Genomic DNA, 115,343 nt, shown 5'->3' with positions numbered 1-115,343 from the left:
TGATTTCACCCTCCCGCCTCTATAAGAATCTGTCCAGTCGTTATTTTCGAACTCTTGCATCTGAAGAATTGAGGAATCAGCTAGAGCGCAGCCGCGGTCCTGAGCTCCTCAGCTAGCAACGATTTAAGGAACTCTTGTTCACACTTGCCGAGGGGGTGTTCCTGGTGGTCCGCTAGCGGCGTGAATTAACTTCCATGTTCGGGAGGAAAAACTTCTTTTTGGCTTCGCTGAGCGGCAAGTAAGCGCCCGATGAGCGCGGTTCCGGGTCCGGCGGTGCCGCCCGGCCCCGCCGTCGCCGCGACGTTTTCTGCGCTAAGCGCCTCCGCGCAGCAGCTACAGGCAACCACAGCCTGGATGGGGCCACATTCTCCATGTTCAAAGATAATGGGTGGGCCTCCGGGGCTGGGCTCCCAACGATCACCCCACTGCGCCAAGACGGCGAGAAGCGGGACAAGTTCGGCGCCTTTCTCGGTGAGTAGGTAGTCAAAGCGGTCGGGGCCGGAAGCGTAAAGCTGTTTCTTCAGGATCTGCGCTTCGACAAGTTCGCTCAGCCGCCGGCTGAGCACTCTTCTAGTTATGCCGAGATCCGCGACGTAATCATCGAAACGATTCACACCGAGGTAGGTGTCCCGGACGATGAGCCAGGACCAAGCGTCCGAGAGCACGTTGACGGTCCTGGCAATTGAGCAGCTGACCTCGTCGAGAGGGGTTCGTGTCATGTCTACTAGTAAAACGAGTATCTTTAAGCAACTCAATACAGTAGCCTGACAATTATCGCCGAAGATCCTAGATTGCAACCTTGGAGTCCGATATGGCTAAACAGGAACTCAAGCTCAACACCCAGGCTCCGAATACCCTTGATGGGCGTCAGGTTCGGGCTTTGGCATTCATGCCCGCCCGGGAAGCCTTACTCGATCAGCTACTCGGGGATTTCTCGTCGAGTTCCCGGCGTGCGCTGGTGGTGGGTGGGGGATATTCGCCGCTTGCGCAGGCTCTTCTCGATCGAGGTTTTGAGACGACGGTGGTCGATCCCTCCGAAGAAGCGGTCGAGATTGCCCGATCGCTCACTCCGGGTGCGCGATTCATGGTCGCCCCTTCGGTCACAATAGACCCTTCTTTGGGGGACTTTGACCTCGTCTATTGCGCCGATACCTTGGAAACCCATGATCACCTTGATCAGATGATGGGTCAGCTGGCGAAAGCTCTTGCTCCGGGTGGGTGGTTAATCCTTGATACCGTCGCCGATACCGTGATTGCAAAATTCATCTATCTGCTTGCTTTCCAACGCTTGCCATTCAGCAAGATCATGCCCTCACCTCGATATGCCGCCTCGCGGTTGAGGAATCCGGAGGCTATTCGGCTGGCCTTACGAAATGCTGAGCTCTCACTTGAAAAGATCATTGGTTTTGAACCGGCATCCATTGGAGCCCTGGTGAGCACGGTGCTCAAACGTCGCTCGGGGCGAATTTCAGACCGGGAGATTCCCGCCGCCTCCGGGTTCAAGTTGAGCGACGAAGCTCACCCACCTGTGGTTACCTATTTCGCCGTCGCACATAAGGACGCTTAGCAGCTGCGGAAGCCCCGGCCTCACTTGTTGAAGGTGCGGCGGCGATCGAAATGTGATTGTTGGAGGCTTGGTGCAATCACTTTGAGCTTCAACAGCGGGATGAGGTCTGTCAGCTTACGCAGGGTTTTTGGCTGATCGGAGCCCTCCCTGTCAAGGTGCATGGCCTGAAGGCCAGCGTCTCGTGCCCCTTCAATATCCACACGGAAGTTGTCTCCGATATAAAGTACTTGGCCTGGGGAGAGGAACAGGCTCTCGCAGGGCAGGATGAATGCTGAACTTTCCGGTTTGGCGTGGCCCATTTGTTCAGAACTAGAGAACAGATCTAAGAGTGGTTCGATGCCGATCCTACTGATCTTCATCGCTTGTTGCTCGTGGTTGCCGTTGGTCACGACGCCAACGGTGATGCCTGAATCTCGCAGACATTGCAGAGTTGGTACCGCATCTGGAAATGCTGCCCACGCATCCTCATAACTTTGCAGATAGTTGGCGAACATTTCGTCAAGCTCGGTGTCCCCAACCGGACCAGGATGCTCTATCAAGGGAAGGAACTGGCGGAGTCGTTCGCGGCGCTGTTCCTGAAAATTGAGTTCACCTGATAGAAAACGGTCGTAGTTGGCCTGTTCAATCTCAAACCACAAATGCGTAAGTTTCGGTGTAAGTTCAAGCCCGAAACTCCGAACGAAAGTCTCCAAGCCACCACGGGCAGATGTCAGGTGGTCGAACAGAGTGTTGTCCAGATCGAATAGAACGGCTCGAATGTCCATACACCCAGGCTAGCCGTCGTCGCACTTCATCTTTTGAGAACTTTCAGCTTTCTCAATGCCAAGCCAATTGTCCCGCGGAGTGCCCCGTTGCGGGAGATGCCAGGGGTGATTCGGTGGGGTCGGTCGATTCAGATTAACCGTGGGGTGATGGCCTCTTCCAAGTAGCCACAGTCAGAAGTTGGCTGTACCGTCCAGGCCCTTGCGCCGGCACGGATCGAGACCGCCTCATTCATCTTGGTTCCGACGTAGTGCAGGCCTACGCCATCCTCAGTGGCATAGCCACCGCCTAGCGTCTTGCTAGCGACCATGCCACGATAGGCCTCCTTGCGGGGTTGGTCACGGAAGTCGTCATGTACTCCATTGCTGAACGGCAAGAGCCCCAGCCCTTGGTCAAACGGAGCCAATGTATCACCGAAAGAATCGGTCGGGCCGCCTGTGTGCCAGCAGATACTTCCCGCACTTGCCCCAGCCAGCACTACACCGTTTTGCCAACATTCGCGCATGACTTTATCGACGCCGTGAACCCGCCAGACCGCCATGAGATTCGCGACGCTCCCACCCTCAACCAGGATGACGTCCTGAGTCAGGAGATGGTCGCGTATGTCGGGCACATTCGGCTGATTGAACAGTGTCAGTACGCTGAATGCAACATCCGGACGGAGCTCCGCGAACTCTTTCGACTTGGCCTGGACCGCCACGGGCGAGTCGCCAACTGCCGTGGGGACGTAACACACCCTCTGGCCGGATTCCTTGCCCGAGAGCCCAAGCGCATAATCCGTCAAATCAGCGTTCGTACGGGTGTCACCACTGGATTGTAGAATTCCGGAGAAAGCAAAGATCTGACTGCCGCTAGTCGCCATCGTACGAACAATACACGCGATATATGTCTTCAAATCTTGATTGTCCCGCAGAGGTTCCATTGGGGGGAGGTGGCAGGCATCATGTGAGGGGTCCATCGATTCAGATCAACCGTGGAGTGATGTCCTTTTGGTCGATAGTTGCCTGCTCACATCGGGATGCCAGGGTTATCTACGAAAGAGCCGGCTATAAACCATGCGAAGAGCAGCAGGGCACCCGAAGCTACCTATAGCCAAGGCGCGGATCGAATGCTGGTCGTGCCAGCATCGACAGGTAGCCCTAAGAGCGAATTAGCCTGTTCCTTGTTTCCTTGGAGTGATCGAAGCTATAAGCCCACCAATCCTCGTTAGATCTATTAGTGCCTCGATAGCCTGGGAATCCGCCTAACGCTTTACAGGACAGGCAAGTAGGGGCGCGCCTGGACGTGCTGCCGAATATTCGTCATTGTTACGACCCATCTTGGGAAGCGTAATTCGAGTTTGGTGCGGTTGCGGTACATTGCTCGAGTGACTTTTTCATCTGAATCCGTAGATACTCCTATAAACACAATGCAACCTCCGTTGTGGGCACCCTACTATGGGGCGAACATGGGAACCGCGGTGAAGCGATTCTGGAAGAAGTACGCAACATTCTCGGGGAGAGCGAGTCTCAGCGAGTACTGGATGGCCGTGCTCTTCAACGCACTCGTTTACTTCGTGCTCTTTGCATTGCTCTACACATTCCTCTTTCTCGGTTCGAGCAACGAAGACTCCGGCCACTCCAGCCCGGGTCCGCTCTTTCCGATCTTCCCGTTCCTTGTTGTGGGATGGTACTTGGCGACGCTGATCCCCACACTTGCAATTACCTGGCGCCGTTTGCATGACACTGGGCGATCCGGCGGGTTCTACTTCCTGCTGGGCATTCCGTTCGTGGGCGGGCTCATCGTGCTCGTTCTGCTGGCCCTGTCACCGGAACCTTCCGGTGCACGTTTTGACCGAGCAAGGTAGGGCCGAGCCAACGGGAACAAGCGGCTCTTGGCGCTGTCACTCGGACGGCACCATGCCATGACTGGCAAAGCTCATTCCTCGAGGGTCCTGCAGATTTTTACGCAGCCACGGCGATCAACCAAGGGGGATGTTCGCTAGGCCTCCCATCAATGATTACTTATGTTCTTGGAGACCAAACCCAGGGGGTAGTGGTGGTGACCTTCTGAAATCCGAGGCGTTGCAGAATGGGGCTGCTGGCGTCCGATGCGTCCACGACCAGGTACTTCATTCTCAGGCTGACGGCAATCTGTGCGCGGCGGGCAACAAGCGCCCGGTAAATGCCTTTGCCGCGCCACTGTTTGAGGGTGGATCCACCCCACAATCCGCCAAATTCAGTTCCGGGCAAGCCCACTAGCCACGCTGCAGAAACAACCTGACCGTCTGCCTCTGCAATCAGGACGGCTACGTCATCTGGGGAGGTCTCGCAGCGGCTCGCTAAATCCTCAGCTAGCCAGGACCAATCCTTGCCCCAAACCTCAGATTCCATGTAGGCGATCCGGTCGAAATCCTTGCGGGCAGTGGTTTCTCGGATGATTACACCATGCGGGGGCTCAGCGTCCGTGGCTAGCTCTGCTGCATTACCAATGACAACAGTTTCTGTTTCTTCTGGGTTGAAGCCTGCCAGTCTCAATCGTGCGGGCAAGTCGGGGCGATCGTGTCCATATGTTTTCCATTCGACAGCTTCACCGCGCTTGCTGAAGTAGTCACGTAGCCTTTGGATGAGTAAATCCAGTTCTGTAACGCTCAACCCCTCTAAGTCTTTCGCAAAGGCGATTCCTTGCGCTGGAGTCGTTACCCGCAATAGCGGGCCGTCCCATTGAGCAGTCCAAGTTAATGGCATCCTGACTTCAATGCTTCCGCGCACCTGGTCATCGTGAACTGCGAGTAAATCTCGGTGAGTATGCACTAGCCAATCCTGCCATCAGTAACAGTTCCGTAAGCGGGGTGGCAGTTGGTTCTTGATATTGTTACGGACACGGTGATACCAAATTCATCTAGCTAGTTGCTTTCCAGCGCTTGCCCGTTACCAAGTTCATACCTTTACCTATGTATGCCGCCGCCCTGGCGAATTTCAGACCGAGATCTTCTCGCCGCAGCAGGATTCAATCGGCCTCAGTCGCCGACGGTGCGCAAACGATCGAAATGTGTTTGTTGGAGTTTGGTCGCAGCCTGAAGGAATTCGACGACGATCTTGAGTTGGGTGGTGCTGAAGTGGGGGAGTAGGTCCTCCGCTGCCGCATTGATCAGCGGGCCGTAAAGCTCGTTGCTCTTTTGTACAGCAAGTTGAGTGGCGTGCACGATGAGTCGCCTTCGGTCCGTGGGGTGTGGGGCCCTGGCGACATAACCGGCATTCGTGAGGCGATCCAGCATAGTGGTCACGCTCCCAGTGGTTAAACCGAGCCGATTGGCCAGTATGGTCGGCGTCACGTCGGCCGAATCTGGCTCTAGGAGTACTTCCAGGCACCTCAGATCCGTCTCGTTGACGCCGAGAATCCGGGCTACTTCACGGTCAAAGTCTTGCACAGAGGCTTGGTAAGTCTGCATGGCAAGCCCCAAGGATGTGGACGCCACTGCCTTCTCCGCAGATTCGCTTGACATTCAAGCTACCTTTCCATCAAGATATATATTGACAATCAAGTTACATGATAGTCAAGTATTCAACTGCTGTCGCTCCGTCAGCTTCACGAGAGGTTTCATTATGACCCACGCTTTGATCATCGGTGCCGGTGTCGCCGGCCCCGTCCTCTCCATGGCTTTGAGCCGTGTGGGTATCGAGAATACGGTGTATGAGCGGGACCTCGCTGGCGCCGAGCAGCGCGGGTCCTGGCTCAGTTTTCAGGCCAACGGCATGGATGCACTTCGGGCGATTGATGCAGCGGATCCGGTAACGGAGCTGGGCTTCGAAGTTGAGACAATCAGTTTCGTGAACGGCAAGGGGCGCAGCCTAGGTCGTATGCCGATGGCCGCTCAGCGCAGCGATGGTCAACTCTCACTCATGATGCCGCGCTCGGATCTCTACGTTGCGCTCGGCCAGCTCGCGCGGGAACGCGGTGCAGACGTTCATTATGGTAAACAGCTGGTCAGGGTTGAAGAGCTAGCCGATGGGGGAGTGCGAGCGCATTTCTCCGATGGCACGAATGCGACGGGGGACCTGTTGATTGGCTGCGATGGGCTGCGCTCGCAAGTGCGAACACTTATTGATCCGCAGGCGCAAGCTCCCCGTTATGTCCCGGTGCTTAATACGGGAGGTTACATTCCGAACTTTCAGGTCGATGTTCCGCAGGGGGAATTCAGGATGCAGTTCGGCACCAGATCCTTCTTTGCCTGGGCGCCAACACCGGACGGCGGAACGGTCTGGTTTGCCAACCCGCCTATGCTCAAAGAGCCCGAACGTGGTGTTCTCTCCGATATGTCCGACGCCGAATGGAGACGGTGGCTCCATGAGCTGATGGAGGGTGACAGCGGGCCTGCGCATGAGATCATCGACGCCGCCCCCGGACCTCTGGTGGGCTGGGCTACCTACGATTTGCCCGCCGTCGAACACTGGCATAATGGCCGGAATCTGGTCATCATTGGTGACGCCGCGCACGCCGTATCGCCCTCGGCAGGGCAGGGCGCCTCGATGGCCCTGGAGGACGCCGTGGAGCTGGCTAAATGCCTGCGGGACTGCCCGGATCTGCCCTCCGCCTTCGAAACTTTCCAGGCTCTCCGCAAGGCGAGAACGGCGAAGATCGTCAAATATGGCCATCGCTCGTCCAACAGTAAGGCTGCGGGACCGGTTGCTCGGGTTATCCGTGATGCTCTCTTGCCGCTAATCTTTGGGCGGGCTGAAAAGGACGGTGGGAAATCCATGATGTGGCTCCAGGGACATCATATCGACTTCGATGAGGTTGTTACTCCGGTGCGATAACCGGCGGCAAATCGAGTGGACTGATACTTTCACCGCTCGAAAACACCGAGAATCAGGACGCTAGTTGTCCGGAAATGGTCTTAGAGTTTTAGTTATGACTATCGCACGCTTTCCGGTTGTTGTTCTTGACTGTCCTGACCCAAAGTCGCTTTCCGAATTTTACGGCGCTCTACTTGATTGGAAAGTCGAGCAAAGCGAGGACTGGTGCTCCGTCCGGGCCGACTATGGCGCTTCGATAGATTTTCAACAGGTCGAAAATTTCACGCCACCGCAATGGCCTGGTCAGGAGGTGCCGCAGCAAATACACCTTGACTTTACGGTTGATGATCTCGATGCTGCTGAGGTGGCCACGCTAGCGCTCGGTGCGACTAAACACGAGTACCAGCCCGGTACCTCGTTCCGGGTATTCCTGGACCCGGCTGGGCATCCGTTCTGTTTGTGTGTGGGCTAAAGAACTGCGTCAGGTGTTGTGACGCGGTTGGCGGGGGAGCAGCCGGCCTGAAGATGCGTTGTTGCCGAGGTGGCCGGAAAGGAAAAGGGCGTGAAAAAATACATACTCTTTGATCATGACGGTGTTTTAGTGGACACTGAATTCTGGTATTACAAAGCCGGAGAACGCGCCCTGGCAGATATTGGTGTGGCCTTGGATAAGGATCAATACTTGGAGGGTATGAGCCAAGGAGCGGGAACTTGGGATCAAGCCAGGGCGGCAGGGATCGACGAGTGGACCATCAGCAGACAGCGTGAGGTTCGCAATGATTATTATCAGGAATATCTGAGAACAGAAGTCATTGAGATTGAAGGCGTCGTTGAAACTCTTGCTGAACTGTCAAAATACGTTCGTATGGCGATTGTAACGACTGCGAAACGTATGGATTTTGAAATTATTCATGAAAAGCGTCAAATTAGACAATTCATGGATTTTGTTCTTGTTCGCGAGGACTATGATTTCGCTAAGCCGCATCCCGAACCGTACCTGACCGGCCTAAAACGCCTCGGCGCCAGCAAAGAAGAAACCCTGATTGTTGAGGATTCATCCAGAGGGCTGAAATCTGCCGTGGCAGCCGGTATTGACTGCGCCATCGTCTACAACGAATTTACGAGCTCACATGACTTTTCGCAGGCGACTCATCGAATCGAAACTTTGACCGAGCTGAAAGATATCGTCCTGAAGACTGCCTGAAGAAACAGGCGATCTCGGCTGAATCGCAATCCCAGGAGCAATGACAGTTAAACGCCGATAATCCACATTATGTAAAGTAAATTCTGTTGGACCACATCTAGGTGCGCTGCTCAGCCGCCCTTAGTCAAACTGAGAATTTTCGCAGTACTACTGAGAATCTACAGATTTCCATTCACATTCTCAGTAATGGTGAGAACCGTGAGGGAAGCTGGAGGGCTAACGTCCACACCTTTGAACGTTTCGGGTGAGTCTCTTGTTTCGGCTCGTCTGGATGACAGGTTTGTTAGTTTGCGAGTCTCCATTGATGTGGCTCGATCATCAGCGGAGGTAGCTCTTTCAGGCCGATAGTCTAGGTCACTAGCAGGAAGGTCAGTGGTATGTCTATCTATGAGAAGAGGAAGTGTCGCCCAGCAAACGTTCACGACCCCTGAATTCAGTGGAGTGAAAAGAAAGAGTCTCTGGAGAAAATAGTCATCAGAGTGCGCTAAACCTGATTTGATCATGACTATTAGCACCTTTGAAGACTGTTTCCTCCGTTTCGTCGATGTCGTGAAGGCACAACGGGGTGCTTAAGTCCTAAAATGATGAGGTGCATCCCTCGATCGAAATCCAAGATGAATTCCACGCCACCGGGCCTCTGTCAAAGCTGGAGGGCGGCAGAGGAACGGTCTGGAGAGCCGGCGATGTAACGCTGAAACCTCTCGATGTGATTCCCGAAGAGTTGCTCTGGATGGATGTAGTTGCGCGTACACAGAGCACCAACAGCAGGATGCGCCTTAGTCTTCCAATCAGAAGCAGATCTGAGAAGTTAGTTGTCGACGGCTGGACGGCCTTTCCGTACCTGACTGGTGAACATCAGCCGGGCAGATGGTTTGAACTCGCAAAGATTGCCCGCGAGTTCGCCAAGCTGTTCTCTGAGGTAGAGCGTCCTGCCTTTGTCGATATTCGGACCCATGCCTGGGCCAGGGCTGACCGTTTCGCCTGGGGTGAAGATACTGACGTTCTGTTGAGCGATGTTCCACACGTCGCAGAACTAGTAGGAGCGCGGCAGCAGGTGTTCGATCCCTCTGGGGTCATTCATGGCGATCTGACTGGAAACGTCTTATTCACTTCCGCTCTCCCTCCAGCTGTTCTTGACCTGACGATATATTGGCGTCCAGTGAACTACTCGGTTGCCATAATCGCAGTAGACGCGGTTTGCTTCGAAGGTGCACCGCTTGCCCTCTTGGAAACGATCAGCCCGGCCAAGGACTTTCCGCAGTACCTCGTGCGTGCATTGCTGTTTCGGATAGTGACGGACTACCTCAATGGTCGGCGGGCGTCTGAATACGGAGTCTACGACAGTGTTGTCGGCTGCACACTTGAACTCGCTGCGAGTCAGTAGCAGAAGCAGCGAACTGCCGTCGATGAACCTCTCCAACACACTGAACACCGTCCGCTCCAACCCAGCAGGCACGGACGAAATGATAGTCAACATGGTCATCGACGGAGACGCCGACAAAGTCCACCGCTACAGTGGCCCAGACGGAAAAGCAATACCACGAGTGAAACAACTACTCGGCTAGGATTGGTACTTCCAAAAACTCAGCGCACGCAGCCGCGCCAAAGCCACTCCTCGATGGAACGCCCAACGGTCCCAAGCAACCGCCGAGTAGACAACTCCTCCCCGCTTTACAGGAACGACCAGATATCAAGCATCCAATCAATCCAGCCGGCCACAGCGAAGAATGCAAGATCGATTAATAACAGTTACCAGTAAATTCTGTTGGACCACATCTAGGTGCGCTGCTCAGCCGCCCTTAGTTGAGGATTTCGCCACGTTCCTCCGGTGCTTTGGAGATTAACCGCTCACGCCATTCTTGCAATGCCTCGGGAGTGAGCCTGGTCCAGTCGTTGATTTCTCGAACAATTCTGAGGGGCTCGGTGCTTCGATAAGACCGCGTTGGATTCCCCGGAAACTTCTTATCGGTAACGTTCGGATCGTCTTCGAATTGACCTGTTGGCTCCACCTCGTACACGTGTGGAGTTACCTCAGCTCCCAGCAGCTCTACTGCAAGCTCTGCAGCGAGACCTGCCCCATCACGAAGTGCCGTGAAATAAACGTGGTTCATCACTATCTCGGGCTGGTAGTTCGACTGAAAGCCAGGGGTAAGTAGCTCTCCTGGCCGTAAAACCACCGCTGTGCCGTGGAAGAAAGGGCCGCGCTCGATGGTTTCATTCATCACCCCAGAATATAGTGCCGGGTTCATAGCGGAGGTTTAGTTCTAGATAGCGACTGCGATGCTCAGGATGATCTGGATTCCGCCTTAGGCGAGTAACCGAGCTGAACGGCTAACTACTCCCCTAGTGATTCTCATGAACGGCTAGCCTCAGATCGATAAACGCCGCGATCGTCGCTCGGTGCAAGCGAGATTCTTCTTACCCAAGAGGGTAGTTACCCGCCTCAAGGTCGGCAAGCAGGCTCGGGTGGCTCGGCTCCCAGCCAAACCGGCGTTGTGTCGCGAAGCTTGAGGAGGGTTGGTCGACTTCGAAGACTGTTCCGAGGAAGCCATACTGCTCCGCTGCCACTTGTTCCACCGGCAGCCCCAGCGCTCCCCCGATGGCTTCGGCCAGCGATCGCATGGTGTCACCTTCGTCCCCTACCGCATGAGCAATGCTGCCCGGAGCTGCGTCTTCAAGCATGATGCGGAAGAGGTGAGCCGCGTCGAGCCGGTGCACCGCAGGCCAACGCTGACTGCCATCACCGACATATCCGGAGACGCCGGTGTGCCGTGCGGTTTCAATGAGAAAAGAAGCAAATCCGTACGCCACGCCACGTTGGTGTACCGAGCGAGGAAGACGTACAACGGAGCTACGCACTCCCTGCTCGGCGAGTTCGAGTAGGTATCGAGCATTGCGGGCGCGCCCGCCCATGGGCCCCTCTTCGGACATTGGCTCTTCTTCGGTTGTGACGCGACCTGGGGCTGCGGGTGTTCCGGAGGCGAAAACGATCGGCTTGTGGCTGCCGATCAGGGCGGCGCCGATGGCTTCGACGGCAGCCTTCTCCTCCGCTATGCCCTCCTCGATTCTGGTGAAGTCGTTGCTGAAGGCTAACTGAATCACACCATCGGTCTGTTCGACGCCGGTGCGCAGCGAGTTGGCGTCGGCCAGGTCACCTACTAGCGGGACAGCCCCAGCCGCGATCAAGCGTTCAGCTGAGGCCGCGGAACGTGCCAGGCCGAGGACCTGGTGGCCAGCAGAAATTAATTCGGACACTACCGCGGAACCAATTCCACCCGTTGCGCCGGTGACGAATACTCGCATGATGTACTCCTATAGTGATGGGACTCCTGTCCCATCACTATAGCTCATGATGAGACCCCAGTCCCATCGGATAGGATGATGTCATGCCTCGCTGGGAACCTGATGCTCGCTTACGACTAGTCGCTGCTGCTATCGAACTGTTTACCGAACGCGGCTACGAGGAGACCACCGTGGCCGAGGTAGCTGCGCGTGCGGGACTGACGAAGAGCACGTTCTTCCGTTATTTTCCCGATAAAAAGGACGTTCTCGCGGCCGGTCAGGAGGCCATCACCCGGCTCCTCGTTATGGGCATCGCTTCGGCCGCTCAGGATGCGAGCCCGCTTGAGGCTGTAGCTGCGGGTGTTGTCCGAACGGCCGAGGCTATGACCGAAGTGACCAAGGAGCTAGGTCCTCGAATCAATGCTCTTATCGCGTCGAATCCGGAACTGCAGGCTCGCGCTCAGCTCAAACATGCCGCCCTGGTCCGGTCGGTAGCCGAAGCCTTGGCTGCCCGTTCCGTGTCGGAGCCGGTCGCGAAACTCGCGGCAGAGCTTGGCATGCTGGCCTTCGCGGATGCCCATGCGGCCTGGATCACTGCCGGCAATCGGGAAGGCTTCGCCGAGCTCGCTCGGATCGCAATTGATCGACTGCGTGAAACGATGTCCCAAATCACCTGAGTGGATATGCCGCCGTCGCCCCCCCCCACAGCTCAGGGCTTATCAGCGGTTGTCGCCATATAAGTATTGAGGCGCACCGTTGCGGCTTGAAGCACTCGTCGCGTTGTCGCGAGTTCCTCTGGGTCCGCTCCCTCGAACGAAACTATCTGAATGATCGCGATGGGGTCGGGAAGTTTGGCCCATAGCTCCTTGCCTGGCTCGGTAACCTGGAGCATCCGCTGGCGCTGATCGGCGGCCCTTCATGAGCGTGGTTATGCCTTCTACGATGATCGCTGGGAACCAGGAGTGGTCCGGCTTGTCACCTCATTCGCGCACCAAGAATCCGACATTGACGAACTTCTCGCCTCGATGCGACTGGCCTCAAAGCTGGTCCGATAAGACGGTACGGGTCTTTCTCGCCTTCTGAATTCGCCGTAGGCTTTGTCTTGGCTCGGGTAGAGTCCTGAGCCAGCAGAGCAGAACGAACAATGGGAGGTTGCGCCTATGCCGCGAATTATTCGGTTTGACCATGTCGGCATCACCGTTAAAGACCTAGAGAAGGTGACGGCATTCTTTCTGGGACTCGGGCTTGAGATCGAGGGTAGGACCTTTGTGGAGGGTGACTTCATCGATACGGTGATAGCGATCCCGGATTCCCGTACAGAGATCGTTATGTTGCGAACGCCAAACGGAGACACCGCAGTGGAGCTTTCCAGCTTCGTTCGACCCGAGCCGGTAGAGGGGTCGCCCGCTGCGATGGCTAACGAGCTCGGGCTGCGCAGTCTGTCGTTCGAAGTCGATGACCTCCAAGCGCAGGTCGATCGGCTAGCCAATGAAGGTTACGGTCTGGTCGGTGGCATTGGTCAGTATGAGGGAGCCTGGCGGATGGCTTATGTGCGGGGCCCGGAGGGAATCATCGTGGCCCTGGCTGAACGGATCATTGAGCAAGCGACTTAGACCTCCTATTGCCCCACTCTTCCGTCCACGCACTCTCGCAGCAGGTCGGCATGTCCACAATGACGGGCATATTCCTCGATCCGATGCACCATCAGTTCACGCACCGCGATCTGCTGTTTTCCCAGCCGCTCCCCCAGATCTGGGTGCACCGCAAGATCCGCATCCAAAGCCGCCTGCTCCCGCGCTAAGTTTGCGTAGGCAGCGTCAACAACATCCTGGGCGGCTATTGCATCGTCAAAGTCAGCGTCACGTTTGCCGTACAGCTTCGGTAGGGGATCGCCGTCGTTAATCCAATTGCGCCAGTCCCGTTCGGCCTCGGCGAGATGCCGCAGCAAACCAAGCAGTGACATGGTCGACGGCGGCACCGAGCGGCGTGCCAATTGTTCCGGACTGAGGCCCTCACACTTCATTAACAGGGTAAGTCGATAGCTCGACAGGTAATCCTGCAGGGTTGGTAGCTCACCGTCCGGGCTGACTCCATCGCTGTTACGAGGGTCTTTGTCCGGATCGGTCCACATATCTGGGTAGACGGTCGCCTCGGTCCATCGGGTGGGTTGCTCACTCATGCTTTCAATATTGGCCCGATCGGGGCTCGCGCGCTAGTCCCCGGTGCTAGCGCGCGGTGAGTCAACGGCTTAGCTACGCCTGGTGCAGGATCTGGATCAGATTTCCGCAGGTATCATCCAACACTGCGGTGGTCACCGGGCCCATCTCCAGCGGTTCCTGAGTGAAGCGAACTCCGAGCTCACTCAGGCGTTTAAATTCCGCGTGCACATCATCCACGGCAAATGCCGTCATCGGAATGCCGTCCTTGATCAAGGCATCTCGATAGGGCTTCACTGCGGGATGGCCGGAGGGTTCCAGAAGCAATTCGGTGCCGTCAAGATCATCGGGTGAAACCACTGTTAGCCACCAGTCCTCCCCTATTGGAACCTCGGTCTTTTTCACGAAACCTAGCACTTCCGTGTAAAAGCTCAGGGCCCTCTTTTGGTCATCGACAAAGACGCTGGATAGATGGATTCTCATGTTTTACTCTCCGATGTGCTGGACCTGATCCACCGCTCGGCGATGCCTTTAAGTGGTGTCGTCTTCAGGTCGTGGAATTTATAGCGACCAACCCGGCGGCTCTCGACCAGACCGGCTGCCTCCAGTACCGCGAGGTGTTGAGAAACCGCTTGGCGTGAGGTGGTGAGCTGATGCTTCACACTTAGCCGCGAGCAGATCTCAAATAAGGTCTGCCCGGAACGCTCGGCAAGTTCGTCAAGAATCTTCCGCCGAGTGGGATCCGCCAGAGCCTTGAAGAGCTCGTCGTTGGTCACTCTTCAGACAATAGGCAAGCGTGTACTTGCCTGTCAAGGGTGGTGTTCACATCTGAACGACAACTTTCCCTTTAGCATGGCCCTGTTCAAGATAGCTGAAACCCTCGGCAATTTGCTCGAAGGGGAAGACCCGATCAGTCACCGTCTTGAGCTTGCCTTCTTCGACCAGACCGGCCAGCAATTCGAGATCTGTTCCGCTCGGATGCATGAACATGTATCGATAACCGACGCCCTTTTGTCGCGCCTGACGGCGGATCTTGGCACTCAAAATCCAGAGCGCGGCGGTGAGTAATGGGCCCGCCTCCAGATCCACACGCGCTGTGGTCGGTTCGGGGAATCCAGCAATGGAAACTGTTTTCGCACCCCTTTTGAGGATACTGAAGCTATCCTGCAGGTCCGCCCCGCCAGTGAGATCGAAAGCGCCGTCATACTCACTCAGCACATCCTTGAACCTTTGCTCCCGATAGTTAATAACGGTTGAGGCTCCCAAGGAGCGCACAAATTCTTCACTCTGTGGCGAAGCAGTGGTCGCTACCTCCGCTCCCATCCAGGTCGCGAGCTGAATCGCCAGGGTACCCACGCCGCCCGCTCCCCCGGAAATGAAAATCCGGTCCCCCGCAGTGACCGCTAGTTCGTCCCGTAGCGCTTGGAGTGCGGTCAATCCCGCAAGCGGTAGCCCCGCCGCAGCAACAAAATCAAGGGACTCCGGGATCTTCGCTAGAAGCGTCTGGCTAATAACTAGGTAGGGCGCGAAGGCTCCTAGTTTATTCTTGTCCACTCGGGCGAAAACGCGGTCCCCAACCGCAAAACGAGTAACGCCATCCCCAACTCCTGCCACTATGCCGGAGAACTCGTTGCCGGCAACCGTGGGCAAATCTAGATGGTTAAGCAAGCGCATCTTGCCCTCGCGTAGCTTGTAGTCAACCGGGTTCAAAGCTGCGGCTTGTACCTTGATCAACACCTCATTGTCAGCAGCGATAGGCTCAGGGACCTCGCGCATCTCCATGACGCTTGAGTCGCCGTACCGGGTCAATACATAGGCTTTCATTCCAGCTTCTTCCCCTTGAGTCTCGTGCCAAAACTTATCACCCGAAGAGCATCTACCTCGCTAGGGCCTCGGAGCCTGTCAGGATAACGAGTTGCTGGGTTGTCCGAGTCATCGCGACATAACGATCGACTGCCCCTTCGATTCCGCTGCCAAAAGCCTCCGGGGTGAGCAGCACCACCAGATCGAATTCGAGTCCCTTCGACAACTCGGGAGTTAAGCAGCTGACGCGAGGCATCTCCGGGAACGAGCCGGGTTCGCCGCTACTAATCACGCAGGCCGTGCCTTCGGCATGTGCAGCGAGCCAGTTGGCGAGGATTGAGCTCAATTCCGAAGTGGACCCGTAAACCACAGCGGTACCACTGCTGCGGATGGACGTTGGCACATTGGCGTCGGGGAGCGCTGCCCTGATCACCGGTTCTGCTTCGACCATCACTTCCTCCGGGGTTCGGTAGTTGATGTTCAGGCTTGCCAGCTTCAGCTGAGCCAATCCAATCCGCTCCAGCCGCTGCTGCCACGACTCCGTGAACCCGTGCCTAGCTTGAGCACGATCCCCGACTACCGTGAAACTCCGGGAGGGACAGCGCAGTAGCAGCATTTGCCATTCCGCATCCGTGAGTTCCTGCGCCTCATCCACCACAATATGAGCGAACGGACCGGCGAGTTCGTCCGATTCGGCCAGCGGTGCGGCGCTGTCATCGACCAATTTGTCCTGCATATCCTGTCCGCGGAGCGAGGTCATAACCATCAGCTCGGAGTCATCGGCTGCGATCAGATCATCTATCACTCGGTCCATTACTTCGCGCTCGGAAGCCAAGGCAATCGCTTGCTGCCGCTTGCGTCGCGAGGCCCCGGCGTCGCCCAATCTTTGTTTGGCCGCATCCAGCAACGGAAGGTCGGAAACCGTCCAAGCTCGACTGTCCTGGCGTTGCAACTTCTTGACTTCAGCAGCGCTGAGCCAAGGAGCGCATCTACGCAAGTAAGCGGGCACGGACCAGAGATCGCTGACCAGTTCGGTGTAATCGAGTAGCGGCCAGGCTTTGCTGAAGGCATCGACTAACTCGGCATTCTGAGCTAAGACTCTGCGGATCAAATCCGCCGGAACGTCATCGGTGCCAGGTTTGTCCGCCAGGATGTTGAGCAGTTCTTCCCAGACCTCCTGGCGAGCCTCGTTGTGTGCAAGGCCTGGGGCCGCCGATTCGAAGGCCTCGGTCCATTCCTCAACGCCGAGCCAGATATCGGCATAGGCTGTCTCGATAATCATGCCTTTGCGGGGAGGTTCCTCATAAAACCTGACGGCAGGCTCGATGGCCTTCACCAGCTCAGCCGAGGACTTCAGCCGGGCCACCTCGGGATCAGGCTCGATCATCGCCGAAGTACCCTCGGGGACCAGGTCCCGTAAGGTGCAAGTTTGGACCCCCTCTTCCCCAAGGCTAGGTAGGACGTCGGCAACATAAGCTAAATAGGGCTGATGCGGACCGATGAACAAGACGCCACCTCGGTGGTGGCCGAGGCGAGGATCGGAGTAGAGCAGGTAGGCGGCTCGGTGCAAGGCGACGACGGTTTTGCCGGTTCCGGGACCGCCGTCGACGACGAGAGCACCCCGGGATGAGGCGCGGATAATGGCATCCTGATCGGCCTGAATGGTACCGAGCACATCTTGCATCCGGGCAGATCGGCTGCTGCCCAAGCTGGCGATGAAAGCAGATAGATCATCCAGGGTGGCCAGCTGCTCAACTCCGGCGCTACCCTCCGCGGAGAATACTTCGTCCCAGTAGTCACTGATCCAGCCTCGGGTCCAGCGATACCTGCGCCGACTCACCAAGCCCATCGGATTGGCATGAGTGGCACCGAAGAAGGGCTCCGCGGCTGGGGAGCGCCAATCGATAAGCAATCGATGTCCGGCACCGTCGGTGAGACCAAGCCGGCCGATATACACGGGCTCGGGGCTGCCAGCGCTGACCATCTGTCCAAGGCAGAGATCTAGACCGAAACGCCGCAGGGCTCGCAGACGGGAGGCGAGCATGCGCACTTCCACGTCTCGCTCCACCACTTCCTGGCCCAGGCGGCCGGGAGCCTTTCGAGCGGTATCGAGACGATCTGACAATTCGGTGATGGTTCGTTCAAGACTTTCGGCAATGGCCGTGAAGTGCCGTTCATCATCGGCAATGAGGCTTGGCTCGGCTTTAGAAGTGAGGTGGTCGGGAAGGTTAAACGCGCTACTACTCACGTCAGCAGTTCCTCTCTGGCCGCAGTGGGCAACGTTGTGCCGCCCGCGGAGGGGTAGATCAGTGTGGACGCCATGCTCGGCTCTCAATTCTGCGGCATGCCCCGGGCCTTGCCGCAAGGCCCCCTGTGCGCTATAGATTGGAAGTAGAGGCAAGTTCAACATATTGAGCAGGATTCAAGAAGTATCCGGGGTTGGCTCCGACTAGCATGAATAACATGACTTCCATCGAATCAATCACCATCGAAGCGGCCGATCCCCTCGCAGCCGAAGATTTTTATGCCAATTCTTTTGGCTTAGGTTCGCTCGTGCGGGTTCAGCCCACCGAAGCTGAAACCGCCGGGTTTCGCGGCTTCACGCTGTCACTCGTGGTGTCACAACCCTCTACCGTGAGCGGGCTGGTTGATGCCGCGGTGGCGGCTGGGGCAACAACGCTGAAGCCGGTGGCGAAGTCATTATGGGGTTTCGGTGGTGTTGTCCAGGCGCCGGACGGAACGATTTGGAAGGTCGCGACGTCGGCCAAGAAGGATAGTGGTCCGGCCAGTCTGCAGGTGGACCAGGTCGTACTGCTGCTGGGGGCAGCAGATGTCGCTGCCAGTAAGCGGTTCTACGTTGAACAGGGCTTTACCGTGAGCAGGAGCTTCGGCAAGTACATCGAGTTCGAGCTTCCCTCCAGCCCTATCAAACTTGCACTCTATGCTCGCCGTGCCCTCGCTAAGGACGCCGGAGTCTCCCCGGAGGGCACCGGCTCGCATCGATTGCTCATTACTCGGGACGGCGGGGCCTTCACCGATCCCGATGGTTTCAACTGGAGTGCCTCGGCTCCGATCGGATAGCGATGGAACCTCATGACATCGCGGCGTCCCACCAATCGAGAACACGGCTGCCGTAGAAGGTGATCCATTTAGAGGGCTCCCCGGGCGGCGCATCTACTTCGAACCAGACTCGTCCGGGATGACGACGTTCTTGTAACCAACTGCCGTCCGGCCTGCGGGCGGCGCGAATCACCGAGATTGCTGGGGCTAGCCGCGGATCGGGAGCCAAATCGTCGTGCAGCGCCGCCGCACGGAAGTAATCGGCGGCATTCAGAGCGCTGTAGAGCCAACGGAACGGGTAGGCGAATCGTGTTGCCCAGGGTGCTACGAGCTCCCCTGTCGAAAGGGTGTAGAGCAAACGTCGTTGTAGCAGGTACTCCTCGCCGGCTCGACGGGTTGCACGATGGACCTCAGTGCCGGCCCCGTGCTTCTCGTAGTACAACAGACCCTTTAATGAGTTGAGTGTGGAATGAAAGGACGAGCGGGTGGCGCCTTCGACCCATTCACAGTTCCAGCCGCCGTCGGAAAGCTGATGGTCGAGAAACCACCGCGCGATCCCGGACACCTCGGCGCCGAGCCAGGCACCATTAGCGAGGGTGTAGGCGTTTATGCAGCAATCCACCTCGCCGCCCCAGTAAGGCAAATTATCGTATTCCCAGCGACTGTTTGCGGCGAGTAGCTCCGCAGTGCCGGCTAGGGCCTCTGACTCAAGGCCCCAGTCGCGCAATGTGTTGAGCGACCAGGTGGTGGCAGTCCAGGGCTGCCCTGCGCCCTCAGCGGCTTCCGGGCCCTGAAAATCGAAGTCTTTTGGGAAGAATGCACCGCCTGCCCACTGACCATCGGGATCTTGCAAGGCGAGTAACTGCGCGCCAAAACCCTCCTTGGCAATCCGTGCTCGGCTTGCGTTCCACACCGTGGCGGGCGCCCCCGCCAAATCGCGTTCAACTTGCCAACGCAGTGCCGGGTCCGCGTCAAGCAACCAGCCGAGTAGAGCAGGATTGAGGGTCATTATCGGCAGACTACCACGGCTACTATCCACCCGCGAGACCCGCGTTCTGGCTATTGAAGATGGGTTGGAACGATCATCCTTACGGGCAGTGCGGTAAAAACGGAAAAACACTTCCGTTTAATATATTCTGGATCTCGGAGAGGCCATCTCGGAGAGAACGCGGAGGATTACTATGACTGAGACGGTATTGGTTACCGGGGGCACAGGTTATGTGGCGAGCTGGTGTATCGCCACGCTTTTGGAGCGTGGTTACCGAGTTCGAACCACGGTGCGGAGCCAAGCCAAGCAGGATGCGGTTCGAGCAGCGCTCCCGCAGGCACTGGAACCACCAGTTCAGCTGAGCTTTGCGATCGCCGACCTGACCTCGGACGAGGGTTGGGACGAGGCGGTTAAGGGCATCGACTACGTTCTACATGTCGCCTCTCCCCTGGGCGGTGAAGGAGTGACGAACGCCGAGGATCTGATCGTTCCTGCTCGCGACGGCGCCCTGAGAGTATTGCGCGCAGCCACCGAGGCAGGAGTGAAGCGGGTGGTGATGACCTCGGCAGCAAATGCGTCCAGCCCATCCTCCTATGCGGACGAAAGCGTCACCGACGAAACCCTGTGGACCAACCCGGAGGATCCGAAGCTAATCCCCTACCGGAAATCCAAGACCATCGCCGAGAAGGCTGCCTGGGACTTTATGGCGAATCAGAGCGGGCGCACCACCTTGACCACGATTCTTCCCGGAGCGGTTTTTGGTCCCGTGCTGAGCGCCTCCACGATCGGCTCGGTGGAGATTATCGCCCGAATGCTTCGTGGCGGCATGCCTGGTACGCCTCGGATCGGACTGGAGGTGGTCGATGTCCGGGATCTGGCCGATATTCACCTCCGCGCTATGGTCTCGCCGGACGCTGCGGGGCAGCGGTTCTTGGCGACCGGTGAGTTCCTTTGGATGCGAGATATCGCCCAGACGCTACGCTCGGGGCTTGGTACGGCTGCGGCTAAGGTACCAACCCGGAATCTGCCGGACTTCCTCGTTCGATTTACCGCTACCTTCCTTGATCGCTCGTTGCGGCCCATCATGCCGGGACTGGGGCGGCGCAATCGGCACAGTACGGAAAAAGCTTTCCGCCTGCTGGGCTGGAAGCCACGCCCCGCCGCCGAAACCGTGCTGGCCACCGGAGAGAGCCTGATCCAGTGGAAAGTGGTCTGAGGACCGGCGAATAGCCGGGATTCAGAGAACGACGACGGCGTACCGGTCTTCCGCATGCGGGCGGCCAGCAGTAACTGGTTCAGGACTGTGTAACGGGTAATCTGACTGGGGTGAAGCGCGGCTTCATAACTAGCTGCGCAAGCAAAGATCGGAATGGAGTGGGAGATGGCCCAGATGGCTGCATTGGAGCGAAAGCTCGGCGAGGTTTGGGCAGATATCGATGTACTCGAAAGGCAGGATTTCGTTGCCGCCATCGACGCTGTCACCGAGGAATTAGCGGCCGACGACCCACTTCGTCTCTTCGAACGCGGGGCGGCCCGTGATTCCACCGGATATCCAGATCTCGCAGTTCCGCTATACCAGGCGGCCCTGGAGCACGGCCTTTCTGGTGAGCGCCGCCGTCGCGCCGTTATCCAAATGGCCAGCTCGATCCGGAACCTAGGACAGCCCGAAAAGGCCGTGGAGTTACTCACCGAAGAACTCAAAAACCCTCATGACCATCTAGAGGGCGCGGTCAAGACCTTCCTGGCGCTTGCGCTGGCCGATCTAGGCCGCGAACGCGAGGGGCTTTCGGTGGCAATCGAAGCACTTTCTGGCTATCTTCCGCGCTATAACCGTTCCACTGAGCGCTACGCTCAAGCACTTCTGGAAGAGTCAGAATAGGAATCTAGCTGTTCGGACCTGCAACCTCCCAGATGTGGCCGCCGGGATCCTTGAAACTTGCCGTGCGAATACCCCAGGGTCGGTTCATTGGACCGTTGAGCAGCTCAACGCCGCGGCGGGCAAGTTCGGCGCAGGTGGCGTTGACGTCCTCGACGTCGAGGGTCAGCTGAGCACGTGAACCAGCAGCCTGGCTGGCCACCTGAGCTGGATTAATCAGCTCGGGCGCTGCGCTAGTACTGAGTAGGTTTATGAGGGTGCCATCGAAATTGAAGACGGCCGAGACCTCGTCCTCGAAATACACGGCAAGACCGAAAACCTCTTGATAAAAGGTCTTAGCGGCGGGCAATTCCTCCACAAAAAGCGTGATGGCAGAAATTCCTTTAGTCCAGCCGAGCGGTGCGGGGTGCTCAGCTGATTCCCTGGGGTCCGTCATGGACGCTCCTTTGTTTGTGCTTAATTGATTAGCTCCACCGGAATCATTTCAGGCTCCGAAACGACCCCGAGCCTCGAGCGGAATAAGAGGTTTCTCCGCCCTGATCTTGAGCTGTTGCACAGCCCAGGTATTGCCATCCGGGTCTGCGAAACCGAAAAAGGTACCGCCGTCCTCCGGCCCAAAGACCATTAATTCACTCGCCTCGACACCCCGAGAAATCAGTTCGTTCCGAGCCGCTTCAGCATCGGCCACCACCAGTTGCAGGCCGCGCATCGATCCAGGTTTCATCTCGTTCTGGGATGGCAATGTGCCGATCACAATGGAACAGCCGGAGCCGGGAGGGGTCAGCTGAATCACATGCATATGCTCGTTTTCCGTGTCGTGATCCAGGGTGAATCCCACCTGATCTCGGTAAAAGGCCTTGGCACGCTCCAGATCGCTTACCGGCAACACCACAACTTCTAAGGTCCAATCCAAGGCTTTCTCCATTCTCGTCGGTGCTCCGAATCCTATGCCTACTGGCTCCTCGCTGTCACTAAGCGGTGCGGGACGCCCGCCGGAGGTCTGCCACCCTGAGGTTGGATACCGTGCTCCTGGTGGAAGGACTGTGCGAATCTGAACTCCGGGCTGACTTTCCTAAATCAGCCCGCGTAGCGCGAGCGTCCGGAATCGGCGCAACTGAGACGTTTTATGGGCACCAGCAGTGGGCGCAAGGCCCACTACGCGCAAGTCATGGTCGAAGCTCTTGAGCTGACTAAGGTGCCGGTACCACTGGACAGTTTGCTCGACGTCGTACCTCGCCTTAAGCCTTCAAAGAAGGTTCGCTCAGATCGGCTTAGGTGACCGAGAGCTTATGTCACACTAAAGCCTGAACACGAAGTCAATCGGCTTGAGAAGTTAGGGAAATGAGGACCTGATGAAAATCGCTGTTTTAGGTACCGGAATGGTGGGCCGAGCGCTGGCCGCCCGGCTTGCCGAACTTGGTCACGAGATTAACTGGGGCACCCGCGATGTGGCAGCAACGAGGGCACGGACCGAGGAATCCGGCGGCGCCAGCATCATTGACTGGCTGTCCGGCCAGTCAGGCGTCAGTTTATTGAGCTATGCCGAGGCCGCCGAGGGGGCTGAGCTGATTGTCAACGCTGTTAGCGGCTCGGTCGCTCTGGAAGCCCTTAACTTGGCGGGAGCCGAGCATCTTGCGGGGAAGGTTCTCCTGGATATCTCTAATCCGCTCGATTTCTCTGCGGGATTGCCGCCCTCGCTTTTCGTCAAGGACACCGATTCGCTTGCGGAGACGATTCAGCGAGTCTTTCCCGAAACACGAGTGGTCAAGGCGCTGAACACCATGTCCGCTCCCCTGATGGTCAACCCGCGACAGCTAGCCGACGGCGATCACTCCACCTTCATTGCGGGCAACGATGCCGAAGCCAAGGGTATCGTGGCCGACTTACTGGATCAGTTTGGTCATCGAGATGTGATCGACCTGGGAGATTTACTCGGCGCCCGTGGCCTTGAGATGCTGCTGCCCGTGTGGTTGCGGCTCTGGGGAACTTTGGGAACCGCGGAATTCAACTTCAAGATTGTGCGCTGAGGTGCTGCGGCGAGGCTAGGTTTTGGCTGGCGATCCGGCTCCTGGAATCACCCACGAGCCGGATCGCTAAGTCCAAGGTTGTGCCTAAGCAGCAGGCCGCTAAGCTGAGTCATGACTGACGAACCGCAGACTTGGCATAGCAAGCACAAGGATTCACTCACTCGCGGTCAGCGCGCCGCGGACCTGATGCGCAACGGGATGGGAAGTTGGCCGTTCGTCGGAGGTTTCATTGCCTTCATGGTTATCTGGGCGGCGATTAACACGATCGCCCTGGCGTCCCGAGCCTGGGATCCGTACCCGTACATCCTCCTCAATCTCTTCCTATCCATGTTGGCGGGTCTTCAGGGAGCAATTTTGCTTATTGCGGCCAAACGGCAGGACTCCATTGCCGGGCTGATGGCTCAGCACGACTACGACACCAACGTAAAGTCCGAGAACCAAATCGAACTGTTAATGACGATCAATCGTCAACAATTGGAGATCCTCCGCGAATTGCAGGGACTTAGCGATGAGAAGGGTACCGAGACGCAAAGCTCCCGAGAGCAGAACTAAGCCGACGTGCCCGTATCGGTTGATCCACCCAGAGGACGTCCTGACTATTTGGTCGAGAAGGCCGCATCGAAGGCGGCGGTGCTCGGCGTGATGGTGGCCAGTTGCTTTACCAGGGCAAGGGCTTCCGGTGCTCCTATTAGCCGGTCCATTCCGGCGTCTTCCCATTCAATACTGGTTGGGCCCGCATAGCCGATGGAGTTCAGCATCCGGAACACCTTGTCCCAAGGCACGTCGCCGTGCCCGGCGGTCACGAAGTCCCAGCCTCGGCGGGGGTCACCCCAAGGTAAAAGGGACCCCATTCGGCCATTCCGACCGTTAAGCTGCTTGGTCGATTCCTTGACATGAACGTGGTAAATCCGATCCTGGAAATCGTGCAGGAAGGTCATCGGGTCAAGGTCTTGCCAGATAAAGTGCGAGGGGTCGAAATTGAGTCCAAACCCCGGCCGATTATCGATGGCATCCAGAGTCGCCTTAGTGGTCCAGTAATCAAAGGCGATTTCTGAGGGGTGCACCTCGAGCGCAAACCGCACTCCCAGCTCGTCAAAAACATCAATAATCGGATTCCAGCGGTCGGCAAAATCCTGGTAGCCACGTTCGATCATTGAATCCGGTACCGGGGGGAACATGGCCACCGTCTTCCAGATCGCGGAACCGGTGAATCCGGTGACGGTCTTCACTCCTAACCGGGCGGCCGCCCGAGCGGTCATTTTCATTTCTTCTGCCGCGCGTTGCCGCACACCCTCCGGCTCGCCGTCACCCCAGACTCGTGCTGACACAATCCCTTGGTGTCGTTCGTCGATCGGGTCGTCGCATACGGCCTGGCCATTGAGGTGGTTGGAAATTGCGTAGACCTTGAGATTATTTTTCTCCAGTATGTCTAGCCTGCTCTGTAGATAGGCGTCGTCTTCAACTGCCTTCCAGACGTCCAAGTGATCACCCCAGGAGGCGATCTCCAAACCGTCGAATCCCCACTCTCCCGCCCGGCGAGCCACTTCTTCAAAGGGCAGATCGGCCCACTGGCCGGTGAAAAGGGTAATTGGACGTGGCACGATTGCTCCCAAACTTAGGATTTATTTCATCTCACTTATGACGCTATCCATGCAGAAGTCCGGTGTCAATGACCTACTGCTCCCAATCTCGCTTGGACGGCTTGGCTGTCGGATAAGTGAAGGTCCGCTCCCCCGGCAGAGCGGACGAGCGGACCTTCACCGAGCAGCCTTACTGGGTTTAGTACAGCCCGTTCAGCCAATCCTGCCAAGCGGATTCCCGGGCTTCATTGCCAAATTCATGAACGGTCATTCCGACTACCGCACCAAAGGCGTTACGGCCGAAGAAGCGGTACAGCGCCTGCTCGGTTCGGACGCCAGCAAAATTCTCGGTGGAGTAATCCAGCACGCCGCTGACCTCCCCCACTCCGGGGACCGCGAACCGCACCGTGTCCCCTTCCTGTGCCGCATCGGCACCGATTGCCTTTTGTAGCGTCTGGAATGCGTCGGCCACCCCAGAAGCCTCCGGGCCCTGCACGTCTGCATAGGCAGCCTGCTGACCGGCAAAGTAGTGCACGTACTGACCCAAGGTGTGCTGGTAGAAATCGGTGTGTTTCCGGACGCCGTCGTACTGATTGGCCCAGGTGGGATCGTCCATATCCTGCAGGAAGATTCCGGCGTGCAGATAGCGAAGCCAGGTCTTCCCATCGGCGCGTTCCTCGATCTGGTAATCGAGGGTGTTGTAGAAGCCGCCTTCCGCCTCCATGTGATTTGCAAAGTGCTTCGGCGGTTCCCAAGCGGTAACAACGCTGCCGTAGGGGCCTTGACCGCCGAGCTTCGGCTCAACTTCCATCGGCCAGAGCCAGCCTGAATTTCCGGTGGTTACGGCATCCCAAACCTGCTCAGGGGTGCCATCAATGGCATTTTCGGTGACGATCTCAAAGGTCCTGCTCATGGGGTTTCTTCCTCTTCTCTCAACGTTGCTGTTGTGGCAGACGATATGGTTTTTGAACTTACGGTGGGACTGGCTTTCAAACTTGGATGCAGGGCGACGACAATCCGGTGCTTGCGCCCACCCACGCTTTCCGCATCGTGGTACTTGAGCGCCAGGGTGGCGATCTGTTGGCTGAGCTCCTCGACAAATGCAGCCCTGCTGGCGGCACTGGCAAAACGGATTTCCCCGTCCAGTGCGAAGGTAGCGAGCTTCTGCCCAGCCGCTTCCGCTCCCTTCAGCAGCGCACCGACGTCGTGAATCAAAGCGGCGGCGACGGCGATCAACCAGCGGGCGGAAAAACGATCCGGAGAGTCTCTCGGGTCGGGCTGCACTCCGGAGAGGGCTTCCGGAGAGATCACGAAACTCAGTGCGGTAGCGCGCAAGATGCGTTCGTTGACATTACCCTTACGCCGCTCTTCGATGAGTTCCACCAAGCCGTGCTGTTCCAGGGTTTTGAGGTGATAGTTCACCTTCTGGCGGGGCAATCCGAGTCGGTTAGCCAACATGGTGGCTGAGGCCGGCTGGCGAAGCTCGGCCAGCAACGCGGAGCGGATGGGATCCAGGGATACCTCGGCCACTGCCGGATCGTCGATGACTGCGAGTTCTTCCATGCCCACCATACTGTCACCGACAATATTATTTGTCAAGAACTATTTCTGTGTCGGTAAGGCTTGGTTTCCGCTGCTCCTGCTGTCAAGGTGAACTTTCTGGATCACTGCACCGTTTCCAAGATTGGAGGGAAGATGAATTCGCACAGTCCGGACGCGCAGGAGGAGCTTTTGCGCGCCTTGCACGAGGCTCATGCCGCGGAACTGAGCCGATTCGTTGCCCGCCTCACCGGTGACCGAGGCCATGCCGAGGACGTGACCCAGGAAACCCTTTTCAGGGCCTGGCAGCGACCGGCCGTGCTGGAGCGTCCGGAACCGGCAGTCCGCGCCTGGCTTTTCACAGTAGCCCGCAATCTAGTTGTCGATGATTGGCGCAGCGCCCGCCGTCGGCACGAAATCGGTACCGATCAGCCTCCCGAGCAACAGCAAGCCGATGCCACCGACCGAGTGCTGGATTCCTGGTTGGTCTCCGATGCCCTGGCCATGCTGTCCGCAGAGCATCGTGAAGTGCTTTTGCACGGCTATTACCGTTCGCTTTCGGTGCGCGAGATCTCAACGCTGCTGGGCATCCCGGAAGGCACCGTTAAATCGAGAATGCACTATGCCTTGCGAGCCATGAAACTTGCCTTGCAGGAAAGGGGGGTGACGCAATGAGCCACACCGATCCATCCGGCCGGACGCCTGATCGTTACGCTGACTGGGACGCCGCCTACGTCCTAGGTTCGCTGTCGAGTGCAGAGCGGCATGAATTTGAAAAACATCTGGAGGACTGCCCGCGCTGCGCCGTCGCCGTCGCCGAGCTTGCAGGCTTGCCCGGGCTGCTGTCCACGTTGCCGGAAAGCACAGTGACTGAACTGGGGGTGAGTAACCTCCCCGAGACCGCTAGAGCACCGCAGAAGCCCGCCGTTGCGCTACCGAAGCTCGCTCACCAGGCCAGACGCAGTAAGATCCGACGACGCTTCGCAGCCGCAGCCGTCGCCGCCGCAGTGGCTGCTTCAGCGGCAGGAATTACCGCGGCTCTGATCCCCCACACCGAGACATCGCAAGCACAGGCAGCCGGAGTCCCGCTATCCTTCTCCAATGTCGATGCTAACTCCGTCGCCGTAACCGGCCAGGCTCTGAGCGTCGCCTGGGGAACCCAAATTGAATGGAAATGTAGCTATCAGGGCACCCCACAGTCCTCCGGCTATGAGGGTCCCAAACCGTTTGAGCTGGTGGTGATTGACAAGCAAGGTAAAGAAACGGTGGCGGCAAGCTGGGATGCGCAGGAAGATTCCGTGGTCTCCCCAGTAGCAACCGTGCTCACGCCGATCGGCCAGATAGCTCAGATTGAAGTGCGTTGGACAAACTCCGGAAAGGTAGTGGTTCGGGCGGTGCTCTGAGCACGGCTAGGCGGCTCGGAAACTTGAGGTTTCCGGGTGGTAGAGCGCAACGACTTCGTTCGTGTCGAACTGGCAAGCCAGGCGGACGTCTTCGGCGAAATCCCGCTGAATCAACTCCTGCGCACTTTCCGAATGCTCAACAACTTCTCCGAGTTCACCCTGGACCTCCCGATAGCATGCTAGTGCCAGCCGAGCCTGGTCCGAGAGTGATGCCTGCCTTGACGTCGATTCGGAAAGTTGGGAGAGGCTGTGGATCAGTGCCGCCGCACCTAGTAAATCCTCTATAGCCGGACGTAGCGAGCCATCTGGCCAATGTTCTCCGGCCGCCACGCTGATGACCCGGGCTGATGTCAGCCTACTGAGATAGCGTGCGGTTGCCGTGGTGCTGCGCAAGGAGCCGGCCAGCACGGTGACGCCCTGTTCCGCTAATGCGGCGCTAATGGTTGCACCATTGGGTGAGGGCAGCACCAGGCGTTCCGGCAATGGTCCAAGAGCTTGAGCGATCGAGGCGGGAGAGAGCGTTAAGCCTCCGCGTTGCCAGCGAGTACCAGCGATGGCGGCATTGTTGGCTTCCGCGTAGCGTGCGGCATCGGTCGGATTTGAAGGATCGAAACGATATGGCAGTATCTCTATGCCTCGCCCAAGGGCCACGTTCACGGTGGTGGAGAAGCTCAAGATGTCGTGAACCACGGCGACGCTTCCAGGCGGACACTGAGCCAGCGCCCCACTAAGACCCCACCCAAAGTCGATCAAGGATTCTCCTTTCGCCAGCGCCTGCCTAGCCCTGCTAGCCTGCGAGTATGGATGCGGAAACTGTTAATAAGTCTGTCACGGTCCGCCCCGGTGCAGGCGCTGTGCTTTACGCGCTGCTGGCGGATGCGGTCTTGATTCTCGTTTTCGCAGCCATCGGACGGGCCAGCCATCAAGAGGGCGATCCGGTGCTCGGCGTATTGCAGACTGCCTGGCCGTTCTTGGCCGGTGCGGCTCTGGGCTGGCTGGCGGGCAGGGTATGGCGCGCCCCGCTAAGGCTTTGGCCACACGGTATCTGCCTCTGGCTGATCACCGTAGTAGCAGGCATGCTGCTCCGGGTCTCCACCGGCAAGACCGCGGAGTTGAGCTTCGTGCTGGTCGCCACCGTGGTGCTGGGCTTGTTCCTGCTCGGTCATCGAGCAATTGCGGGCTACCTGCTTCGCCGCCGGAAGGCTTGATTGCGATACGCTGAGAGGGTGATTACCGCATTTGTTCTGATCAAGACCAGCGTGGACCGGATCCCCGAGGCTGCCCAGGAGATCTCCGAGATCGAAGGGATCAGCGAGGTCTACTCAGTGACCGGTGAATGGGACCTGATCGCAATAGCGCGAGTTCAGCAGCACGAAGCCCTTGCCGACGTGATTGCGGACCAGCTCTCCAAGGTTGAGGGAGTGCAAGCCACCACAACCCATATTTCTTTCCGAGCCTATTCCAAGCATGATTTGGATGCGGCTTTCTCGCTCGGCTTCGAACACTGAGCTTCGGCCTGCCTGATTTCAGCTTCCAGCTTGCGCTACTGAGCCGAGCTGAATCTTACCCAGCGGGATAGCGCATCCGCTGCTGCGCCGTCGTCGATAGCTTGCTCTGCCCGAGCCAAGGCAGTAGCCAACCTTTCCGTCAAACTTCCCGCTGCATTTTGATCGAAGGCAAGCAGCCCGGCGGCAGCATTGAGGGCGACGGCGTCCCGTACCGGACCTCGCTCCCCCGCTAAAGTTCGGCGAGCTACCTCGGCGTTGTATTGCGCATCCTGACCGCGTAGATCAGCCAGAGTGGCGCGCGGGATGCCGATCTCGGCTGGATCGAAGCGCTCCTCATGAACCTGTCCGTCGCGGATCTCCCAGAGCGTTGACCCGCCAGTGGTGGTTAGCTCATCCAGCCCGTCCTCACCACGGAAAACCAAGCCACGGCTGCCGTGAGCCGCCAAAACTCCTGCAATCAAGGGCGCCATCCGGGCATCAGCCACTCCGACGGCGGAGGCGCGCACCCGGGCCGGGTTAGTCAGCGGTCCCAGGAAGTTGAGCGCGGTGGGGATAGCCATTTCCCGGCGCGGCACCGAGGTGTAACGGAAAGAGGGATGGAAAACCTGTGCAAAACAGAAGGTGATACCAACCTCTTCCGCTGCCCGGGCGACGGCATCAATGGAAAGATCGAGTCTCACCCCGAGGGCTTCTAAGACGTCCGCAGATCCAGCCGCCGAGGAAGAGGCCCGATTGCCGTGCTTAACCACCCGAACTCCGGCGCCGGCGCAAACCAGTGCTGCCATGGTGGAGATATTGACGGTGTTCATCCGGTCCCCGCCGGTGCCGACAATATCTAGTGCCTCACCCGATAAACTCAGTGGCTTCGCGTTATCCAGCATGGCCTGAGCTAGACCGGATAGCTCAGAGACGGTCTCCCCCTTAGCTCTCAGCGCCACCAGGAAGCCCGCAATCTGTGCATCACTCGCCCCGCCCACCATGATGTTATTCATTGCCCAAGCGGTCTGCTCGGTGCTCAAATCATGGCCGACGATCAGTTCGTTTAACAGCAGCGGCCAGCTAGCAGCGGGCGGCGTGGAAGGGGCACTCACCCTATGATGCTATCCAGCCGGGAGCCTGCCGGGCCAATGTGACCCGATCCTGTGAATACGGAACTTCCGCGAGAATTCGCACGTTTGTAGAAAAAGATGCTCGGATGGGCATTTTGCATTGGGCACTGAGCGGTTTTATAGACATAATGTCTATGTGACGTCTGTGACCCAAACCCCCAGCGCCCCGGCACACCCCACGCTGAACCGACCCAATATGGTTTCCGTGGGAACCGTCGTCTGGCTCTCTAGCGAGCTGATGTTCTTTGCCGGGCTCTTTGCCATGTATTTCACTCTCCGCTCAACCTCGGGGTCCCTCTGGGCCGAGGAAGCGGCAAAGCTGAACTTCCCCTTCGCCTTGGTGAACACCATTGTTCTGGTTTCCAGCTCATTCAGCTGCCAGATGGGTGTTTTCGCCGCGGAGAGGTTGCAAGCCCGCCGTACCGGTGGACTGTTCGGCTTCGCCCGCTGGGGCATGGTGGAGTGGTTCTTCCTGACCTTCATCCTGGGCGGCCTCTTCGTTGCCGGTCAGTCGACGGAATACGCCATGCTGGTCAGCGAGCATGTCACGCTGTCCGCAAATGCCTATGGCTCGGCCTTCTACATGACCACCGGTTTCCACGGCTTGCACGTGCTCGGTGGCTTGATCGCCTTCCTCTTCATCATCGGCCGCGCCTTTGCGGCTAAGAAGTTTGGTCACTTCGAGGCAACCAGTGCCATCGTGACCTCCTACTACTGGCACTTCGTCGATGTGGTTTGGATCGGCTTGTTCCTGGTCATCTATGTGCTCAAGTAAGCAGAACTTTTCAGCAGTATTTGAACCCCGGCTCACCGTGGCCGTCAAGATAAGTAGTACAAGAAGTAAAGGAAGTAACCGGTGAAGGCACTTTCACAGAAACGACGGCACCCCCTCGCCGTCCTGGCATTGCTGCTCATGGGGTTGCTGCTCACCGGCGGTCTTTACACCCTTGCGACGACGGTCAACCAAGCCAAGGCGGACACCACCACCTATAGCGCGGATGACGTCACAGAGGGCCAGAAGCTGTTTATCGCTAACTGCGCCACCTGTCACGGCATGGGAGCTAGCGGATCCGCTAGCGGACCATCGCTGGTCGGCGTTGGTGCGGCAGCTGTTGACTTTCAGGTAGGCACCGGAAGGATGCCGCTGCAAGCTCAGGGCCCGCAGGCTGAGCAGAAGCCCGCACAGTTCAATGATGAGCAGACCAAGCAGCTCGCTGCCTATGTTGCCAGCCTTGGTGCAGGACCCTCGGTTCCTGCCTCCGAGCTCCTGGACGGTAAGGGCGATGCCGCTGAGGGCGGCGAGCTCTTCCGGGTCAACTGCGCCATGTGCCATAACGCTGCCGCTGCCGGTGGCGCCTTGACCCAGGGCAAGTTTGCACCTTCGCTCGCTGGAGTTTCCGCGCAGCACATCTACGAGGCCATGATCACCGGCCCGCAGAACATGCCGGTATTCAACGATGCCAACATCACTCCTGAGCAGAAGCGCAATATCATCACTTTCTTGGAGACCATCGAAGCCAATGGTTCGCCCGGCGGTAACGACCTGGGTGCGCTTGGCCCGGTGTCCGAAGGATTGTTCGTGTGGATCGCCGGCTTGGGTCTGGTTATCGCCTTCACCATCTGGCTAACTTCACGAACTTCCTAGATTTTTGCCCGATTCATCGGGCGTATTGAGACTGAATTAACAAGATTTCCCAGACAACGGGACGTACAGAAGGGTCAGGGACAATGGGCGACCGTAGTGACGACAAACCGACAGGTTCGGAGGTCGAAGCTAAGGCTGGTCAGACGGTAGTGGAGAAGTTCGAAGATCCTGGACTTCCGCCTCACCGCCCCCGGCTAGCAGATACCAATCCTCGCGCTGCTAAGCGAGCCGAGCGTCAAGTGGTGGTGCTCTTCCTCATTTCGGTGCTGGGCACGCTGCTTTTCTTCTTCGCCTACTTTGGCGTTCACCTGGATCAGTCCATCGGTGCGCTGCGACTGCAGAATATGCTTCTTGGCCTGGGCACGGCGTTCGCCATGCTCGGCATCGGTACCGGCATCGTGCACTGGGCTAAGTCCCTGATGCCCGATCACGAGGTCACCGAGGAACGCCACGAGTTGCGGACCGAAGCCGACCGGCGTGACGCGATGGAGATCGTCGACACCATCGCCGAAGAGAGCGGGATCAAGCGACGTCCGCTGATTCGCAATACGCTAATCGGTGCTATTGCTCTCGCTCCCCTGCCTGCCATTGTGATGTTCCGGGATCTGGACTTGACCCCGGATGTCAACGACCTTCGGCACACCATGTGGAAAGAGGGAACTCGGCTGGTCAAGGACCCGACCGGAACTCCCATCAAGGCTTCGGATGTAACCATCGGCTCGGCGTTCCACGTCATTCCGGATGGTTTGAACGAGCTCGAAGAAGGCAAGCTGAACGAGAAGGCTAAGGCCGTCGTCTTGCTGATGCGCTTGAATCCGGATGAGCTGCATCCCTCGGCGGGACGCGAGAACTGGGGCTACAATGGCATTGTCGCCTATTCCAAGATCTGCACCCACGTGGGTTGCCCGGTAGCACTCTACGAGCAGCAGACGCATCACTTGCTCTGCCCTTGCCATCAGTCGACATTTGATCTGACCCAGGAGTGCAAGGTCATCTTCGGCCCGGCCAACCGGCCGTTGCCGCAATTGCCGATCACGATTGATTCTGAAGGTTACCTGGTGGCGCAGAGCGACTTCCACGAACCTGTCGGACCGAGCTACTGGGAGCGTGGCTAAGAATGAGCACTGCAACAAGCAGCAAGGTGAATGAGCCGACCTTCACACCGTCCACTAAAGCCGGTCGGATCACCGATTTCGTCGATCAGCGCGTCGGTGGCTCCGGAATCCTCAAGGAATTTGGCCGCAAGGTCTTCCCTGATCACTGGACCTTCATGTTCGGTGAAGTGGCGCTTTACTCCTTCATCATCCTTTTGCTTTCGGGCACCTTCCTGACCTTCTTCTTTGACGCCTCGATGGCGGAGACTCATTATCAGGGCTCGTATGTCCCGATGAAGGGTCTGGACATGTCGGTGGCGTACAACTCCTCGCTGAACATCTCCTTCGATATTCGAGGTGGCTTGTTCATTCGCCAGGTACACCACTGGGCGGCGTTGCTTTTCGTTGCTTCGGTAGCCGTGCATATGTTGCGCGTGTTCTTCACGGGAGCTTTCCGCAAGCCTCGCGAGTTGAACTGGATCGTCGGCGGAACCCTGGTGATCCTCTCGATGGCGGCCGGGTTCACCGGCTATTCGTTGCCTGATGATCTGCTGTCCGGAAACGGTTTGCGAATCATTGATGGCGTGATCAAGTCGATTCCCATCGTTGGCTCCTACATTTCGTTCTTCCTCTTCGGCGGCGAGTTCCCGGGCTCAGCGATTATCGGCAGGCTTTATGTGCTGCACATCCTGCTGATCCCGGCGATCATCTTGCTGATGATCGTGATCCACCTCTTTATGGTCGTGGTACATAAGCACACCCAGTACCCGGGCCCCGGACGTAACGACGGCAACGTCGTCGGCTATCCCTTGGGACCGGTATATGCAGCCAAGGCCGGTGGCTTCTTCTTCATCGTCTTCGGCATTGTTGCTCTGATGGCGGCGTTCTTCACGATCAACCCGATCTGGAACTACGGTCCTTACGACCCGTCTCCGGTTTCCGCCGGTACCCAGCCTGACTGGTACATCGGTTGGGTGGATGGTGCGCTGCGTCTGATGCCCGGTTGGCTCTGGGACTTCCCCTTTGAATGGCATATTCCATTCCCCTGGGGTACCAACACCTTAACCTTGAATGTGTTGCTGCCGGCTCTGGTTCCGGCGGGAATCGTGTTCACCGTGCTCTTTACCTACCCCTGGATCGAGCGTTGGATCACCAAGGATGACCGGGAACATCACGTTCTGGATCGTCCGCGGAATGCTCCGACTCGGACCGCGATCGGTATGGCTGGCTTTACCTTCTACTGCGTAATGTGGGCGGCTGCTAGTTCTGACTTGATCGCCACGCATTTCCACGTCTCGCTCAACGACGTGACCTACTGGTTACGTACCCTGTTCTTCATCGGCCCGATCATTGCCTTCCAGGTAACCAAGCGGATTGCCCTGGCGCTGCAGCGTAAGGATCGTGAGATCGTCTTGCACGGTCGCGAGACCGGCCGGATCATCCGGTTGCCGCATGGTGAGTACAAGGAGAAGCACGCTCAGCTGGACCAGTACAAGATGTACCGGCTGGTGAGCTTCGATTCCAAGCAGGTACTGCCCGGTGAGCCTAATAAGAAGGGCATCGTGGTGCGCAAGGAAAAGCGGCGCGCTAAGTTCTCCCGCTTCTTCTTCGAGGATCGAGTGGCTCCGGTGACTCCGAGTGAGCACCGCGCCGCACTGGAGCACGCAGCTCACGAGGATCATGCTGATCATGAGGCTTTGGAAGCAGCCGGCGATAAGTCGCTGACACACTAGTTTCAAACAAAAAGAGGGGGCCGGTTCAAAACCGGCCCCCTCTTTTGCGCCCTCCCCCACAATCTTGAACCCAGTTGTCCCACTGGATGTTGCCAGAGTTACTGGAGTGGCAGTTTTTTCGCCACATCGGTAACTTCCGTAACACCGGATGGGATAGCTGGGAAGGAAATGTGGCTGGGAAAAGTGGGTTAGCGACGGCGGTTGGCGGCGTAGGGTCTTGAGGTTCTGGCTCCGGGGCGCTGCAGGGGCACCCAGAGCTTGTAACGGTCGGCTCGGTAATAAGAGACCGAATAGTCCACCACAATGCCGGAGACAAAAGCGTGGCGCTGGATCTTGAGTAGCGGAGCGCCGTTTTCAACCTTGAGCTGACGAGCAACAGCAGGAGCCGCCGCAGCGGCTTCGATCATATCCTCGCCCCATTCCATCACCAGGCCGTACCGCTCCCCCAGTACGTTGTACAGGGAGGTGGGCGGCGGGTCATCGGTGATCCCGGGAACCCGGTAACCCGGGATAAAGTTCTCATCAACGCTCATAGGCTCGCCATCGGCCAGTAGCAGGCGTCTGAACCGGACAACCAGCTGACCTTCATGCAATTGCAGCTCTCGGGCAATGCTTGCTCCTGCCGGAACCAGCTCAAAATCGAGCACCTTGGCATCGGGAACCATCCCGCGTCGCTGCATTTCCTCGGAGTACGAAGTGAGTTTAACCTGAAGATCGACCTTGGGCCGGTGCACAAACGTACCTAGGCCGACCACGCGGTCTAGAACCTCGGCCGAGACCAGGGTGTCAATAGCCTGTCTGACCGTCATCCTGGCCAAACCGAAGTGCCCGGCAATTTCCCGCTCGGAGGGAATCGGGCTGCTTTGCTGCGGCCGGGCGGCGACATAATCTCGCAGAATCGCGGCGAGCTGAAGATAGATGGGAGTCCTGGCGGATCGGTCGATCTTCCCGCTCAGCTTATCGATCGATTCGGACATACCTCTTCCTCTCTGCCGACCTCCGCTACCAAAGCCAATCTTATGCGTCCATTCCCTACCGGCCGCTTAAACGACGACGGCGGGCTGCGCACCGAAGTCGCAACCCGCCGTCGTACTGAAATTAGTGCGCGTGATCTCCACGGCTGTACTCAAACACCCAGCCGACCAGGCCAACCACGGCCATGCCTGCAGCGATAAAGACGATCCACCAGCCCACGGCCAAGCCGAGGAATGCGGTGGCGCAGGAGGCACCAAGGATGAGCGGCCACCAGCTCCAGGGGCTGAAATGCCCTTGCTCACCAGCACCCTCATGGATTTCTCCGTCGGTGCGGTCCTCGGGGCGCATGCCAACCCGGCGTCCGGTGAACCCCAGGTAGAAGCCGATCATGCCGGCCAGGCCGCCCACCAGCAGGATGCCGAGGATGCCGACCCACTCTTTCCAGTCGGTCAGGAATCCATAAACCACAGCAACCGGAACAAAGAAGAAAGAACCAATTCCGAAGAGTCGAGATTCGAGTTTCATCTATGCGTCCTTCTGGTCTGCCGGGCCGAAGACGGCCGCTGCCGGATTGCTCGGAGTGTAGGCCTGGGAAAGCTCCGGATGGTGCAGATCCAAGGCGGGACGTTCCGAACGTATCCGCGGGATGGAGGTGAAGTTATGCCGTGGTGGCGGGCAGGAAGTTGCCCATTCCAAGGAGGCGCCGAAGCCCCAAGGGTCATCGACCTCTACCTTCTTCTTGGAGCGCCAGGTGATGTAGACGTTCCAGAAGAACGGGATCAGCGAGGCGCCCAGCACGAAGGAGGAAATCGTGGAGAACTGGTTCATCCAGGTGAAGCCGTCCTCGGGCAGGTAGTCAGCATAACGTCGGGGCATACCGAGCACACCGAGCCAGTGCTGGATCAGGAAGGTGCCGTGGAAGCCCAGGAAGAGCATCCAGAAGTGGATCTTGCCGAGCCGCTCGTTGAGCATCTTCCCGGTCCACTTAGGCCACCAGAAGTAGAACCCGGCGAACATTGCGAACACCACGGTGCCGAAGACCACGTAGTGGAAGTGAGCCACCACGAAATAAGTATCCGAGACGTGGAAGTCCAAGGGCGGTGAGGAAAGGATGATGCCGGTCAGACCACCGAAGAGGAAGGTGACCAGGAAGCCTAGGCTCCAAAGCATGGGTGTCTCGAAGGTAAGCGAGCCACGCCACATGGTGCCAATCCAGTTGAAGAACTTCACGCCGGTAGGCACCGCGATCAGCATCGTCATAAAGGAGAAGAAGGGCAAGAGTACCGAGCCGGTGACGTACATATGGTGCGCCCAAACAGTCACCGAGAGAGCGGCGATGCCAATGGTGGCATAGACCAGGCCCTTATAGCCGAAGATCGGTTTCCGGCTAAAGACCGGGAAAATTTCGGAGACGATGCCAAAGAACGGTAGGGCGATGATGTAAACCTCGGGGTGACCGAAGAACCAGAACAAGTGCTGCCAGAGGATGGCACCGCCGTTCTCCGGATCGAAGATATGTGCTCCGAATCGTCTGTCGGCACCCAGGGCGAACAATGCAGCTGCCAGCGGGGGGAAGGCCATCAGGACCAGGATCGAGGTAACCAGAGCGTTCCAGGTGAAGATCGGCATCCGCCACATGGTCATGCCCGGGGCACGCATACAGATGATTGTGGTGATGAAGTTGACCGCGCCCAGAATGGTACCGAAACCGGAGAGCGCTAAGCCAAAGACCCAGAGATCACCACCGATACCCGGGGTGAAGGTGGTATTCGATAATGGTGCGTAGGCGAACCAACCGAAGGATGCCGCGCCCTGAGGAGTGACAAAGCCAGAGACCGCGATGCTGCTACCGAACAGGAAGAACCAGAAGGCCAGCGCGTTCAACCGCGGGAAGGCCACATCGGGAGCGCCGATCTGCAAGGGCATGATCACATTGGTGAAGCCTGCGAACAGCGGGGTGGCAAACATCAACAGCATCACGGTGCCGTGCATCGTGAAGAGCTGGTTGTACTGCTCCTTGGTCTGCAGGATCTGCATCCCGGGCTCAAAGAGCTCGGCGCGAATCAGCAGCGCCATCACGCCGCCAAAGCAGAAGAAGATGAAGGAAGCGATCAGATACATGTAACCGATCGTCTTGTGGTCGGTCGAAGTGATCCAATTGACGACAACGCGCCCCTTGGAAACCGGCACAACGCGTTCTTCACTGCTCGATTGCTCGATCACTGGGTGATCGTAGGTCGTAGTCACCTGTCCGGACCCCTATTTCTTCTCGTTCAGGTCGGGATTACGGTCGTACTCGTTGCCGAGTGCTCCCGTGTAACCCGCGGTTTTCAGATCCTGCAGATGCTGCTGGAACTCTTCTTCGGTAACCACCTTGACGCGGAAAAGCATCTCAGAGTGGTACTCACCGCAGAGTTCGGCGCACTTGCCGTCAAAGGTGCCCAATTGGGTGGGCGTGAAATCGATGTAATTGGTCTTGCCCGGGATCATGTCACGCTTCTGCAAGAAGGCCGGGACCCAGAAAGAGTGGATCACGTCGCGTGAGTTCAACTGCAACTCGACGGTCTGATTGATCGGTAAATAGAGGGTAGGCAGCTTGTCCTTGTCGATATCACTACCGTTCAGGTGTGCCTGCACCCCGCCTTCGTAGACGGCTTCTTTGACGTCATTTCCGGCCAGGTAGTTGAAGTCCCAGGCCCACTGCTTACCGCGGACGTCGATGCTGACCCCTGGGCTATCCACCCGAGCGTCGAGCTTCTGCTGATCCTGATCGGTGAAGTAGAAGAACACCAGAACCATGAACAGCGGAATGGTTAAGTAGAAAATTTCCAACGGCAGATTATAGGAAATCTGCTTCGGGTAACCCGTGGTGCCCTTACGACGGCGATAGGCGATGATGCACCAAATAATCAGGCCCCAAGTGATCACGCCAACAGCGAGGGCGGCGATCCAAGAGTTCACCCACAGAGTGATGATGCTACCGGTATGGTTCGTGACCCCGGCGGTGGTCGGCAACCAGCCGTTTTTCGCCTCCGGGGTACATGCCGACAAAACCAGTGCGCTGGCAACTCCCACTGCTGAAACAGCGAGGACTTTAGCGCGTCGGCTGCCGGTTCGATGCTGCGAACTCACAGACGGCCCTTCCTTTTGTAGCTGATCGCAGAACTGACCCCGCGGTCGCTTTTTCTGCACATTTACGTGTCAAACTTGTGTTCTACTACTGCGTGTAGAGAGCATTCCCTTAGAGCTTACCGCGCTCGGGAACTTTTTGCGCACACTGTGTCTGGCGCGGCGGCTGAACGCTTGATGAACCCTCTTAGACAGCCGAAAGGCCCGGCTGAACCGGGCCTTTCGAGAAGGTTTTTTGCCGCTTTAGTGGAACGAGTCCCCGCAAGCACAGGAACCCCCCGCATTCGGATTGTCAATGGTGAAGCCCTGCTTCGAAATGGTGTCCTCGAAGTCGATGCTGGCACCTTCCAGATAAGGCACGCTCATCTTGTCCACAACTACCTCGACACCGTCGAAGTCGCGGACCGCGTCCCCATCGAGCATCCGCTCGTCGAAATAAAGCTGGTAGATCAGGCCGGAACAGCCACCGGGCTGAACGGCGACCCGCAGCCGAAGGTCGGTGCGGCCCTCTTGCTCGAGCAGGCTCCGTACCTTGCCAGCGGCAACCTCGCTCAACGCCACCGCATGAGTGGGCAGCTCGGCGGTCTCAGTGGAAGTCTCAGTTGTGGTCGTCATAGTGTCCATAATACCTCCAACCGCCCGATCCGCCCGGTTGTTCCCCTCGGCTTCAGTTCAGCATCGGTTCAATGTCACTTAAGGTTCAGAGTGCTAAGTAGCAGTGCCTCGGCAAGCACTGCTTTTTCAAATTCGGCCAGGTGTAGCGATTCATTGGCGCTATGCGCCCGGGAATCCGGATCCTCGACGCCGGTGATCAGGATCTGCGCGGCTGGGAAGAGCTCGGTGAGGTCCGCAATGAACGGAATGGACCCGCCCATTCCGGATTCCACCGGTGTTACGCCCCAGGAGGTGCCGAGCGCCCAGAGCATGGCTTGGGCGGCGGAAGCCGAGGTATCGGTGGCAAAGGCATTGCCCTGCTCCCCCGGCGTGAAGACTACCTGGGCAGTCTTCGGACTGTGCTTTTCGATATGGCGGGCGACGGCGTCCATCGCCGCGGAAGGGTCCTGGCCGGGAGCTAGTCGGAGACTGAATTTGGCGGTGGCACTGGGCTGGATGGTATTCGAGCTCACCGCTACGGCGGGGGCGTCGATACCAATAATGGACAGCGCCGGTTTGGACCAGAGCCGACCGGAGATGCTGCCGCTACCGGCCAAGGCGAGGCCGTCCAATAACGAAGCGTCCGCACGGAAATCCGCTTCGGGGTAGTCAATACTCGGTTCTTCGGCGATATGCAGACCCTCGATGGCGACCGAGCCGTCGTCGTGATGGAAAGTTGAGATCAGCCTCGCCAACTGGGTGGGAGCGTCCAGTACGGGGCCGCCGAACATCCCGGAGTGCACAGCATGCTCCAGTACCCTTACCTCGATGCTGCCATCGACCAATCCACGCAGGCTGGTGGTCAGAGCCGGTACGCCAACTTTCCAGTTTCCGGAGTCGGCCACCACAATCACATCGGCACGGAGCAGATCCTGATAGGTGTTGAGGAAGTCATGGAAAGTCGGCGAACCGGCTTCTTCTTCTCCCTCGATGAACAAGGTGACGCCAAGGCCAAAGTCATCACCAAGGACCTTTGCCACCGCGCGCAGCGAAGCGATATGTGCCATTACGCCCGCCTTATCGTCGGCAACACCGCGCCCCCATAGTCTGCCGTCCTTTTCTACCGGGATAAACGGGGAGGAATTCCATAAGGCTTCCTCCCCCGGCGGCTGCACATCGTGGTGCGCGTAAAGCAGAATGGTGGGGTTACCGGGTGCCGCGATCTTGCGAGCCACCACAGCAGGACCACCGGGAGTGCCATCGGACTTGTTCAGCCGCAGGATTTGAATGTCGTCGAGTCCCAGCTGGTTGATCAATTCAGCCACCGCCTCAGCGCTACGGTCGAGCTGCTGAGGGTCGAAAGCAGCCCAGGCAATGCCCGGAATTTTCGCCAATTCGATCAATTGCTCCACGGTCTGCGGGAAATCTGTGTGAACGGCTGTTCGGAGCGCTTCGATGGTGTCGCCATCCGGTTCGACGCCTTGGGCTGCACTGAGGTGGTCAGAAAATGGGGTGCTGGTCATATTTCGAACCTTACCTGCAGCCCTCCGTGAGTCCAAGGAGCACTATTGCGGGTATCCTAGGAGTGTGTTTGGAAGAAACAAAGAAGCAACCCAGAATGCTGCGGAATCCACGGCTGTATCAGCCGAGGACGATGCCCCTCGCGTTGGCAAGGGTGTTCCGACGCCTAGCCGCAAGGAGCAGGAAGCCGCGCGCAAGCGTCCGCTGGTCCCTAACGACCGTTCAGCGGCGAAAGTTGCTGACCGGGATGCTCGCCGCGAGGCTCAGCTAAAGACCCGGGCTGCCCTAGATACCGGCGATGAGCGCTACCTCCCCTTGCGCGATAAGGGCCCGCAGAAGCGTTTTGCCCGTGATTTTATTGACGTCCGCACCAGCATCGGCGAGTTCGTGATGTTTATCGCGCTGGCCATTGTGGTACTCAGCCTGTTCTTCCCGGACGCCACCGTAGTGTCTTGGACCTTCATCGTGTTCTGGGTTCTGGTGCTCGCCGTGGTGGTCGATTCGATCCTGCTCGGTCGGCGCTTGAAGAAGCAGCTGATCGCCAAATTCGGCTCGGCCGAGGCCGGTGTGGTTTGGTATGGGACGATGCGCTCGCTTCAATTCCGTCGGCTGCGACTGCCTAAGCCCCAGGTCAAGCGCGGTGAGAAACTGGGCTAAGGCCTAGTTCTTCGGCCGGGATAGCTCGCGGGCAAGTTCCCGATTAATGCGAGCCGCCCAGAAGGGCCCCTCGTAGAGAAAAGCAGTGTATCCCTGCACCAGCGTTGCCCCAGCGTCGAGCCGCTCCCGTACATCGGCTGCATTTTCCACCCCGCCCACCGAGATTAGGGTCAGAGACTCCCCCGCCTTCTGGCGGACCCTGCGCAACACCTCGAGCGAGCGCTGCTTGAGCGGCACTCCGGAGAGACCGCCAACGCCGTACTTCATGACCTGCTCGGGATCTGTCCGCAAACCATCCCGCACAATTGTGGTGTTGGTGCAGATAATCCCGTCCAGACCGACTTCGAGGGCCAACTCGGTAACGGCATCAATGTCCTGATCGCTCAGATCAGGAGCGATCTTGACCAAAAGCGGCACCCTATGACCGGCGGCTTCCTCCGCGGTTCTGCGCACCCTGATCAGCAGCGGCCGCAGCGAACGGACATCTTGCAAAAGCCGCAGACCGGGAGTATTCGGGGAGGAGACGTTGACCACCAGGTAATCGGCCTGGGCGGCCAATTCCCGGGTACTGACCAGATAGTCCTCCACCGCCTCGGCAAGATCAACCTTCTTGGTCTTGCCAATATTGACCCCGACAACCGGCCGAGCCCGCTGGTAGCGCCGCTCTAGGACACCCCGAGCCTTGCTGAGCCGGGGCGCTACGGTTGCTGCGCCGTCGTTATTGAATCCCATCCGATTGATCAGCGCGCGGTCCTCAACCAGCCGGAATAGCCGGGGCCGAGGATTTCCGGGCTGCGCCTGGCCAGTGATGGTGCCTACCTCGATGTGGCCGAAGCCGAGATTGGCCAAAGCGGCTACGCCATGACCCTCCTTATCGAATCCGGCAGCCAATCCGAAGGGCGAGGGGAAGGTGCGGCCCAAAGCCTGCACCCGAAGCTCTTTCGCGGGCCTGCAAAACGGGCGCAGCACAATCCCGGCGCCAAAGGTATCTGCCATCCGGATCAAGCTAAAACCAATCCGGTGTGCGCGTTCCGCGTCCATTCCGGAGAAGACCAGGCGAAAGAAGGTGGGATAGAAGCGCATGGCTTTCATTTTCCTTGCCCCAGGGCTGCAAGTCCAAACCGAAGCCCGGGGTTAGCATGAAATATGGCACTCAGCGCAGACTCAACGGATCTTATTGTGATAGGCGCCGGACTGGCCGGGCTGGTGGCGGCTTCCGAGGCCTATCATGCCGGTCGCCGGGTGCTTTTACTCGATCAAGAACCGCAGGCCTCACTCGGCGGGCAGGCTTTCTGGTCCTTCGGCGGAATGTTCTTGGTGGACTCCCCCGAGCAACGCCGATTAGGGGTCAAGGACAGCGAAGAACTTGCCCTAGCCGATTGGTTTGGCAGTGCCGCCTTCGATCGCGCCGAAGACTACTGGCCTCGTGAGTGGGCTAAGGCTTATGTGCATTTTGCCGCCACCGAGAAACGAGATTGGCTGCACCGGCTGGGAGTGCGGTTTTTCCCCCTGGTGCAATGGGCCGAGCGCGGTGGTTATGACGGCCAAGGACACGGAAATTCGGTACCTCGCTTCCACGTCACCTGGGGAACCGGTCCAGGAATTTTAGCTCCGTTCCTGGCAAAGGTAGCCGAAGGAGTATCTGCCGGGCGGATTGAGATTCGCTACCGCCACCGGGCCACTGAGTTAGTCACGACGGCGGGCCGGATCACCGGTGTGCGTGGCGAGATTCTGGAACCATCCACGGCGGCTCGTGGTGAACAGAGCAGCCGAGTGGTGCAAGGAGAATTCGAGTTCTCCGCCCAGGCTGTGCTGGTGACCACAGGAGGTATTGGCGGCAATCATCAGAAAGTACGTGAGCAATGGCCAGGTGGTGCGGCACCGGAAGAGTTAATCTCCGGGGTTCCGGCCTCGGTGGACGGGATATTTCAGGATGCAGTACAGGCCAGCGGAGGCAGCCTGATCAATACCGACCGAATGTGGCACTACCCCGAAGGCATTCATAATTGGGACCCGGTCTGGCCGAAGCACGGCATTAGGATTCTGCCCGGACCCTCCTCGCTCTGGCTCGATGCCGAAGGTCAGCGCCTGCCGACGCCGCTTTTCCCGGGCTTCGATTCTCTTGGCGCGGTGCGGCACATCGTGGCCAGCGGCCATCAGCATTCCTGGTTCGTGCTCAATAAGACCATCATCGGCAAGGAATTCGCGCTTTCCGGCTCCGAACAGAATCCAGATCTGACCGGTAAAGATATTCCGGCGCTGGCCAGGCGGGCGTTAGCCGGGGTACCCGGGCCGGTGCAAGCCTTCCTGGATCATGGCGTAGATTTCCTGCAGGCCGCAAGCCCGGAAGAGCTGGCCCGGAAGATGAACGAGTTGATCGGTCAGGAGCTAATCGATGGCGTTGCCTTGCGGGAGCTGATCGAAGCGCGGGACCGTCAGGTGGCGAGCGGCCTGGGTAAGGACATGCAGCTGAATGCGATTCGGGAGGCTCGGCGTTTCGCCACCGACAAGATCATGCGGGTGGTTCCGCCGCACCAGATGCTTGGCAAAGAACACGGCCCGCTCATTGCCGTGCGACTATCCCTGCTGACCCGTAAATCGCTTGGCGGAATCCAAACTAATCTGGCCGGTCAAGTGATTGGTAACGATGGCGATCCGATCGAGGGACTGTACGCGGCGGGCGAAGCCGCTGGGTTCGGTGGCGGCGGCGTACATGGTTACCGTGCGCTGGAAGGTACCTTCTTAGGCGGTTGTCTCTTCTCCGGACGGACGGCCGGGCGGGCGGCTGCGCAGGCTTGCGGGTGATGTGTTGATGACAGCACGAAACTGGAAGCCCGATGTCCTCGGCAAAGGTTATGAATCGACCGAGCTTGCAGCCGGCCGAGCCACTGGCGAAAAAGTCAACAGTGGAAGGCCCAACGGCGGAGCCGACAGCGGGAATGCCGGTGGCGGGAAGGAAGTGGCCACCCTGATCCGGCACCTGCCGGAAGGACGCTCCAAGGTGCCGGGGCAGGCCGTACTTTTCATCCACGGTTGGAGCGATTATTTCTTCAATACCGAGTTGGCGGAGTTCTTTACCGACCTCGGCGTGGCCTTCTATGCTTTGGACCTGCATAATCACGGTCGTAGCCTGCGCACCGGGAGCCTGGGCGGTTTCGTCGGTGACCTGGAGGATTACGATACCGAACTGCGCACCGCGCTGGACGCCGTCGTCGATGATCTGCGACAGCATGACGGCCTAGAGGCCCCGCGGGTGGCTCTGATGGGACATTCCACCGGTGGCCTGGTTGCCGCGCTCTGGACCAGCCGTTTTCCGGAGACGGTGAGTCACCTGATTCTGAACAGTCCTTGGCTCGAAATGCATGGCAGTTCCTTCGTCCGGCACGGCATGTATTCAATGGTGGAGCCGATGGCACGCTGGTGGCCACATAGCAAGATCAAGCTGCCCGAGCGAGATTTCTACTGGCGTTCAATCTCCTCCCAGGCGGAGGGAGAATGGGACCTCGACGACAATCTGCGCCCGCCCTTGGCCTTTCCGATGCGCTGGGGCTGGATGAGCGCGATTCTGGCCGGACAAGCCCAAGTAGCTCGCGGATTGAAGATTCCTGTGCCTATTCTGGTGATGATGAGCGCGCGAAGCTTGAACGGACCGCGATGGCGTGAGGGGATGCGCAGCGCCGATGCGGTGCTGGATATTCAGACCATGGCGGCCAGAGCTATCACGCTTGGTGAGAGTGTGACGATCGAGAAGGTCGACGGCGGTCTGCACGATGTGCTGCTCTCGGAAAAGGTTGTGCGAGAACAGGCCTATGCGCGGCTGCAACGATGGTTACTTGGTTATATGCTCAGCGACTCTCCGGACAAACGATCCAGAACCGAGGCGGAATGACGACGGCGGAAACCTCCACCCGAGCGCGATGGGAACAAGATTACCTAGGTCCTGAGTATCAAAAACAGACGCTCGACCTCGGCACCGACGAGGAAGGAGCAGTAGTTGCCACTCTGATTCGGCACCGGCGAGGGCGTTCCCGACTGATGCCGGATAGGTCCTGGTGGCAGCGCGTTGTCGAACTCAAAGGACCGGAGCCGCGGGTGCCACGCGAGGTGGTGCTATATCTGCACGGCTGGGCAGATTACTTTTTCCAGACCGAATTAGCGGAGTTCTTTACCAATCGTGGTATTTCTTTCTATGCGCTCGACTTAAGGAAGTATGGGCGCAGCCTGCGCCCGGGACAGTCCGAGGGATTCGCCGAGGATTTGGAGATCTATGATGAGGATCTTGCCGCGGCTCTGAAAGCCATTGCCAATGATGTGGGTCCCGATCATCGGGTGCACTTGCTGGCTCATTCGCTGGGTGGGTTGATCGGCTGCCTCTGGGCGGATCGGCATCCCGGGGTGCTTTCCTCACTGATCCTCAATGGCCCGTGGCTCGAGCTGCAAGGCAGTAGATTCCTGCGTCAGATTGCCACCCATCTGGTGGATCCCTTTGTCCGGGCAGATCCACGCCGGATTTTCAATCACCCGGATATGACGGCCTATTGGCAGTCGGTGAGCAGCACCGCACATGGTGAATGGGATCTGGATCCGCGTTGGCGGCCGGCCAATTCTTTCCCCTTCCGCGCGGGATGGATCAAAGCCGTACTCAATGGTCATGCTCAGGTCTCGCGTGGTCTTAAGATCGATGTGCCCATCCTGATGCTGCTTTCGGAACGAACCCTGATCCAGGCGGACTGGACCGAACAGATGCAGGGAGTGGACGCCGTCATCGATGTGAATCAGATGGCTCGGCTAGGCCTGCAGATCGGCAGCCGGGTAATGGTAAATCGCTATTCAGGCGGACTGCACGATGTTTTCCTCTCCCGCGAGTCGGTGCGGTTGACCGCCTATGCCGATTTGGGACATTGGATGCGGGCTTACGGGGCTAGCGCACTGTAGCTAGTTTTCCGCCTTAGACCGCCGTCGGGCAGTGCTTTACAGGCCCCACATAGCCCTAGCCGCGCGGTCGCACAGCGGCGTTGCGCATCCTTAGACGGTAGGTACGTCGCTGGGACGGACCAGGTCTAAAAGGAGAAGCGTGAGTGTTCTCACCCGGAGTGTAGGCAACGCATTCCGCAATAAGATAAGAACCGCTGCCGTAGTTGCAGTGCTGGCGGTCGCAATTGGGCTCGCGTTGGCCATGCTCGTGGCCAACCAGGCCGTGGGTGGCAAGGTCCAGGAGCTCAACGCCTCGGTGGGTACGGTACTGACCGTAGATCCAGCCGGCGGCCAGGGATTTGAAGGCGGCGGCGAGCCGCTCACGGCAGCCGAGGCTGTTACGGCGGCTGCCGTACCGAACGTCGCCTCGGTGGTGGGAACCAAGGAGCTTCGCTTGCGTACCGAGACCGCAGCCACAAGCTCAACATCCGGCGGTGCATCGCAGCAAGCCGGACCTGGCGGCGGTACTAGCGTAGCGACGAACCTTCAGGCAGCAATCGACGCGGGCACACTTGGCAATCGTAATAATGCCACTGGCAGCAACGGCTCAGGAAATACCGGAAGCACTCGGACGTTTTCGCTGCCCATTACGGCAACCGGTATTGGTGCCGAGGTGGACGCCACCGGCAAAGCCCTGAACATTACCAGCGGCACCGGCCTGGGTAACTACACGGCGGCCAGCACCAAAGCTCTTGTTGGCACCACCCTGGCGACAAAGAACAGCCTGAAGGTTGGCTCAACATTCACCATTGCGACGAAGACGTTCACGGTAGCGGGCATTTTCGATGCCGGCACAACCTTCGGAAACAATGCGGTCTATACGACCCTTGCCGAAGCCCAGGCTCTAGCGGCAACTCCAGGCGAGCTCTCCAGCATGGTAGTCACGGTCAACAGCATGGAAAACGTGGATGCCGCTAAGACCGCGCTTCAAACGGCGTTGGGAACCAGCAAAGCCGATGTAACACAAGGCCAGCGGAACCTTGAGACCGCGGTCAGTTCGCTGAACAGCGTGAAGAATATTTCGCTAGTAGCCTTCATCGCTGCTCTCGCCACGGCCGGTCTAATCATCCTGCTCATCATGGTCATGCTGGTCCGGGAACGTCGCCGTGAAATCGGGGTCCTCAAAGCCATCGGTGCCCGCAATCGCACCATCGGTCTGCAGTTCGTGCTTGAAGCACTTGTTCTGGTGGCGCTCGGCAGCGTGATTGGAGCTGCCATTGCTTCTTTTGCCAGCGGCAGCATCGCATCGGCGCTGATCAGCTCCAATAGCTCGACGGCGGCCACCGGCACGCGCGGCCCCGGCGGTGGCTTTGGTGGCGGAGGAGGCGGTTTCGGTGGTGCGTTCGGGGGTGCCTCGCAGTTGCTGACCTCGGTAACGGCTAGCGCCTCCCCCGGCATTATCGTCGCAGGTATCGCCGCAGTCTTCGGCGTCGCCATCGTAGGGGCATTAGTACCGGCGCTCCTGACAGCCCGCATCCGCCCCATCGAAGTCCTTCGAGGAGAATAGCCATGATTGAAGTCAAAGACCTGGTCCGCCAGTTCAAGTCCGGTGACCGCACCATCAAGCCCGTCAACGGCGTGAGCTTCGAACTAGAAAGAGGCACTCTCGCTTCGATCGTGGGGAAGAGTGGCAGCGGCAAGAGCACCCTGCTCTCCCTGCTAGGCGCCCTAGACAAGCCCACCAGCGGGGACGTCGTGGTGGATGGAGTCAGCCTGGCTGGGCTGCCCGCCAGTAAACTCACCGAATACCGACGGCGGGATATCGGCTTCGTTTTCCAGCAATTCAACCTGATTCCCAACCTCTCCGCGGTAGACAACGTGATGTTGCCGATGGAGTTTGCCGGAATGCGAAGGTCCGCTCGTTTAGAGCGAGCGCGGTCCCTTCTGGAGCAGGTGCAGCTGGATCCGGAGAAACAGTCCCGCCGTATTAACAGGCTTTCGGGAGGTGAGCAGCAGCGGGTTGCCATTGCGCGTGCGTTGGCCAATGAGCCCAAGCTCATCCTGGCCGATGAGCCAACAGGCAACCTGGATGAGCAGACCGGGGAACACATCATCGAACTATTGAGCTCGATGAGTCGGAACCACAACACTACTATTTTGGTGGTAACTCACGATCGGAGTTTGGCTCAGAAAACCGAGCGCCGTTTCAGGCTTCAGCAAGGAAAATTGAGCGAAGAAACCGCACGTCCACGGGTCGCCGCCGGGGCCTGATTGGATCTTCTCAAAACAGAAAGCTATTTGGCTGCGTCCACGGCACCGCCATATCGGCGGTCCCGTCGGGCGTATTCATCTACAGCTTGCCACAGGGTGCGGCGGTCAACGTCGGGCCACAGCGTATCTAGGAAAACGAACTCGGCATAAGCACTCTGCCAGAGCACGAAATTCGATAGTCTCTGTTCACCGCTGGAGCGGAGGAAAAGATCAACATCGGGCAGGTCCGGTTGGTAGAGATGCCGCTGTATGGTGCGCTCGGAGACCGCCGAGGCTTTGAGCCTGCCCGCCTCGACCTCGCGGGCAATAGAGGCCACAGCATCGGCGAGTTCGGCTCGGCCACCGTAGTTCACACACATGGTCAAGGTGATGGTGTCGTTGTCCTTGGTACGTTCCTGGGCGATTTCCAGTTCCTTGATCACCGAACCCCAGAGCCGCGGCCGTCGTCCTGACCAACGTACCCGAACACCCCAGGCATCCAGTTGGTCTCGTTGCCGACGGAGTACGTCACGGTTGAAGCCCATCAGGAACCGGACCTCATCGGGGGAACGACGCCAGTTCTCGGTGGAGAAAGCATAGACCGTCACGTATTTGATCCCCAGCTCAATGGCACCGGCCACCACATCCAAAAGCGCGGGCTCCCCCGCCTTATGGCCCTCTATTCGAGTCAGCCCACGTTGATTGGCCCAGCGGCCGTTGCCATCCATCACGATGGCGACGTGCTGAGGCACCAATTCGGCAGGAATTTCCGGTTTGCTGACACCACTAGGGTGCGGCCAGGGCGCCACGACGGCGGGCTTCCCCGCATGACGGGTGGATCGTTGAGCCATCTTTTCCTTCAGTCTCTTTCCACGAGGCGGAGAGAACGGACATTGCGTTCCAAATGCCATTGCACGAAGCTGGCCACCAGGCCTGCGGCTTCACGACGATTTACCAGCTCCGAAGCATCCGCGACGGCCCAATCTCCGCTAAGCAGCGCCGCTAATAAGAGCATGGTCGCGGCTGCCGGTGAGGGCGAGCCCGGCGGTCTGCAGTCATGGCAGACCGCACCGCCCAGGGGGGCAGAAAAGGCGGAATGCGGACCGGGCCTTCCGCAGCGGGCACAATCTTCAAAGCTGGCTGCCCAGCCCGCCGTGGCCAGCGAACGCAAGAGATAGGAATCCAGGATGAGTTCAGAGGAATGCTCTCCCCTGGACAGCGATGCCAGCGCACCGACCAGTAGCCGATACTGCGCTCCGGCCGACTCCGTGTCGGCATCGGTCAGTTTCTCCGCGGTCTCGGCCATTGCGGTGGCCACGGTATAGCGATCGTAGTGGGCCGCGATCTGCTGTCCGTAGGAGCTTCTGGTGACAGCCTGCGAAATGATGTCGAGGGTACGTCCCGAAACCAATTGGAGATCGGAAACCATGAACGGCTCCAACCTACCGCCGAATTTACTGGAGGTACGACGCACGCCCTTGGCCACCGCCCGGATCTGACCGTGCTGACTGCTGAGCAAGGTGATGATCCGATCGGCTTCACCCAGCTTGTGGGTGCGCAGCACCACGGCATCCACCCGATAGGTGTGTGCTGCAAAAGATGAACGGCCCGACACCGCTCCATTCTCCCACTATTGCCCGCAGCATTTGCCTCCCGCGCCGGAGAACCAGTCAGGGTTTTCTGCCAGCAGAATCCTTGATAGCAAAGGGAAGGGGCCACCGCTACCGGTGGCCCCTTCCTGCTTAGCTCAGCTCAGCGAGATGTACCAAGCCTGCAACTAACTGCTCTGTTTAGTGACTGGGCAACACTCCGACCCGAAGCTGGTCCCAGTCGGCCTTGGTGAGCTCGTGCTCATCGGTGGGCGTCTTGGCACTCTTACTTAGGGTTCCGCTTCCGCTGCCGCCAACAGCGCCGCCACCAAACTGGATTTCAGCCCAGTTATTCGAGGCAGAGATGCTTCCCTTGGCTCCGTCGTTATTGATATCGGTGGAGACCCCCGAGGTGAAGGTGCCATTGCAATTCCAGTCGATCGGCTGACTGGCTGGGGTGGTGGTGGTTTTGGCTGTGCCGTTGGGGCAGTAATAGGTGGTCCGCCATCCGGAAGCCAGGCTGCCCAGGCCCACCGATTCGTTCAGATTCGTTTCACTCAAGGTTGCCGGCGCCACATTTGAGTATCCGAAATAGGGGGTTCCATCGGCGCGCGGCACTCCGGAGAACTGGAAGGAGTAATTCATCACAGACAGGTAATTGGGCTTGTAGTTACCGTTGTCGGTGCCGCCGTGTTTCAGGCCCAGGGTGTGGCCGAATTCGTGCACGAAGGTGCCCACCTGCATGTCCTGGGTTACAGTCCAGCCACAGCGCGGACCCATCGTGACAATGAAGGTGTCATTGGGTAGGGCGAAGGCGTTTCCGCTGCTACAGGAACTGTCATAGTCATCGGCCCAAAGCATGTAATAGAAGATCGCCGCTCGTTTCGAATCGAAGTTTGCAGCCTTGAGGGCATTGGTCTCGGTCAGCGCCGGGCTGAGGTTTGAGTCATAAGTTACCTGGTTTCCGCCGCCCAGGTTGTAGGTGGTACCTCCCGCTGTTCCGGCGTCCAAGTGCAAAGTGATTCCGGTGGTGCCATTGGGGTTGCTGACCGGGGCGGTGGCAAAGACATTAACCATTCGGTCAAAGGCCACTGTGCTGCTCGGCAGCCGACCCTGCATATAGTCCATCTCTACGAAAAGATCTTTGCGGTTAGGATCCGCTCCCATAGCGGGCAGATTGACATCGATTACGCCGTCTCCGTTGGCGTCGTAACCTTGGGTCTCCCAGCTATCCAATAAGCCGTCCCCGTCGGTATCACCGGCTGCCGCAAGTGATGCGGGGGCGGCAGAGGCGGGACTAGCCAGCAGCGTGGCTGTGCCGATTCCGGCGACCCCGAGAGCCAACGCGGCGCCGGCCGCCAGTAACCGCTGGCGTGAAGATGTAGCAATCATAATATGAACCTCATCTGTCAATTAGCTCCGCAGGTATGAGAGCTATGTCACAGATTTATAGGCCCAAACTGAAAATTGGCTGAGAATTACTCAGGAAAAGACCGGCAATTCTGTGGAAACGTTGAGAGCCGGTCAGCCGACCGGCTCTCAACGGCCACTTTTAGGACGTGCGGCTGTCCCGGATAGCCCGGTTGACCGCGGAAATAACAGCCTTGAGGGAAGAGGTCGTAGTATTTGGGTCGATCCCCACGCCCCAGAGCACTCTCTCCCCTACGGCGCATTCAACATAAGCGGCGGCCTGGGCGCTACCACCTTCGGACAGGGCGTGCTCGGTGTAATCGAGTACGCGTAGATCGACCCCGTCCTCACGCAGAATCGAAAGCAGCGCGGCAATCGGACCATTTCCGGTGCCAATCCTTCGCTGCTCCACACCGTCGATCTGCAAGGTGGCGGTCAGCGTCGTCGAGCCATCTTCCTGAGCTTCCACATTGGTCGATCGAAGGGTGTAGCGTCCCCACTGTCCAAGTCCAGCCGGGCTGGGCAGATACTCATCGACGAAGATATCCCAGAGCTCTGCGCCGCTGACCTCCCCACCAGCGGTATCGGTGCGCCGCTGAATAACCGAAGAGAATTCGATCTGTGCTCGGCGGGGCAGGTCCAGATTGTGCTCGCTCTTGAGCAGGTAGGCAACCCCGCCCTTACCGGATTGCGAATTGACCCGGATGACAGCTTCATAGCTGCGGCCTAAGTCCTTGGGATCGACCGGCAGGTACGGTACCGCCCAGAGCGTATCGGAAACCTCCTGGCCAGCTGCCGCAGCATCCCGCTCGAGGGCGTCGAAGCCCTTTTTGATCGCGTCCTGATGTGAGCCGGAGAAAGCCGTAAAAACCAGGTCGCCACCGTAGGGCCAACGTTCGGGAACGGGAAGCTGATTGCAGTATTCAACCGTCCGCCGGACCTCATCGATCTGGGAAAAATCGATCATTGGATCGATTCCTTGGCTAAACATATTCAAACCCAAGGTGACCAGATCGACGTTCCCGGTGCGCTCCCCGTTGCCGAAGAGGCAACCTTCGATGCGATCGGCACCGGCCAGGTACCCCAGTTCAGCAGCGGCAACGCCAGTGCCTCGATCGTTATGCGGGTGCAGGGAGAGAATGATTCCCTCTCTGGGGTGCAGGTTGCGACTCATCCACTCAATGGAGTCGGCATAGACGTTAGGGGTGGCCATTTCCACGGTGGCTGGCAGGTTGACGATGACCTGGTTGTCTGCGGAGGCTTCAAAGATATCGGCGACGGCGTTACAGACCCTCACGGCATAATCCAGCTCGGTCCCGGTGAAGGATTCCGGAGAGTATTCGTAGGTGATCTTGGTTTCACCCAGCGTCTCTTGATACTTCTTGCACAGCAGCGCGCCCTGCGTGGCAATGGCCATCACGCCGTCCTGATCTTCGTTGAAAACCACCCTGCGTTGCAGCACCGAGGTGGAGTTGTAGAGGTGCACGATTGCTTGTTTGGCCCCGACCAGGGATTCATAGGTGCGTTCGATCAGGTGTTCACGCGCCTGGGTGAGAACCTGGATGGTGACATCCTCCGGAATGTGATCGCCCTCGATGAGCTGGCGCACGAAGTCGAAATCGGTTTGTGATGCCGAGGGGAAACCTACCTCGATTTCCTTGTAGCCCATCCGGACCAGCAGATCGAACATCTTCAGCTTACGAGCCGGACTCATCGGATCGATCAGGGCTTGATTGCCGTCACGTAAGTCCACCGCGCACCAGCGTGGCGCCTTGGTGATTCGTTTCGTGGGCCAGGTCCGGTCCGGTAGTTCAACGGTGATCTGCTCGTGGAACGGAACGTAACGGTGGACGGGCATTCCGGAAGGTTTTTGGGCGTTTCGCATGTCAGGGCCTTAATCTTTGGGTTCTGTCGGGTTCCTGGCCGGGGGTGCAACAAAACTCCGCGGCGAGGAATCGGCCTGCCCTCTGAATCGATCCGCCCTAGCGGACCCGAAAATCAACGGGTACTGGCCTCGCCGCGGCAGCTAAGAAGGAGAATCCCAGTGCGCACAAAAGTAGCGTAACACGACGCGTAGGATGAAAGTGAACGGGCTCACATGCCCGTTCCTTATATGACATCCGCACTGAATGGAGAAGTTTCAATGACGCCGTCGGGCACCTCTTCTGGCATTGATCAGAGCACTTTTGAACCGCAGAGCAGACCACAAGATGATTTATTCCGGCACGTCAATGGACGTTGGCTGGATGAGAACGAGATTCCGGCAGACCGAGCCAGCGTCGGCTCCTTTATTGATCTGCGGGATGCTTCGGAACTCGCGGTCCGGGAAATTATTGAAACCGCCGCTGCGAACGCCGACGGGGCGCCGCTGGAGAAGAAGATTGGCGATTTGTATGCGAGCTTCATGAACGAAGAGGTGGTCAATGCAGCAGGCATCGCGCCGCTGACGGATACCCTGCGAGCGGTCTATGCAACTCAGAGTGCGAAAGACTTACTCACCTTGGCCGCTAAGCTGCAGCGCGGCGAGACCAGCGGTCCCATCGGTTTCTACGTCTACAACGATCCAGGCGATCCCACCCGTTACCTCTTCCAGGTCTACCAAAGCGGCTTGGGCTTGCCCGATGAAGCCTATTATCGCGAGGAGAAATCCGCTGAGCTTCGGCAGAAATACCAGCAACATGTAGCCAAAATGCTCGGCCTTGCCGGGGTGGCAGAAGACGAAGCCGCTGCTGAGCGGGTGATGGCTTTGGAGACTGCATTAGCAGAGGGCCATTGGGATAATGTCACGCTGCGGGATCCGCAGAAAACCTATAATCTACTCAGCCGGGACGCGGCTACGGAGTTGTTCTCCGGGCTAGGCAGCTGGCTGGACGCCTTGGGCGTCTCCGAGCAGCAGAGCGCAGAAATCGTGGTGCAGAATCCTGACTTCCTGCGAACCTTAGAGACCGCCTTAGCGGAGCAGCCGTTACAAGCTTGGCAAGACTGGCTGGCCATGCGAGTGATCTCCTCTGCAGCGCCCTACCTCTCCGAAAACATTGTGGCCGAGAACTTCGCCTTCTACGGAACCGCCCTGAGCGGTACCACCGAAATTCGGGAGCGCTGGAAGCGAGGAGTTGCCCTGGTTGAGGGTGGCCTGGGTGAAGCCCTCGGTCAGCTTTATGTGGCGCAGCACTTCCCGCCGGCACATAAGGAGCGGATGGAAACCTTGGTGGCGGGTCTGATTGAGGCCTACCGTGAGTCGATTAGCTCTCTGGAGTGGATGGGTGAGGAGACCAAGGCCAAGGCTCTGGAGAAGCTCGGTAAATTCGTGCCGAAAATTGGCTATCCCAATGTCTGGCGGGATTACTCCGAACTGGAGATCTCGGCGGCGGACCTTTTAGGCAATGTACAACGGGCGAATCTCTTCGAACTGAATCGCCAGCTCGCCAGGATCGGTCAACCCATCGATCGCGAGGAATGGCTGATGACTCCGCAGACCGTCAACGCCTATTACAACCCCACGATGAACGAAATTGTGTTCCCAGCCGCTATCTTGCAGCCACCCTTCTTCGACGCCGGAGCAGACGATGCCGCGAACTTCGGTGGAATCGGAGCCGTGATCGGTCATGAAATTGGGCATGGCTTCGATGACCAGGGTTCCCAGTTCGACGGCGAGGGGGCACTGAATAACTGGTGGACCGATCAAGATCGATCTGCTTTTGAGGAACGTACCGCCAAGTTGGTGGCTCAATACGATGCGCTCAGCCCGGTGGCCGCTCCCGAGCATAGGCTCAATGGCAAGCTCACCCTCGGTGAGAACATTGGCGATCTAGGTGGCCTGAGCATTGCCTACGCAGCCTGGCAACTCGCTCTGGACGGAACGAGCGCCGAGGATATTGATGAGTTGAGCGGGACCGAAAGGTTCTTCTATTCCTGGGCGCAGTGCTGGCGCGGGAAGAGCCGTCCCGAGGAAGCGATCCGACGAGTTTCCACCGATCCACATTCCGCCGCAGAATGGCGCTGTAACCAGGTGGTGAAGAACCTGGACACCTTCCACCAGACCTTCGGCACCACCGAGACAGACGAGCTATGGCTCGATCCTGCCGCCCGGGTTCGAATCTGGTAGCGCCCTAAAGCTGGCGGTTGCCGCCGGAACTTACTTAGCGGGGCAGGTCATTGACTTCTTGACAGGAGATGGGCTGCCCCGCTGTTTCGGCAACAATGTCCTTGGGCAATACGACCTTGCCGTATTTGGTGCCGGAGCTAAAGTCCTGTCCGATCATCAATTGCACACCGCTGAGCGCGGGCGCCGAACGTAAGGCACTGCTCGGGATGCCGTAGAGGGTGGCCAGGCTCTGCGCCACATCGGCAAAGCCGGTGCCGTAGAGAATCTGGGTATTTGGCTGATCAGCCACCACCTGGCCCAGCACCGAGTTGGTGTATCCCGCAGCGGATAATGACTGAAGGAGCTCCTGGTCCCTGCCCGTTACTCCCGAGGCGTTACTGACAATAACCGGCTGAATGGAGGTATCGAAAGCCGGAGCCTTGGTAGTAGCCGCCTTGCTACTACTGCTAGCACTGGGGCTCGCCGAAGCGCTCGTCGAGGCGGTGGCGGTGGAACTGGGCTTGGCCGGTGTGGTGAGAGAAACGTCTTGCTTGATCGCGCTGAAGAGCTGGTCGGCAGCCGGTTCACTGAGAATCAGCCGATTCGTATCGGCCGGATCCTCCCCGGAAGGTACCGTGACAAAGGCAACCTGGGAGAGATCGATATCTTTTAGCCGACCTGCCATGGTGATGAGAGCCGTTGGGCTGGCTAGGCCGGAATCCACGGTCAGATTGCGAGTCACGATATCCGCAATATTGTAAAGCTTAGGCAGATCTGTCAGCGTTCCTTCACTCTTAATCTTGCGGGTCATCGAGGCTAGAAACGCCTGTTGCGCCTTGATTCGATCGGTATCGCCTGCATTGCCAAAGGCATGCCGGGTACGAAGGAAAGCCAGTGCTTGATCGCCGGAAATACTGGATTTACCGGCGGGCAGGTCCAGTCCGGAGGCGGGGTCCTTGACCGCTTTACTGACGCAGACCTCAACCCCACCAAGAGCACTGGTCAGGTCCTTGACCGCGGTGAAGTCCGCCAGCATAAAGTGGTCAATGGTGAGCCCGGTAAAAGCGTTAATGGTGGCCACCGTGCAGCCGGGTCCGCCGAGCGCAAGGGCAGAGTTGAGTTGAATGCTGTCTTGGGCAGGAATCGGGTTGCCGCCCGCCGGATTCTTGCAGCCAGGGAATGGCACCATAAGATCGCGCGGAAAGCTCACAATCGAGACGTTCTTGCGATCCGCGGAGAGATTGAGCAGCATCATCACATCGGAGTTTCCGTTGCCCGATGAATCCGCTTGACTGCCATAACTCGAATTGGCTCCGGAACGAGTATCGGTACCCAGGATCAGGATCTGGATCGGATCGTGGTTATCATCGGCAGCCGGAGCGGTGCTGCCGCCCAGCGCGGCGTTGAGATCATCGGTCTTGATATTGCCCTGTAAACGAAGAAAGAGAATCGCGGCCAGGGCTAGCGAGGCCACCAGCAACGCGCTGACGATACTTGCCGAGAGCTTGAGCCAAAAGGGCGCACGACGGCGGTCGCGTAGGTGGCGGAGAACCTCCGGGCGGTCCGTGGAGACATCAGAGTTGGGCGACTCAGTTGATTGCCCGATTGAGGCTTCCTTGCCTGGATGAACTCGGCGACCGCCCATACGGCAGGGACCCTTCGTCGGTGACAGATTCGTTTATTCTACGCGGCGGAGGCCTTGAAACCTCCCTGTCAGGCCTAGGAAGGGCCTGTGCAGGCCCGCCGAAGGGATGAGCAGAGTTAGAAGCCGAGCTTGCCGAGTTGCTTCGGATCACGCTGCCAGTCCTTGGCCACCTTGACATGGAGGTCGAGATAGATTCGAGTACCCAGCAGCTTCTCGATGCCCAGCCGCGCTCGGCTGCCGACATCGCGCAGCCTGGCGCCACCCTTTCCGATGATGATGGCTTTCTGCGAGGAACGCTCCACATAGAGGTTGACATGCACATCCAGTAAAGGATTATCCTCGCTGCGTCCCTCTCGCTCCTGGATCTCCTCAACCACCACGGCCAGCGAGTGCGGCAATTCGTCCCGGACCCCTTCTAGGGCAGCTTCCCGAATCAGCTCGGCTACCATCACGGCCACCGGTTCGTCGGTCAATTCGCCTTCCGGATAGAGCGGAGGGGAAACCGGCATATGACCGGCCAGCACTTTAGCCACGGTGTCCACCTGAAAGTCCTCGGCTGCAGAAACCGGCACGACGTCGGCGAAGCCGAGGCCACCTAAAACCTCACGTCCCAGTGCCTCGACGGCGATCAGGTGCTCGGTGAGGGCGGCGCGGGAAACCAGATCGGTTTTGGTTACCAGGGCGATGATCGGTTTATTCGGCAGTGCGGCCAACTGATTGGCAATGAAGCGATCTCCCGGGCCGATTTTTTCATTCGCAGGCAGGCAGAAACCAATGGTGTCCACCTCGGAGAGTGTTCCGGCGACCAAATCGTTCAGTCGTTGTCCTAACAGCGTCCGTGGTCGGTGTAGTCCGGGGGTATCCACCAGGATGAGCTGAAAGTCCTCACGATGCACGATGCCGCGAATGGTGTGCCTGGTGGTTTGCGGCTTGGCGGAGGTGATCGCGACCTTCTGGCCCACCAAGGCATTGGTTAGGGTCGATTTTCCGGCGTTGGGTCGGCCAACCAGAACCGCGAAGCCTGCGCGGTAGCTGCCTTCGGAGCTATTTTCAGTCATGGTTTTCCGTTTCCTGGAGCGTCGGGGTCGTGTTGCTGATCTTCGTTGTCTTCGGTGGCTATTCGGCTGGCGATCAAATGGCTCACCCGGTTGCGCCGGCCTTCCAGCCGTTCGGCGCGCAGGTTAATACCATCGATCTGTACCTCGCTGCCGACGATGGGCACCCTGCCCAGGTACTTGGCCAGTAACCCGCCTACGGTGTCCACTTCGTCGTCTTCCAGATCAAGGTCAAAAAGCTCCCCCAGATCGTCAATGCTCATCTTGGCGGTCACCCGATAGCTATCCGGGGCGATTTCCTCGACCTCAGGGCCTTCGGAATCGTATTCATCTACGATTTCGCCGACGATCTCTTCAATCAGATCCTCCAGGGTAACCAATCCAGCGGTGCCACCATATTCATCGATCACAATGGCCACATGGGTGGATTCCAGCTGTAGTTCCTTAAGTAGATCCCCCACCGGCTTGGACTCCGGGACGTAGCGCACTTCGCGGCTAAGTTGCTCCACAGAAGGTTCCGGCTGGCCCGCCGTCAGGCGTTCCTGGGTGGCCACTACGTCCTTGAGGTAGAGCACGCCCAGTACATCGTCCGCGTCTTCGCCGATCACAGGTACCCGGGAATAGCCGGAGCGAATGAAGAGCGCCAGTGCTTGTTTAATCGTTGAGCCGCGTTCGATGCTGACAATATCGGTACGTGGCACCATAACGGCACGCACTAGGGTGTCGTCGAGTTCGAAAACGCTCTGAATCAGTTCGGCCTCGTCGTCTTCGATCATGTCGGACTCGCTGGCTCGATCCACGAATTCGCGGAACTCCTCCTCAGAGGCGAAGGCATTCTCGGTTCGTGGGGCACCGGGGGCAATCACATTACCCAGATTGATCAGCCAACGTGGAATAGGGCCGAGCACCCAGCACAGCAACCGGACCAGCCAGCCGGTGGCACGCAGCACGGCAAGCGGATGTAGGCGTCCAAACTGGCGGGGTGAAACTCCGACCAGTACGAAGCCGATGCCCGCCATCACCACGGTGGCCAGTAGCCCCGCAATCCAAAGATTGTCGATCAGGTTCAAGAACAGCATGGCGACCGCAACGGCAGCCGCCATCTCGAACCAAATACGCCAGAATCTCAGCGCATTCTGATGAGCAATTGGATGGTCCAAAATGCTCCGCAAAGCCGCCTGCCGTCGTCGGCGAACGGGATCGCGTTCTTCCTGGATCGCTTCCGTTTCGTGCCGAGGCAGAAAATTCAGCGCGGCCTCCGCCATTGTGAGCACGCCCGCGGCTGCCACAAAGAACAGCCCCATGACGGTGAGGACAGCAGTTATCACGCGGTGGTCTCCGCGGGGGCATCGCGCCCCAGGAACGCGCTTAGCAACTCGCGTTGCAGGGCAAACATTACCGCTTTCTCCTCAGGCTCCCCGTGATCGTAACCCAGCAAATGAAGCATTCCGTGGGTCGCCAGCAACAACACTTCGTCCTCGGTGCTGTGTCCACCGGCCTGAGCTTGTTCTTGAGCCACCTGCGGGCAGATCACAATATCTCCGAGCAGACCTGCCGGAGCCGGACGGGCGGAGGTACCCGGTCGCAATTCATCCATCGGGAAGGAGAGCACATCGGTGGCTCCAGGCTCATCCATCCACTCCAGATGCAGTTTCTCTATCGCCTCCCGGTCCGCCAGAATAATGGACAGTTCGGTCTGCGGATGCAGGTGCAATTGCTCGAAGACGTAACGGGCCAACCGCACCAGTTCCTCTTCCGGAGCCGCTACACCGGATTCGTTGTTGATCTCGATGCTCATCGCTGCCGCGCTCTCTCGTTCTCTTGATTCTTTTCCGCCCAGTTGGCATAGGCGGTGACAATATCGCCCACCAAACGGTGCCTCACGACGTCGGCCGCTTCCAGGTTCGAAAAGGCGATGCCTTCGATCTGGTGCAAAATACCTTCCACTACCCGTAAGCCGGAGCGCACCCCGCCGGGTAGGTCCACTTGGGTGACATCGCCGGTAACGACCATTTTCGAGCCGAAACCAAGCCTGGTCAGGAACATCTTCATCTGTTCCGCAGTGGTGTTCTGCGCTTCGTCCAGGATGATGAAGGCGTCGTTGAGGGTGCGGCCGCGCATATAGGCTAGCGGCGCCACCTCGATGGTGCCCGCAGCCATCAACCGGGGAATGGTCTCCGGATCGATCATGTCGTGCAGGGCATCGTAGAGCGGGCGCAAATAGGGATCGATTTTGTCACTCAAAGTGCCCGGCAGGAAGCCCAGCCTCTCTCCGGCTTCCACCGCCGGCCTGGTCAAGATGATCCGACTAACTTCTTTCTGCTGAAGTGCTTGCACCGCTTTGGCCATCGCCAAATAGGTCTTGCCGGTGCCTGCCGGGCCAATGCCGAAGACGATGGTGTGGGCGTCGATGGCATCCACGTAACTCTTCTGATTGAGCGTCTTCGGTCTAATTGTGCGGCCGCGGCTAGTCAGGATGTTGTGGGTGAGCACATCCACCGGATTACTCTGGGTGGCCAGCATGCTTACCAATTGCTCAATGACCTGCGGGGTGATCACGCTCTGCCGCAACACTAGCGCCCTGATCTCCGCAAACAGCCGGACGATCCTAGGAACCTCGGCTTCTGGTCCGGAGATGGAAAGCTCATTGCCGCGGGCGTGAAAATCGATTCCCGGAAAGTGCCTTTCGATGGCCCGCAAGGCCTGGTCCTGACCGCCCAGGGAGGCGACCATCTGCTCAGTGCTATCGAAGGTGATGGATTCGGTGCGGACCCCTGCCACGGTGCGTGGGAAGTCGCTCGGCGTCAAGCTTGCGGTTGAATCAGTCATAGCAGCGGCCTGAGGGCCTGAGCTCACTTTCATGAGAGTCCGGAATTTCTTCTGAAATGCTTTTACTATCTTAACTTGTGTTCGCGGAAGGTATTCCGCTGCTCGCCGCGAACTTCAGAGAACCTGCTGCCTTGGTCTCACCTCGGTCTCAGAACTATTGCGATCTGGTTGCATTTACTGTGCAGGCCAGAAAGTGGCAGATTCCAGCTTTGCCCCTGTGTAAAGCTGGAGGACGTGCCCTGCGGGGGACGAATCCGATCAGAGAAAGCAGAGGCCGAACAATTCGACGCATTAGCAGGAGAACGAACACTAGAACAACGGTGGTGAGCCTTTTGGCTGCCCTTGTCTGTGTGCTGTTCCTCGCTGCCTGTGGTCAAGCCTCGAGCTTGGGTTCGGCAACAAATGTGCCCACCAATGCCTCAGCGGATGTTGGTACTGCTGGGGTCAGCTCCTTGGAAACCGCAGAGTCAAGTGCCGAGGTACCGGTCTACTGGCTGGGTCACAGTAATGATAAGTCCGCGCTCTACCGGGAGTTCCTGCCACTTGAGGCCGGTGCCGATCCCATCCAGGCCGCACTGCAGTTAATGACCAGCGGTAAACCACTGGATCCGGACTACTCAACGCCCTGGTCCAAGGCATCCAAAATTGCGGCGTCGATCTCCGCCAATAACGTCATCACCGTGGATATCTCCGCAGATGCCTTCAATCAGCGGATCGACAACCCCACCGCGCAGCTGGCCGTACAAGAGCTGGTCTATACCGCCACCGGGGCGGCAGCGAATGCCGGGTTGATCAGCTCGAACCAGTCGGTCCAGGTATCCATTCTGGTGGATGGACACACCGACTTCATGGCTTTCGATCAAGTGAAATTGGATCGCACTCTAAGCCGAGATGCTTCGGTTCAGGCGCCTATTTGGATCATCTACCCGCAGCAGGGCACCACGGTGCAAAACGGTCCGATCGACGTTACCGGGGTGGGTCCGGTTGGGGCCACTACCGTCAAATGGACCGTGGTCAGAGTGGACCCTGCCGGAGGTAAGGCTGATTATCAAAGCGGCACTACTCCGGTGCTCACCGAGGATCCAAACCGGAGCTTTGCCTTTAGTATCAATCCCCCACCTGGCCAGTACGATCTGCTGGTTTACAGTGTTGATCCGAGACAGCCGAGCGTGCGGTTGAATATGGACAGCAAGTCCTTCACAGTGAAATAACCGCCAAAAATAACCAGCAGGAAGTGAGCTCCGCGGAAGCTGCTTTACCAGCGACCTAGCTTTACGCTGAGCAGGGCGACGGCGGCCGGCCCGGCGGTTGAGGAACGCAGCACGTGTGGGCCAAGCCTTAGCTGATGGCCCCCGGCCTCCTGGAATAGCCCGAGTTCCCGCTCGCTGATCCCGCCCTCCGGGCCCACGATCAGTAAAAGCTCCTCGGCCTGATCCAACCCAGCCAGTTCGGCGGTAGTGGTGGAAGCCTGTTCGTGCAGAACCACTAAAGCCGCAGTGCTTCCCAGTTTCGCTAGCTTAGAGCTGTCCACCGGGTCTAAGACTTCGGGAATCCAGGCTCGCCGGGCTTGCTTAGCAGCCGCCTGAACGGTTTTCTGCCATTTCGCCAGGGACTTTGGCAGCCGTTCGGCTTTCCACCTCACGATCGACCGGTCGGCTTGCCAAGGGATGATGGCGTCCACGCCAAGCTCAGTCGCGGTTTCAATCGCTAGCTCGTCTCGGCCGTCCTTAGCTAGAGCCTGGACAAGGACCAACCTCGGCTTAGGGGCGGCTTCCAGAACCCGCTGATCAATCCGCACCCGCAGCACTCCCTGAGTAGCAGAAAGCACTGTACAGCCCAGTCTCAGGCCTTTTCCATCGACTAGATCCACTAACTCACCGGCAGAAATCCGCTTAACCGTCGCCGCGTGATGTCCCTCGGTGCCGCCGAGCTCCAGCTCTTGGCTGGTTTCGGCAGCTTCGGGGACCTCGTCGGGGTCGATGAAAAAGATCGGATTCGTCACCTTGAGAGCTTAGCGCCTAGTAGCTTCTAGAGGTGCCCGAGCTTGTCCCGAAGCTTGGCAAACATACCGTTGGAAGCCGCCAGCTTTCCCTCCGTGTACTGCTCTCCGCGTAGCGCGGCGAGTTGCTTCAGCAGCTCCTCCTGAGCAGCGTCCACCTTGGTGGGGGTCTCCACTTTTAGTTCGATACGCAGATCGCCACGGCCCTGTCCCCGTAGATGGGTCACGCCTAGGCCTCTGAGGGTCACTGTTTCACCCGACTGGGTGCCCGGCTTTACACCGACTTGCTGGGCGCCGTCGAAAGTGTCGATGGTCAGCTCGGTGCCGAGCGCGGCAGCCGTCATTGGCACGTTCACACTGGCGTGCAGATCGTCGCGCTCGCGTGAGAACAGAGCGTCCCGGTTGACCCGGATCTCCACATAAAGATCACCCGCCGGTCCACCGGCCGGCCCGGCTTCCCCCTGCCTGCCGAGCTGGATCCGAGTGCCGGTATCGACGCCAGCCGGAACCTTGATGGTGATCGAACGGCGGGAGCGTACCCTGCCTTCCCCCATGCATTCGTTACAGGGGTCCGGGATCACGGTGCCGTGGCCCTGGCAGGTGGTGCAACTGGCGACGGTCATTACCTGCCCCAGAATGGAACGCACCGGACGCTGCACCTGGCCGCTGCCATGGCAAATCTCGCAAGTCTGTTCGGTGGTGCCCTCACGACAGCAGGAGCCCTTACAGGTGGGGCACACCACCGCGGTATCAACTTCGATCTTCTTGTTCACGCCGAAAACGGCATCGCGAAGCTCAACGCGCACTCCGATTAAGGCATCCTGACCGCGCTGGGTACGTGGAACAGGGCCTTGACCTTGGCCGCCCTGACCGCCGAAGAAGGTTTCAAAAATATCCTGGAACGCAAACCCTTGGCCGGAGAACCCTCCGCCGCCGAAGCCGTTATCGGTTCCATTCTCATTGCCCGTGGTGTCGTAAACCCGGCGTTTCTGAGGGTCGGAGAGCACCTCATAGGCGTGGGAGACATCTTTGAATTTCTCCTCGGCATCTTCACCCTCATAAACATCGGGGTGGTATTGACGGGCTAATTTCCGATAAGCCTTTTTGATCTCTTCACCGGTGGCATCGCGGGAAACCCCCAACACCTCGTAATGATTGCTCAATGTTGCTCGTTCTCTTTCTCTTGGAAACTGAAGATACCGGCTTAGCCGGCAAGAATGCGGGAGAGGTACCGGGCCACCGCGCGTACCGTGGCCATGGTGTTCGGGTAGTCCATTCTGATCGGGCCCAGCACACCGAGTTTGGCGTCTCCGGCACCGTAAACGGTGGCCACCACGGCGGCTTCGGAAAGCGAATCATAGGAATTCTCTCGACCGATGCTGACCGAGACTCCCCTGGCGTCCTGAGCCATCTCCGAAAGCAGCCGGAGCATCACCACTTGCTCCTCCAAAGCATCGAGCACAGGGCCAATGCTGAGCGGGAAATCCACATTGGATCGGGTGAGGTTCGCGGTTCCGGCCACCATAAAACGTTCCTCGCGGGCTGCTTGGGCTAACGCGGTCAAGCCATTGGCAAGAACTTGGGCGGCAGCACTGAGCTGCACCGGGGTGAGCGCCAATAGGGCGTCGAGCACGATGGGCAGTTGGTTGACCGAGATGCCGGAAAGCGTTGAGAGGAACTGCCCACGCAGCCCGGCGAGTTGTTCGGAGTCGAGTTGCTGTCCAAGGTCAAAGACGCTCTGCTCCACCTTTCCGCTGTCCAGGATCAGTACCACCAGTGCTTGGTGCGGTGCGAGTAGAACGAATTCGACATGCCGCACTATGGCGTTCGCGGAGGTTGGATATTGCACCACGGCAACCTGATTGGTGAGCTGCGCTAGTGTCCGTACCGTTCGTTCCAGCACATCATCCAGATCTGCCGAGCCACTCAGCACTGACTGAATGGCTCGCTTTTCGGCTACGGAGAGCGGCTTGACCTCGGTGATTCGGTCCACGAACATCCGATATCCCTTATCGGTGGGAATCCGACCGGAGGAAGTGTGTGGGGCGGTGATCAAGCCCTCTTCTTCCAGCGCCGCCATATCGTTGCGGATAGTGGCACTGGAAACACCCAGATGATGCCGATCAACCAGAGCCTTCGAGCCGACCGGTTCCCGGGAATTCACATAGTCCTCGACGATGGCGCGCAGGACCTCGAGCTTACGCAACTCGCTCATCCCTCACCTCTTCGCCTCAACGTACCAAACCGCAGTTGACCTAGCACTCACCTGCTTCAAGTGCTAAGTCTAATACTTTCGCGAGCCGTGATTCATTTGACAAGCGTGTCAGCCCCTAGCGAAGCGCCCGGTGGGTCAGACTTATCAGGTGACTTCATCTTCCTCCTTCGATTATGGTTCCTGGGGCCCGGCCCAAGAGCTAGCGCGCCCGAGTCGTACCGCATTGCCCCAGGTCGCCGCCGAGCGTGGTGCGGTTTTCGAAGATGTTCAATCCGGCTGGGTTGGCGCGGTGCTGCGCACCGAGAAGTCCGGGGGAATGCACATTATGGTGCTTGAGGATCGGCGCGGAAAGACCAAATCCTTCCAACTCGGTTTTGGTTTCCTGGTGGATGGCTCGCCGGTTGAAGTGGTGGCCCCGCAAAGGCAAGCCGTTAGTGCAACTGGCCGGACGGCGTCGGGCTCGGTCAAGGTAACCGGCGCCCGAGCGCGTGTGGCGCGAGCAAGCCGGATCTGGGTCGAAGGCAAGCACGACGCCGAACTGGTCGAGAAGGTTTGGGGTGACGACCTGCGACTGGAAGGCATCGTGGTTGAGCCACTGGGCGGAATCGACGACCTCCCCGGTGCTATTAGGGATTTTCAGCCCGGTCCGGAACGACGGCTGGGTGTTCTGGTTGACCACTTGGTGCCCAATTCCAAGGAATCGCGACTCGCCGAGCAGGCGATGGCCGTATCCGGAGCCACCGGGAATGTACTCATCGTGGGCCACCCCTACGTTGACGTCTGGCAAGTGATCAAGCCGAAGGTGTTGGGTATTGAGGCTTGGCCGGTGATTCCGCGCAATATTGAGTGGAAAGTCGGGATTTTGCAGTCCTTTGGTTGGCCACACGCCGAGCAGGCGGATATTGCTCAAGGCTGGAAGCGACTGCTATCTCGGGTGAACAGTTACGCCGATCTGGAACCCAGTCTGTTGGCACGGATCGAAGAAGTCATAGATTTCCTCACCGCTGACGTATCCTGAAGAGAAGATCACCGTAGACCAGCAAAACCAGATGATATTGAGCGAGGACAGGATAGTGAGTTTTCCCGGTGAAGACCGCTCACGGCATCCGGAGCGTCACACCCAGCAATTCCAAGCAGCATCCGCCCAAGCTCAGCCACTGACAGCAGCAGAAGACAAGCAGTTCGCTTTCTTAGCGCACTGCGGTGGCATCCTCGGTTGCATCCCGGCCTTGCTGATTTATTTGATTTTCAAGGATCGTGGACCTTTTACCGCACAGGAGTCGAAAGAGGCGCTCAACTTCACCCTGCCGCCGACGATTTTGGCTCTGGTGGCAAACGTCTTGGCGCTTGTAGTACCTGGTTTCGGCAGTATTTTCGCGATTCTAGCCGTGGTGATCTGGGTTTTCCTCACCGTCTATTCGGTCATTGCAGCGGTCCAGGTCAATAAGGGTAACCCATTCCGCTATCCGCTGAACCTACGCCTGATCCGCTAGCAATTCGCGAACCACACCATCCGCTAAGAGCCGTCCGGAGAGGGTGAGTACCAAGCGCCCCCGGAAAGCCGCGGCGGGATCGATGAGTTCCCGCGCGATCAGCGAAGCAACGCTCTTTTTCCCGCTGGCCGATAGCGATGCAATCTCCAAGCCCTCCGCTAAACGTGCACCGAGCATTACCCGTTCCACTTCACGGGTAGCTGGATCCAGGGTTTCCCTGCCTGCAGCCGGGGAAACCCCGCCCTGCAATCGCTGAGAGTAAGCCAGCGGATGCTTTACATTCCACCAACGCACTCCCCCAGCATGGGAGTGCGCACCGGGACCGATTCCCCACCAGTCGTCTCCACGCCAATAGGCGAGATTGTGCTGGCAGGCATCTTCCGGGGTGCGTGCCCAGTTGCTCACTTCGTACCAACTCAGGCCGCCTTCGGTAAGCAGTTCCTCGGCGAGTAAGTACTTTTCGGCATGGTCGTCGTCATCGATCATTGGCACCTGGCCGCGACGGATTTGAGCGGCAAGTTTGGTGCCCTCTTCGATAATGAGTGCATAAGCGGAGAGATGATCCGGCTGGTAGTTCAGGGCGGCCTCGACCGAGGTACGCCAGTCCGCCATCGACTCACCGGGAGTGCCATAGATCAGGTCGATACTGACCTTTAGCCCGGCTTCCCTAGCCCAGGCGACGGCTTGCGGAACTCGCTCCGGCTGGTGGGTGCGATCAAGTACCTTGAGCACGCTCGGTACTGCGGACTGCATGCCGAAAGAGACTCGGGTGAAGCCCGCCTGAGCTAATCTCTCCAGGCTTTGCGGGGTCACCGAATCCGGATTGGCTTCGGTGGTGACCTCGGCTCCCGACTCAATCCCCCAGCGTTCGACGGCGGTAGTCAGGATGGTTGCCAGGTCCTCAGCGGGCAGCAAAGTAGGGGTGCCACCGCCGAAGAACACCGTGCTGAGCTTCCGTTCCGGCAGTTTTTGCAGAACCTTGGCCGCGAAATCAATCTCCTGCACAGCCGTCCCGGCGTAGGCCGCCTGCGAGGCTCCGCCGCCCAGTTCAACGGCAGTGTAGGTATTGAAATCGCAATAGCCGCAGCGCACGGCGCAGAAAGGTATGTGTACATAAAGGCCAAACTTGCGGTGACCGACGTCGGTCAGCACCTGCGGAGGCAACAGCCCATCCGCGGGCGCAGGATCACCCAAAGGAAGGACGCTTGGCATTTACTTCCTGGCCTTGTCCTTGGACTCGTCGGTGGTTAGAGCAGCGATAAATGCCTCTTGGGGAACCTCTACCCGGCCAACCATCTTCATCCGCTTCTTGCCTTCCTTCTGCTTTTCCAGAAGCTTGCGCTTACGGGTGATGTCACCGCCGTAGCACTTGGCAAGAACGTCCTTACGGATGGCCCGGATACTCTCTCGAGCAATAATCCGTGCCCCGATGGCTGCCTGAATAGGCACCTCGAACTGCTGCCGTGGGATGAGCTCGCGGAGCTTGCCCGTCATCATCACACCATAGGCATAGGCCTTATCGCGGTGTGTGATGGCGCTGAAAGCATCCACCTGTTCGCCCTGGAGCAGAATGTCAACCTTGACTAGATCGGCGACCTGCTCGCCGTCGGCCTTCCAGTCCAGCGAGGCGTAACCGCGCGTCTTGGACTTCAGGAGGTCGAAGAAGTCGAACACGATCTCGGCCAACGGAATCCAGTAGCGCAGCTCTACCCGATCCTCGGAGAGGTAGTCCATGCCGCGCATCTGACCACGTCGCCCTTGGCAAAGTTCCATAATGGAACCAACAAACTCGTTCGGAGCCAGAATCGTGGCGGACACCATCGGTTCCCGGACCTCAGAGATTTTGCCCGTGGGGTACTCGCTGGGGTTGGTGACGTGCACGATTTTCTTGTCCTCGAGCGTTACCTGGTACTCCACATTGGGGGCGGTAGAGATGAGATCGAGGTTGTACTCGCGCTCCAGCCGCTCACGAGTGATTTCGAGGTGCAGCAATCCCAGGAAGCCAACGCGGAAGCCGAAACCGAGGGCCGCAGAGGTCTCGGGTTCATACACGAGCGCGGCGTCGTTTAACATCAGTTTTTCCAGCGCATCGCGGAGCACCGGATAATCTGTGCCATCCAAGGGGTATAGCCCCGAGAACACCATGGGCTTGGCGTCGGCGTAGCCGCTCAACGACTCCAAGGCGGGTTTGGCCAGATTGGTCACGGTATCGCCGACCTTGGACTGCCGGACGTCCTTCACTCCGGTGATCAAGTAACCGACCTCACCCACGCCCAAGCCCTTCGAGGGAGTTGGCTCAGGAGAGCTGACTCCTATTTCGAGGAGTTCATGGCTGGCCCGGGTGGACATCATCTGAATACGCTCACGCGGGCTAAGACTGCCGTCCACCACCCGAACATAGGTCACCACGCCGCGATAGGTGTCGTAGACCGAGTCGAAAATCATGGCCCGGGCGGGGGCGTTCGGATCGCCAACCGGGGCGGGCAGGTCGCGAACAATCTTATCCAGCAGAGCCTCTACTCCGGCACCGGTCTTCCCGGAGACCAGCAAAACATCTTCCGGATCGCCGCCAATCAGATTGGCTAGTTCGGCGGCATACTTCTCCGGCTGAGCGGCCGGCAGATCGATCTTGTTCAGCACCGGAATAATGGTGAGGTTGTTCTCCATCGCCAGGTACAGATTGGCCAGGGTCTGTGCCTCAATGCCCTGAGCGGCGTCAACCAGGAGGATGGCTCCTTCGCAGGCTGCCAGTGAGCGAGATACCTCGTAGGTGAAGTCAACGTGCCCGGGGGTATCGATCATGTTCAGGCAATAGCTCTCGCCGTCGAGTTCCCAGGGAAGTCGGACGGCTTGCGATTTGATCGTAATGCCGCGTTCGCGTTCGATGTCCATCCGGTCCAGGTACTGGGCCTTCATATCGCGCTGCTCGACGACGCCGGTCAGTTGCAGCATCCGGTCCGCGAGAGTGGATTTCCCGTGGTCGATATGGGCGATGATGCAGAAATTCCTGATGATCGCCGGATCGGTCGCGGCGGGCACCGGTGCGGTGCGGGCCATGGGTGACACAGAGCTTCCTTACTGTTGAGGCACTCCCTTCAATGGAGCAAATTCAATTCTCCCATAAGCTAGCCATGTGGGTGACTTTCCCGAGGACTATCAGGGCCGTGGCGTAGTCAGTTATGCGCCGAAACCGGATGGTGAACCGGATCCGGGTGAGATTGTCTGGACCTGGGTGCCGTACGAGGATGATCCCGCGCAAGGAAAAGACCGCCCGGTGCTCCTGATCGGCAGAGACCGAGAGTGGCTGCTAGGCCTCATGATGACGAGTAAGGACCATGTCCACGGCAGCGAAGTAGATGAACGCACGCATCGGGATTACGTTGACGTGGGAACCGGCGCTTGGGATGAACGACGGCGGCCCAGCGAGGTTAGGGTGGATAGAATCCTGCGGATTGCGAGCGAAAAGATTCGCCGCGAGGGCACAGTGCTGATAGCCGATCGTTTCGAGCAGGTAGCAGAAGCCTTGAGACAGCGACACGGCTGGCAGTGAAGCTGCGGCAAGGGAAGCGATACTCTGCTAAACTCTGATGCTGTGTGTCCGCGCAGGTCGGCGGGCACGACGGACCAGCCGGACGTTCACCATAATCGAGCATCCCCACGCCGCTGTCAATGGCTGGTTCAACGCCCTCTAGACCAATTCCGTTTTATACAGAGAGTTCATACGTGGCTAATATCAAGTCCCAGAAGAAGCGCATTCTCACCAACGAGAAGGCGCGTCAGCGCAATGTTGCTGTCCGATCCGAGCTGAAGACGGCCGTTCGCGCCGTCAACGAAGCGATTGAGTCGGGCGATAAGGAAAACGCTAGCGCGGCCCTGGCCACCGCTGGCCGCAAGCTCGACAAGGCAGCCAGCAAGGGCGTTATCCACGCCAATCAGGCTGCTAACCGCAAGTCTGCGATCTCCAAGAAGGTCAGCCGTCTAGGCTAATTGATCCTCAAGAATTGTTGGCTGGTCCCTTATGGGGGCTGGCCAACAGTCTTTTAAGCAATAGGGTCAGTTTGAAAACTGCTGCCTCATCGACCTGATAGTAATGTCCCCGTCCCCCGCTGGCAGCGCACCGCGATGCGGTTAAGGCCAATATCCGACGCTAAGCCTAGTGGCTTAGGTGGTGCGCTCGCGGAACCGTAGCCGGACGAAGCCGGACGAAGCTAGTTCGTCGCAAACCCATAAGCGGTGATGGATGTCAGCCCGGATTCTAGACGCTCAAAAACATATCGCTCGTGAGGAACCAGGGCAGCCGGCAGGTCGTCGAGGGGGAACCATCTAAGATCAGCGACCTTTTCTGGCTCCATCATCTGAGGCTCGCCCCGCCAAGCAGTACACACGAAAAAGAAGTCGACGCGCTCATCAATAGCATGACCATTTCCTTGAGTTCGGTGCATCACGGTCAACGGAACTAATTGCTCAGGGGTAATGAATACGCCGAGCTCTTCGTTGGCTTCGCGTATTGCCGTTTGAGCGGCAGATTCGTTCGCTTCGATATGGCCAGCGGCAGCGGTGGACCAGTATCCATCCATGTATCCGGTGCCATGACGCAACTGAAGCAATACTAGATCCCCGCGTCGAAAGACCACATAGCTGGCAGGGACTACTTGGAACCTATCAACCATCAGTATCTATCTCCTTAGAACGGCATTACGGTCTAGTTGTTCGCAGCCACGTCTGGATTCATTATTGTTGACTTTGCCGTCCGTAACGGCAACGTATGCGGGACGGTTACGGTTCGATACGCCGTCGTCTGTTTTCGTTTTTTGGTGGAAGACACTTCAGGGGCGAGTAGCAGCAGCTGGATGCCAGCCCCTGCACGATGGTCAACTTTGAAACTAGCTATTTGGTCCCTGTTTGTAGAATCAAACGATGGTGGCAACAGCAGATTCCGTTCGGGTCCAGGAATGGTGTTTCCGCATGTTTGGGCACGGTGTTCTCACTCCCTTGCGGCCCGAGGCTGGCGGTGAAATGTCTCAACAGTTCCAATATGACTCCGATGACCTCGGTACTGTTGCGGTCAAACTCCGGTTTGAATCCACGGAAAAGGTCCGCCGATGCCTTCAGCTTCAGCGCATCGCGGCAGATACTGATTTCCCGTGCGCTCAGCCTGTGACAGATGCTCACACCCTTGAATCGGGCTTCGTTGTAAGTGCAGAAACGTGGCGACCTGGCGGCGAAATGTACTCTGGCGGAGGAAATTCCTTCGCTATTCGATCCGCCAAACTTCTCGCAGAACTGCTAGAACTTCTTGAGAAGCAATCCCCCACCGGGCTTGGTTCACCCCCACCATGGATGCACTGGAATCCGGCAACCGGCGATCTGTGGCCCCAAAATCCCGCCATAGACGCCATGAATCAAAACCTCGTGCCTAGCCACCTACACACCGTAGCCCGCGCGGTCTCGAACCGGCTGTCGCGGACAGTGCTACCTCTAGTTGTCGGACACGGTGACTGGGAGAGTCAGAACCTACGCTGGAATGAAGATCTCCCATGGGCGGTCCATGATTGGGATAGCCTCGTCGCGCTACCGGAAGCGGCTATCGTCGGTGCCGCTTCCGGAGCCTTTGTCAGTACCACCATCCCGACGTTGGCACCGCTCGAAGACTCGCAGGAATTCATCGATGCTTATCAACAGGCGCGAGGCAGGTCATTTACCCAGGAGGAGCATGAAGTTGCCTGGGCCGCGAGCTTGTGGCCCGCATTGCACAATGCCCGCGGCGAAAGCCTCTTTCGCTCTCCACCGGTTGCCTTGGACGCGCTCACGCTGCAAACATCTGAACGATTGAGAAGAGCTGGTATCCGCTAGAGCTTCCGCCTAACAACTGGGAAAAGGTGCCTACTTCTTCATGATGTAGCTTCATGCATCGTCGATTCGTTGGCACAAAGACCAGCATCACCGACTGAGGTCGTCGTCCCCTAACGCGCAGAAACGGGGTGAGATCGAGTCCCCGGCATCTACCAACTCCCGTAGCTGGCGCGCCGCAAGGGCGGGGTCCTTGGACGCATCAGGCTGTCCCAGACCTGTGGCCAGCTTTCCTGGGTGAACGGCCCAAGCTCTAACCTGCCCCTAAAGGTCCTGAGCCATAGAGATCGTCAGCATGTTTTGCGCAGCCTTGGATATCTTGTAGGCGTAGCTGGTTGAGAGGTCAGAAAAGTCGCCCCTCGCCTGAGCAGAAACGGATCCGAGTCGCGAATTCACGTTGATAATGAGCGGATTCGATGCTGCCAACAGGTTCGGAAGTAGCGCCTGCACCAAGCGCAGCGGCCCTCCCACATTGACATCGACCGCGTTCATCAGCTCACTCGAAGAGATGGATCCTAGATCATGATGCTTTGCGCCTTGGACGGCATTATTGATGAGCAAGTCAACTGGACGCTTCCCAACGACCGAAGAGAGCTCCGTAATGTCTTCGGACCGAACATCGTGCACCACCACCTCAACGAAGTCGGATGACCTCCAAGACTTCGGGCTGAGTCGTGACCGGAAGACAGCAATGACGGCCCAACCTGCCTCCGAGAACTCCTCTACAAGAGCCTTGCCCAATCCTCTACTCGCGCCAGTTACCGCAGCCAGCCTCTTCACATCTATTAGGCTAGTCCTCCCCGTTGAATCGAGGCGAAGCGTTGTGCCGCATGACGAAAGATTGATCGATTCCCCTCAGCGGCTGACCCAACCTCTCCTCCGGGCAGTGCCCGGAGGAGCATCAGGTGCGGCGTCGGGTCTTGCTCGAGCGGCGGCGACTTAGCTGCAGCATTACGAGGCCGAGGAGAAGGGCGACGATTCCGGCCTCGACTATCGGTGCAGAAGAGATACCGGTGTTGGCGAGCACCGACTGAGGTTGGAGGTCGCTCGTGCTCTGAGCCGGAACACTCGTGCTCTGGGTCGGAACGCTCGTTTCCTGAGTCGGAACACTCGCGCTCTGAGCCGGAGCAGAGGGCGTCGGTGACGGCGAAACGTGAGGAGTATTCACGGTAACGGTGGCCGTTGAGGGTGGTGAGTCGACTGGGGTGCCGCTGTTCGGAGGAGTTCCTGTGGCCGTGGCGGTATTGGTGATCTTTCCATTGTCGATGTCGACTTGCGTCGTCTTATAGGTGGCAGTGCAGGTGAGGTTCTCACCAGGAGCCAGAGACGCGGCCTCAGCCGGACAAGTAACCGGTGAGAGGTTCGCCGGGGTTCCAGAAAACGCACCTTCGTTGACCTGGACGGGAGCCAACGTCACATTTCCGGTGTTAGTCACCAGAAATGAGTAGGTGATTGTTTGTCCAACTGCGGTAATGATGGTTGGACTCGCGGTCTTTGCGATGGTGAGCGCGGGCGTTGATACTCCGGGCACATCGGCGCTAGACGGTGGAGTAGTGACCGCGGGGCCGGTAGGAGGCGTTCCGGTAGCGGTAGCGGAGTTATCGACGGTTCCTCGGTCGACGTCGGCTTGCTCGACGACGTAGCTTGCCGTGCAGGTCACCGAGGCACCGGGAGCCAGTGATGTAGCGCCCGCAGGGCAACTGACAGCCGACATCGAGCCAATCCCGGTGAAGGTAGCTTCATTGACGGCAACCGGGGCGAGAGTGACATTACCGGTATTGGTTACCAGGAAGCTGTAATGCAAAGTTTCGCCAGCAACCAGACTCGTTTCAGCAACAGTCTTCTTGAAAGTAAGCGAAGCTGCCGGTAGTTCAGGCACGTCGGCTGTTGATTCGTTCGAATCAACAGGGTCACCGGCCGGGGTAACACCCTGCGCGGTGGCGGCATTGTGGATGGTTCCTCGGTCAACGTCAGCTTGCTCGACGACGTAGCTTGCCGTGCAGGTCACCGAGGCACCGGGAGCCAGTGACGTTGCGCCCGCGGGGCAACTGACAGCCGGCATCGCCCCGGTCCCAGTGAACGGCCCCTCAATGACAGATACCGGCGCCAGAACCGTATTGCCCGTATTGGTGACCAAGAAAGAATAGTGCAGCGTCTGACCGACTACCAGAGTTGATTCTGCGACAGATTTCTGGAGCGTAAGAGAGTTAAGAAGTGGAGTGTTGGTGAACCTGCAGGCAATGTTTGGAGTGCCTTTTCCCCGGGTGGTGGCAGGAAACTGGAGCGTGAAACTTTGCCCAGTGCCACTGGCAATGAGGGCATTTCCGTTAGCTGTGTCGACACAGGAGTAAGTGCTTGCGTAGTTGAGCAAATTTCCCGAGCTCGCGATCTCGGCGATGGTGTACGTCGAACCGGAGGTCGCGATCACCGGCCCAGCGACAGCAGGTTCCGGCTGCAAACCCGTGGTTGATCCTGTGGTGGTGGCAGTGTTTCCCTGGCTGATTCCGCCACCGGTGATAGACATAGTGAATTGATCACTTGGGGAATACCTACCGACTATATCCTTGCTAACGCTCAGCGTTGGATTGGTCGAACAGGCGGCTAGGTCCGTCTGCATCAACGCCTGGGCATTGTTAGCGGTGCTAGTGGGGGTTGGCCCGGAAACGACAGCACCCGTATTCGGATTGAACTTAGTAATTGCCGAAGAGCCTACGCCTCCGGATTCGGTATAAAGGTTTCCGGCATTATCGAAGGCGATTCCGACGTAAGAAGCTGTGGCTGGGAAGGTCGTTAGTACCGTATCCGTTAGTGGAGCCCCACTCGCAGACCCGGTCACAGGCAAGGGACCGCTGACCACTCCAATTGCCGAAATCGAACTATTCGAGGTCAACAGATACAGATTCCCGGTGGAGTCGAATGCTAAATCTCCATTGACACCCGCCGCGGAGGCTCCCGTCGGTAAAGCAAAAGTAGCGATGACGCCTGGGATTGCCTGGTTCGTGTTGGTATTGAAGCCGTAGAGCAATCCCCTGGCCGGAGTCGTGGCAGTTCCGGAAAGATAAGTGGCATAGTAGTAGATGCCGTTAGCCGGATCGACGGCACCTGTTTGATAAGTTGCGCCAACTGGTCCGCCAGTCCCGACATACTGGGTCCAGCTCTGCCCCACTGCGTCGTATCGGTACACAATGGTCTGCCCGGCAATCAGAGTTGACTGGTTAACACCGTAAAGCGCCGTCCCGCCCTGGGTAATCCCGATGGCGTTGACAAAACCACCGGTGGGAATTGTCGTGATCAAGGTATTGGTGACGGCGGCACTCCCGACTGCCGAAGTGGTGAGGCCGTAAATGGCGCCGTCACTCGCGGTAGTCCCCGTCGAGCCACGTTGCGCCGAGTAGATGGTGGTGCCATCGCACGATAGCGGCGTACCGACCGCCTGAGCTGGCGGGGCCGTGGACACAACAATCACAAGCAGTGAAGCTAATAAGGCCAGGACGGCCATAAGCCCAATTACCGAAGAGCGCGCGCTCCCGTTACGCGTCAAAAGAGACACAAATCCCCCAATTTTGTGCAGTTTCACCGCACCTTATTCCCCAAAATAAGAACCTTCCCGCAAGTGTATACGAGTCTTAGTTCTTGGGATGGGGAGGGAGCACGGCAGCAATAATTCGGAGCGGCCCGATCCTGCCCGGGCGAACTCAGTGCATCGAACGATAAATGTCGCTCTCAGCGAATAATCTTCAAACCTTGTTAGCGACCCCGAGCCGCGGTCGCAATCACCACGACGGCGCGCTCCACGGCGTAGACAGGATCACGACCTGCTCCCTTAACTTGAGCATCGGCTAGAGCCAATGCCTGCAGGGCCTCAACTAAGCCTTCCTCGGTCCAGCGTTCGGCTTCGCGCCGAGCTTGATCGACTTGCCAAGGGGCCATGCCCAGTTCTTTAGCCAGCCCGGCCGAACTTCCGCGCGCTCCATAAACCTTGGCAACTGCGCGTATTTTCATGGCGAGAGAAGCCACCAGCGGAACCGGATCAACGCCGGTGGACAGCGCGTGCCGCAGGCTAGACAAGGCCACTGCACCATTCCCAGCGACAGCGGCATCGGCTACCTTAAAAGCTGTTGCTTCTACCCTGCCGCCATAATATTTATCCACCAGCTCCGCACTGATCGGGCCGTCCACATCGGAGATGAGTTGTTGGCAGGCAGCGGCCAGTTCGGAAAGCTGAGAGCCCACCGCCGAGACGAGGGCTCTGACCGCATCAGCATCAAAGCGGCGCTGAGCATCCTTGAATTCGGCTTTAACGAACTCGGCTTTTTCAGCATCTTTTTTGAGGGGCTGACACTCGACGACCGGATAACCAGCAGCTTTGAGTGCATCCAGAAGTTTTTTGCCTCGCACTCCGCCGCCATGCTGCATCACGACGACGCAGTCGGCCTCAGGAGCAGCGAGATAGGCTAGGGCGTCGCTGAGGAAGGCATCGCTCATGCTGGCTAGGCCAAGGACCTCGATGAGCTTGTACTCTCCAAAGAGAGAAGGGCTCGATGCCATTAAAAGCTCGCCACCGCTATAGCCCGAAGCCTCTAAGTGGTTGAGTTCCAACTCGGGATGAGCCCGGCGCATCGAGGCGCGCACCGATTCCATCGCCCGATGGGCAAGATACTCCTCAGGACCTTGCAGAAGAATGATCGGGGCGGGTGGAATGGCTCGCCAGCTCACCAGATTGGCTGCGGTTTTAGCGGAGGTCTTAGCGGCGGGCACAGCTCAAGCCTGCCATGTGGCACCGACAATCGGAAGTTCAATCATTGGCTCATCATGCCGAGCCATTGTTTTAGGGTGGCATTCGGTAATAGGCGCGGGCCAGCCAAGTCGCGAGCATTGAACCAGCGACCGAAGCAACAGCGATCATGCCGGTCCCCTGCAAGACCCAGCGCACCCGGAACGGTAGCCAACGGCTAGCTCGCTCCTTGAACCGTTCGGGGTTGCGCCACCAGTGCTCTGCTGCGAGGAATACTCCTAGGAAGGCCGCAGACAGCAGCCCGAGCAGAATCGCACCGGGCGCTCCCTCTAGCCAGGGCAGCGAAGAACCGGGTAGCGCGGCGAGGACACGACAGATGGCCACGACTCCTCCCGCGCAGAGCCCGGCCAGCCAGAGCAGAGGCGTAGCAAGCCAGGGCAACAGTGGCAATAATGGCAAGGCCAAAGTTCCAAGTAGGGTGCCTAGCGAAACCAGCGGCGCAGCCAGAATATTTGCTGGTAAGGCATAAGGCGTTAATCGTGGTGTGAGCAGGACAATCACGGGAGCGCAGCATAGTTGTGCGGCCAGCGGAATGGCGATTAAGGTAGCTGCCCAGCCGGGTAGAAACCGTTCGAAGAAGAATCTCAGACCAGGCCCGAGGACCACCAAGCCGGCGGTAGCCAATACGGACAAGATAAAACCAAAGCTTATGGCTAGCCACGGATTGGCGAGTAGCAGAACGATCACCGCGGTATGGAGCAAAGCCAAAGGGTGCTTTGATCGGCCGCCCAGTAAGGAGAGCGTGCCGAGGGTGCCCATCACTGCGGCACGAAGCACACTAGGATCCGGCCCCACCACCCCAATTAAGAACAGCAAGCCGAGAGCACCACAGAGCGCCGCAAAGACACGAGGCATCCGAATGCTCCTGGCCGCCAGGATGATAGCCAGCACTACGATGCTGCAATTCATCCCGCTGACCGCAGAAACGTGAGTCATTCCTACCGTTTTCATCAACTGGCTGAGTTCCTCGGATTGCGCGCTGCGATCCCCGGTTACCAGGCCCGGCAGCAACTCGGCAGCCTCCGGCCATCGATCCTTCCAAAGCTCTTGGACCGAGATTCTTAGAAGCCTTCTTAGGCCGCCGAAGGGACCAGAATCAGTTACGCCCGCGAGCAATCGGGGACCTGTTCGAGGAGTAAAGGAATTTCTCCCAGGATTGCTCGGATCAGCGGACCCCAGCACTCCAATGGTTGAGATTCGCTGTCCTTGCTGCACCGAACCCCAGAGTCCATCGGCATGGATCGAGATTGGTAGCGACATCGAGAGACGATTCCCCTTCACGGTCGCTTCGCTGAGGGTTCCCTGGATCAGCACGCCGCCCGGTTCCCCGGCCAAGGTCCGTGGCTCGTTATCCAGAGTGAGCTGCACGGAAATGATTGTTCGATCCTGAACTGCGTTGGTTAAGGGTGCGGGCATACGCTCAGCCGAGAGCGTGCCGGCCAGCACTAAAGTCAGGAGGGTGATCGCTGCGCCGAGACTCAGTTGACGAAGAAGACTCCGTGCCCGTGCGAAGAACCCCAAGCCGAGGACCAGCAGCAGCGCGATAAAAATTACCACTTCGAGAGTCCAGACGATGTTTTGCTGCAGAAGAACTCCGGAAGCCGCCCCCACCCAGACTCCGGCAGTCGCCGGAAGCAGGCGCAGGTCCCATGGCTTTGGCGCGGTTCCTGCCGCTGAGATCTTCCTATTACGTAGCCAGTGGAGGAGTCCCCTCAGCTGTGGCCACCCTCCACGGCGTACACGGTGGCGCCTCTCGACAAGACTCTTATGTTCTGAACCTTCGTGTTCTGGACCTTCGGCATCGGAAACCTTGCCAGCGCCTAGTTCGGATGCAAGCTTTCCGCCCGTGGCGCTGCGCTGGTAATAAAGCCAAGCTGGCCGTCCCAGTTAAACCACCACCAAGGGACTCAGACTTTCCAGCAATTTCGTCCCGATGCCGTCGACAGCATCGAGATCCTGAACCGAGTTGAAAGCACCATGCTCTGTTCGCCAATCGACAATTCGCTGGGCCAGCACGGGACCAACCCTGGGCAAGCTAGCAAGGTCTTCTGCGCTGGCGGTGTTCAAATTGATCGCTGCCACCTTGGCTGTACTCAAGCCGCTGGCTGAGCCGTTCTGAGCACTCCCCTTGCCCGAACCAGCACTGTCTGGACTCCCTCCGCTACCGCCCGCAGCTTCCTGATGGGTCGGCACTCGAATCTGTTGACCATCCTGAACTATGGCTGCCAGATTCAACGCCGCCAATTCGGCGCTCGGCAGGGCTCCACCCGCTGCCGAAATCGCCTGAAAGATTCTGCTACCGACAGGCAAGGTCAACACCCCTGGCTTGGCCACCGCCCCGACCACCTGGACAACAGCTCCGCTTGGGGTCGAAGCCTTGCCGGTGCTACTCGGGCTAGCCGAGTTTGCCGCAGGCACCGCGATTGGAACCGATTCGCTCGGCGGCCCTGAGGCACCATGAGCCAGGCTCGCCGAGCCGTTGAGCCAACTGAGTAGTGCGCCCGCCCCAGCGACTAACAGCACAGCCAGCAGCGCCGCCGTCGTTATCCGCCAGCGAGGACTGCGCCGCTGGTTAGCGCGCAGTAGATCTGATTCCGTGGCCTCGGGGAATAACTCGGTGAGTCTGGGGCTCAGCTTGGAGTGTTTACTGTGGCTTGCCATATCCCGAGATTAGGTAGCTTGCCTGGAGCGCGAAAGAGCCAGGAACGCGAATGTGAGGAAACTACCTGAGATTCCTATTGTGGAGGAAGAGTCAGCTCTCCCGTGCTGAGATCACCACGGCCAAAACTCCCAATCCTACATGTGCCGCCAATACCGCGGGTAGATCGCTCAGCACGGCTTCTGCCGGAGGCGTGGGCAGCAAAGCAAGCCGCCCCAAAAGCGCCTCGGCCTGGGAACGGTTGCCAAAATGATGCACCGCAACGCTGCTCGCCTGGTCACGCCTACTGAGTTCGGCCGCGACTAACTCGTCCAATCGTCCAATCGCCTTAGCCGAAGAACGCACTCGTTCCAGCGGTACCACTTGCCCATTGGACACACTCAAGATGGGTTTGATCGCCAAGACCGTGCCCAGCCAAGAAGCTGCCGCGCCGATTCGTCCGCCGCGACGCAATTGCTCCAAAGAGGGGACGTAGAAAAACACCGTTGAGGTATCGAGGGCTCGTTGTGCAGCCGTCGCCACCAAATCCAGTGACTCACCACCAGCCGAGGAGCGCAGCGCGGCCAATACGCCAAAGCCCTGAGCCATCGCTACGGTCCTGGAATCTAGCACCTGCACCGGAATCGACACCCGGTCAGTGGCCAGCCGCGCTGCCTCCACGGTGCCCGATAACTCCCCGGAGATGTGCAGCGAGAGAACCGAATCGAAGCCCCGATCGGCAAGCGACTGATAGACCCGCTCAAACTGCCCCGGCGAGGGCCTGGAAGTCTTCACCTCCTTGCCCGCAGCCAGAGCCAGACTCAGCTTGGCGGAGAGGTCTTCATCCCCCTCACCGAAAATCTGTCCATCCACCATAACGGGCATCGGCACCACCACGAGCCGATCGAAGACCAACTCGGTGGGCAGCGCAGCGGCAGAATCCGTCACAACGGCAACCCTCGGCGAAAGAGGCCGAGCCTGCTCCACCGGACGATGTAACCTGCGGCGCAACCAGGCGAAGGCTCCTGTGGTTTCGTCCATCTCAGCAGCCAGCCATGAGGCAGGAAGAATTAGGCAGGGACAATATTGACCAGTTTCGGCGCGCGAACGATCACCGTTCTAATCTGGCGGCCGTCCAAGAACTTCTGCACGTTTTCCGAAGCCAGAGCCAATTCTCGCAGGGCTTCCTCCGTGACATCGGCAGGCACTTCCAAACGGTCGCGAACCTTACCTTGGACTTGGACCACCGCTGTCACCGTAGATAGCACCAGCAACGACTGGTCCACCTTCGGCCACTCTGCACGGGCTACGAAATCATGATGACCGAGCTGCTCCCACATATCGTCCGCGGTATAGGGCGCGAACAAACTCAGCAATATAGCAACCGCTTCGACGGCCTCACGCACGGCTGGATCGGCAGCACCGGCACCCGAGTCGATGGCTTTTCGGGTGGTGTTGACCAATTCCATGATCTTGGCGATGACGACATTGAATTTATGGGCATCCAGCAGTTCCGCTGCCTCGGCCACGGTTCGGTGCGTCGCTGCCCGCAACGCGGCGTCCCCTTCACGCCCACCGTCGGCGTTCACACCGCCGTCGTCCGCCGCCGCAGCCACATCCTGGGCTAGCCGCCAAGCTCGGGCCAGGAACTTCGCTGAACCGGCCGGGGAAACGTCAGCCCAGTCCACATCGTCCTCCGGCGGGGAGGCAAACACCATGGCGATGCGCACCGCGTCCACGCCGAATCGATCCAGCTGTTCGGACAAGTCAATGCCGTTGCCGAGCGATTTACTCATTGCCTTGCCGCCGTTGATGACCTGACCTTGGTTCAGCAGCGCGGCAAAGGGTTCCTGCATGCTAACCATGCCCAAGTCAAAGAGCACCTTCATGAAGAACCTGCTGTACAGCAGGTGCAGGATGGCGTGCTCCACACCGCCTACGTACTGACCCACCGGCATCCAGCGAGCGACTGCCTCCGGGTCAAAGGGCAACTGCTCATCGTGCGGCGAAACGAAACGCAAGAAATACCAGGAGGAATCGACGAAGGTATCCATCGTGTCGGTATCGCGCAGGGCGGGGCCAGCACACTTCGGGCAGGAAACATTCACCCAATCCTGAACTGCTGCTAACGGAGAAGTCCCCTTGGGTGACAGGTCTTCGCCACGAAGATTATCCGGTAGACGTACCGGCAACTGATCATCAGGAACCGGCACTTCACCGCAGTCCGCGCAGTGGATGATCGGGATGGGTGCGCCCCAGAAACGCTGCCGGCTGAGCAGCCAATCACGCAGCCGATAGTTAACAGTCTTCTGACCGGTCTTGGCGGCCTCCAGCAGTTCAATAGCAGCCGGAATGGCTTCGGCCTTACTCAGCCCGTCCAGAGAACCGGAGTTAATCATTTTGCCATCGCCGGTGGTGGCAATACCGGAAATCGCAGGATCCTCCTGCCCCGTTTCCACCACCACCTGAACAGGCAGGCCGAAGGCTCGGGCAAAATCTAGATCCCGCTGATCATGAGCCGGAACAGCCATCACCGCACCGGTACCGTAGTCCGCCAGCACATAATCGGCGGCCCAGACAGGCAACTCCGTACCGGTAAGCGGATTGATTGCGTAACGGCCCAGGAACACCCCGGTTTTCTCCCGCTCGGTGGCCTGTCGCTCGATTTCGGAAAGCTTCTTAACGTCCTCCTGATAAGCCTCCAGATCGGCCCGATGCTGATCGGTGACCAGCTCGGATGCTAGCGCGGAGTCCGCAGCTACCACGAAGAAAGTGGCGCCGGCCAGGGTGTCTGGCCTGGTGCTGAAAACCGTGACCTTCTGTGCCAGGTCCTTGATTTCGAAATCTACGTGAGCACCCTCAGAGCGGCCAATCCAGTTCCGCTGCATGGCCAGTACTCGCTCCGGCCAGTGACCCTTGAGCGGCTCCATATCGTCCAGCAAGCGGTCCGCGTAATCGGTGATCTTGTAGTACCACTGATTCAGATTCTTCTTAGTTACCAGGGTGCCGCAGCGCTCGCAAGCGCCGTTCACTACCTGCTCATTGGCCAACACCGTCTGATCCTTGGGGCACCAATTGACCGGAGAATTCTTCCGATAGGCCAGCCCGCGCTGGTAGAAGCGCAGGAAAAGCCACTGGGTCCAGCGGTAGTACTCGGGGTCTGAAGTATGAAGTTCCCGAGACCAATCCACCGCGATGCCATAGCGCTTGAAGGAGGCCGCCTGGGTGTCGATATTGGCATAAGTCCACTCCGAGGGGTGAGCATTGCGCTTAATCGCAGCGTTCTCGGCGGGCAGGCCGAAGGAGTCCCAGCCAATGGGGTGCAGCACGTCGAAGCCTTTCAGCTTCAGATAGCGTGCGACGACGTCTCCCATAGCGAACGCCTCGGCATGACCCATGTGCAGGTCACCCGAGGGATAGGGGAACATGTCCAGCACGTAACGGCGTTCCTTGCTGCCGTCGTCGAGCGGAACAAAGAGCTTGGCTTCCTCCCAGCGCGGCAACCACTTCGACTCAATGGCTGCGACGTCGTAGCTCCGCTGCTCGCTGCTCTGCTGGCCCACTGTCTGCTGGCTCACTGCCTCGCCTTCCCATACTGAATTCTTCGGTATTACCTGGTATTGCTAACTACGACTGGACACACAAAAGCCCCTCGGGCCGGGCAAACGGCCTTTCGGGGCATACCGTACAGCTAGCGCTGTACGGCTAAATAAGCACGTTGCTAATCAAGCCGCTGTGTGTGCAGGAAGAGTGCATGATTCAACATTAGCGTATGTTCGCCTGCGGCCGCGCGAGAGGGATATCCTAATTATGAATGCCGAGCGCATTCGTGCCGAGGAGGAGTGCTCCCACGGCCGATCGGCCACCCGTCAATAGTTATCCGGCTGGCCCGTCATTTGATAGGTCTTCGTCACATGCCTCAAATGTTTGCTCCCATCAATCCCCGCCCCGCCGATCTGGCCAACGACGTTATTGCCTTGGTTCAGAAATGGTTGGATGCTCCGGTATCCAGTTCCGCGAAAAAGGCTTCGAGTTCGGCAGCGTTGCTGGCCGAGGTGCTCAAGGACCAGAACGGCTTGGACTTCACGATTGGTTTCGTGGACCGAGTGGTCCGTCCCGAAGATCTCGGAGTCGCGGCCCGCAACCTCACCCTATTAGCCAAGAACACCCCTACCTTCCTGCCCTGGTTCATGAAAGCTGGCGTCCGATTGGGTGGGCTGGCTGCCCCCATATTGCCTTGGGCCGTGGTGCCGGTAGCCAGAACAATTCTGCGCCAAATGGTGGCGCACTTGATTGTCGATGCCCGCCCCCGCCAGCTGGGAACCTCAATTGCCAAGCTGAAGAAGGATCACACCAGGCTAAATATTAACCTGCTCGGTGAAGCAGTATTGGGCGATAAGGAAGCCGACGCCCGTCTAGCCGGAACGAAAGAGCTATTGGCGCGCCCCGACGTCGACTATGTTTCGATCAAGGTCTCCTCTGTGGTTTCCCAACTGAACATGTGGGCCTTTGAAGAGAGCGTGCAGAAGATCACCGATCGGTTGGTCCCGCTCTATCTAATGGCCGCTTCCTCGGCGGAGCCGAAGTTCATTAACCTGGATATGGAGGAGTATCACGATCTGGACCTTACGGTCGCGGTCTTCAAGCGAATCTTGGATCGTCCTGAGCTGGAAAAGCTAGAAGCAGGGATTGTCTTGCAGGCCTATTTGCCTGACGCCCTGGGAGCTTTGCAGGACCTCACCGGCTGGGCGCAAGTACGTCGCGCCGCCGGTGGCGCCGGCATCAAGGTCCGTCTGGTCAAGGGCGCGAACCTGGCCATGGAGAAGGTGGATGCCGCCCTACACGGTTGGGAGTTGGCCACCGTCGCCTCCAAGCAGGACGCCGATACCAACTACAAGCGCTGCCTGGACTGGGCTCTGCAAAAGGAAAATACCGATGCTGTGCGGCTTGGTGTGGCCGGGCACAATCTCTTCGATATTGCCTTCGCTCACCTGCTGGCTGATCGTCGTGGCGTCTCCGAGAAGGTCGAGTTCGAAATGCTGCTCGGCATGGCCGAAGACCAGGCGGATGCGGTGCGGCAGGATGTCGGCTCACTGCTGCTCTACACACCCGTGGTTAAGCCGCAGCAGTTCGATGTGGCCATCAGCTACCTGATCCGTCGGCTGGAGGAGAATGCCAGCCAGGAGAACTTTATGTCCGCGGTCTTCGAACTGACCTCGAATCCGCAACTCCTGCAGCGCGAGACGCAGCGATTCCTGGATTCGCTGGCGGCTCTGGACACAGTGGTTCCGGAAGCTAACCGGAAACAGCAGACGGACCGCGCCCCGGAGCAGCCCGAAAACGGCTTTAACAACGCTGACGACTCCGATTCATCGCTGCCAGTGGTGCGGGCTTGGGGCCGCGAAGTGCTCTCCAAGGTTCCCCAATCGCGGCTGGGCATGGACCTGGTCGAGGCTTCCGTCTTTGATAGCACCGAAGCCGTCGAGGTTTTGATCGAGCGCGCCCTGACCGCGCAGCCGGAGTGGGCCGCGCTTGGCGGTGCGGGTCGTGCCGCTTTGCTGCGGAAGGCCGCCGTCGAACTTTCCCGCCGTCGTGGTGAGCTGATCGAGGTTGCCGCCAGCGAAACCGGCAAGACGCTCGCCGAAGGCGATGTTGAGATCAGCGAAGCCGTCGACTTCGCCAATTACTACGGGATGAGTGCCGCGAAGCTGGACCAGGTGCAGGGGGCGACTTTCGTGCCCTCCAAGCTGACCGTGGTCACGCCACCGTGGAATTTCCCGATCGCTATTACGGCAGGCTCCATCTTGGCCCCGCTCGCCGCGGGTAGCTCGGTGATCGTCAAGCCCGCTCCCCAGGCCAAGCGTTGCGCCGCCGTTGTGGTGGAGGCGCTCTGGGCGGCAGGGATCTCCAAGGACGTGCTGATTTTTGCTGATGTGGCTGAGGGGCCGATTGGTCAGCACCTGATCTCCCATCCGGCTGTGGATCGGGTAATTCTGACCGGAGCCTACGAGACGGCGAAGCTGTTCCGCTCCTGGCGTTCAGACTTGCCCCTGCTGGCCGAAACCAGCGGCAAGAACGCGATTATCGTCACTCCTAGTGCAGATCTGGATGTTGCAGCTAAGGATGTGGTGCGCTCCGCCTTCGGCCACGCCGGTCAGAAGTGTTCGGCCGCCTCGCTGGTAATCCTGGTTGGCTCGGTGGCGGATTCCGATCGCTTCCGGAACCAACTGGTGGATGCGGTGTCCTCACTCAAGGTTGGTTTCCCCGAGGACCCCGAAACCGAGATAGGACCGATCATTGAACCCGCAGCCGGAAAGCTCAAGACCGCGTTGACAACCCTGGGCGAAGGGGAATCCTGGTTGGTCGCCCCGCGCAAGCTCGATACCGAGGGCAGGCTCTACTCCCCCGGTGTTCGCACCGGCGTGCGGCCGAACAGCTACTACCACCTGACCGAGTTCTTCGGACCCGTGCTGGGCGTGATGACCGCTAAAACCCTGGAAGAAGCCATTGAGCTGCAGAACGCCTCGGCTTACGGCTTGACAGCCGGATTGCACACCATGGATGCCGAAGAGCTGGCGCTCTGGCTGGATAAGGTGCAGGCTGGGAACCTTTATGTGAACCGCGGCATCACCGGCGCCATCGTGCAGCGCCAGCCCTTTGGCGGGTGGAAGCGCTCCTCTGTGGGTGCAGGAGCCAAGGCTGGCGGGCCGAATTACTTGGTACATCTGGGCTCCTGGGAATCTCGGGAACTGCCGGAGGCGAGTGTCCCGCTCAAGCTGCGTCCCGCCGTCGAGCAAGCTCTTAAGGCCGTTGCCGCCGACCTTCCGGCCGAGCAGCTTGCCTATCTGCAGCGCTCCGTCGCCGATGATCAGCGCCAGTGGGAAGCAGAATTCGGTGTGGCCAAGGATGTCTCCGCGCTCGGGGTGGAGCGGAATGTTTTCCGCTACCTGCCGGTGCCGGTTGAGGTCCGTTTGGTGGCTGGTTCTGCTGCCGAATTATTGCGTACGACGGCGGCAGGTTACCTTAGCGGTTCCTCGGTAACGGTGTCTGTGGCTGAGCAGCCGACGAGCCCACTGCGGAATGCCCTCACCCAGCTTGGAGTAAGTCTCCTGCTTGAGTCCGAGGCCGATTGGGCAGCCCGGGTGACCGCCCGTGGCCCCATCCGCGTCCGGCTGGTGGGTGACACCGAGCGCAGCGCCGAGCGCGCCCTGCTGGCGGCCAGCCAGGGTAGCCCCGATCTGGCGATCTATGCTGGTTCGGTCACCGAAGCCGGACGGATCGAACTGCTGCCGTTCCTACACGAGCAAGCTGTCACGATCACGGCACACCGTTTCGGCAACCCCGACAACATCTCGCACGCCGTCCTCTAAGCAGCGCGCTGCGCGACCAGCACCGACCAGCAGCGACCAGCGCGCGAGTTCGCTTCCGCTTCTCGGGTTCGCCTGTCTTTACGGGCGAACCCGAGAGTTACCCGCGAACTCGCGCATAATGGGCTGCGGAGTTTTCCACATTGGGGTATGCCGGGGTAGCGGAACCCAGATTTGATCGGCAGTCTACTGGGATGGATAGGCTAAAACTCCAGCAACGTCTCGGCGCACGATGGCCCGAGGGCATTGTCCAGACCCGATTGAGTCTCGAACTCGCTGGGATCAATCATCTCCTGCTCCAGGACTGTCTTGCGGCCGGTATCGTCTTGAAGATCCGCAAAGGCGGCTACCTCCTCCGCGAACGCTGGGAAGGATCCGAGCCCTGGCACCGAGCGCAGTGGCAACTTGAGGCGCACCATCTAGTGAGCGGCGGTGTTCACCTCTACACCCATCAAAGCGCGGCTCGTCTGCATGGGCTTCGAACCTGGGGCCTGGGTGAGCGAATCCACCTTAATATCCCCTACCGCTGGTCGCGAGGTAGTTTCGGGGATGACGTTACGGTGCACCGCTATTCGATACCGGGACGGCAAGAATGCTTGGTACAAAATGAGCTCGGACAAGAGTTCCGGGTAACCAGTCTGGAGCGAACGGCCACCGACTGTGCCCGGCTCCTGGGGTTTGAACAAGCTGTGGTGCTGGGCGATCATGCTCTACAAAAAGGCGCAGATTTGACCTACATGCGGCGGCTACTCGCTGCTACCCCGGGAAGCCGTGGGGTGCGGCGAGCAAGGCTTGTGCTGGGGGCGATAGATGGCCGCTCGGAATCTGTTGGAGAGTCTCGCCTTCGGTTGATTGTTTCGGACCTGGCTCCGACATCTCAGCTAGAGCTTGCGACCACGGCAGGGCTCTTCAGGGCCGACCTCGGCTGGTCCGAGGCACGGCTCCTGCTGGAATTCGACGGCCGGAGCAAATACTTTGACTACGGCGCTAGCTCCGAAGTGGTGTTCCAGGAGCGACGCCGAGAGAAGGCTTTGGTTGCGGAGGGCTGGCGAATAATCCGCGTCGAATGGGCGGACCTGGAACGCCCAGCCGCACTACGCAGGCGAGTGATCAGCGCCCTAAAGCGCAGCGTCCCTTAAAAGCAGCGCGTGAGTTCGCTTCCCGGTCTCGGATTCGCCCGTAAAAACAGGCGAATCCGAGAGGCAGAAGCGAACTCACGCGCGGATGTTGCGTAGGTTACTTACTTGACGTCCTCGTCGACCCAGTCCATCGACTTGGTAACTGCCTTCTTCCAAAGTCGGAGCTGACGATCACGCTCGGCCACATCTAGCTGCGGCTCCCAGCGCTTATCCTCTGCCCAGTTGGAGGACAGCTCACCCAGGCCATTCCAGAAGCCCACCGCAAGGCCTGCCGCATAGGCAGCACCCAGCGCGGTGGTTTCGGTGACCTTCGGCCGGATCACCGGCACGCCCAGGATATCCGCCTGGAACTGCATGAGCGCCTCATTGGCGACCATACCGCCGTCGACCTTCAACTCGGTGAGCGGAACACCGGAATCGGCATTGACCGCATCCAGCACCTCACGGGTCTGGAACGCCGTAGCCTCCAAGGCAGCACGAGCAATATGACCCTTGTTGACGAAACGGGTCAGACCGACGATCGCACCGCGGGCATCTGAACGCCAGTAGGGCGCGAACAGACCGGAAAATGCCGGCACAATGTAAACCCCGCCATTATCTTCAACGGAAGCGGCCAAGGTCTCCACCTCGGGAGCAGATCCGATCATGTTGAGGTTGTCACGCAGCCACTGAATGAGTGAGCCGGCCACCGCAATTGAACCCTCCAGGGCGTAGTGCGTCGGAGCATCACCGAGCTTATAGCCAACCGTGGTGAGCAGACCATTCTTGGAGCGAACGATTTCCTCGCCCGTGTTGAAGATCAAGAAGCAACCCGTACCGTAGGTGTTCTTGGCTTCGCCACTATTGAACGCCGCCTGGCCGAAGGTAGCGGCCTGCTGATCACCCAGGATGCCAGCCACCGGCACCTCCCGCAGCAACTGCGAGGTGTGTACGGTGCCGTAGACCTCAGAAGAGGACTTAATCGTGGGCAACATCGAAGCCGGGACACCGAAAGCATCCAGAATCGACTGATCCCAGGAAAGCGTCTCTAAGTCCATGAACATGGTCCGGGAGGCATTGGTGACATCGGTGATGTGCACACCACCATCCGGGCCACCGGTCAGGTTCCAGGTGACCCAAGAATCGGTGTTACCGAAGATCAAATCCCCCGCCTCGGCCCGCTCTCTGGCACCTTCAACATTGTCCAGGATCCACTTGATCTTGGTACCGGAGAAGTAGGTGGCCAAGGGCAGGCCCACGGTGGACTTGAAACGGTCAACCCCGCCATCAGCGGCTAGCTGATCAACGATGTCCTGCGTCCGGGTGTCCTGCCAGACAATTGCGTTGTACACCGGCTCGCCGGTGTTCTTATCCCAGACCACAGCGGTTTCGCGCTGATTGGTAATTCCGACGGCGGCAATGTCATGCCGGGTCAGGTTCGCCTTGGAGAGCGCTTGGCCAATCACCTCGCGGGTGTTGTCCCAGATCTCGGTGGCGTTATGCTCCACCCAGCCCGCTTTCGGGAAGATCTGCTCGTGCTCCTTCTGACCGGTGGAGACGATATTGCCATCGTGATCGAAAACTATGGCCCTGCTCGAGGTGGTGCCTTGATCAATAGCTATTACATACTGCGGCATAAGAACTCCTTTGTCGTTGCCTCTTAAGATTGCGAGTGTCTAACTACCTGCTGTATTACTTGGCCAAGACTGCGACAGCCGGAGCGACGACAGCTGCCAGCACGCCGCCAATGATCGGACCAACTACCGGGATCCAGGAATAGTTCCAGTCGCTGGAACCCTTGCCCTTGATCGGCAGGAAGGCGTGTGCAATACGCGGGCCAAGGTCACGCGCCGGGTTGATTGCGTAGCCGGTAGGACCACCAAGGGAGGCGCCAATGCCGACCACCAGCAAGGCGACGGCGAGCGGCCCCAGGCCACTGGGAGAACCGGCGAACAGGATAACCACGAACACCAGAACGAAGGTTGCAACAATCTCGGTGACCAGGTTCCAGCCGGTGTTCCGGATTGCCGGACCGGTGGAGAACACGCCCAGCTTATTAGCAGCCTCGGGCTCGGCATCGAAGTGCTGCTTGTAGGCCAGCCAGCAGACCACGGCGCCGATAATGGCGCCAAGCAACTGAGCCAGGATGTAGAGCCCAATGGTGCCTAGATTGATGTCCACGCCGGGTACAAATTCGTGCTTACCCTGCATTAGGTCGTTGATCGCAACGCCTATGGTGACTGCCGGGTTCAAGTGTGCGCCAGATTTAGCCGCTACATAGACGCCTGCAAAAACACCGAGACCCCAACCGAAGTTAACCATCAAGAAACCGCCGGCGTTGCCCTTGGTTCCCTTCAACGCTACGTTCGCCACCACGCCGGTTCCCAACAGGATCAGGGTGGCGGTGCCGAGTAGCTCGGAGAGGAATATCTCCAATAGATTCATCGTCTTTGACTCCTCAATACGTATCTTGCGCCGACTTCGAGTGAAACCCGGCGTTCTTGGTGCTTAGGTCCCCATGGCCCTTCAGACCACCAAGTTCTGTACCTGTACCCGATGAAAACGGTCCAGGACAATTTCAGCGTGCCTGAGCTCGAACTGCACACGCTCATCGCTCCAGTTCAGCGGTCCACGCAAGGCTTCAGCCAATTCGGTCAACAGTTCCCCCGTGACCAGGCCGCGGAAAGCGAGCGAGGTACGCCGAATTAGCACATCAACCAAATGACCAAGCTGTTCGTGGGCTGCAATATAAGCCACTTCGCGAATGCTCAGCTCATAAGTCGAATCTAGTACCTTGTCGGTACCGGCCTCAAGGTATTCGATGACCTGTTCGGCCCGAGAACCATAACGGGTCAGTAACACGGCCGCGCGCTGCGCATCCACCTGCGGACCGGTGTGCTGCAAGATCCAGCTCTCCACCGCTTTTTCGTCCTTCGGGAAGCCAACTCCGCCGCCAATGGCGAGCCCCGCCGTCGAAACTTTGCGTTCCTTACCGAGCAATTCCAGAACGTCGTTGCTCATATGCTCGCTAAGGGCACGGAAAGTCGTCCACTTTCCACCAACCAGGCTCAGCACTGGAATCTTCCGATCGCCAACTTGCCGGTCGGCGCGTTCGATCCGATAGTCCCGGGAAACGAAACCGGGCTGAGTTGCATCGTGTTTCGGCAGTGGCCGTACCCCGGCAAAGGAGTAGACAATCTGACTCCGGTTCACCTCAATGGTCGGGAAAACATGCTTGACCAGATCGAAGAAGTAATCGATCTCCTCTTCCGTGCAGACCGCGTCCTTGCGCATATCGGCATCCACATCGGTGGTGCCCACCAAGACCCGGTCACCCATCGGGTAGATCAGCACGATCCGGCCGTCAGTGTGCTCAAAGAAAATTTCACGGCCAGCGCAAGCAGCCAGCAATTCAGGGTGATCCAAGACAATATGTGAGCCCTTGGTGCCGCCCATAAAGGAAGTGGCCTCCCCCATTGCCGCATTAGTCTGATCAACCCAGGCACCTGTGGTGTTCACAATGAGTTCCGGAGTGAAGCTGAAGGATTCGCCAGTGAGCTGATCCGTCAGTTCGACGCCGTCCTCAGCGATCCTAGTGACCGCCAGGTAGTTGCTGGCTCGAGCACGCGAGGTATCCGCGCTCCGTCCTGCCTGCTCACCGTCGCGCAAAACGTCCAGGGTGAGCCGTTCGGGATTATGCACCGAGGCATCAAAGTAGGTAGCCGCGTATTTAATGTCCTGGTTGAGCAGCGGAAGGGTCTGTAATGCCTTCTTCCGACCAGCGAACTGGTGACGCGGCACGCTGCCGCCATCCCGAGAGAAGGAGTCGTACAGGCTCAAACCGAGCTTGATCAGGAAGGCGCCGCGTTCCTTGGGCTTGCCTTGCTGTTTGTGAGTGAGGAAACGCAAAGGGGCGTTGAGCACGCCGGAAACTGTGGAAAAAATCGGGATCGTGGTCTGCAGCGGCTTGACATAGTGCGGTGCGATTTTCAGTAGCCCGTTACGTTCCTGAACAGACTCCTTCACCAACCGGAATTCGCCGTTCTCCAGGTAACGAATGCCGCCATGGATCATATGTGAAGAAGCTCCGGAGGCACCTTGACAATAGTCACCGCGCTCCACCAGCACCACATCGACTCCCTGTAAGGCCAGGTCGCGGAAGGTGCCGACGCCATTGATCCCACCGCCGATGATGAGCACCTGCGCGCGCGGTCGTTCGCGGAGCGCACTCACGGTGCTCCGTTCGATGCTGGCAGGGACGGTGGCGGGTTCTTGCTGATTCATACTTCATTCTTGAACCTGAATGAAAATTCAGTCAAGCTATATGCACAAACGTGCAGAAAGGACGGGAACTTTGTCGCGATCACCATCCCTGAGTAATTCGGACAGCCTGAGGGCAGCCCAGATGTACTACCTACAAGATCTCACCATGGATGCCATTGCCCATGAATTGCACACCTCTCGCTCCACCGTTTCTCGGTTACTCTCGGCAGCGCGAGACAGCGGATTAGTACAGATTCAGATCCGTTCACCACAGGAGCTCACACCCGAATTAGAGCGGCAAATCCGCCACCGATACCAAGTCGATGCGCACGTTGTTCCGGTCCCGGACACCCTCAACGAAGGCGAGGTGCTGGATCGAGTAGCGCTGCAAGCTGCCCGGACCATCACGCCGCTGGTGGATTCCAATGCCGTGATCGGTGTTGCTTGGGGGTCCACACTGAGCGCGGTGAGCAGGCATCTGAGGCAGAAAACCACCCATGACTGCACAATCGTGCAACTGAATGGCTCCGGCAACACCAGGACAAGCGGCATTAGCTACGCCTCCGAAATCCTTCGTCGTTTCGGTCAGGCCTATAGCGCCAGGGTGGAGCAATTCCCAGTCCCAGCCTTCTTCGATCGCGCGGAGACCAAAGCTGCAATGTGGAACGAACGCAGCGTGCAGCGCATTCTGGATCTGCAAGAACGAATGACCATGTCGGTTTTTGGTGTTGGCTCGATTGACTCCGATGTACCCAGCCACGTTTATACCGGTGGCTATCTCGATGAGACAGATCTTGACGGGCTAGCCGCTAGCTCGGTGGTGGGTGACGTGGCCACGGTGTTCTTCCGGGCCGATGGGAGCGACGACGGAATCGCCATGAACACCCGCGCCTCCGGTCCACCGCTATCCCAGCTGCGCCAAGTTCACCGCAGAATATGTGTGGTCTCCGGGGTTTCCAAGATCAATGGTCTACGAGGTGCACTCGCCGCCGGTCTGGCCACCGAACTGATCCTGGATGAGGCGACGGCGCGCCGTCTGGTGCAGGAGGATATAACCGTTCATAGCGAGCCACCCGGTAAAGTCGGACTATGACTTCCCCGTTGCTGACGCTCAATTCCGGTGCGCGGATTCCATCACAAGGTTACGGTGTCTATAAGGTTCCTCCGCAAGAAACCGCTCGACTGGTCAGGCAAGCCATCGACGCCGGCTACCGATTAATAGACACCGCCGCGTTCTATCTCAACGAGGAAGGAGTCGGCCAAGCGGTCAGGCAGGCGATCTCCGATGGCGTGGTTAGCCGCAATGAGCTCTTCATTACCTCCAAGCTCTGGAACGATCAGCAAGGCTACGATTCGGCGCTGCGCGGCTTTAAGGAATCCCACCAACGTCTTGGCTTGGACTATCTCGATCTCTTCTTGATCCACTGGCCTGCGCCAGCCCAGGATAAGTACCTAGAAACCTACCGGGCTTTCGAGGCTTTGGCGGCCGACGGCGTCGTCCGCTCTATAGGGGTGAGTAACTTCCTGATCGAGCACCTTGAGCGGCTGCTCCAGGAATGCACTGTGCGGCCCTCCCTCAACCAGGTGGAGTTGCACCCTTGGTTGCAACAAGGTCCGCTGAGAGCATTCCACGCCCAGCATGGCATTCTCACTCAGGCTTGGAGTCCACTGGCCAGGGGGCAAGTGCTAAACGATCCGGGCTTACTGGAGTTATCCGCCGAATTGGGCCTACCGGTAGCCCAACTGGTGCTGTGCTGGCTGCGCGAACTGGGCATCAGCGCGATCCCGAAAGCCTCCAGCGAAGCGCGGATTAGGCAGAATCTTGAACTTCCGACTATGCAACTGAGCCCGCAAACCATGGCCAGAATTGCCGCCCTTGACCGCTTTCAACGCGTTGGCTCCGACCCCAGGACAGTAGGATGAACCGCTACTCCCCCGTGATCCAAGACAGGGTGAGTGAGCATTCCCTTGAACTGAGCGGTTCAACCGTTCACTACTGGGAATACCCCGCACTACCCTGCCCGGCAGACAATTCGCCAGCTCCACTGCGCACGGTATTAGTGGTACACGGTTTCCGCGGTGATCACCACGGACTGGAACGAGTGGTAGAAGCGCTCCCGGGCTTGCGGGTGCTGATGCCGGATTTGCCAGGCTTCGGCGAGTCAGAAGCCTTCCCCAGTCGAGAACACAACATCGCCGGTTACACCGAATTCCTACAGGAGTTTATGACCGCGCTGGGATTGGACGAACGAACCGTCCTGCTAGGCCATTCCTTCGGGTCGATCGTGGCGAGTCATTTTGTGGCTGAGCACCCCGGACGGGTGGCCGAGCTGATCCTGATCAACCCGATTGCTGCCCCGGCTTTAGAAGGACCAAAGGGAGTGCTCTCCAAATTAGCGCAGTTCTATTACTGGGCTGCCGCGAAGCTGCCGGAGAAACTGGGCCAGGCGCTGCTGCGGAGCAAATTGATCGTGCAAGTGATGAGCGTGAGTATGGCGAAAACGAAGGACCCAGAGCTGCTGGAGTTCATCCACGGCCAACACCACGCCTATTTCAGTTCCTTCGCTCATCGGGACATGCTGCTGGAAGCTTTTAAGGCTTCGATCAGCGGTAATGTACGTCAAGTGGCCGAGCAACTCCGGCTGCCAACCTTGCTGATCGCCGGTGAGAAGGACGAAATAGCGGCGTTACCGGCTCAACACGCGCTGCTGGAGCGCTTACCGCAGGCTGAATTGTCGGTGATTGACGGCGTCGGGCACCTCATTCACTATGAGACACCGGCCGAAGCCGCTCAAGCCATCAAGGCTTTCCTGGCCGCACACCCAGACCCTTCGGAGGCAGCTTCGTGAAGATCGTGATGGACGCCCGTTTTACCCGCACCGATTTCCACGACGGGATCAGCCGCTACGGTGCCAGCTTGATTGAGGCCACCGCAAAAATCGCCGAGGTCACCATGCTGATCAATGACGAGCGGCAGCTCAAGCTGCTTCCCGAGGTGCCCTGGGTCAAGGTGAACAGCCCACTTTCGCCAATGGAACTCTTTGTCGCCAGGAAGATCAACCCGCTAGAGCCCGACGCGGTGTTCTGCCCGCTACAAACCATGGGCTCCTGGGGCAGGCGTTACGGACTCATCCTGACCTTGCAGGACTTGATCTACTATCAGCACCCGCAGCCACCGGGTTTCCTGCCGCTTCCGGTACGGATCCTTTGGCGGCTCTATCACCAGGCTTACTGGCCACAACGGCTGCTACTCAACCGGGCAGACTTGGTGTCCACGATTTCGCAGACCTCACAGTCCCTGATCGAGAAATTCCGGCTCACCAAGCGGCCCATCCGGATTGTCGGTAATGCGCCGCAGCCGGGCAAACAGCCGCGCGATCCCGCCGTACAGCCAGAAAAATCTCTCGTCTACATGGGCTCATTCATGCCCTATAAAAACGTGGAAACTATGATCCGGGGAATGGCCGGGCTGCCGGAGTTCACCCTGCATCTGCTGAGCCGCATCACCCCGGAACGCCAAGCCGAGTTGGCAGCTCTGATTCCCCAGGACGCCCGGGTGGTGTTTCATCATGGGGTGACCGATGAGGAGTATGACGAGCTGGTATTACGAGCGACGGCGCTGGTCACCTTGTCGAAGGCAGAGGGATACGGTTTGCCACTGGTCGAATCAATGACCTTGGGAACCCCGGTGGTGGTTGCGGACACCGAGATTTTTCGTGAAGTGGGCGGCCAAGCGGCCAGCTATGTTCCGGAGGATGATTCGGAAGCTTTCGCGACGGCGGTACGCGCACTAGCCGAGCCCGAAGAGTGGCGACGCCGTTCCGCGGCTTCCCTGCAACGCGCCGCCGAATACAGCTGGGAACGCTCGGCAGAGGCCTTGGTGGCTATGGCCGAGGAGGCCGCCGCCCTGCACTCTGAGGGCTAAGGGATCGGCCCGAACTCCTCATCAGAGCAGGTCCACTCCGTCGCATCGCACCTGTACCGGCTCCGTCTGCCGCGAAGCCGAGAGGCTCGCCTTGACGGCGCGCACCTGAGCGAGCACGGTCTGGGCCATGGCATAGGGTACGAAAATGAGGGAACGATATTCCTCCTCGGCGGCAGCCGCTGAATAGCTACTCAGCAGCGCCGGACCGATAACTCGCACCTTTGGGTTGGCCAAATCCGGAAGCTCCAGCCGAGTCATAAACGTGGTCACGGCAGCCAATGCCCCGGTCAATGCAATCAGGCGCACCGCCGGTGGTAGCCCTAGTTCGCGACGCTGTGCTAATTCGCGGGCGGCGAATCCCGCGGGATCCCAGCGCACTAGGGCCGCCGCAGCCTCGCTTTGTGAGGCGGTCAGCACCACGGTTCCGCCTTGCTCAGCCGGTTGAACCAAAGCCGCCGCGGTAAACCATCTGCGGACGGCTTCCTCTGCAGCACGGAGATTTTCTCGGCGCATGAGGGTGTCCCCGTCGAGGAGCAAGGCCGCCGCATAGCCCCCGGCCGCCACCGGTTCGGCGCCCACGGTTGCCACTACAAGCGCTGGTTTGTCCGGAATGGTGGCCTTGACATGGTCATTAGCCGAAGAGATGACCTGCGCCTTAGGGAAAGCTCGGCCCAGTTCCTCCGCGGTACGTCCTGCTCCGCTAACCGTATTGCGCAGCCTGCGCCCCCCACAATGCGGGCAGCTAAAACTGTTCTCCGGGGTCCCGCACCAGCGGCATTGCACCTCTCCGACGGCTCCGGAACGCCCTAGCGGTCCTGCGCATTTGGTACATCTGGCTGATTCCCGGCAATTTTCGCAGGCCAGGGCTGGAATATAGCCGCCGCGTGCCACCTGAATCAGCACCGGTCCGCGCTCCAGTCCCTGCTGCGCCACCTGCCACGCCCGATGCGGCAGTCGAGCCAAGGTGGCGAGTGGATCTCGCTCTGTTTCAAAGCTGTCCGAGGTGTTCACCACCCGCGGGGCAATTCGCCGACTCAGTGACCGCTGCGGTGTGATGGGCTGCGCCCAGCCACTTTCCAGCAGGCGCTCTGCCTCGGTGCTGCGAGTATGCCCGGCTAGCAACACGGCTGCGCCCTGTTGCTCAGCACGTAGCAAGAGAACTTCGCGGGCGTGCTGGTAAGGCGCACGGCGCTCAATCAGCAGATCGTCGCCATCGTCCCAGCAACATAGCAGGCCAAGGTTCTGCACCGGCGCAAAGGCTGCGGAACGGGTACCGAGCACAATCCGGCACTCCCCACTGAGTACCCGCAAAAATCCACGATATCTGGGAGTCGGTCCATCGTCGGCGGTGAGTCGGACATAGCTATCCGCTCCGAGGAGTTCGGCAACAGCAACGCAGAGCAGGTCAAGATCTCGTAAGTCTGGCACTACCGCAATCGCCCCGCGCCCGCTGCCCGCGCAAACGGCGATGGCTTGAGCAAGTTGGTGGTGCCAGGACAGCGCACCGTAGCCACGCAAGGCACCCAGGGTAGCCCGAGGAGATCCGCCAGCAGCCAAGTGTTCCAGGAAATGCTGGGCCCGGTCGTAGCCGCGAAACAACTCCGGATCTAGCACAAACGACGGCGGTGGCATCTCCTGTTCTCCCAGTTCCTTCCCAAGATAGCCCTGTTCCACCTTCGCCGCTCGTGGCGGTACCGCCACCCTGAGCACATCGGAGATTGCTCCGGCATATCGAGCGGCAACGCTAGTGGCCAGCGCGAGGATCTCTGGCTTGAGCACTTGGAGTGGACTGACCACCTTGCCCAGCGGTGCAAGTTTATGTTCGGTGCCTGCCCGAGCCACCCGATCGATCAGGAATCCGGCCAGTTCCTGGCCAGCGAACCGCACCCGGACCCGGACGCCGGGCTGCGCGACTTCATGGAGTTCTGGCGGAATTCGATAATCAAAAAGACGGTCCAAATGCGGTAGCGAGGAATCAATAAGCACCCTGGCGATCGGCAATTGCTCAGCGGTGAGTTGCTCGCCATCTGCCGCTGGTTCGGGCAGTGGCAGCAGCGCTTCGGTGCCCGCATTGCTACTCAAGACATTCCCTCCCGCCTGCTGGTCGATGCAATAAGTCAATCAGCTACCGGTGACAGTCTGAAGCTGCGGCCCACTACCGGACCGTGATCCTCTTTAGGCGCCGAAATAAGAGCGTAGCGCCTCTACCCGGTCCAAGCGTTCCCAGGTGAAGTCCGGGTCTTCGCGACCAAAGTGGCCGTGAGCTGCGGTCTTCGCATAGATCGGACGCTTCAAATCAAGATCGTTAATGATCGCCTGCGGACGCAGGTCGAAGATCTCGCTGATTGCCTGGCTGATTCTGCCCGGATCGACAGTCTCGGTGCCAAAAGTCTCGACATAGGTACCAACCGGGCGAGCCTGGCCAATGGCATAAGCGATCTGAATCTCAGCGCGGCTGGCCAGCCCGGCAGCCACCACGTTCTTCGCCACCCATCGCATGGCATAGGCAGCAGAGCGATCGACCTTCGACGGATCCTTCCCGGAGAAAGCCCCACCACCATGCCGAGCCATCCCTCCGTAGGTATCGACGATGATCTTCCTTCCGGTCAAGCCAGCATCCCCCACCGGTCCGCCGACCACGAAGGCGCCAGCCGGATTGAGAATATGGCGAACCTGGGAAAGATCCAAGCCGGAATCGGCTAGCACAGGATTGATCACGAACTCGGCCAGATCGGCGCGCAACTGATCAAGAGAAGCATTTTCGGCGTGCTGGCTGGAGATCACTACCGTTTGCACACTTACCGGGGTGTCGCCGTCGTACCCGATAGTGACCTGAGTCTTGCCGTCCGGACGTAAGTACGCCAGCTGACCGGTCTTGCGTACCTCGGAGAGCCGCTCCGACAGGCGGTGAGCCAAGAAGATCGGAGTGGGCATAAAGGTGCCCGTCTCATTCGAGGCGTAGCCGAACATCAAGCCTTGATCGCCGGCACCCTGTAGATCATAGCTATCCGTACTACCTGCCCTGGCTTCGAGTGAGTTGAACACGCCGTCGAAGATGTCCGGGGATTGCTGCCCGATGGAGACGGAAACGCCACAACGTGCACCATCGAAACCGTTTGCCGAGGAATCGTAACCGATGCCAAGAATCGTCTCCCGGACGATCTGCGGAATCTCGACGTAGGCGTCAGTGGTCACCTCACCGGCGACATGTACCAAGCCGGTGGTGGCCAGCGTCTCAACCGCTACCCGAGACTCCGGATCGGCCCGCAAAAGCGCATCCAAGATGGCGTCGCTGATCTGATCACAGATCTTATCCGGGTGTCCCTCGGTCACAGACTCGGAGGTAAATAGTCTCAGACCAGGCATGGATTCCTTGCTAAAAGTCACTTCTTCACTCTAACTTCCGCAGTGCTCGCCGGATCGTAGCGATCACTGGAAAGCATCGATTTTGTTCACAATACGTTCGACGACGGCCCTCGCCACCGCTTGCTTGGAGCCTTCCGCTGGCACCGGTGCGGAACCGTCCCGATCCAGGATAAGTACCTGGTTCGAATCCTGTCCGAAAACTTTTTCCTGCCCCTGTCCATCCTGGCCAACCTGGTTGACCACAAGCAGATCGCAACCCTTGCGTTCCAACTTGGCCAGAGCATAATCCAGCACATCTCCGCGCTCATCACCGGTTTCGGCAGCAAATCCGACGATCAGCTGCCGCGCTCCCCGAGCATTGCGCCGAGAGACCAGCCCGGCCAGGATATCGGGATTTCGCACCAAGGTAATCACCGGATCAGCACTGTCATCACGCTTCTTGATCTTGCTACCTTCGGCATGATCGGGCCGGAAATCCGCCACCGCGGCCGCCATGATCACCACATCGGCGGTATCTGCGGCAAGTTCGGTCGCTGCCTGTAGCTCAAGAGCAGTTTCCACCCTTTGCACCGTCAGGGCTGCGCTGGGCAGTGCTACTTCCAGATGTGCGGCTATCAAGGTAACCGTGGCACCGGCTTGCTGTGCCGCCAGAGCCAGCGCAATTCCTTGTTTCCCGGAGGAGCGGTTGCCCAAGTAGCGAACCGGGTCCAGCGGCTCCAAGGTTCCCCCGGCCGTGATCACCACTCGTTTACCGCTCAGGCCAAGGCTCTCAGCACTATCGTGGGATTCCACCAATGCCAGTGCGGCAGCAAAAATCTCCTCGGGTTCCGGCAACCTTCCCGGACCCGAGTCGCTACCGGTCAGCCGGCCCACGGCCGGATCGAGCACGGTGGCTCCGCGAGAGCGCAGGGTGGCAACATTGGCCTGGGTGGCCGGATTAGCCCACATCTCGGAGTGCATCGCCGGCGCGTAGAGCACCGGACCGTGCGCCATCAGCAAGGTGTTGGTCAGCAGGTCATCGGCATGCCCGCCAGCCGCACGAGCCAGTAGATCGGCGGTGGCCGGAGCCAGCACAATCAGATCGGCTTCATGACCTAAGCGGACGTGATTGACCTTCTCCACCTGATCAAAGACATCATTGCTCACCGTTTTGCCGGAGAGTGCTTCCCAGGTGGCCGCGCCAACAAAATTCAGCGAAGCCTGGGTGGGAATGACGGTGACCGAATGCCCCGCCTCGGTGAAGAGCCGCAAAAGGGAGGCAGCCTTATAGGCGGCGATGCCGCCGCCAACGCCGAGGATGATGCGCATCGAGAGACTGTCTACTCGGTAACTTCCGCGACCGGAGCAGCCTCAATCGGCTTGGCCACCAGAAGGCCTTCGTTGACCTCGCGCAGCGCGATGGACAAGGGCTTCTCATTCAGCTTGGTATCCACCAACGGACCGACGTATTCGAAAAGGCCCTCGTGCAATTGCGCATAGTAAGCATTGATCTGACGTGCGCGCTTGGCACCGAAGATGACCAGGCCGTACTTCGAATCGGCTGCTTCCAGCAGCGAATCGATCGGCGGGTTGATAATGCCTTCGGCAGGATTAGACACAAATACTCCAAAAATTACTGGGGCTCAACGCGGGTTTGCGGCAAGTCCCATGAGGGAAACTAGCTCGTCTGCCGCCCTGTGCACACTGTCGTTAACAATGGTGTGATCGAACTCAGGTTCGGCAGCAAGTTCCATTTTAGCGGTTTCCAGGCGTCGTTGCTGTTCATCGGCGCTTTCCGTGCCGCGGCCGATCAATCTTCGCACCAGTTCGTCCCAACTGGGCGGGGCCAGAAAGACGAAACGCGCCTCCGGAACCGCCGCTTTGACCTGCCGGGCACCTTGTAAATCGATTTCCAATAACACCGATTTTCCGGCAGCTACGGCGTCCTGCACCGTGGACCGCAGGGTGCCGTAGCGATTCTGCCCATGCACCACTGCCCACTCCAGAAAAGCGCCCTCGTTAATGAGCTGATCGAACTCTTCGGCGGTCTTGAAGAAATAGTGCACCCCGTCTACTTCGCCCGGACGGGGCTGACGAGTGGTGGCGGAGACGGAAAGCCAGACCTGAGGATAGTTGTCCCGGATGTAGGTCGAAACGGTTCCCTTGCCGACGGCGGTTGGCCCGGCTAATACGGTGAGTCCGGTGTGGAGCTGATCAGGCACTAGGACCTGGCCTGAAGAATATTGGAGTCGAGTAGCTCGATGAGTGCCTTGCGTTGGTGTATTCCTAAGCCGCGCAGCCGGCGGGTGCTGGCGATACCAACTTGTTCCATAATGGCTCGGGCACGCACTTGGCCCACTCCCGGTAGCGATTCCAGCAATTCAGTGACTTTCAAACGACCTAGGGCTTCCTCTGTGGCTGCTGCCTCAATCAACGCGGCGATGCTGGTGTTGCCGTTTTTGAGCTTGCTCTTCGCCTCGGCACGAATGGTACGCGCCTGAGCAGCCTTCGCCAGGGCAGCAGCACGCTCCTGAGCCGTCAAAGGTTTTAAAGTCACTGCTCACCCATGCCTAACCTCGCTTGCGCACGCCGAGGCATCGGCGACGACTAATAACTTTCTTTGAAACCTATCCGCTCTACCCCTGGAAAATCAATCCCATAGCAGAATTTGCCCGTTGGTTCAGGGCACAATTTTACTTTGCAGGAAGGCCCCAAGGACTTCTCGATCACCCGTCGTGATTGCTAAAGAGAGCAGCGGACGGCGGCGCCACAGCCCCAGTAACATGGTCACCGGGTCCGTGGTCAGGCTCGCAACGACCTCCCCGGCACCGACGATCCAGCTCTGTCCGGCTGCCTCAAATCGAAGCGCTGCCGCGGGCTGCTCCACCGTACCGGAGCGAATGCGTTGTGGTACCAGCATGTCCAGTAGCTCGGAGACCCCGTCTAGGGCAGTTTCATTCGACAAGTGGGCTTCCTTGGCCATCGCCGGTTCTTGGCTTCGTAAGCTCTGCGCTAGATCTTCGGCATGCACTAGGTGCTCCATATTCTGCCTTCTGAACCAGAAGGCAGCTAGCCGAGGTGGCGGGCCGAAGCCCCAGCAGGCCAGGCCCGGATCGGTTGCCGTAAGAGCCTTAAACAGATCGCGAGAGGATTCCAGGAAGCCATCGAAGGGGTCCGAGTGGTGTTGTTCAGAATTCTGACCGCGAGGCTCAGGACGGCGATCTGTTCCCGCGGTCGCCAAGGTCTGGATGACGTTTCGGTGCACGTCGCTGAGATGGGCGTAGAGGTCGGAGAGTGTCCAGCCAGGGCAAGCTGGAACGGTAGTTTCCGGCGCCTGTCGTGCTTGCGGTAGCCAATCGCTCATGAAGTGCAGGGAATTGGCTAGTTGTTTCAGGTGGTCCTCGGATGAGAGCTGCGTCACCAGCTCAGCTTAGCCTGCGATTTAGCCCAGATTTCCGATGAGGTGATATAAATCCATCGAATAAACCGAGGTATTTTTGGGCAGATAATCTCGACATTTCAGCCCTTACACCTTTAGAGTTAACCGGTGAACTTTTAACACGCGCCCGTTCTGGCATCTGGATTCTGCTCCCAAACCGCAGAATCCCTTCGAGTTCAACTTCGAACCGTCCATGTTCAACAAGGATCACCCCACGGGGAATATCCCGGCAGCTCAATTTTGTTCCAAAACCACATTCTTAGACTTTTATAGCCGTATTCAACCTTGAGGAGAAGCATGACCGAGACTCAGAGCCACCCACCCAGTCCCGATCTGGAGCGCCGAAATATGCAGGTCATTTACCTGCTCCTAGCCGCCACCTTCGTGGTTTTTCTCAACGAGACCATCATGAGCGTGGCACTAACCCCACTGATGAACGATCTGCATGTGGATGCCAATACAGTGCAGTGGCTTTCCACCGCCTTCATGTTGACCATGGCCGTGGTTATCCCCATTACCGGCTTCCTGTTGCAACGGCTAACCACCCGACAGGTCTTCATCACCGCGATGATCTTTTTCAGCGCGGGTACCTTGCTGGCCATTGTGGCCCCGGGGTTCTCCGTTTTGCTGATCGCCAGAATCGTCCAGGCTTGCGGCACCGCAATTATGATGCCGCTGCTGATGACCACCATCCTGCAGTTGGTTCCGGCCTCCTCGCGAGGCAAGACGATGGGCAATATCAGCATCGTGATCTCAGTGGCCCCGGCCATTGGCCCGACCATTGCGGGCATCATCCTGAGCCTGGGCTCATGGCGCTGGATGTTCGGCGTGGTACTTCCCATTGCCCTGGTGATGCTGGCGATTGGTTACCGTTGGGTGCGCAATGTCAGCGAACCGAGCAAGGCACCTCTGGATGTGGCCTCGGTGATCTTGTCCGCCTTTGGTTTCAGCGGTCTGGTCTACGGACTCAGCCAGCTCGGCCATACCGGCACGGATGCCTCCCCAGGTGTTCTCGTCGTTTCGCTGGTCGTAGGCGTCGTTGCGCTGACCGCCTTCATCTTCCGGCAGTTGTCCTTGCAGCGTAGTGATCGGGCTTTGCTCGATCTACGGACTTTCCGTAACTCTTCCTTCACCGCCACAGTGGTGATGATGTTGGTGGCCATGATGGCGCTCTTCGGCACCATCATCTTGCTGCCGATTTACCTGCAGAGAGTGCTGCATGTGGAGAGCCTATGGGTGGGGCTGATGCTGCTGCCTGGTGGACTGGTTATGGGGCTCTCGGCGCCGATTGCCGGCCGGCTCTTCGATAAATATGGTCCGCGTCCGCTGATTGTGCCGGGCACCATTCTGGTCACCGCGGTGCTCTGGATGCTCTCCATGGTGAACGCGAACACCTCGCCCTACTACCTCTTGGTGATGCATATTTTGCTCAGCTTGGGGCTGGGGTTTGTTTTCACTCCGCTCTTCACCGCGGGGCTGGCTTCCTTGGAGCCCAAGCTCTACTCGCACGGTTCGGCTATCGTTGGCACCGTCCAACAGGTGGCCGGTGCGGCTGGTACCGCACTCTTCATCGCCGTGATGAGCTCTCAAGCTGCCGGATTGGCGGCAACAGGTTCAAGCGATGAAGTGGCCACGGCAGCGGGTATCCGATTGGCCTTTATGATCGGAGCGATCCTCTTTACCGCGAATATCGTGATCGGCTTCTTCATTCGGAAGCCCGCCGATAGCGTGACCTCCGAGGCACACGAGGGTGTAGAAGCCCCGGCGCACTAATTCGAAAAAGGCAGGGCACTTAGTATCGAAAGCGATACTAAGTGCCCTGGTGTTTTAGCCTTGGTGTTTTAAGCGGCTAGTTCGGCCAGCGCCTGTTGGGTGGCTGCCCGCAGCGCTACCGATTCAGGTCCGACGACGGCGATCCCCCGACTGGAGGTAGCCAGCACCTGAGAATAAGCGGCGCCGAAGACCGCGCGGAGGTCAGCCGCGGTGGCTCCTTGAGCACCAAAACCGGGAGCCAGGATAGGCCCCTGCAAGGAGCCGAGGTCAATCTGCAAGCTACGCAGTGCCTCCCCCACGGTGGCACCGATCACTAGACCGGTGGAACCCCAGCCGCCCCCAGTTTTCGCTGCGCGAGTGTTCTCCTCCGCCGCGGAACGCACAATTCGAGCCGCCACCGAGCCCTCGGGATCGGCAGCGCCGACATGCTGAACGCTCGGACCTTCCGGATTGGAGGTCAGCGCCAGCACGAAGACACCACGCCCTTGCTCGCTAGCTAAGTCCAAGGCCGGTCGCAGCGATTCAAAACCCAAGTACGGGCTGAGCGTGACGGCATCGGCGGCCAGCGGTGAAGCCTCGTCCAGCCAGGCCTGCGCATAAGCAGTCATGGTAGAACCAATATCGCCGCGTTTAGCGTCCGCAATGGTCAGTACCCCCGCTTCACGAGCTGTGGCGAGCAGTTCCTCAAGCACTGCGAAGCCTGCGGAGCCGAAGCGCTCGAACAAAGCCACCTGTGGTTTGATCGCTGGCACCAAATCGGCCACCGCCTCCAAGAGAGTGAAGGAGAATCGCTTAAGCGAGACCACGTCCTGATCCAGGCCCCACTCCCGTAGCAAGGAGGGGTGCGGATCAATGCCGACGCAAAGCTGGCCACGGGCGGCCATCGCGGAACGGAGTTGGTTACCGAAGGACTCAGCCATTCGAGGACTCCTGCCCTGCGGCTTGCAGCAGAGTCTCCGCGTGCTCCTGCAAGCTAGTCACCGACCATTCGAAGCTGCGCATAGCCTCGATGGCTAGCACGGCAACGTTGAACTCGGCCACCGTGGTGATGCACGGAATGCCGATCGAGGTCGCAGCCGCACGGATCTCATAGCCGTCGCCGCGAGCTTCACCACCGGAGGGGGTATTGAAGACCATATCGATCTCCCCCGCCACGATCAGGTCAACAATGGTGCCCTCGCCCTCGGCGCTGGCTCCTTCGGCAACCTTGCGCACCGTGGTGGACTGAATGCCGTTTCGACGCAGCACGTCCGCGGTGCCACCGGTGGAGACGATCTCAAAACCGAAGTCGGCGAGCAGTTTGACCGCCATGATGACCGCGCGCTTATCCCGATTCGCCACCGAGACGAAGACCTTGCCCTCGGTGGGAAGGGCATTATTGGCCGCGGCCTGGCTCTTCGCGAAGGCGGTATCGAAGTGCCGGTCGATGCCCATCACCTCGCCGGTGGAGCGCATCTCCGGACCGAGCAGGGAATCTACCACCTCGCCCTCCGGGGTGCGGAAGCGACTGAACGGCAGTACCGCTTCCTTGACCGCCACCGGGGCACCCAAGGGAAGGGAACCGCCGTCGAACGTTTCCGGGATCATCTTGTACGCGCTGCGTAGCTGGTTGACGGTCACCCCGGTGCCGATCAAAGCGGCAGCCTTGGCCAGTTGGACGCCGGTGGCCTTGGAGACGAAAGGTACCGTCCGGGAAGCGCGCGGGTTGGCTTCTAGGACATAGAGCACATCGGAGGCCAGCGCGAACTGAATGTTGATCAAGCCCCGTACTCCGACCCCTTCGGCGATAGCCCTGGTGGCCTCGCGGACTCGGTCGATAACATTCGCTCCCAGGGTGATGGGGGGCAGCACGCAAGCCGAGTCGCCCGAGTGAATCCCGGCTTCCTCGATGTGTTCCATCACGCCGCCCAGGTAAAGTTCCTGGCCGTCGTAGAGAGCATCGACATCAATTTCGATGGCGTCCTCCAGGAAGCGGTCAATCAGCACCGGATGGTCCGGGGTGATCTCGGTGGCACCGGCGATGTAGCGGGAAAGCTGAGCCTCGTCGTAGACGATTTCCATTCCTCGTCCGCCGAGCACATAGGAGGGGCGGACCAGCACCGGGTAACCGATTTCGTCCGCTACGCGTTTGGCATCCTCAAAGGAGACCGCAGTTCCGTTCTTGGGCGCAATCAGGCCAGCGTTATCTAGCACGCGGGCAAACTGGCCACGGTGTTCGGCCAGATCGATGGCTTCCGGCGAGGTGCCAAGAATCGGCACTCCGGCATCGGCCAGGTCCTGGGCAAGCTTGAGTGGAGTTTGCCCGCCCAGCTGAACGAAAACACCCATCACTCCCCCGGTGCGTTCCTCGGCAGCGATTACCTCAAGCACGTCTTCCAGGGTCAGCGGCTCGAAGTACAGCCGGGTGGAGACGTCGTAATCGGTGGAAACGGTTTCCGGGTTGCAGTTCACCATCACGGTTTCGTAGCCGGCCTTGCGCAGCGCCATTGAGGCATGCACGCAGGAGTAGTCGAACTCGATGCCCTGACCAATCCGGTTCGGCCCGGAACCCAGAATGATAATCGAGGGCTTCTCGTGCAAAGCTACTTCGTCCTCCAGGTCATAGGAGGAGTAGTGGTAGGGCGTGTAGGCAGCGAACTCAGCCGCGCAGGTATCTACCGTCTTATAGACCGGGCGGATACCTAGCGCCTGCCGAACACCACGCACAACGCCTTCGGTATTGTGCGTCAATTCAGCGATCTGGGCATCCGAGAAGCCATGCCGCTTGGCCCGCTGCAGCACGCCGGCATCAAGCTGAGCGGTTGAACGCAGTTCAGTCGCGATTTCGTTCAGTAACTGCAGCTGATCCAGGAACCAGGGATCGATTCCGGTCGCTTCATAGAGTTCCTCAATGGAGGCACCTCCGGCCAAGGCTCGCTGTACCTGCCCCAGCCGGTCGGTGGTGGGACGCTTCGCGGCCTCGATCAGATCAGGCACGTCGAGCGCGTTGACGCTGCCGAAATTCAGCTGGGTGCCCTTCTGCTCCAAGGAACGCAGCGCCTTTTGCAGGGCCTCGGTGAAGTTCCGACCAATGGCCATCGCCTCGCCCACGCTCTTCATCGTGGTGGTCAGGGTGGGATCGGCCGCCGGGAACTTCTCGAAGGCAAAGCGCGGCACCTTCACGACGACGTAATCCAGGGTCGGTTCGAAGCTCGCCGGGGTCTTCTGGGTGATGTCGTTTGGGATCTCGTCCAGGGTGTAACCGAGCGAGAGCTTGGTAGCGATCTTGGCGATAGCGAAGCCGGTGGCCTTGGACGCCAGGGCTGAAGAACGAGAAACCCGGGGGTTCATCTCGATCACCACCACCCGGCCGGTGCTCGGCTCGATAGCGAACTGAATATTGCAACCGCCGGTATCGACGCCCACCTCGCGGATCACAGCAATCGAAATATCGCGCAGCTTCTGATACTCACGATCGGTCAGCGTCATGGCCGGAGCGACGGTGATCGAATCTCCGGTGTGCACGCCGACCGGATCGAAGTTCTCGATCGAGCAGACCACCACGACATTGTCGTTTTTGTCCCGCATCATTTCGAGTTCGTATTCTTTCCAGCCCAGGATGCTCTCTTCAAGCAATACCTCGGAGGTGGGGCTGTACTGGATGCCTGCCCCGGCGATCCGACGCAGGTCCGCTTCGCTATAAGCCAGCCCGGAACCCAAGCCACCCATCGTGAAGGAAGGCCGAACAACCAATGGGTAACCCAGATCGGCGGCGGCTTCGAAGGCCTCGTCCAGGGAGTGCACAATATGCGAACGGGCGGATTCGGCGCCGCAGCGCTCTACTACGCCCTTGAACTTCTCCCGGTCCTCGCCGAGCTCGATGGCGGCAATATTCGCGCCGATCAGCTCGACGTTGTACTTGGCCAGCACGCCGTTCTTATCCAAGGCAATCGCGGTGTTGAGCGCGGTCTGTCCACCCAGGGTGGGCAGCACGGCGTCGGGCCGTTCCTTGGCGATGATCTTCTCCACCACCTCGGGAGTGATCGGCTCAACGTAAGTGGCATCGGCGAACTCGGGATCGGTCATGATGGTGGCCGGGTTGGAGTTGACCAAGATGACCCGCAGACCCTCTTCCTTGAGCACCCGCAAAGCCTGGGTTCCGGAGTAGTCGAACTCTGCGGCCTGGCCAATCACAATCGGGCCGGAGCCGATCACCAGAACGGATTTCAAATCTTCTCTTTTAGGCATTACTCGGAGTCCTCTGCGGTCTTAGCCTGGTGTGCGCTGGCGGTGCTGCGCATCAAGTCAATAAAACGGTCGAATAGGTAGGCGGAATCGTGCGGACCGGCCGCGGCCTCCGGGTGATACTGCACCGAGAAAGCAGGTAGGTCAAGGCAGTTGAGGCCCTCCACGACGTCGTCGTTCAGGCTGATATGACTCACCTCGACCCGGCCAAAACGGCTCTCCGGGGCGTCGCTAATTCGCTCCTTGGGTGCGTCCACCGCGAAGCCGTGGTTCTGCGAGGTGATCTCCACCTTGCCGGTGGCTCGGTCCATCACCGGCTGGTTAATGCCGCGGTGACCATAGCGCAGTTTATAGGTGCCGAAGCCGAGCGCCCGGCCCAAAATCTGATTACCGAAGCAGATTCCAAAGAACGGGATCTTCTGGTCCAGCACCTCGCGGAGCAGACCGACTTGGGCATCGGCCGTGGCCGGGTCCCCAGGGCCATTGGACATAAAAACTCCATCGGGCTGAACCGCCTGGATGTCCTGGAAGGAAGCGGTAGCAGGCAACACATGTACCCGCACCCCGCGCTCCGCGAAACGCTGCGGAGTCATCGCCTTAATGCCCAGATCCAGGGCGGCAATGCTGAAAAGCGGCTGCGTACTGCCGTCCGGGGCCTGCCAACCGTGATCGGAGGGTTCTACCGTGTATGCCTCGGAGACGCTGACCTCTTCGGCCAGCTGTAAGCCTTCCATCGAGGCTTGCGAGGTTACCTCGGTGAGCAGCTGGGCGGCAGGCCGCTGTGCATCCGCCCCGGAGAAGATGCCTGCTTTCATCGCCCCACGCTCACGCAGATGCCTCGTGATGGCACGGGTATCAACGCCCTGGATGCCGATGATGCCCTGAACTATCAGCTCCTCGTCCAGACTGCGCTGAGAACGCCAGTTGGAGGCGCGGCGGGCAGGATCTCGGACGATATACCCAGCCACCCAGATCTTGCGGGACTCGGCGTCCTCATCGTTGACGCCGGTATTGCCGATATGCGGCGCGGTCTGCACCACCAGCTGCCTGGCGTAGGAGGGATCGGTGATAGTTTCCTGGTAGCCGGTCATGCCGGTGGAGAAAACGGCCTCTCCTAGGGCGGTTCCGGTGGCACCGTAGCTGCTGCCGTGGAAGCTGGTCCCGTCTTCGAGAATCAGCACGGCGCTGTTCTGAGGTTCTGCGGACTGAGTCATATCAGCCGTCCTTTTCTGTGCTGTGAAAATCTGTCTTGTGAAAATCTGCGTTGTTGGATTCTGTACTGTGCGATTCGTGATGTGGGGTAATGCTCCGCAAAAGTTCGAAAAGCGGGGTTCTCTCCGCCGCTTTCTGAGTTCGGAAGCCGGTATCTAGAGCTTGTTCGCCCAGTCGCCAGCTAAGTACCAGTAGCCCGTCCTTTTCGACGAACTTTCCGGCCATCCCGCTCTCCAGCCGGACGTCGTCGTACTGCTCCTTGGCAATGAACAGATCCGGGGCACCGCTACGGCTGAAGAGAATGCCTTCCGGGTGAACGCTCAACCGGCTCCGGGTCCGCAAGCCCAGGCTGTGCACCGCGATCCGGTCCAGCCAGTCCCCCTCGCTAGTGGTGGCCACATACTGACCTTCGACGTCGGCCAGCGGCTCGGTGAGCTCCGGCACCTCGGGTAGGGGCTGAGTATCGGCCTGCCTACGTTGCCGGTTACGCCAGCCCCACCAGATCAGGGTGAAGACTCCGAGCACCAGGATGATTGCGAAGATGGTGGGAAAAACCTTATCCATCAGCTGCGCACCCCTGGATTCTGCGGCAAGGAGTTCTGCTGCGGCAGCGAGGCATTCAAAGCGGCGTCCAGAACCGTGGGATGCCCTCGGAAGAAAGTAGCCTGCACGGCACCGGGCAGTTCAAGACCGGCGAAGGGCGAGTTGCGGCCCTTGGTGGCCATCAGCTTCGGGTCAACGGTCCAACGCGCGGCGGGATCGACCAACACCAGATTGGCTGCTTCCCCGGTTCGCAGTGATCCGCCCTGCCAGGGCAGCTGACCGATTTTGGCTGGGGTTTGCGAAGTGATTCGGGCAACCTGCTCCCAGCCGATTAGCCCGGTCTCTACCATCGTGTGCTGCACCACGGAAAGCGCGGTCTCCAGACCCGTCATCCCCATCGCGGCCTGCGCCCATTCGCATTCCTTGGCTTCGCTGGGGTGTGGTGCGTGATCGGTGCCCACCACATCGATGGTGCCGTCCGCCAGCCCGGCCCGCAGCGCCTGGACATCCTCGGAGGTACGCAGCGGCGGGTTGACCTTGAACACCGGATCATAGCTGCGCACCAGCTCATCGGTGAGTAGCAGATGATGTGGGGTGACTTCGGCGGTGACCTTAATCCCCCGGGCCTTGGCCCAACGGATGATCTCCACGCTGCCAGCAGTGGAAACGTGACAGACATGCAGCCGGGAATCGACATGCTGGGCCAGCAGCACATCGCGGGCGATGATGCTCTCCTCGGCGACCGCGGGCCAACCCTGCAGACCAAGGACCGCTGAGACCTCCCCCTCGTTCATCTGGGCGCCCTCGGTGAGGCGAGGTTCCTGCGCGTGCTGGGCCACCACGCCGTCGAACGCCTTGACGTATTCCAGCGCTCGACGCATCAGTGACGGGTCCCAGACGCACATTCCATCATCGGAGAAGACGCGCACTCGGGCCCGGGAATCGGCCATTGCGCCAAGCTCTGCCAGGCGCTGCCCGGCTAGTCCCACGGTCACCGCGCCCACCGGGCGGACCTCGGTCCAGCCAGCCTCCAGGCCAAGGCTATAGACCTGCTCCACCACTCCGGCGGTATCCGCTACCGGGGTGCTGTTTGCCATCGCATGAACTGCGGTGAAGCCACCCTTGGCCGCCGCCTGGGAGCCGGTCAGTACGGTTTCGGCGTCCTCCCGGCCGGGCTCGCGCAGGTGGGTGTGCAGATCGACCAGTCCGGGCAGCGCCACCAGGCCTTCGGCATCGATAACTTGTGCGCCCGAAGAGCTAATCGGGGTCTCGCTCACTTCGCTGAGCACGCCATCGGTGATCAGCAAATCAGCCCGCACGCCGCCGAGCACCGATGCGCCTTTAATCAAGTAGTTGCTCATGCTGTGCTTCCTTTACTCTGTTCGGTGCTTGCTGCCGGGTGGTTTTCGGAGCTGTGCCTGGAACCACCGCTGAGCAGCAAATAGAGAGCCGCCATTCTTACCGCGACTCCATTGCGAACCTGCTCCAGCACGGTGGAACGAGGGGAGTCTGCCGCCGCGGAGGAAATCTCCAGGCCCCGGTTCATCGGTCCGGGATGCATCACGATGGTGTCCTTGAGTCCCAAGGTGTCCAGGCTGGCTAGGCGGCCATCATCAAAACCCCACCGCCGAGAGTATTCGCGTTCGGAAGGGAAAAAGGCGGCATTCATCCGCTCCCCCTGCACCCGCAACATCATCACGGCGTCAACTCCCGCGGCGAGGGTGCGGTCCAGATCGTAGCTAACTTCCACCGGCCAGGAACGCACTCCCAGCGGCAGCAGGGTGGGCGGCGCCACCAAGGTCACCGAAGCACCCAGCGTCTTCAACAGCCAAACGTTAGAGCGGGCCACTCGGGAATGCAGTACATCGCCGACAATGGCCACCCGCATGCCTCTAAGGTCTGAACCTGTTGAGGGCACCCCGTGTAGCTTCGCCCAATGCCGTCGCATCGTGAAGGCATCCAGCAGAGCCTGAGTGGGGTGTTCGTGGGTGCCATCGCCCGCATTGATGACCACCGCGTCGATCCAGCCGGAGTTCGCCAACTGTTGCGGTGCGCCGGAGGCTCCATGCCGCACCACCACGGCATCGGCGCTCATCGCTTCTAAGGTCTGAGCGGTGTCCTTAAGGGATTCGCCCTTGGAAACCGAGGAGCCTTTGGCCGCAAAGTTGATCACATCGGCGCTCAACCGTTTAGCTGCGGCCTCAAAAGAGATCCTGGTTCGGGTGGAGTCTTCGAAGAAAAGGTTCACTACGGTGCGACCGCGCAGCGCGGGTAACTTCTTCACCTCACGGTCGGTCACCGCCGCCATTTCCTCGGCGGTGTCCAGAATGGCCAGGGCATCGCTGAGCGCAAGATCGTGTGTTGATAGAAGATGTCTCATGCCTGCACCCCCTCCTGGGCCGGGCCTTCGATCAAAACTTGCTCTGCGCCGTCGTCGGTCTCCGCTAGCTGCACCCAAACCCGCTCGCTGGAGGAGGTTGGCAGGTTCTTGCCCACGTAGTCCGCTCGAATCGGCAATTCCCGGTGCCCGCGATCGACCAATACGGCGAGCCGAACGACCTTTGGCCTGCCCAAATCGACCAGAGCGTCCAGTGCGGCTCGGATGGTCCGTCCGGAATAGAGCACGTCATCAACTAGCACCACGACTTTGTCGTCAATGCCCGACGGCGGCAGCTCGGTTCGCTGTGGAGCGCGGGTGGGCTGCCGGGACAGGTCGTCACGAAACATGGTGACATCGAGCTGACCAACAATATCCGCGGCCGTAACCCGGGGTTCTGCGGCGGCGATCTTCGCTGCCAACCGTTGCGCCAAGGGAAAGCCTCGACGTGGAATGCCCAGGAGCACGAGTTGCTCGGGACCTCGATTCGATTCGAGGATTTCATGCGCAATGCGCGTCAGTGCACGGTCAATGTCCGCACTACCCAGAACCACGCGCCCGTTGCCGGTTCCCGTAGCCTGAAGAGAGTTGTTCATGCCGATGCCCCCTTCCCCGCCTCACAGGACGGAATTAAAAGTGGATCGTTGCAGTTCAAAGCTATCACAGCAGTATCCCCGCCGATTAGCCCAACTGCTTGGTTTAGTCACCCGATACGCCGTAAAGTATGGGCTATGACCACCCCTTGGCAGGATCCGAACAATCCACAGAACTGGCAGCCACAGCCAGAGGTGCAGCAATACGATCAGTATGGCCAGCCGATCTATCCGCAGCAACAGAATCAATATGGGCAACAGCCCTACAGCCAAGATCAGTACGACCAACAACAGTACGGTCACGGTCAGCACGTTCAGCAGCCTGCCCCACAGAATCTCTACGGACAGAATCCCACTGATCCGGCCACGCAAAACTACTACCAAGGCCAGCCGGCTCAAACTCAGCCTCAT

The 115,343-nt window shown here is 58.9% G+C and carries 108 protein-coding genes (1 of these 108 cut by a window edge); 42 read left to right on the top strand and 66 right to left on the bottom strand.

Features of this window, described 5'->3' with window-relative positions:
* Positions 1–185: 185 nt before the first annotated feature.
* Positions 186–719, bottom strand: coding sequence for a winged helix-turn-helix transcriptional regulator (locus FHU41_RS03300; RefSeq protein ID WP_179388209.1), 534 nt, complete (start codon positions 717–719; stop codon positions 186–188).
* 92 nt (positions 720–811) lie between these two features.
* Between FHU41_RS03300 and FHU41_RS03295 the strand changes: the two genes are divergently transcribed.
* The gene (locus FHU41_RS03295) at positions 812–1,567 is read left to right on the top strand and encodes a class I SAM-dependent methyltransferase (protein WP_179388208.1); all 756 of its coding nucleotides are present in this window, start codon (positions 812–814) and stop codon (positions 1,565–1,567) included.
* A 20-nt stretch (positions 1,568–1,587) separates the two neighbouring features.
* On the opposite strand, the gene FHU41_RS03290 is transcribed toward FHU41_RS03295, so the two are convergent.
* Positions 1,588–2,331, bottom strand: coding sequence for an HAD family hydrolase (locus FHU41_RS03290; protein WP_179388207.1), 744 nt, complete (start codon positions 2,329–2,331; stop codon positions 1,588–1,590).
* 128 nt (positions 2,332–2,459) lie between these two features.
* Positions 2,460–3,191: a Type 1 glutamine amidotransferase-like domain-containing protein gene (locus FHU41_RS03285; protein WP_179388206.1), complete on the bottom strand. Its 732-nt coding sequence runs from the start codon at positions 3,189–3,191 to the stop codon at positions 2,460–2,462.
* A 585-nt stretch (positions 3,192–3,776) separates the two neighbouring features.
* Between FHU41_RS03285 and FHU41_RS03280 the strand changes: the two genes are divergently transcribed.
* Entirely contained in the window at positions 3,777–4,175 is a 399-nt protein-coding gene (locus tag FHU41_RS03280) for a DUF805 domain-containing protein (protein ID WP_246279418.1), read from the top strand.
* 157 nt (positions 4,176–4,332) lie between these two features.
* Here the strand turns inward: FHU41_RS03280 and FHU41_RS03275 are convergent, their stop codons facing one another.
* Positions 4,333–5,121 (bottom strand): GNAT family N-acetyltransferase, encoded by a 789-nt coding sequence (locus FHU41_RS03275; RefSeq protein WP_179388205.1) that lies wholly within the window; start codon positions 5,119–5,121, stop codon positions 4,333–4,335.
* A gap of 206 nt (positions 5,122–5,327) precedes the next feature.
* A complete protein-coding gene (locus FHU41_RS03270; RefSeq protein ID WP_179388204.1) occupies positions 5,328–5,813 on the bottom strand; it encodes a MarR family winged helix-turn-helix transcriptional regulator in 486 nt (161 codons plus the stop codon).
* 100 nt (positions 5,814–5,913) lie between these two features.
* On the opposite strand from FHU41_RS03270, the gene FHU41_RS03265 reads away from it, so the two are divergent.
* The 4 genes from FHU41_RS03265 (at position 5,914) to FHU41_RS03250 (ending at position 9,692) form a co-directional block, all read left to right on the top strand.
* Positions 5,914–7,125 (top strand): FAD-dependent oxidoreductase, encoded by a 1,212-nt coding sequence (locus FHU41_RS03265; RefSeq protein WP_179388203.1) that lies wholly within the window; start codon positions 5,914–5,916, stop codon positions 7,123–7,125.
* A 94-nt stretch (positions 7,126–7,219) separates the two neighbouring features.
* Positions 7,220–7,576, top strand: a complete 357-nt coding sequence (locus FHU41_RS03260) for a VOC family protein (RefSeq protein WP_179388202.1) — start codon at positions 7,220–7,222, stop codon at positions 7,574–7,576.
* Between the two features lie 90 nt (positions 7,577–7,666).
* A complete protein-coding gene (locus FHU41_RS03255; protein ID WP_179388201.1) occupies positions 7,667–8,308 on the top strand; it encodes an HAD-IA family hydrolase in 642 nt (213 codons plus the stop codon).
* Between the two features lie 589 nt (positions 8,309–8,897).
* Positions 8,898–9,692, top strand: a complete 795-nt coding sequence (locus FHU41_RS03250; protein ID WP_179388200.1) for a hypothetical protein — start codon at positions 8,898–8,900, stop codon at positions 9,690–9,692.
* A 415-nt stretch (positions 9,693–10,107) separates the two neighbouring features.
* Here FHU41_RS03250 and arr read toward each other — a convergent pair whose 3' ends face one another.
* A complete protein-coding gene (gene arr / locus FHU41_RS03245) occupies positions 10,108–10,557 on the bottom strand; it encodes an NAD(+)--rifampin ADP-ribosyltransferase (protein ID WP_425503235.1) in 450 nt (149 codons plus the stop codon).
* 169 nt (positions 10,558–10,726) lie between these two features.
* A complete protein-coding gene (locus FHU41_RS03240; protein ID WP_179388198.1) occupies positions 10,727–11,611 on the bottom strand; it encodes an SDR family oxidoreductase in 885 nt (294 codons plus the stop codon).
* A gap of 83 nt (positions 11,612–11,694) precedes the next feature.
* On the opposite strand from FHU41_RS03240, the gene FHU41_RS03235 reads away from it, so the two are divergent.
* Together FHU41_RS03235 and FHU41_RS03230 are read left to right on the top strand one after the other, a co-directional pair.
* A complete protein-coding gene (locus tag FHU41_RS03235; protein WP_179388197.1) occupies positions 11,695–12,267 on the top strand; it encodes a TetR family transcriptional regulator in 573 nt (190 codons plus the stop codon).
* 483 nt (positions 12,268–12,750) lie between these two features.
* The gene (locus FHU41_RS03230) at positions 12,751–13,203 is read left to right on the top strand and encodes a VOC family protein (RefSeq protein WP_179388196.1); all 453 of its coding nucleotides are present in this window, start codon (positions 12,751–12,753) and stop codon (positions 13,201–13,203) included.
* 5 nt (positions 13,204–13,208) lie between these two features.
* Here FHU41_RS03230 and FHU41_RS03225 read toward each other — a convergent pair whose 3' ends face one another.
* From FHU41_RS03225 to helR, 5 genes are all read right to left on the bottom strand, one after another.
* Positions 13,209–13,769, bottom strand: a complete 561-nt coding sequence (locus FHU41_RS03225; RefSeq protein ID WP_179388195.1) for a mycothiol transferase — start codon at positions 13,767–13,769, stop codon at positions 13,209–13,211.
* Positions 13,770–13,842: 73 nt separating this feature from the next.
* Entirely contained in the window at positions 13,843–14,229 is a 387-nt protein-coding gene (locus tag FHU41_RS03220; RefSeq protein ID WP_179388194.1) for a VOC family protein, read from the bottom strand.
* Positions 14,226–14,522, bottom strand: a complete 297-nt coding sequence (locus tag FHU41_RS03215) for a metalloregulator ArsR/SmtB family transcription factor (protein WP_179388193.1) — start codon at positions 14,520–14,522, stop codon at positions 14,226–14,228. Before FHU41_RS03215 ends, FHU41_RS03220 begins: the two co-directional genes overlap by 4 nt.
* A gap of 46 nt (positions 14,523–14,568) precedes the next feature.
* Positions 14,569–15,570: an NADP-dependent oxidoreductase gene (locus tag FHU41_RS03210; RefSeq protein WP_179388192.1), complete on the bottom strand. Its 1,002-nt coding sequence runs from the start codon at positions 15,568–15,570 to the stop codon at positions 14,569–14,571.
* Between the two features lie 52 nt (positions 15,571–15,622).
* Positions 15,623–17,797: an RNA polymerase recycling motor ATPase HelR gene (gene helR / locus FHU41_RS03205; RefSeq protein WP_343046234.1), complete on the bottom strand. Its 2,175-nt coding sequence runs from the start codon at positions 17,795–17,797 to the stop codon at positions 15,623–15,625.
* A gap of 215 nt (positions 17,798–18,012) precedes the next feature.
* On the opposite strand from helR, the gene FHU41_RS03200 reads away from it, so the two are divergent.
* Positions 18,013–18,630: a VOC family protein gene (locus tag FHU41_RS03200; RefSeq protein WP_179388190.1), complete on the top strand. Its 618-nt coding sequence runs from the start codon at positions 18,013–18,015 to the stop codon at positions 18,628–18,630.
* A gap of 10 nt (positions 18,631–18,640) precedes the next feature.
* Here FHU41_RS03200 and FHU41_RS03195 read toward each other — a convergent pair whose 3' ends face one another.
* Positions 18,641–19,618: a squalene cyclase gene (locus tag FHU41_RS03195; RefSeq protein WP_179388189.1), complete on the bottom strand. Its 978-nt coding sequence runs from the start codon at positions 19,616–19,618 to the stop codon at positions 18,641–18,643.
* A 172-nt stretch (positions 19,619–19,790) separates the two neighbouring features.
* Between FHU41_RS03195 and FHU41_RS03190 the strand changes: the two genes are divergently transcribed.
* Together FHU41_RS03190 and FHU41_RS03185 are read left to right on the top strand one after the other, a co-directional pair.
* The gene (locus FHU41_RS03190; RefSeq protein WP_179388188.1) at positions 19,791–20,813 is read left to right on the top strand and encodes an SDR family oxidoreductase; all 1,023 of its coding nucleotides are present in this window, start codon (positions 19,791–19,793) and stop codon (positions 20,811–20,813) included.
* Between the two features lie 174 nt (positions 20,814–20,987).
* Positions 20,988–21,476: a tetratricopeptide repeat protein gene (locus FHU41_RS03185; protein ID WP_218846914.1), complete on the top strand. Its 489-nt coding sequence runs from the start codon at positions 20,988–20,990 to the stop codon at positions 21,474–21,476.
* A gap of 4 nt (positions 21,477–21,480) precedes the next feature.
* Here FHU41_RS03185 and FHU41_RS03180 read toward each other — a convergent pair whose 3' ends face one another.
* Positions 21,481–21,909 carry a VOC family protein gene (locus FHU41_RS03180; protein WP_179388186.1) on the bottom strand — a complete coding sequence of 143 codons (429 nt, stop codon included), beginning with the start codon at positions 21,907–21,909 and terminating at the stop codon, positions 21,481–21,483.
* Between the two features lie 48 nt (positions 21,910–21,957).
* Entirely contained in the window at positions 21,958–22,398 is a 441-nt protein-coding gene (locus FHU41_RS03175) for a VOC family protein (protein ID WP_425503234.1), read from the bottom strand.
* A gap of 427 nt (positions 22,399–22,825) precedes the next feature.
* Here FHU41_RS03175 and FHU41_RS03170 point away from each other — a divergent pair, with 427 nt between their 5' ends.
* Together FHU41_RS03170 and FHU41_RS03165 are read left to right on the top strand one after the other, a co-directional pair.
* Positions 22,826–23,500: an NADPH-dependent F420 reductase gene (locus FHU41_RS03170; protein WP_179388185.1), complete on the top strand. Its 675-nt coding sequence runs from the start codon at positions 22,826–22,828 to the stop codon at positions 23,498–23,500.
* A gap of 111 nt (positions 23,501–23,611) precedes the next feature.
* A complete protein-coding gene (locus tag FHU41_RS03165) occupies positions 23,612–24,052 on the top strand; it encodes a DUF1003 domain-containing protein (protein WP_179388184.1) in 441 nt (146 codons plus the stop codon).
* Positions 24,053–24,096: 44 nt separating this feature from the next.
* Here the strand turns inward: FHU41_RS03165 and FHU41_RS03160 are convergent, their stop codons facing one another.
* From FHU41_RS03160 to FHU41_RS03150, 3 genes are all read right to left on the bottom strand, one after another.
* Positions 24,097–25,101, bottom strand: a complete 1,005-nt coding sequence (locus tag FHU41_RS03160; protein WP_179388183.1) for a TIM barrel protein — start codon at positions 25,099–25,101, stop codon at positions 24,097–24,099.
* A 178-nt stretch (positions 25,102–25,279) separates the two neighbouring features.
* Positions 25,280–25,993: an SRPBCC family protein gene (locus FHU41_RS03155; RefSeq protein WP_179388182.1), complete on the bottom strand. Its 714-nt coding sequence runs from the start codon at positions 25,991–25,993 to the stop codon at positions 25,280–25,282.
* Entirely contained in the window at positions 25,990–26,643 is a 654-nt protein-coding gene (locus tag FHU41_RS03150) for a winged helix-turn-helix domain-containing protein (protein WP_179388181.1), read from the bottom strand. Before FHU41_RS03150 ends, FHU41_RS03155 begins: the two co-directional genes overlap by 4 nt.
* A gap of 132 nt (positions 26,644–26,775) precedes the next feature.
* On the opposite strand from FHU41_RS03150, the gene FHU41_RS03145 reads away from it, so the two are divergent.
* Together FHU41_RS03145 and FHU41_RS03140 are read left to right on the top strand one after the other, a co-directional pair.
* Positions 26,776–27,294, top strand: coding sequence for a sigma-70 family RNA polymerase sigma factor (locus FHU41_RS03145; RefSeq protein ID WP_179388180.1), 519 nt, complete (start codon positions 26,776–26,778; stop codon positions 27,292–27,294).
* Positions 27,291–28,022, top strand: coding sequence for an anti-sigma factor family protein (locus FHU41_RS03140; protein WP_179388179.1), 732 nt, complete (start codon positions 27,291–27,293; stop codon positions 28,020–28,022). The genes FHU41_RS03145 and FHU41_RS03140 overlap by 4 nt, the downstream gene beginning before the upstream one ends.
* Before the next feature lie 6 nt (positions 28,023–28,028).
* On the opposite strand, the gene FHU41_RS03135 is transcribed toward FHU41_RS03140, so the two are convergent.
* A complete protein-coding gene (locus FHU41_RS03135) occupies positions 28,029–28,775 on the bottom strand; it encodes a 2-phosphosulfolactate phosphatase (RefSeq protein WP_179388178.1) in 747 nt (248 codons plus the stop codon).
* Between the two features lie 47 nt (positions 28,776–28,822).
* Here FHU41_RS03135 and FHU41_RS03130 point away from each other — a divergent pair, with 47 nt between their 5' ends.
* Complete coding sequence (locus FHU41_RS03130) at positions 28,823–29,230, top strand: DUF3054 domain-containing protein (protein ID WP_179388177.1); 408 nt, start codon at positions 28,823–28,825, stop codon at positions 29,228–29,230.
* A gap of 18 nt (positions 29,231–29,248) precedes the next feature.
* Positions 29,249–29,530, top strand: a complete 282-nt coding sequence (locus tag FHU41_RS03125; RefSeq protein ID WP_179388176.1) for an Lrp/AsnC ligand binding domain-containing protein — start codon at positions 29,249–29,251, stop codon at positions 29,528–29,530.
* A 35-nt stretch (positions 29,531–29,565) separates the two neighbouring features.
* Here the strand turns inward: FHU41_RS03125 and trpD are convergent, their stop codons facing one another.
* On the bottom strand, positions 29,566–30,621 hold the full coding sequence (trpD, locus tag FHU41_RS03120) for an anthranilate phosphoribosyltransferase (RefSeq protein ID WP_179388175.1): 1,056 nt from the start codon (positions 30,619–30,621) through the stop codon (positions 29,566–29,568).
* Positions 30,622–30,775: 154 nt separating this feature from the next.
* On the opposite strand from trpD, the gene ctaE reads away from it, so the two are divergent.
* The 4 genes from ctaE (at position 30,776) to qcrB (ending at position 35,111) form a co-directional block, all read left to right on the top strand.
* Positions 30,776–31,414 carry an aa3-type cytochrome oxidase subunit III gene (gene ctaE, locus FHU41_RS03115; protein ID WP_179388174.1) on the top strand — a complete coding sequence of 213 codons (639 nt, stop codon included), beginning with the start codon at positions 30,776–30,778 and terminating at the stop codon, positions 31,412–31,414.
* Positions 31,415–31,495: 81 nt separating this feature from the next.
* A complete protein-coding gene (gene qcrC / locus FHU41_RS03110; protein WP_179388173.1) occupies positions 31,496–32,284 on the top strand; it encodes a cytochrome bc1 complex diheme cytochrome c subunit in 789 nt (262 codons plus the stop codon).
* An 83-nt stretch (positions 32,285–32,367) separates the two neighbouring features.
* Positions 32,368–33,399 carry a cytochrome bc1 complex Rieske iron-sulfur subunit gene (gene qcrA, locus FHU41_RS03105; protein WP_179388172.1) on the top strand — a complete coding sequence of 344 codons (1,032 nt, stop codon included), beginning with the start codon at positions 32,368–32,370 and terminating at the stop codon, positions 33,397–33,399.
* 2 nt (positions 33,400–33,401) lie between these two features.
* Positions 33,402–35,111 (top strand): cytochrome bc1 complex cytochrome b subunit, encoded by a 1,710-nt coding sequence (gene qcrB, locus FHU41_RS03100; protein ID WP_179388171.1) that lies wholly within the window; start codon positions 33,402–33,404, stop codon positions 35,109–35,111.
* Between the two features lie 188 nt (positions 35,112–35,299).
* On the opposite strand, the gene FHU41_RS03095 is transcribed toward qcrB, so the two are convergent.
* The 6 genes from FHU41_RS03095 to FHU41_RS03070 all read right to left on the bottom strand — a co-directional run bounded on the left by FHU41_RS03095 (position 35,300) and on the right by FHU41_RS03070 (position 41,332).
* A complete protein-coding gene (locus FHU41_RS03095; RefSeq protein ID WP_179388170.1) occupies positions 35,300–36,088 on the bottom strand; it encodes a GntR family transcriptional regulator in 789 nt (262 codons plus the stop codon).
* A 121-nt stretch (positions 36,089–36,209) separates the two neighbouring features.
* Complete coding sequence (locus FHU41_RS03090; RefSeq protein ID WP_179388169.1) at positions 36,210–36,611, bottom strand: cytochrome c oxidase subunit 4; 402 nt, start codon at positions 36,609–36,611, stop codon at positions 36,210–36,212.
* Positions 36,612–38,333, bottom strand: coding sequence for an aa3-type cytochrome oxidase subunit I (gene ctaD, locus FHU41_RS03085; protein ID WP_425503233.1), 1,722 nt, complete (start codon positions 38,331–38,333; stop codon positions 36,612–36,614).
* A gap of 12 nt (positions 38,334–38,345) precedes the next feature.
* Positions 38,346–39,218, bottom strand: a complete 873-nt coding sequence (gene ctaC, locus FHU41_RS03080; RefSeq protein ID WP_179388168.1) for an aa3-type cytochrome oxidase subunit II — start codon at positions 39,216–39,218, stop codon at positions 38,346–38,348.
* A gap of 240 nt (positions 39,219–39,458) precedes the next feature.
* Positions 39,459–39,830 carry a HesB/IscA family protein gene (locus FHU41_RS03075; RefSeq protein WP_179388167.1) on the bottom strand — a complete coding sequence of 124 codons (372 nt, stop codon included), beginning with the start codon at positions 39,828–39,830 and terminating at the stop codon, positions 39,459–39,461.
* A gap of 74 nt (positions 39,831–39,904) precedes the next feature.
* Positions 39,905–41,332 carry a dipeptidase gene (locus FHU41_RS03070; protein ID WP_179388166.1) on the bottom strand — a complete coding sequence of 476 codons (1,428 nt, stop codon included), beginning with the start codon at positions 41,330–41,332 and terminating at the stop codon, positions 39,905–39,907.
* A 64-nt stretch (positions 41,333–41,396) separates the two neighbouring features.
* Here FHU41_RS03070 and FHU41_RS03065 point away from each other — a divergent pair, with 64 nt between their 5' ends.
* Positions 41,397–41,987 (top strand): DUF3043 domain-containing protein, encoded by a 591-nt coding sequence (locus FHU41_RS03065; RefSeq protein WP_343046233.1) that lies wholly within the window; start codon positions 41,397–41,399, stop codon positions 41,985–41,987.
* Positions 41,988–41,990: 3 nt separating this feature from the next.
* Here the strand turns inward: FHU41_RS03065 and FHU41_RS03060 are convergent, their stop codons facing one another.
* Positions 41,991–43,070 carry a quinone-dependent dihydroorotate dehydrogenase gene (locus FHU41_RS03060; RefSeq protein WP_179388164.1) on the bottom strand — a complete coding sequence of 360 codons (1,080 nt, stop codon included), beginning with the start codon at positions 43,068–43,070 and terminating at the stop codon, positions 41,991–41,993.
* A gap of 63 nt (positions 43,071–43,133) precedes the next feature.
* On the opposite strand from FHU41_RS03060, the gene FHU41_RS03055 reads away from it, so the two are divergent.
* The 5 genes from FHU41_RS03055 (at position 43,134) to FHU41_RS03035 (ending at position 49,172) form a co-directional block, all read left to right on the top strand.
* Positions 43,134–44,792, top strand: a complete 1,659-nt coding sequence (locus FHU41_RS03055; protein ID WP_179388163.1) for an FAD-binding dehydrogenase — start codon at positions 43,134–43,136, stop codon at positions 44,790–44,792.
* Positions 44,793–44,799: 7 nt separating this feature from the next.
* The gene (locus tag FHU41_RS03050) at positions 44,800–45,876 is read left to right on the top strand and encodes an alpha/beta hydrolase (RefSeq protein ID WP_179388162.1); all 1,077 of its coding nucleotides are present in this window, start codon (positions 44,800–44,802) and stop codon (positions 45,874–45,876) included.
* On the top strand, positions 45,813–46,922 hold the full coding sequence (locus FHU41_RS03045) for an alpha/beta hydrolase (RefSeq protein ID WP_343046232.1): 1,110 nt from the start codon (positions 45,813–45,815) through the stop codon (positions 46,920–46,922). Before FHU41_RS03050 ends, FHU41_RS03045 begins: the two co-directional genes overlap by 64 nt.
* 139 nt (positions 46,923–47,061) lie before the next feature.
* A complete protein-coding gene (locus tag FHU41_RS03040) occupies positions 47,062–48,468 on the top strand; it encodes an FtsX-like permease family protein (RefSeq protein ID WP_179388161.1) in 1,407 nt (468 codons plus the stop codon).
* Positions 48,469–48,470: 2 nt separating this feature from the next.
* Positions 48,471–49,172, top strand: coding sequence for an ABC transporter ATP-binding protein (locus tag FHU41_RS03035; protein ID WP_179388160.1), 702 nt, complete (start codon positions 48,471–48,473; stop codon positions 49,170–49,172).
* A 23-nt stretch (positions 49,173–49,195) separates the two neighbouring features.
* On the opposite strand, the gene FHU41_RS03030 is transcribed toward FHU41_RS03035, so the two are convergent.
* From FHU41_RS03030 to leuA, 4 genes are all read right to left on the bottom strand, one after another.
* Positions 49,196–50,002, bottom strand: coding sequence for an isoprenyl transferase (locus FHU41_RS03030; protein ID WP_179388159.1), 807 nt, complete (start codon positions 50,000–50,002; stop codon positions 49,196–49,198).
* An 8-nt stretch (positions 50,003–50,010) separates the two neighbouring features.
* On the bottom strand, positions 50,011–50,766 hold the full coding sequence (gene recO, locus FHU41_RS03025) for a DNA repair protein RecO (protein ID WP_179388158.1): 756 nt from the start codon (positions 50,764–50,766) through the stop codon (positions 50,011–50,013).
* Positions 50,767–50,941: 175 nt separating this feature from the next.
* Complete coding sequence (locus FHU41_RS03020; RefSeq protein ID WP_179388157.1) at positions 50,942–52,132, bottom strand: hypothetical protein; 1,191 nt, start codon at positions 52,130–52,132, stop codon at positions 50,942–50,944.
* A 160-nt stretch (positions 52,133–52,292) separates the two neighbouring features.
* A complete protein-coding gene (leuA, locus tag FHU41_RS03015; RefSeq protein WP_179388156.1) occupies positions 52,293–54,035 on the bottom strand; it encodes a 2-isopropylmalate synthase in 1,743 nt (580 codons plus the stop codon).
* A 258-nt stretch (positions 54,036–54,293) separates the two neighbouring features.
* On the opposite strand from leuA, the gene FHU41_RS03010 reads away from it, so the two are divergent.
* Positions 54,294–56,255 carry a M13 family metallopeptidase gene (locus FHU41_RS03010; RefSeq protein ID WP_179388155.1) on the top strand — a complete coding sequence of 654 codons (1,962 nt, stop codon included), beginning with the start codon at positions 54,294–54,296 and terminating at the stop codon, positions 56,253–56,255.
* Between the two features lie 34 nt (positions 56,256–56,289).
* On the opposite strand, the gene FHU41_RS03005 is transcribed toward FHU41_RS03010, so the two are convergent.
* The 5 genes from FHU41_RS03005 to FHU41_RS02985 form a co-directional block, all read right to left on the bottom strand.
* A complete protein-coding gene (locus FHU41_RS03005; RefSeq protein WP_179388154.1) occupies positions 56,290–57,879 on the bottom strand; it encodes an LCP family protein in 1,590 nt (529 codons plus the stop codon).
* A gap of 116 nt (positions 57,880–57,995) precedes the next feature.
* Positions 57,996–58,937, bottom strand: coding sequence for a GTPase Era (era, locus tag FHU41_RS03000; RefSeq protein WP_179388153.1), 942 nt, complete (start codon positions 58,935–58,937; stop codon positions 57,996–57,998).
* Positions 58,934–60,262, bottom strand: coding sequence for a CBS domain-containing protein (locus FHU41_RS02995; RefSeq protein WP_179388152.1), 1,329 nt, complete (start codon positions 60,260–60,262; stop codon positions 58,934–58,936). The genes era and FHU41_RS02995 overlap by 4 nt, the downstream gene beginning before the upstream one ends.
* Positions 60,259–60,732, bottom strand: a complete 474-nt coding sequence (gene ybeY, locus FHU41_RS02990) for an rRNA maturation RNase YbeY (protein WP_179388151.1) — start codon at positions 60,730–60,732, stop codon at positions 60,259–60,261. The genes FHU41_RS02995 and ybeY overlap by 4 nt, the downstream gene beginning before the upstream one ends.
* On the bottom strand, positions 60,729–61,763 hold the full coding sequence (locus tag FHU41_RS02985) for a PhoH family protein (protein ID WP_179388150.1): 1,035 nt from the start codon (positions 61,761–61,763) through the stop codon (positions 60,729–60,731). Before FHU41_RS02985 ends, ybeY begins: the two co-directional genes overlap by 4 nt.
* A 323-nt stretch (positions 61,764–62,086) precedes the next feature.
* On the opposite strand from FHU41_RS02985, the gene FHU41_RS02980 reads away from it, so the two are divergent.
* On the top strand, positions 62,087–62,974 hold the full coding sequence (locus FHU41_RS02980) for a GerMN domain-containing protein (protein WP_179388149.1): 888 nt from the start codon (positions 62,087–62,089) through the stop codon (positions 62,972–62,974).
* A 44-nt stretch (positions 62,975–63,018) separates the two neighbouring features.
* Here FHU41_RS02980 and FHU41_RS02975 read toward each other — a convergent pair whose 3' ends face one another.
* The 3 genes from FHU41_RS02975 to hrcA are packed head-to-tail and all read right to left on the bottom strand — an operon-like array spanning position 63,019 to position 65,977.
* A complete protein-coding gene (locus FHU41_RS02975; protein WP_179388148.1) occupies positions 63,019–63,765 on the bottom strand; it encodes a 16S rRNA (uracil(1498)-N(3))-methyltransferase in 747 nt (248 codons plus the stop codon).
* A 26-nt stretch (positions 63,766–63,791) separates the two neighbouring features.
* Entirely contained in the window at positions 63,792–64,925 is a 1,134-nt protein-coding gene (gene dnaJ, locus FHU41_RS02970) for a molecular chaperone DnaJ (RefSeq protein WP_179388147.1), read from the bottom strand.
* Positions 64,926–64,966: 41 nt separating this feature from the next.
* On the bottom strand, positions 64,967–65,977 hold the full coding sequence (gene hrcA / locus FHU41_RS02965; RefSeq protein ID WP_179388146.1) for a heat-inducible transcriptional repressor HrcA: 1,011 nt from the start codon (positions 65,975–65,977) through the stop codon (positions 64,967–64,969).
* Positions 65,978–66,125: 148 nt separating this feature from the next.
* Here hrcA and FHU41_RS02960 point away from each other — a divergent pair, with 148 nt between their 5' ends.
* Positions 66,126–66,995, top strand: a complete 870-nt coding sequence (locus FHU41_RS02960) for a DUF3097 family protein (protein WP_179388145.1) — start codon at positions 66,126–66,128, stop codon at positions 66,993–66,995.
* A gap of 55 nt (positions 66,996–67,050) precedes the next feature.
* Positions 67,051–67,470: a DUF4870 domain-containing protein gene (locus FHU41_RS02955; protein ID WP_343046231.1), complete on the top strand. Its 420-nt coding sequence runs from the start codon at positions 67,051–67,053 to the stop codon at positions 67,468–67,470.
* Here FHU41_RS02955 and hemW read toward each other — a convergent pair.
* Both hemW and lepA read right to left on the bottom strand, forming a co-directional pair.
* A complete protein-coding gene (hemW, locus tag FHU41_RS02950; RefSeq protein WP_179388143.1) occupies positions 67,453–68,682 on the bottom strand; it encodes a radical SAM family heme chaperone HemW in 1,230 nt (409 codons plus the stop codon). The genes FHU41_RS02955 and hemW overlap by 18 nt on opposite strands.
* Positions 68,683–70,536, bottom strand: coding sequence for a translation elongation factor 4 (gene lepA, locus FHU41_RS02945; protein WP_179388142.1), 1,854 nt, complete (start codon positions 70,534–70,536; stop codon positions 68,683–68,685). It abuts the gene before it with no gap.
* Positions 70,537–70,603: 67 nt separating this feature from the next.
* On the opposite strand from lepA, the gene FHU41_RS02940 reads away from it, so the two are divergent.
* Both FHU41_RS02940 and rpsT read left to right on the top strand, forming a co-directional pair.
* Positions 70,604–71,020, top strand: a complete 417-nt coding sequence (locus tag FHU41_RS02940; protein WP_179388141.1) for a type II toxin-antitoxin system PemK/MazF family toxin — start codon at positions 70,604–70,606, stop codon at positions 71,018–71,020.
* Positions 71,021–71,193: 173 nt separating this feature from the next.
* Positions 71,194–71,457 carry a 30S ribosomal protein S20 gene (rpsT, locus tag FHU41_RS02935; protein ID WP_179388140.1) on the top strand — a complete coding sequence of 88 codons (264 nt, stop codon included), beginning with the start codon at positions 71,194–71,196 and terminating at the stop codon, positions 71,455–71,457.
* Positions 71,458–71,678: 221 nt separating this feature from the next.
* Here the strand turns inward: rpsT and FHU41_RS02930 are convergent, their stop codons facing one another.
* Complete coding sequence (locus tag FHU41_RS02930; protein WP_179388139.1) at positions 71,679–72,140, bottom strand: NUDIX hydrolase; 462 nt, start codon at positions 72,138–72,140, stop codon at positions 71,679–71,681.
* A 247-nt stretch (positions 72,141–72,387) separates the two neighbouring features.
* On the opposite strand from FHU41_RS02930, the gene FHU41_RS02925 reads away from it, so the two are divergent.
* On the top strand, positions 72,388–73,323 hold the full coding sequence (locus FHU41_RS02925) for a phosphotransferase (RefSeq protein WP_179388138.1): 936 nt from the start codon (positions 72,388–72,390) through the stop codon (positions 73,321–73,323).
* A gap of 261 nt (positions 73,324–73,584) precedes the next feature.
* Here FHU41_RS02925 and FHU41_RS02920 read toward each other — a convergent pair whose 3' ends face one another.
* From FHU41_RS02920 to leuS, 7 genes are all read right to left on the bottom strand, one after another.
* Positions 73,585–74,100: an SDR family NAD(P)-dependent oxidoreductase gene (locus tag FHU41_RS02920; RefSeq protein WP_179388137.1), complete on the bottom strand. Its 516-nt coding sequence runs from the start codon at positions 74,098–74,100 to the stop codon at positions 73,585–73,587.
* Positions 74,101–74,221: 121 nt separating this feature from the next.
* Positions 74,222–76,786: a DUF7507 domain-containing protein gene (locus FHU41_RS15365; protein ID WP_179388136.1), complete on the bottom strand. Its 2,565-nt coding sequence runs from the start codon at positions 76,784–76,786 to the stop codon at positions 74,222–74,224.
* A 281-nt stretch (positions 76,787–77,067) separates the two neighbouring features.
* Positions 77,068–78,078, bottom strand: a complete 1,011-nt coding sequence (gene holA, locus FHU41_RS02910) for a DNA polymerase III subunit delta (protein WP_343046230.1) — start codon at positions 78,076–78,078, stop codon at positions 77,068–77,070.
* A 70-nt stretch (positions 78,079–78,148) separates the two neighbouring features.
* Complete coding sequence (locus tag FHU41_RS15025) at positions 78,149–79,672, bottom strand: ComEC/Rec2 family competence protein (RefSeq protein WP_179388135.1); 1,524 nt, start codon at positions 79,670–79,672, stop codon at positions 78,149–78,151.
* Positions 79,673–80,002: 330 nt separating this feature from the next.
* A complete protein-coding gene (locus tag FHU41_RS02900; RefSeq protein WP_179388134.1) occupies positions 80,003–80,776 on the bottom strand; it encodes a ComEA family DNA-binding protein in 774 nt (257 codons plus the stop codon).
* Between the two features lie 91 nt (positions 80,777–80,867).
* Positions 80,868–81,794, bottom strand: a complete 927-nt coding sequence (locus tag FHU41_RS02895; RefSeq protein WP_179388133.1) for a DegV family protein — start codon at positions 81,792–81,794, stop codon at positions 80,868–80,870.
* 29 nt (positions 81,795–81,823) lie between these two features.
* Positions 81,824–84,331 carry a leucine--tRNA ligase gene (gene leuS, locus FHU41_RS02890; RefSeq protein WP_179388132.1) on the bottom strand — a complete coding sequence of 836 codons (2,508 nt, stop codon included), beginning with the start codon at positions 84,329–84,331 and terminating at the stop codon, positions 81,824–81,826.
* A 336-nt stretch (positions 84,332–84,667) separates the two neighbouring features.
* Between leuS and FHU41_RS02885 the strand changes: the two genes are divergently transcribed.
* Both FHU41_RS02885 and FHU41_RS02880 read left to right on the top strand, forming a co-directional pair.
* Positions 84,668–88,123 carry a bifunctional proline dehydrogenase/L-glutamate gamma-semialdehyde dehydrogenase gene (locus FHU41_RS02885; RefSeq protein WP_179388131.1) on the top strand — a complete coding sequence of 1,152 codons (3,456 nt, stop codon included), beginning with the start codon at positions 84,668–84,670 and terminating at the stop codon, positions 88,121–88,123.
* A 191-nt stretch (positions 88,124–88,314) separates the two neighbouring features.
* Positions 88,315–89,259 carry a hypothetical protein gene (locus tag FHU41_RS02880; RefSeq protein WP_179388130.1) on the top strand — a complete coding sequence of 315 codons (945 nt, stop codon included), beginning with the start codon at positions 88,315–88,317 and terminating at the stop codon, positions 89,257–89,259.
* Between the two features lie 101 nt (positions 89,260–89,360).
* Here FHU41_RS02880 and glpK read toward each other — a convergent pair whose 3' ends face one another.
* From glpK to FHU41_RS02865, 3 genes are all read right to left on the bottom strand, one after another.
* Positions 89,361–90,875 carry a glycerol kinase GlpK gene (gene glpK, locus FHU41_RS02875; protein WP_179388129.1) on the bottom strand — a complete coding sequence of 505 codons (1,515 nt, stop codon included), beginning with the start codon at positions 90,873–90,875 and terminating at the stop codon, positions 89,361–89,363.
* Between the two features lie 55 nt (positions 90,876–90,930).
* Complete coding sequence (locus tag FHU41_RS02870; RefSeq protein WP_179388128.1) at positions 90,931–91,683, bottom strand: MIP/aquaporin family protein; 753 nt, start codon at positions 91,681–91,683, stop codon at positions 90,931–90,933.
* Between the two features lie 81 nt (positions 91,684–91,764).
* Positions 91,765–93,522 carry a glycerol-3-phosphate dehydrogenase/oxidase gene (locus FHU41_RS02865; RefSeq protein WP_179388127.1) on the bottom strand — a complete coding sequence of 586 codons (1,758 nt, stop codon included), beginning with the start codon at positions 93,520–93,522 and terminating at the stop codon, positions 91,765–91,767.
* A gap of 40 nt (positions 93,523–93,562) precedes the next feature.
* Here FHU41_RS02865 and FHU41_RS02860 point away from each other — a divergent pair, with 40 nt between their 5' ends.
* The 4 genes from FHU41_RS02860 to FHU41_RS02845 are packed head-to-tail and all read left to right on the top strand — an operon-like array spanning position 93,563 to position 97,426.
* Positions 93,563–94,594 carry a sugar-binding transcriptional regulator gene (locus tag FHU41_RS02860; protein ID WP_425503231.1) on the top strand — a complete coding sequence of 344 codons (1,032 nt, stop codon included), beginning with the start codon at positions 93,563–93,565 and terminating at the stop codon, positions 94,592–94,594.
* The gene (locus tag FHU41_RS02855) at positions 94,591–95,424 is read left to right on the top strand and encodes an aldo/keto reductase (RefSeq protein WP_179388125.1); all 834 of its coding nucleotides are present in this window, start codon (positions 94,591–94,593) and stop codon (positions 95,422–95,424) included. Before FHU41_RS02860 ends, FHU41_RS02855 begins: the two co-directional genes overlap by 4 nt.
* A complete protein-coding gene (locus FHU41_RS02850) occupies positions 95,421–96,350 on the top strand; it encodes an alpha/beta fold hydrolase (protein WP_179388124.1) in 930 nt (309 codons plus the stop codon). The genes FHU41_RS02855 and FHU41_RS02850 overlap by 4 nt, the downstream gene beginning before the upstream one ends.
* The gene (locus FHU41_RS02845) at positions 96,347–97,426 is read left to right on the top strand and encodes a glycosyltransferase (RefSeq protein WP_179388123.1); all 1,080 of its coding nucleotides are present in this window, start codon (positions 96,347–96,349) and stop codon (positions 97,424–97,426) included. The genes FHU41_RS02850 and FHU41_RS02845 overlap by 4 nt, the downstream gene beginning before the upstream one ends.
* A 21-nt stretch (positions 97,427–97,447) precedes the next feature.
* Here FHU41_RS02845 and FHU41_RS02840 read toward each other — a convergent pair whose 3' ends face one another.
* From FHU41_RS02840 to FHU41_RS02810, 7 genes are all read right to left on the bottom strand, one after another.
* Positions 97,448–99,508, bottom strand: coding sequence for a primosomal protein N' (locus FHU41_RS02840; RefSeq protein WP_179388122.1), 2,061 nt, complete (start codon positions 99,506–99,508; stop codon positions 97,448–97,450).
* A gap of 93 nt (positions 99,509–99,601) precedes the next feature.
* Positions 99,602–100,792, bottom strand: a complete 1,191-nt coding sequence (gene metK / locus FHU41_RS02835) for a methionine adenosyltransferase (RefSeq protein ID WP_179389095.1) — start codon at positions 100,790–100,792, stop codon at positions 99,602–99,604.
* A 63-nt stretch (positions 100,793–100,855) separates the two neighbouring features.
* Positions 100,856–102,100, bottom strand: a complete 1,245-nt coding sequence (gene coaBC / locus FHU41_RS02830) for a bifunctional phosphopantothenoylcysteine decarboxylase/phosphopantothenate--cysteine ligase CoaBC (protein WP_179388121.1) — start codon at positions 102,098–102,100, stop codon at positions 100,856–100,858.
* An 11-nt stretch (positions 102,101–102,111) separates the two neighbouring features.
* Positions 102,112–102,390, bottom strand: coding sequence for a DNA-directed RNA polymerase subunit omega (gene rpoZ, locus FHU41_RS02825; protein ID WP_179388120.1), 279 nt, complete (start codon positions 102,388–102,390; stop codon positions 102,112–102,114).
* A gap of 24 nt (positions 102,391–102,414) precedes the next feature.
* Entirely contained in the window at positions 102,415–102,993 is a 579-nt protein-coding gene (gmk, locus tag FHU41_RS15020; protein WP_179388119.1) for a guanylate kinase, read from the bottom strand.
* Positions 102,993–103,328 (bottom strand): integration host factor, actinobacterial type, encoded by a 336-nt coding sequence (gene mihF, locus FHU41_RS15015; RefSeq protein WP_179388118.1) that lies wholly within the window; start codon positions 103,326–103,328, stop codon positions 102,993–102,995. The genes gmk and mihF overlap by 1 nt, the downstream gene beginning before the upstream one ends.
* 123 nt (positions 103,329–103,451) lie before the next feature.
* A complete protein-coding gene (locus FHU41_RS02810; protein WP_179388117.1) occupies positions 103,452–104,192 on the bottom strand; it encodes a maleylpyruvate isomerase family mycothiol-dependent enzyme in 741 nt (246 codons plus the stop codon).
* 315 nt (positions 104,193–104,507) lie between these two features.
* On the opposite strand from FHU41_RS02810, the gene FHU41_RS02805 reads away from it, so the two are divergent.
* A complete protein-coding gene (locus tag FHU41_RS02805) occupies positions 104,508–105,983 on the top strand; it encodes an MDR family MFS transporter (RefSeq protein ID WP_179388116.1) in 1,476 nt (491 codons plus the stop codon).
* Positions 105,984–106,051: 68 nt separating this feature from the next.
* Here the strand turns inward: FHU41_RS02805 and pyrF are convergent, their stop codons facing one another.
* The 7 genes from pyrF to pyrR are packed head-to-tail and all read right to left on the bottom strand — an operon-like array spanning position 106,052 to position 114,935.
* A complete protein-coding gene (gene pyrF, locus FHU41_RS02800; RefSeq protein ID WP_179388115.1) occupies positions 106,052–106,903 on the bottom strand; it encodes an orotidine-5'-phosphate decarboxylase in 852 nt (283 codons plus the stop codon).
* Positions 106,896–110,210 carry a carbamoyl-phosphate synthase large subunit gene (gene carB, locus FHU41_RS02795; RefSeq protein ID WP_179388114.1) on the bottom strand — a complete coding sequence of 1,105 codons (3,315 nt, stop codon included), beginning with the start codon at positions 110,208–110,210 and terminating at the stop codon, positions 106,896–106,898. The genes pyrF and carB overlap by 8 nt, the downstream gene beginning before the upstream one ends.
* The gene (carA, locus tag FHU41_RS02790; RefSeq protein WP_179388113.1) at positions 110,210–111,421 is read right to left on the bottom strand and encodes a glutamine-hydrolyzing carbamoyl-phosphate synthase small subunit; all 1,212 of its coding nucleotides are present in this window, start codon (positions 111,419–111,421) and stop codon (positions 110,210–110,212) included. The genes carB and carA overlap by 1 nt, the downstream gene beginning before the upstream one ends.
* A 1-nt stretch (position 111,422) precedes the next feature.
* On the bottom strand, positions 111,423–111,983 hold the full coding sequence (locus FHU41_RS02785) for a PH-like domain-containing protein (protein ID WP_246279415.1): 561 nt from the start codon (positions 111,981–111,983) through the stop codon (positions 111,423–111,425).
* Entirely contained in the window at positions 111,983–113,323 is a 1,341-nt protein-coding gene (locus FHU41_RS02780) for a dihydroorotase (protein ID WP_179388112.1), read from the bottom strand. The genes FHU41_RS02785 and FHU41_RS02780 overlap by 1 nt, the downstream gene beginning before the upstream one ends.
* A complete protein-coding gene (locus tag FHU41_RS02775) occupies positions 113,320–114,342 on the bottom strand; it encodes an aspartate carbamoyltransferase catalytic subunit (protein ID WP_179388111.1) in 1,023 nt (340 codons plus the stop codon). Before FHU41_RS02775 ends, FHU41_RS02780 begins: the two co-directional genes overlap by 4 nt.
* A complete protein-coding gene (gene pyrR, locus FHU41_RS02770) occupies positions 114,339–114,935 on the bottom strand; it encodes a bifunctional pyr operon transcriptional regulator/uracil phosphoribosyltransferase PyrR (protein ID WP_179388110.1) in 597 nt (198 codons plus the stop codon). Before pyrR ends, FHU41_RS02775 begins: the two co-directional genes overlap by 4 nt.
* A gap of 135 nt (positions 114,936–115,070) precedes the next feature.
* On the opposite strand from pyrR, the gene FHU41_RS02765 reads away from it, so the two are divergent.
* On the top strand, positions 115,071–115,343 hold the beginning of the coding sequence (locus FHU41_RS02765; RefSeq protein WP_179388109.1) for a PrsW family intramembrane metalloprotease. It continues 1,347 nt past the right edge of the window; only the first 273 of its 1,620 coding nucleotides appear in the window; the start codon lies at positions 115,071–115,073; its stop codon lies off the right edge, out of view.

It is taken from the genome of Psychromicrobium silvestre, from assembly GCF_013408295.1.
GTDB lineage: Bacteria > Actinomycetota > Actinomycetes > Actinomycetales > Micrococcaceae > Renibacterium > Renibacterium silvestre.
Note: the sequence above shows the minus strand (reverse complement) of the source record. Positions and strands in the feature narration are given on the sequence as shown.

Excerpts from the sequence above, each read along its gene's own strand:
- FHU41_RS03300 (WP_179388209.1), bottom strand. The coding sequence starts at position 719 with ATGACACGAACCCCTCTCGACGAGGTCAGCTGCTCAATTGCCAGGACC.
- FHU41_RS03295 (WP_179388208.1), top strand. The coding sequence starts at position 812 with ATGGCTAAACAGGAACTCAAGCTCAACACCCAGGCTCCGAATACCCTT.
- FHU41_RS03290 (WP_179388207.1), bottom strand. The coding sequence starts at position 2,331 with ATGGACATTCGAGCCGTTCTATTCGATCTGGACAACACTCTGTTCGAC.
- FHU41_RS03285 (WP_179388206.1), bottom strand. The coding sequence starts at position 3,191 with ATGGCGACTAGCGGCAGTCAGATCTTTGCTTTCTCCGGAATTCTACAA.
- FHU41_RS03280 (WP_246279418.1), top strand. The coding sequence starts at position 3,777 with ATGGGAACCGCGGTGAAGCGATTCTGGAAGAAGTACGCAACATTCTCG.
- FHU41_RS03270 (WP_179388204.1), bottom strand. The coding sequence starts at position 5,813 with ATGTCAAGCGAATCTGCGGAGAAGGCAGTGGCGTCCACATCCTTGGGG.
- FHU41_RS03265 (WP_179388203.1), top strand. The coding sequence starts at position 5,914 with ATGACCCACGCTTTGATCATCGGTGCCGGTGTCGCCGGCCCCGTCCTC.
- FHU41_RS03260 (WP_179388202.1), top strand. The coding sequence starts at position 7,220 with ATGACTATCGCACGCTTTCCGGTTGTTGTTCTTGACTGTCCTGACCCA.
- arr (WP_425503235.1), bottom strand. The coding sequence starts at position 10,557 with ATGAACCCGGCACTATATTCTGGGGTGATGAATGAAACCATCGAGCGC.
- FHU41_RS03240 (WP_179388198.1), bottom strand. The coding sequence starts at position 11,611 with ATGCGAGTATTCGTCACCGGCGCAACGGGTGGAATTGGTTCCGCGGTA.
- FHU41_RS03235 (WP_179388197.1), top strand. The coding sequence starts at position 11,695 with ATGCCTCGCTGGGAACCTGATGCTCGCTTACGACTAGTCGCTGCTGCT.
- FHU41_RS03230 (WP_179388196.1), top strand. The coding sequence starts at position 12,751 with ATGCCGCGAATTATTCGGTTTGACCATGTCGGCATCACCGTTAAAGAC.
- FHU41_RS03225 (WP_179388195.1), bottom strand. The coding sequence starts at position 13,769 with ATGAGTGAGCAACCCACCCGATGGACCGAGGCGACCGTCTACCCAGAT.
- FHU41_RS03220 (WP_179388194.1), bottom strand. The coding sequence starts at position 14,229 with ATGAGAATCCATCTATCCAGCGTCTTTGTCGATGACCAAAAGAGGGCC.
- FHU41_RS03210 (WP_179388192.1), bottom strand. The coding sequence starts at position 15,570 with ATGAAAGCCTATGTATTGACCCGGTACGGCGACTCAAGCGTCATGGAG.
- FHU41_RS03200 (WP_179388190.1), top strand. The coding sequence starts at position 18,013 with ATGACTTCCATCGAATCAATCACCATCGAAGCGGCCGATCCCCTCGCA.
- FHU41_RS03195 (WP_179388189.1), bottom strand. The coding sequence starts at position 19,618 with ATGACCCTCAATCCTGCTCTACTCGGCTGGTTGCTTGACGCGGACCCG.
- FHU41_RS03190 (WP_179388188.1), top strand. The coding sequence starts at position 19,791 with ATGACTGAGACGGTATTGGTTACCGGGGGCACAGGTTATGTGGCGAGC.
- FHU41_RS03185 (WP_218846914.1), top strand. The coding sequence starts at position 20,988 with ATGGCTGCATTGGAGCGAAAGCTCGGCGAGGTTTGGGCAGATATCGAT.
- FHU41_RS03180 (WP_179388186.1), bottom strand. The coding sequence starts at position 21,909 with ATGACGGACCCCAGGGAATCAGCTGAGCACCCCGCACCGCTCGGCTGG.
- FHU41_RS03175 (WP_425503234.1), bottom strand. The coding sequence starts at position 22,398 with ATGGAGAAAGCCTTGGATTGGACCTTAGAAGTTGTGGTGTTGCCGGTA.
- FHU41_RS03170 (WP_179388185.1), top strand. The coding sequence starts at position 22,826 with ATGAAAATCGCTGTTTTAGGTACCGGAATGGTGGGCCGAGCGCTGGCC.
- FHU41_RS03165 (WP_179388184.1), top strand. The coding sequence starts at position 23,612 with ATGACTGACGAACCGCAGACTTGGCATAGCAAGCACAAGGATTCACTC.
- FHU41_RS03155 (WP_179388182.1), bottom strand. The coding sequence starts at position 25,993 with ATGAGCAGGACCTTTGAGATCGTCACCGAAAATGCCATTGATGGCACC.
- FHU41_RS03150 (WP_179388181.1), bottom strand. The coding sequence starts at position 26,643 with ATGGAAGAACTCGCAGTCATCGACGATCCGGCAGTGGCCGAGGTATCC.
- FHU41_RS03145 (WP_179388180.1), top strand. The coding sequence starts at position 26,776 with ATGAATTCGCACAGTCCGGACGCGCAGGAGGAGCTTTTGCGCGCCTTG.
- FHU41_RS03140 (WP_179388179.1), top strand. The coding sequence starts at position 27,291 with ATGAGCCACACCGATCCATCCGGCCGGACGCCTGATCGTTACGCTGAC.
- FHU41_RS03130 (WP_179388177.1), top strand. The coding sequence starts at position 28,823 with ATGGATGCGGAAACTGTTAATAAGTCTGTCACGGTCCGCCCCGGTGCA.
- qcrA (WP_179388172.1), top strand. The coding sequence starts at position 32,368 with ATGGGCGACCGTAGTGACGACAAACCGACAGGTTCGGAGGTCGAAGCT.
- qcrB (WP_179388171.1), top strand. The coding sequence starts at position 33,402 with ATGAGCACTGCAACAAGCAGCAAGGTGAATGAGCCGACCTTCACACCG.
- FHU41_RS03095 (WP_179388170.1), bottom strand. The coding sequence starts at position 36,088 with ATGTCCGAATCGATCGATAAGCTGAGCGGGAAGATCGACCGATCCGCC.
- FHU41_RS03090 (WP_179388169.1), bottom strand. The coding sequence starts at position 36,611 with ATGAAACTCGAATCTCGACTCTTCGGAATTGGTTCTTTCTTCTTTGTT.
- FHU41_RS03075 (WP_179388167.1), bottom strand. The coding sequence starts at position 39,830 with ATGACGACCACAACTGAGACTTCCACTGAGACCGCCGAGCTGCCCACT.
- FHU41_RS03070 (WP_179388166.1), bottom strand. The coding sequence starts at position 41,332 with ATGACCAGCACCCCATTTTCTGACCACCTCAGTGCAGCCCAAGGCGTC.
- FHU41_RS03060 (WP_179388164.1), bottom strand. The coding sequence starts at position 43,070 with ATGCGCTTCTATCCCACCTTCTTTCGCCTGGTCTTCTCCGGAATGGAC.
- FHU41_RS03055 (WP_179388163.1), top strand. The coding sequence starts at position 43,134 with ATGGCACTCAGCGCAGACTCAACGGATCTTATTGTGATAGGCGCCGGA.
- FHU41_RS03050 (WP_179388162.1), top strand. The coding sequence starts at position 44,800 with ATGACAGCACGAAACTGGAAGCCCGATGTCCTCGGCAAAGGTTATGAA.
- FHU41_RS03045 (WP_343046232.1), top strand. The coding sequence starts at position 45,813 with ATGGTTACTTGGTTATATGCTCAGCGACTCTCCGGACAAACGATCCAG.
- FHU41_RS03035 (WP_179388160.1), top strand. The coding sequence starts at position 48,471 with ATGATTGAAGTCAAAGACCTGGTCCGCCAGTTCAAGTCCGGTGACCGC.
- FHU41_RS03030 (WP_179388159.1), bottom strand. The coding sequence starts at position 50,002 with ATGGCTCAACGATCCACCCGTCATGCGGGGAAGCCCGCCGTCGTGGCG.
- FHU41_RS03020 (WP_179388157.1), bottom strand. The coding sequence starts at position 52,132 with ATGATTGCTACATCTTCACGCCAGCGGTTACTGGCGGCCGGCGCCGCG.
- leuA (WP_179388156.1), bottom strand. The coding sequence starts at position 54,035 with ATGCGAAACGCCCAAAAACCTTCCGGAATGCCCGTCCACCGTTACGTT.
- FHU41_RS03010 (WP_179388155.1), top strand. The coding sequence starts at position 54,294 with ATGACGCCGTCGGGCACCTCTTCTGGCATTGATCAGAGCACTTTTGAA.
- FHU41_RS03005 (WP_179388154.1), bottom strand. The coding sequence starts at position 57,879 with ATGGGCGGTCGCCGAGTTCATCCAGGCAAGGAAGCCTCAATCGGGCAA.
- era (WP_179388153.1), bottom strand. The coding sequence starts at position 58,937 with ATGACTGAAAATAGCTCCGAAGGCAGCTACCGCGCAGGCTTCGCGGTT.
- ybeY (WP_179388151.1), bottom strand. The coding sequence starts at position 60,732 with ATGAGCATCGAGATCAACAACGAATCCGGTGTAGCGGCTCCGGAAGAG.
- FHU41_RS02985 (WP_179388150.1), bottom strand. The coding sequence starts at position 61,763 with ATGACTGATTCAACCGCAAGCTTGACGCCGAGCGACTTCCCACGCACC.
- hrcA (WP_179388146.1), bottom strand. The coding sequence starts at position 65,977 with ATGAGCGAGTTGCGTAAGCTCGAGGTCCTGCGCGCCATCGTCGAGGAC.
- hemW (WP_179388143.1), bottom strand. The coding sequence starts at position 68,682 with ATGCCAAGCGTCCTTCCTTTGGGTGATCCTGCGCCCGCGGATGGGCTG.
- FHU41_RS02930 (WP_179388139.1), bottom strand. The coding sequence starts at position 72,140 with ATGGTTGATAGGTTCCAAGTAGTCCCTGCCAGCTATGTGGTCTTTCGA.
- FHU41_RS02925 (WP_179388138.1), top strand. The coding sequence starts at position 72,388 with ATGGTGGCAACAGCAGATTCCGTTCGGGTCCAGGAATGGTGTTTCCGC.
- FHU41_RS02900 (WP_179388134.1), bottom strand. The coding sequence starts at position 80,776 with ATGGCAAGCCACAGTAAACACTCCAAGCTGAGCCCCAGACTCACCGAG.
- FHU41_RS02895 (WP_179388133.1), bottom strand. The coding sequence starts at position 81,794 with ATGGACGAAACCACAGGAGCCTTCGCCTGGTTGCGCCGCAGGTTACAT.
- FHU41_RS02885 (WP_179388131.1), top strand. The coding sequence starts at position 84,668 with ATGCCTCAAATGTTTGCTCCCATCAATCCCCGCCCCGCCGATCTGGCC.
- FHU41_RS02880 (WP_179388130.1), top strand. The coding sequence starts at position 88,315 with ATGGATAGGCTAAAACTCCAGCAACGTCTCGGCGCACGATGGCCCGAG.
- glpK (WP_179388129.1), bottom strand. The coding sequence starts at position 90,875 with ATGCCGCAGTATGTAATAGCTATTGATCAAGGCACCACCTCGAGCAGG.
- FHU41_RS02870 (WP_179388128.1), bottom strand. The coding sequence starts at position 91,683 with ATGAATCTATTGGAGATATTCCTCTCCGAGCTACTCGGCACCGCCACC.
- FHU41_RS02865 (WP_179388127.1), bottom strand. The coding sequence starts at position 93,522 with ATGAATCAGCAAGAACCCGCCACCGTCCCTGCCAGCATCGAACGGAGC.
- FHU41_RS02860 (WP_425503231.1), top strand. The coding sequence starts at position 93,563 with ATGCACAAACGTGCAGAAAGGACGGGAACTTTGTCGCGATCACCATCC.
- FHU41_RS02855 (WP_179388125.1), top strand. The coding sequence starts at position 94,591 with ATGACTTCCCCGTTGCTGACGCTCAATTCCGGTGCGCGGATTCCATCA.
- FHU41_RS02850 (WP_179388124.1), top strand. The coding sequence starts at position 95,421 with ATGAACCGCTACTCCCCCGTGATCCAAGACAGGGTGAGTGAGCATTCC.
- metK (WP_179389095.1), bottom strand. The coding sequence starts at position 100,792 with ATGCCTGGTCTGAGACTATTTACCTCCGAGTCTGTGACCGAGGGACAC.
- coaBC (WP_179388121.1), bottom strand. The coding sequence starts at position 102,100 with ATGCGCATCATCCTCGGCGTTGGCGGCGGCATCGCCGCCTATAAGGCT.
- FHU41_RS02805 (WP_179388116.1), top strand. The coding sequence starts at position 104,508 with ATGACCGAGACTCAGAGCCACCCACCCAGTCCCGATCTGGAGCGCCGA.
- pyrF (WP_179388115.1), bottom strand. The coding sequence starts at position 106,903 with ATGGCTGAGTCCTTCGGTAACCAACTCCGTTCCGCGATGGCCGCCCGT.
- carB (WP_179388114.1), bottom strand. The coding sequence starts at position 110,210 with ATGCCTAAAAGAGAAGATTTGAAATCCGTTCTGGTGATCGGCTCCGGC.
- carA (WP_179388113.1), bottom strand. The coding sequence starts at position 111,421 with ATGACTCAGTCCGCAGAACCTCAGAACAGCGCCGTGCTGATTCTCGAA.
- FHU41_RS02785 (WP_246279415.1), bottom strand. The coding sequence starts at position 111,983 with ATGGATAAGGTTTTTCCCACCATCTTCGCAATCATCCTGGTGCTCGGA.
- FHU41_RS02780 (WP_179388112.1), bottom strand. The coding sequence starts at position 113,323 with ATGAGCAACTACTTGATTAAAGGCGCATCGGTGCTCGGCGGCGTGCGG.
- FHU41_RS02775 (WP_179388111.1), bottom strand. The coding sequence starts at position 114,342 with ATGAGACATCTTCTATCAACACACGATCTTGCGCTCAGCGATGCCCTG.
- pyrR (WP_179388110.1), bottom strand. The coding sequence starts at position 114,935 with ATGAACAACTCTCTTCAGGCTACGGGAACCGGCAACGGGCGCGTGGTT.